This window comes from Amycolatopsis sp. NBC_00345 (genome assembly GCF_036116635.1).
Taxonomy (GTDB): Bacteria; Actinomycetota; Actinomycetes; order Mycobacteriales; family Pseudonocardiaceae; genus Amycolatopsis.
The window spans coordinates 2,163,628-2,278,970 of the sequence record NZ_CP107995.1; the positions used below are offsets into that span (position 1 = coordinate 2,163,628).

Sequence of the window (115,343 nt, forward strand, 5' to 3'; positions counted from 1 at the left end):
TGTCGAGGTTCCAGCAGGTCATGTCCCGGTGTTTTGCCGGGGACCCGGTGGCGGCGGCGTCCGTCAAACAGGCCAAGACGTTCCTGCGGCCGGACCGGGAGTCGGCCGCGTACGGCTACTTGTCCTGGTACGACGCGATCGAGCGGTTCGTCCGGCGCGACCGCGGTGACGCCGCCGCACCGGCCACGCGCGCGCTACTGATCGGCGCGGAGATCGAGGACCGCTGGCTGGTCGCGCTGGCCCTCGAGACGCTCGCGTGGACCGCGGTCGACGCCGGCGAGCACGTCCACGCGGCGCATGTGTTCGGCGCGGCGGAGGCGGCGCGCGACACGATCGGAAGCCGGCTGTCCGGCCTCGCGCACCTGGGCGCGCATCACGATCGCTGCGAGCAAACGGCCAGGTCGGCCCTCGGTGACGAGAAGTTCGATGCCGCCTACCGGTCCGGCGCCCGGATGAGGGAGAACGAGGCCGTCTCCTATGCGGCCGCGCCGCGCAAGCCGGGCGCGCTGAAAGAACGCGGACGACCGGCCGCCCGTCCGCAGCTGACGTCGCGGGAGCGGGAGATCGCCGACCTGGTCGCCCGGGGCCTGAGCAACCAGGAGATCGCCGGCTCGCTGGTCATCGCCCGCCGGACGGCCGAAACGCACGTCGGGCACATTCTCACGAAGCTCGGCTTCACCGCCCGTGCGCAGATCGCCGCATGGGTTGCGGAGCGTCCGGTGCGATGAGCTCTCACCGGCGTGAGCCCGGGTATTCCTTGGCGACCCAGGCCGAGATCTGGGTCCGGCGGCCGAATCCCAGCTTCGACATGATCCGCGCTATGTGTGACTCCGCGGTCCGCTTCGAGATGCCCAGCGTTTCGCCGATGGCCTGGTTGGTGAGCCCGGCCCGGACCAGCTTCGCGACTTCTTGCTCACGGCGCGTCAGTTCCGGATCGGCCTGCGTGCGGAACGCGAGGGAATCAAGTGTGGATTCCCAGCGCCGGCCCGCGGCGCTGAAGTGCCGTGCGTGACGCTCCCGGTAGAACTCGCAACAACCCTTCTCCAGCAGACGATCTACACCGTACTGGCGAACAGTGTTGATCAAGCGGTAACCCGTCTCGCCTTCGTCTTCGACCCGGGTGACCACGGATTTGCGGACCAGTCCGGCGATGAGGCGGAGGACGTCTTCGCGGGCTATGCCGTCGCCGTCGCACACCGCCTCGGCCCCGGCGAGGTCGAAAGTGCCGTCGAAAACCGAAAGGCGGGCCCAGAGTTCGCGCTCTCGGCGCGTGCAGAGTTCGTAGCTCGACGCGCTGAGGTGGCCCAGCGAACGGTGCCGGAACGGGGCGGTCCGGCTGCCGAGGCCCAGCAGCCGGCGCCGGTCTTCCAACGCCGTCGACAGCTCGGCCAAGGACTGGGTGCGCAACCGGGTCGCGGCCAGCTCGATCGCCAGCGGGACGCCGTCGAGCCGGGAGCAGATCTTCGCCACGGCGGGCGCCGACCCGGGAGCGACGGAAAAGCCGGGGAGGATCGACCGCGCGCGACCGGCGAACAACTCCATCGCGTCGTAGCCCTTGAGATCCGGCACCTCCAACACGTTCTCACCGAGCACCCCCAGGGACTCGCGGCTGGTGGTCAGGATCCGGGTGCCGGAAGTGCGGCGCAGCAATCCGGTCGCGAACGGGCCGCACTCGTCGAGCCGGTGCTCGCAGTTGTCGAGGATCAGCAAGGTGCTCGGGCGATCGAGGTACTCGGCGAGCGCGCGTATCCCGCCGCCCGGCCGGAATGGGAGAACGGCCGATACCGCGTCCGCGATGTCGGCGCCGGGGGAGCGCGCCGCCAGATCGACCAGCCACACGCCGCCAGGGAAATCGCGTGCCACCGTGGCGCCCAGTTCCGTCGCCAGGCGGGTCTTGCCGACACCGCCGGTGCCGACCAGGGTGACGAGCCGCTCGTCGCGCAGGACCCGTCGCGCTTCCCGAAGCTCTCGGCCGCGTCCGACGAAGCTGGTCGTCGTCATCGGCAGGTTGCCGTCCCGTCGGGCCATGGGCTATGGCTGCGCGGACAGCAGCACGGACGCCAGCTTGTCGCGAGTGCGTATGCCGAGCTTCCGGTACGCGCTGGTGAGGTGGACTTCCACCGTCTTCACGGTGATGAACAGCTCCTCGGCTATCCGCCGGTTGGTGCCGCCCGCGATGGCCAGCTCGGCGACCCGGCGCTCGCTCGGGGTCAACGCGGCAGGCCCGGTGGCGCGGGTCCGTCGCGGCCGCACTCCCGCTGCTTGGAGCTCGCCGCGGACCTGTTCCCGCAACGGCACGGCGCCGGCGGCGGTCGCGATGTCGAGTGCGCGCAGGAGCGGCTCCCGCGCGTCGGCACGACGTCCGGTGCGGCGCAAGGCCGACCCGTAGTCGACCAGGGCCCGCGCGTACTCCAGGCGGGCCGGCGAACGCTCGAGCACTTCGACCGCTTCGCGGGCGTACTGGATCCCTTCTCGCGGGCCCAGCACCAAGCCCTGCACCCGCAGCGCGCACCCGAGCGCCCGGGGCGCGCCCCACTGCCTGGCGATCCGCAGCTCCTCGTCGGCCAGCTTCACCTGGTCCTCCTGGCCGAGCAGGTGGGCACAAGTCGCGGCTTCGACACGCCAAGGGCTCAGCGAAGCGACCTCGTGCGCGTTGTGCATGGCGAGCCGCTGGCCGCTCGCCAGCGCGGTTTGCCGCGCCTCCTCCAGCTTTCCCCGCCGGCGCAGTAGTTTGGCCCGGGAATCGAGGTACCAGAACAGGGGGCCGAAGAACGGCACGGGATCGGGGACGTTCAGCGCGTCGAGCGTGGCCTCGGCGTCGTCCAGGCGGCCTTGCTCGATGAAGACGTCGGCCAGGAAACAGTGGCCCAGCAACGCCGCGAGCTCCATCCGGGCCGAGTCGGCACTGCGGAGGCCGGCCAGGATGTCGGCTTCGGCCTCGGCCAGCTGGCCTCGCTGCAGCCAGGCGAGCCCGCGAAGGACGTGCGCGGTCGCGAGGCCGTTGACGCTCCCGTGCTGATGGGCCCGCGCGATCGCGGCGTCGATGCTCGAGATCGCCTCGTCGCGGTCGGCATGGATCAGGACGATCCAGCCGACCTGCGCGGCGATGGTTTCGGGATAGACCTGCTCGACCACACCGGCGCCGCGCAGACCGTCGAGGGCGAGGGTGACGGCTTCCGGATCACCATGCAGCGCGCGGTGCGCGGCGAGCAGGCAGTCCAACGCCCCGCCTCCGTGGCCGCTGATCGAGCCGGCGGTGTGTCTTCGGTCGGCGAGATCCGGCCGGCCCGGCTGCAGGATCGGGATCAGCAGCAGGTTCGCTTCCAGCTGACCGCGGAGGCCGGCTTCCTCGGCGGGAAGGTCCGCCAGCGCACCGAGGCAGACGCTTTCGGCTTCTTCGAAACCGAGGAGGTAGATCAACGCGGTGCTCAGGAGAACCGCGATCTGGGCGCGCCGCTGGGCCGAGGTGGCGAGCGCGAGCGCCGTGCGCAGGTCGTCGGCGGCCCGCCGGGTGTCCACCAGGGTCATGATCCGGCCCAGTTCCCACTGCACTTCCGCGTGGACTTCCGCGGGGGGCGGTTCCGCGAGGCACCGGCGCAGGTAGGTGGCGGCGCTGTCCGGAGACCCGTGCGCGAACGCCTCCGCCGCCGCCTGGCGAAGCACGGTCACGACCCGTTCGTCCTGCGCGGGAGGCAGCCGGAGGACATGCGTCGCCACCCGCTCGGCCCGGTGCCGTGACGCGGTGAGGAGCCCGGCCGCGCGGCGGTGCGCGTCAACCCGTGCCGCCGGGTCGATCCCTTCGTACACAGTGGTCCGGACCAGGGGGTGGCTGAACTGGACCCGCTGGACCCCGTCCGGGAGCGCGGTCGCCGGGCCCGGGTGGAAGAGCTCGGCCCGCTCGAGGCTCTCGGCGGCGCGCAGTGCCGCTTCAGTGGACATCCGCGCCAGCGCCGCGGCGGTCTGGAGGGCGGTGCCGTCGCCGAGGATCGACACCGCCTCGGCGAGGGTCGCGCATTCGGCGGGCAAGCGGTGCAGCCACAGCGAGATGCGCTGGGCGACCGCCCGTGGCCCGAGCACGTCGACCATGGCAACGTTGTCAGCGCTCGGAACCAGGCCTTCGGCCTTGAAGGTCGCGGCAAGATCGTGCAGCAGCAGCGGATTTCCCTGGGTGGCCGCGTGGCAGGCGCGCAAGAAGGCCGCTTCGGCGCTGCCGTCCAGCACGCTCTGCACCAGCTGCCCGCTCGCCGTCTCGGTCAGGGGCGCCGGGCGCAGCACCGTGCTCTCCGCGTCGGTGACGATCTGGCCGAGCAGGTGGTGCGGCGCGCCCGGCTCGGCCGGCCGATGGGCGACCAGCATGGTGATCGGCAGCGCGTTGAGCCGGGGCAGCAAATAGGCCAGGAAACGCAGTGAGGCGGTATCCGCCCAGTGGAGGTCGTCCATGATCAAAGCGACCGGGCCGCGCTCGCACAGATTCGCCGTCAACCAGAAGAGCCCGTGGAGAATGGCGAAGTCGCCTGAGGTCGATCCGGAGTAAACGGTGTCCGAAAGCACCGCCGCGGCGGCTTTGCCGGCGGCCCCGTCGAGTAAACGCTCGCGGTCGGCCCGGGTCATCCGGATGAGGTGCGGCTCGAAGATCTGCCGGACCAGCCCGAAGGCGATGTCTCCCTCGAGTTCCGAGCAGCGCGCCGAAAAAACGTCGAAACCCTGCTGGGACGCGGCGGCTCCGGCCGCGGCCAGCAGCCGCGATTTGCCGAGGCCGGCGGCGCCGACGATCGCGGTGAGGGTGCCCGAGCCGTGGGCCGCCGTGTCGAGCGCCGACGTCAGCACCGCCAATTGTGCGCTTCTTTCCAGCAATGGCGGCTCAGGCATGCAAGGAGGGTACCGCCCCTCCGGCGGTCTGCCAGCCACCAGTTTCAGCCCGCGCCGGTGCCACGCAACGTCACCGAATCCCCGGGTCTTTAGCCGACTCTCACGGCTTGTCAAGAGGCCGAACAGGCGTTGTTAGGCTATTCTTGTCTACTGTTCCCGCGTTCATTCCTTCGGACGGATCGTTGCCCGGCAAAACGAGCCCCGCCGGTTCGTCATTCCGGCACACCCCAACGTCACCCCAATACGAAGTGGCCACCCTTAGACGATGGCCGGGAAGTGCGTAGGCCTCTCCGTACTTTCCTGGTCGTGGCCGACCGGCCGGTGACGTTGACTCCGCGGCAGGCGTGCTTGTCCCGGCAGCCGGTGAACTCGAGGAGATGCCGCACCTCATGTCTTGTATCCACGAGGAAGAAACCGGCAAAGAGGACAATCGCCTCGGTGGAACGCGTCCCGGCGGGGGAGGAGAGCCGCCTCGCCCTCGTGCTGCGCCGGATTGTGGTCGCGGCATCAAGGACGGTCCGGCGCGGTCCCGGCTGGCCGGGCTGCTGGTCCGGCCGGACCTGATGGCCAAAGCGGAGTTCGTGGCCTCGGCGCCGGTCGGCCTGGTGGTCGGCCCGGCGGGCTCGGGAAAGTCCGTGCTGCTCCGCCAGCTCGCCGCGCGGGCCCCGTCCGGGCACCTGGTCCTGACGTGCGGGCTGGACTCGGGAGTGACCACCGAAGCGGCGCTGATCGCCCGGCTCGCACGGGTCATCGGCGTCACCGCTCCGGCGGGGCTGGACGGTTTGCTCGACGAGCTGGCGCGAAGGGACACCTCGCGTCTCGTCGTCCACCTCGACGACGCGCATCATCTCGTGGGCACGCCCGGAGATCGGGCGCTGGCCCGGCTCCTGGCGGAGGCGCCGTCCGGGCTGCGGTTCGTGGTGGCCGGGCGCGACGACCGGGTGGCCGGGATCGGTGGCACGGCTCCGCGCGTCGGCTACGACGACCTGCGGCTGAGGCCTTCGGAGGTGGCCGAGCTGTTCACCGGGGTCTACGAAGTGCCGCTCTCCCCGGCCGAGGCGGCCCGGCTGTGCGCGCGGGTCGAGGGCCTGGCCGGGGCGGTGCGGCTGCTGCACCTGGACACGGTGCTGCTCTCGGAACGGGACCGGGCGGAAACCTTCGCGGCGCCGTTGACGCGGTCGCCTCGGCTGGTGGAGTTCCTCACCCGCGAGGTGTTCGACCCGCTGCCCGCGCCGCTGCGCGAGTTCATGGTCGCGGCGGCCCCGCTGGGTGTGCTCGACGGGCCGTTGTGCGATGTCCTGCTCGACCGGACCGGCAGCCGCGCGGCCATCACCGAGCTGGCCGCGCGGCAGGCACTGACGTTCCGCGTCTCGGACGGTGGTGGCGCGCACCGCTTCCACGTTCTGCTCCAGCAATATCTCGAACGGTGCCTGGCCGAGCGCGCGGGCGCGCAGCGGAGCCGGCAGGCCTACCGTTCGGCGGCCAAGTACCTGGCCGGCGCCGGCCGGTGGGCGGAGGCGTACCGCTGTCACGCCCACGCCGGTGACTGGGTGGCCGCCGCGGCCGTGCTCCACCGGTTCGGTGCCCGGCCCGGCGGGATCCACGCGGACGCGGCGCTGCCGGCGCCGTTGCTCGGTGACGACCCGTGGGTGGCCTTGGCCGACGCGCGCCGGCTGCGGGGCGAGGGCAGGCTGGACGCGGCTCACCGCCGTTACGCGGACGCCGAGGCGTTGCTGCCCGACCCCGCGCTGCGCTGGCAGTGCACCACGGAACGGTCCGGGGTGGCCGGCTGGCTCGGCCGCCCGGGCGACCCCCTCGTGGACGACATCAACCGGCACCTCGCCGACGCGCTCCGAAGACACCCGGCCAAGCTGCTGAACCGGGCGGTGCCCGCGCAGAGCCCGGGGTGGACGCTGGGCCGGGCGGTGGCCGCGCTGCTCGACGGCCGGCCGGACCGTGCCGTCGAGATCGCAGGGCCGCTGGCGAACGGACCGGTGGCCTTCGTGGCGCTGGCGAGCCGGATCCTCGTGGCGGTGGTGGAAAGTGTCGGCCGGCCGCGCCGCGGCGACACCCGGTTCGCCGACCTTGCTGCCGAGTGCGAAGAGGCCGGCTGGTTATGGCTGGCCCGCCTCGCCCGGGCCGCCACCGCGGTCGTCGACGAGGAAGGCTGCGCGGACGCCGCGGCCGTGCTGGACGAGTGCTGCGGCGTCGGGGACGAGTGGGGCACGGTGCTGGCAGGCTGTCTCCTGGCCGTCGGACGGCTGCGGGCCGGACTGGACGCGGCCGAAGTACTGGAGACGGCGGCGTCGCGCGCGCGAGCCCTCGGCGCCCGCGTGCCGGAGACCTGGCTCCGGCTGGTGCTGGCCGACGAGTGGGACCGCCGCGGCGACCCGCGCGCCCACGACGGGCAGGCCGAACTGCGCCGGTTGGCCGCCGACACGGTGATCGATCGTGTTGCTGCCCAGGGGAAACGGCTGGTCGCCGCCATCCGGACCCCGGTCCCGCGACGCGCGCTGGTCGCCGTCGGCGAGCCCGCCGCCGAGCCCCCCGCTGAGCTCGCGGTGCCGGCCGTGGTGCGCTGCTTGGGCCGGTACACGCTGACCGTGGCCGGGACCGAGGTCGGGCTGGGCGGCCTGCGGGCCCAGGCCCGTCAGGTGCTGAGGATGCTGTCGGTGCAGTACGGGCACCCGCTGCACGAGGAGCGGCTGATGACCGCCATGTGGCCGGACTGCCCGGCGAACCGGACGAAGCATCGCCTGCAGGTGGCCGTTTCCAGCCTGCGCGCGCTGTTACGCGCTCATCTCCCGGCCGAATACGGAATCCTCCGCCATGGCAACAGTTACCTGCTGCGGCTGCCGCCGGGAAGCCTGGTGGACGTGGTCGAGTTCGCCGAAACCGTCCGACGGTGGCGCACTGCCCGGCAAGCGGGAGACACCGCTTCGGCGATGGCACTCGGATACCGCGTCCTTGATTTGTATCGTGGCGAACTGCTCGTCGAGGAAGGGCCGGCCGAGTGGGTCCTCGCCCGGCGCGAGGCCGTACGCGGGGAGGCGGCCGGAGCGGCGGCCGTCTTGGCGGGCACGGCCCTCAACCGGGGGGACGCCGCCGAAGCGATCGAAGTCTGCGAGCGCGGCGTGACCATCGACGAACTCGACAACCGGCTCTGGTCGTTGCTGGCCGCGGCCAACGTCCGCGCCGGCAACAGGGCCGCCGCCGCGCGGGCCGAAGGGGCGTATCAGGCGCTCCTGGCCGACGGTGGCTGAAGGCTGGGGCATCAGTGCGCCTGCGGAGCCGAGCCGGTCGACGGCGGGGCCGCGCAAGGCGCCGACGTCGCCGGGGGAGCACCCGTCAGCCCGCCGAGCAGGGTGCCCAGGAGCGTGCCCAGCGTGTCGGTGACCCCGCACAGCGCGTTCGGCTGCGGGCCGGGCACCGGGGGCGCCGGCGGGACGGCCGGAGTCGGGGAAGGCGGGGCCGGTGGCGTGGGCGTGGGACTCGGACCGGGTGATGGCGGCTGGGGTTCCGGGCCTGGCTGAGTCTGAGCGGACGGCGGGGACGGCACCGGGGCAGGCCCGGCGGCCGGGGCGGCGGACGGCACCTTCTCCACTTGGGCGGCCATGGCGTATTCGTTGTCCGGCAAGGCTGTCATGCCGGTGCTGTAGGTGTTCATCCAAGCCCGCACCAGGTTGAGGTAGGTGGCGGAGTGGTTGTAGCTGAGGATGGCGGCGGTGAGCCCGTCGGCCGTGGCGAGGTCGCGGCCGGCGCAGAGGTACCTGGCACTGGCCAGGCTGGCGTCGTACACGTTGTGGGGACTGCTGATCGCGTCGCCGTTGCCGTCGGACGCCCAGCGGGCCCAGGTCCCCGGGATGAACTGCATGGGCCCCACCGCCCGGTCCCACACCGCGTCACCGTCCCACCGGCCGCCGTCGGTGTCGGGGACCGCCGCGAACGCGCCGCCGTCGAGGACCGGGCCGAGGATCGGCTGGAGCGTGGTGCCCGCCGCGTCGACCTGGCCGCCACGGGCGTGCCCGGACTCCACTTTGCCGATCGCGGCCAGCAAAGCCACCGGCAGGTGGCAGGCCGGTTGAAGGGCGTCCGAACGCAGCTGCGCCGATCGGTAGGCGTCGAGCACGGTCGACGGGATCCCGTTGGTGAGCGTGATCCGGACCCTCGGCCCGTCATCCGGAAGCGGCGGGATCGGCTGATCGCCGGAGAACGTGGGCAGGTCGCCGGACGGCAGTGGCGCGGTCGGCGGGACGTTGCCGTCGGCCCCCTGTGGATAAGGCGCCGGCCCACCGGCGGGCGGGGCGAGCGGTGTAGCCCGACCGGCCGGCCCGGCCGCGCCGGGTGCCGCGCCCGTGGCCAGTCCGATGAGGAGCGCGGCGGACAGCCCGAGAACGCCCGCCGACGAGGGGCGCCGGATACGGCCCGCGGGGGCGGCGGTCCGGCCCGCGCTCCGGCGGCCGCGCCGAACCTGATCCTGGTTACCAGACGACTTGGTCAAACCGGCTCATCCTCTCAGCTCGTATCCATGGCGAGAACGGGCGACCGCCGGGAATTCAGTAGAGCACCGGCCGGGGCCGGATCACGGGCCGCGCGCGGTGAATTGTCTGTGCGGGAAACCGATACCGCCTGGCCGGGTTGCCCGCGGAGACGCCGCTCAGATCAATCCTTCTTGCAGAGCGAAGGCGACGGCGTGGGTCCGATTGCGAAGGTGGAAGCGGCTGACCACGTCGTGCAGCGTGTTCTTGATGGTGCGCTCCGAATAACAAAGCTCTTCGGCGATCTCCTTGATCTCGTTTCCCTGGGCGATTAACCGCAGCACGGTCGCCTCCCGTTCGGAGATGCCCGAGAAGTGCAGGCCGCGGGGCGCCAGTACCTGGTTCTGCAGCCGGGAAACCTGTTCGAGCAGCCGGCCGAGCAGCTTGGGGGACAGGACGCCCTCCATCGCGGCGGCGTGTGTGATCGCGGTGGTGAGCCGCTCCGGGGTCGCTTCGGCTCGCGACACCACACCGCAGACGCCGGCTTCCACCGCGGCCAGCAGCGCCGCGTCGTCGGGAGCGGAAAGCACCGTGATGATCCGTGGTGCGCCTTCGCCGCGCAGCGCGCGGATCAAGTCGATGGCCGGTGGGTTGATCACGTCGACGACCGCGACGACGACGTCCGGCCCGTCGCTCATCGCCGGCACCATGGTCAGCTCCGGTCTGGACCGCAGCTGCGTGATCACCCCCGTCTCGGAGATCGGATCCAACCCGCGTACGTGGACCGGGATTCGCTGCATGGTCTGGCCTCCTGCGCTGTCAAGGGCCGTGGTGAAGTCCGTCGAGGCCAGTCTTCGGTGGCCGCTCAACACCCGCTCAACATGACCGGCCGGGAAGAGATCGCCGGGCCGGCGGGCGCCGCCGTGGCTGCCTCCGAGGGCAACGGCGAGTGTCCGTGGTGCCACCTCGGTGGTCCTCGCGCACCGCGACGCCGCGTCGTTACCGTCAACCGAAACAGCAGAAAGGTTCGACAGATGGACGATATGGCGGTTACGGCCATTCTGGCGGTTCCGGCTGATCTGCTCGGGACGGACACCGAAAAGTTCTTGGATGTGATCATCGACGCTTATCCGGGTGGTGAGGGCCCGAATTCGCTGGACGACTTCGTCACCCTGGTGGGCGAGCGGGAGCCGTCGTTCGCCGGTGCCGCCGAAGAATTCAGGGAGAACTTGCGGGCGGAGGGCGTCGACGGCCACTGGGCCGAGATCGCCCGAACCTTCGTGAATGATGCCGGATCCGGCGCGCGGCTGTCGGATCTGCACGAGCAGTTCAGTGAAGAGCCGGAAGCCGACGACGAACCGGCGGACGATGATGTCGCGGCCGAGACCGTCGAAGAGCCCGGTGACTGGGCGGCTTTCTGCGCCGAGAACCGGGAGTTCTGGCTGGGCTGGGACGGGACGGATTGGGACGGGTGGCGGGCGGCGTTCGCCGAGGGCGCGGCCCAGGGCCGGGTTGACGGGGATCTGGCGGCGCACCTGGTCTGGATGGACAGCCTGGAGGCGGCGGGCCGGATGGCCTATCTGCGCGACACGCTCGGGTTCGCGATCAACGAGGACGCGCTGGCCGCCGTTTCGGCCGCTGCCGCTTCCGGTGACTGGAATGCCTTCTGCGCCGAGAACCGGGACTTCTGGCAGGGGTGGGACGGCGCGGATTGGGCCGGGTGGCGGGCGGCGTTCGCGGAGGGGGCTGTGGGTGCCGGGGTCGGTGCGGATCTGGACCCGCATCTGTCCTGGATGGACAGTCTCGACGCGGCGGGCCGGATGGCCTACCTGCGCGACACGCTCGGATTCGCGATCAACGAGGACGCATTCGCCGAAGCGAGCGGCACAGCTTCGGGGGAAGAGCCCAGCGAGGAAACGCAGATCCCGGCCGACCTCGCCGGTGAGATCGCCGCGCAGGTCCCCGGATTCGAGCAACTGTCCGATGAGGAGATCGCCGCGGTCGTGGCCGAGGCCCTGCAAGAAGCGGAGGAGTGAGCGAAATGACTGCCCCAGCGGGTGGCGCCGGCGTCGAAAACCACGGTGTCATCACACGTAACCTCAGGGCCTTCCTGCGCGCGAACCGGGATGTGCTGCGCCGGCTCGGGCAGTGCCTGGCCGTCGAAGAAGGCGACGCGGAGCCGGCGCCGGTTCGGGTGCACGTGGACATGGAAGGAATCGGCACGGTGGACGACGACGTGACCACGCTGTACACCGACGGGTTCGGGGGATGCATCGGCGTGGTCCTCCTCGGTCCCGGGAACACCCGCACCCTGGCCCACATCTATTCCGGCCACATTCCGGCCGCCCGGGCCGCTTCGGCGCCGGAGTGGGGAAGGGTCGGCCAGTTCCGGCAGCTCGCGGCGGCGGCCGACGTCTACCACGTCTACCAGCAGCCCTCTTACTGGGCGCCGGGAGACGGGGGATCCTGCGACGAATTCCTGGCGTATTTCCGCCTGGACCCGACACGGACCGCCTTTCACGGCGCGCCGGCCGTCGTCGAGGTCGGGCCCACGGGCGAGGTAACGCCGTAGCCCGCCGACAGCTCCGCCCAGAACGACCCCGTGTCCCAGAAGGACTGGAAAGGTACGACGACAGATGGACGACACAGCCGTTGCGGCCATTCTGGCGGTTCCCGTCGACTTGCTCGGCGCGGACAGCGAGAAATTCTTCGACCTGGTCATCGACGCCTACCCGGGCGGGGAGGGTCCGGAGCTGGACGAGTTCTTGACTCAGGTGCGTGAGCGGGAACCGTCGTTCAGCACTGCCGTCGAGACCTTCGAGGAGAACTTGAAGGCCGAGGGCCTCGATCGGTACTGGCCCGATATCACGCGCGCCTTCGTGAACGAGGCAGGCACGGGGGCGCGGCTGGACCAGCTCCGGGAACAGCTTGAGGAAGAGGCGGAGTTCGAGGAAGAACCGGCGGACGAGGCCGACGCCCCGGTCGCCGATTCCGGCGGCTGGGAGGCGTTCTGCGCCGAGAACCGGGCGTTCTGGCTGGGCTGGGATGGCGCGGATTGGGCGGGGTGGCGGGCCGCGTTCGCGGAGGGGGCTGTGGGTGCCGGGGTGGGTGCGGACCTGGATCCGCATCTGTCCTGGATGGACGGACTCGACCTACCGGGTCGGTTGGCGTATTTGCGTGACACGCTGGGGTTCTCCGTCAACGAGGAGGCACTGGCCGGCGCCGGTTCCGGTGGCTGGGAGGCGTTCTGCGCCGAGAACCGGGATTTCTGGCAGGGCTGGGACGGCGCGGATTGGGACACTTGGCGGGCAGCGTTTGCCGAGGGGGCTGCGGGTGCCGGGGTGGGTGCGGATCTGGATCCGCATCTGTCCTGGATGGACGGACTCGACCTGCCCGGCCGGTTGGCGTATTTGCGTGACACGCTCGGATTCTCCGTCAGCGAGGAGGCCTTCGCCGAAGCGAGCGGTGCGGCTCCGGCGGGCGACGTCGGCGCCCAGCCCTCCGAAGCGGAAGTCTCGGCGGCGATCGAAGCGGCCGAGCAGGCGATCCAGGGGCTTCCGCCGGAACAACAGGTCATCCCGCCGGAGATCGTCTCGGAGATGTTCAAGGAGTTTCCCGAGGCGGCGTTCATGGATCCGGCCGAGATCGCCACGGTCATCAGGGATGCCTCGTTGCAGATCGCGGCGTCAGCCTGACCGGCGGTTCAGCCGGAAGACCAGGAAACCTGGACGCGCCGGCGGAGCCACTCTTTGAGCTCGACCCGGAGGAACCAGGCGCCGAGCCACGAACTGCGGTCACGGAGGACGCCCCGGGTCGGCTCCGGCAGGTCCGCGACCACGGTCCGCGTTGGAGGCGGGCCCGGCCCTGGTCGTCGGCGCGCTTGAGTGGCTGGTGACCAACCCGGGGTACGGCCGGACCGTGGACCGCGCCGCCCGGGCGATCCGGTCGGCTCTCGGCGGGGCCCGCCGCGTTCGGGTCCGCCGGCGGGGCCGGGGCGCCCTTCCGGGTCGAGTATTCGCTGAGGATGGCCATGATCTTCGTCTGGACGGCCGGATCCAGCTTTCCGGTTTCCTGCCAGAAGGCGTTCTGGTCCATCGCCCGGTCGAGCGCGTCGCCGTACCAGGGTAGCTGTGCAACAGGCCCATGGTCGATTCCGGCAGACGATCGAGGTAGGCCTCGGCCTCCGCGACGGCTTGCTGGTCCGGGGGATTCCCGGTGATCCGCCTTCCCACGTAGGCAAAGGGGGAGGCGCCGGGGTCGGGCGGGTCCGCGGAGGCGGGGCTTCGCTGGGGAGACTCGCCTCTGAGCTGAGCGGGGTGAGCACCAGTGCCTCGACGGGACCGTGCAAAGCCACCATGGGCGACGTCGAAGTCGTACGCCGTGTTGAGGTGGAGTTCGGGCTTCGGTGCCGGCTGGCGGGCGCCGTCCAGGATCGCCGTCAGCGCGACGTCGTTGCGCAGGTTCACGGTGTGCTCGGTGTACATCCGCACGGTCTGGCCTCGCGGCACGAAAGTCGTTCCGCCGTCGGGATCCTCGCCATGGCCGGAGACGATGGTGGTCACGGGCGCTCCTCACCGGTGCTCAATGCCGTTTGTCCCAGGAGTAGTTCTTGAGCGCCGGCGGTGTGTCGGCGCCGGTGCTTTCGGTCTGCGGCGACAGGGTGGGGATGCACAGCTTGTAGGTGAGGTAACTACAGCTGTCGCAAGGGGGAATGGGGGGAAGCGCGACCGGCTTGGCCGGGGTGGCCACCTTGGGCGCGGTCAGGTTCGCGGCGGTCGCGGCGCCGAGGTGCTCGAAGTGGTTGCGGGCGTCGCTGAGACTCCAGCTGTTGTCGGGGTCCACCTCCCACAGGTAGTCCGAGATGACCCCGACTTCGGCGCACCGGCCGTGTCCGTTCCCCATCGGGTATTCGTTGTTGTTCTGGTCGCGGTTGGGCTTGTTGACGTTGTCTTCTTTTTCGCCGATATCGGAAAGTATGCTGCTGACCAGCGGATGGACGTGGGGGTCGCCCTGTTTCATGCTGGTGTGATCGGAGATGCGGGCTCCCGCGACCAGCGCGCCCGCCATCCCGGGCCTGGTGTTGTTGCTGCGGTCCTTGACCTGGTCGGCGAGCGCGTGGGAGGTGCTGTCGAGCGCGTGGTCCGCGAGGTGGTCGTCTTCCCAGGGGGTGGCCGAGAAGGCCTTGAGCGGGTGGGCGTCGCCCCGGGCCGGGTTCTTCTGGTGCTGGGTTCCTTCGCCGGTGAGGACGGGGGTGGCCGGATTGGCGGGCCGCGGCCGGTCGTATTTCCCCTTTTGCCCCACGGGGAGTGTTTCATTGTCCTTGACTGCGTCGTTCCACTGGACTTCCTTGTTCTTCTTCCGGCGCTTGGCCGGTCCTTGGTCGTCGGCCGGTTCATCGGGCACGGTCCGGTTCTTTTCGCGGTTCTCCGTGGCGGCCACCAGATACGCGGTGAGCTGCGCGGCGAAGTCGTGGGGCTGGCTCATGGGACTCCGATCTCGAGGTGGCCGACAGGTCGTGGGGTTATTCGTTCAGTCCCCGGGCCACCAGCGCCGCAACGGCGAGTCTCCGGTTCGCCGGCGGTACGCGGTGGCGGCGACGGTGGCGACGCCGAGGAGAAGGAGGCCGCCGCCGATGACGATTCCCGCGGCCAGCGGCACGCCGGTGTAGGCCAGCTTTCCCGGGTTCGAGGTGCCGGGGCCGGTCCCGCCGGTCGCCTTCCCGACGGTGCCACCGGCGTTCACGGCAGCACTCGTACTGCCGGTGCCTCCGCTGGTATTCGGCCCCAGACCACCGGACTGGCCGGTGCCCGGACTGGCGGCCTTGCTGTCCGGTGGAGCCTGCCCGGCAGTGACGGTGACCGTCGCCGAGTCGGTCCCGGTCAGCGGCTGGCCGATGTCGGCGCCGTTCACCCGGGGAGTGGCCGAATAGGACGAGGTGTTCGTGAGGTCGGTGCTGCTTTCGTCCGCGGGGGCGGCGGCGGTGCACGTGACGCCGTTGGCGGCGCCGACTTGCAGGCCGTCGCCGTTCAGCGTGAAGTCGCAGTCGTGAGCGCTGTCGTTGCGCACGTCGACGGTCAGCGGCACATCCCCGGTATTGCGGATGGTCACGGAGAACGTGACTTTCTGGCCGTGCTTCGCCTCCTGCGGATCGGCCGTGGTGCTGATGGCGAGGGCCGGGTTGATCACCGTCACCCGCAGCGGCGGCGAACCGACCCGCATCTCCCGGTTCGCCTGGTCGACGGCCGAGGCGGTGGCCTGGTTGTCGAAGCTCCGGTCGGGTTTGGCCGTGCACTCGGCCGTCGCGCTCTGCCCCGGGGCGAGCTGCGCGATCGGCTGCGGCCGGCAGTCGGGCAGGGTCGGGCTGGCCACCGCGATGTTGGTCACCGGGCCGTCCTGGGCGGTGCCGGTGTTCTGGACGGTGAACGTCACCTTGACCTGGTCGCCGTGCCGGACGAGGGGCTGGTCGACCTGCTGGCTCAAGGTGATCAGCGGCGCCAGCACGGTGATGGTGACGGGGGCCGCGGCCGCGTTCACCGCGTCGCCGTTCACATCCTCGGCCGTCACAGCGGCTTCCAGCGTGAGCGGCCCGATCTCCGTGGGCTGCGCGTCACAGCTGACTTCGGCCGACGCGCCGGGTCCGAGCACGGGAACCGGTGGCGCGCTGCAGATTTTCGGCGCTGACGCCACAAGGTTCGTGAGCGTCTCCTCGGGTTGGTCACCGTCGTTGTGCAGACCGAAGGTCAGCCGGACCGTGTCACCGGGATACAGGCTGGTCTTGTCCACCGAGGTGGTGATACTGACCGCCGGGTCGATCACGGTGGTCGTGATGGGCTGTCCGCGCACCGTCACCGTCCCTTGTGGAATGGTTCCGGTCATCGTGCCCGAACTGGTGAAGGTCTGCGCGGGAGCGGTGGCCGTACAGGAGAACTCCATCGGCGTTCCCGGGGACAGGGTGGCGGCCGGTGCTGCGCACTCCGGGGCCGCCGAGTCGGCGTAGCCCACGCCGGTCACGTCCGTGGTGGTGTTGTTGCCCAGCCGCACCGCGAAGTTCAGCTTGGCGCCCTCGCGGACCACGAGCCGGTCCGGCACCCGTTCGACGGTGTAGTCCGCGGGCGTCACCTGGACCGTCGCGCTCGCGGAGGCCTGCACGGTGTTCCGGCGGCCGGTCGTGCCGATCAGGTAGGTCCCGGTGACCGTGGCGTCGGTGGTGAACGCGGGCGCGGTGCGGGCGGGCTGGACGCAGCGCACGTCGGCGGATTCGCCGGGGCCGAGGGACGGCAGGGCGAGCGGCGTGCAGCGGATGCCCGGATCCGCGCTGGTGTCCTCGCGCGTCTTGAGGCCGACGTCCAGGTCGCTCAGCCGCAGCGCCCCGTCGTTGCGGATCCGCAGGTTGAACGTGGCGAGGTCGCCTTGGCCGATGGGCGTGGCCGGGCCGGTCATGGTCAGCGACACCGCGGGCGCGACGGTTTCGGCCAGCACGATGTTCTGCAGGACCACGAAGTCGTCGACGCTGTCGATCCCGATCTTGATGGACCCGTCGGTGTTGTCGGCCAGCGTGGGCTTGACCGTTTTGGCGTCCACGCTGAGATTGTTCGTGGTCCGCTTGACCGGGTCGAGCGGGTCGATCGCGCCGACGGCACACGAGCGGAAGAAGTCCACTGTGGTGTTTTCGCCGGAACACGGCTCGGCCATGGGGGTGCCGTCGACCGAGAAGGTCTCCTGGCCCAGGCCCCGGTCGCCGTCGTACCCGGTCAGGCCGACCGTGATGTCCGCGGTGGAGCGTTTCGGCGACACGCCGGGCAGCACGACACTGGTGCCGGTCAACGACGGCGTGAGGCCGGGCAGCAGGCCGGCCACCCCGTCCACCACCGGCCCGAGCGGCGCGGGCAGGCCGCCGGGCAGCAGCGGGTCGAGCAGCCCGGACAGAGCCGCGCTCTGTGGCATGTCCTGGGAGTAGAGGTCGATCACCCGGGGCACGAGGTAGGGCGCGTGCGGCTGGCCGTAGTCGAACACCACCACGATCGACCAGCCCCCCGCGCACCCCGGCCCGGACGGCGCCCACACGTTGCTCACCGAGAGCTTGACCGCGCCGCCGGTCGGCGCGCCGGCGAACGTGCCGGTGACGTCGGCCCAGTCGGTGTAGATCTGGCCGGCCTCGGCCAGCCCGTCCGTGGTGGTGAAGTGCGCCGGGTCGAGGACGGCCGCCTGCGGTTCGCCACCGGCGACCGCGATCCGGGGGCGCTGCTGGGCCGGGGCCGCCGCGGCCGGTTGGGGCGGCGCCTCGCCTTGCTGCATAAGGGGAGGGAGACAGTTGACGCCCGAGAACCCCGAGACCTTCCCGGTGTGCCCGCCCCAGTTCAGCTGCGCGTACCGCACCGTGGCGCCGCTCGGGACGGTGACTTCGGCGCTGCTGGAGTTGAACGAGTCGGTGCGGCCGTCGTCCCTCGCCTGGTGCAGGTAGTAGCCGTTGTTGTCGGCGCTGTTGTCCCGCGGGGCGGGCTGCGTGCTTTCGGTGGCGGCTTGGCAGGTGGCCGGCGGATTGTCGCCCGCGACCTCGTCGCCGGTCGGGCAGCGCAGCGAGCTGTTGCCGGCCATGACCACGTCCCCGTACACCGAGTCCCGGTAGGTCGGCTGCACGGTCGGGCTCATGGGGTCCGAGCCGTCCTGGGCCACGCGTTCGACGGCGCTCGGATCCCCGGGGTCGCCGGGCGCGCCGGGCGCGAACACCAGCGGGGCCGCGGCGAGGAGCAGGAGGACCACGACGAGCGAGTACCGGAACATGGGCGTGCCCCTCTGCTGTCAGCGCTCGGTGATGGAGGTCCGGCGCCACCGGGGCCGGGGCTCGGGCGGAAGCCCCCGCACGGTGTCGTGGACCTCGAGCTCGGCGGTCTTGACCGGAGGGGCGGGCGGGCGCAGCCGGGACGGCTGGACGGGGGCGGTGACCGTCAGGTCCACTGCGGTGCGCATCGGCACGCCCAGGGCCGGCCACAGGTCGTGGCCGCGCCCGCCCGGGGTCCAGCCCAGCCGGACCGGGAGCGCCGTGTCGAGTTCGCGCAGGCAGCCTCGCAGGTGCTCGGCGCCGAGCGTGTCCTTTTCGGCGTGGGCGCCGATCACCGCGCCGAGCAGCTCGGCTTCCTCTTCGGTGTCCGCCGCCCACGCGGTGACCAGGTAGGTCAGGTGGTAGTTGCGGGCCGGGGCGACGGTGCCGGTGAGCCGGCCCTCGTCGTTGAGCACGCGCACCCGGGCCGCCGGGATGCCGTCGAGGTCCTCGGTGATGCCGTAGAGGAAGACGTTCACGATCCCGGCCCGCTGCGGCCGCCGCGCCATGCCCGCGAGCACGTGGGGCGGGTCGAACCCGATCACCGTGCCGGGCGACAGCTCGGCGGTCAGCCATTCGCGAAGGGAGGAAGCCAGGTCAGCCAGCACGTCCCGAGCTTCGCCCACGGCACGGGGCGCGGACAGCGTGGCCGCGGCCCGCCGCACGGCCACTCCGGATTGCCTCGAAGGGCAACCGGGGCTTGACCACGACTGTGCGCGTCAGCCCCGTGGCAACGGCGGCCGCGGCTGCCAGCCTGAAACGCAGCTGTTCATCTCGGAATCGCTCGGACTGGGAGACTCGATGGCTAATTATCTGGCACCAGGGGTGTATGTCGAGGAGGTGTCGTCGGGGTCGAGGCCCATCGAGGGTGTCGGCACCGCGGTCGCCGGATTCGTGGGGTTCGCGGAAAAAGGGCCGCTCTCACAGCCGACGCTGATCACCAACTGGACCCAATTCACCCGCACGTTCGGCGGATTCATCGAAGGCGTTTACCTCGCGCATTCGGTGTACGCCTTCTTCCTCAACGGCGGCGGCTCCGCCTACATCCTGCGGCTGGCGGGCGGCACCGGCGAGAACACGGCGCCCCCGCTCGGCGAGGCGGCCATCCCGGCCGCGGCCGGCGGCGACGGGCGGCCGGCGTTCGCGGTCCGGGCCCTCGCGCCGGGCGCCGGTGACGAGCTGACCGTGTCGGTCGCCGACGCCGGTGAAGCGGCGGACGGCAACTTCCGCCTCGACGTGCTGCGCAACGGAAAAGTCGAAGAATCCTTCGACAACGTCACCGTGAAGCGCGGCCCGAACAACGTGGCCGCCGTGGTGGCCAAGCAGTCGAAGCTGATCACCCTCGAGCACACCAGGGGCGAAACCCTGAGCGCGCCGCGCAAGGACACCACGACGGCGCTCGCGATCCGCGAGCCCGCGCCCGGCCCGGTCCTCGCGTCGGCCTATGTCGGCGACCCGATCGAGCGCACCGGCATCGGCGGCTTCGAGGCCATCGACGAGATCACCATGGTGCTGGCACCGGACCTCATGTCAGCGCACCAGCGCGGGCAGATCGACGGGGACGGCGTCAAGGCCGTCCAGCTGGCGATGATCGCGCACTGCGAGCTGATGTCCGACCGGGTCGCCATCCTCGACCCGCCGCCCGGGCTGAACTCCCAGCAGATGCGGGACTGGCGCTCCGACGTCGCGGGCTACGACTCGAAGTACGCCGCGCTCTACTGGCCCTGGGTGCAGACCCTCGACCCGGCGACGGGCAACATCATCACCGTTCCGCCCAGCGGGCAGATGGCCGGGATCTGGGGCCGCAGCGACGAGACCCGCGGGGTGCACAAGGCGCCCGCGAACGAGGTCGTCCGCGGCGTGGTCGGGCTCCAGACCTCGATCAGCCGGGCCGAGCAGGAACTGCTCAACCCGCTGGGCGTCAACTGCATCAGGGCGTTCCCCGGCCAGGGCATCCGGGTCTGGGGCGCGCGGACGCTGTCCAGCGACCCGGAGTGGCGCTACATCAACGTGCGCCGGCTGTTCAACTACGTGGAGGAGTCCATCCTCCAGGGCACCAACTGGGTGGTCTTCGAGCCCAACGACGAGTACCTGTGGACCGCGGTGCGGCGCGTCGTCGGCTCGTTCCTGCAGCGGATCTGGCGCAGCGGCGCACTGGCCGGGCGGTCGGCGGCCGAGGCGTACTACGTCAAGTGCGACGACGAGAACAACCCGCCGGAGTCCCGGGACGCCGGGCACCTGTTCATCGAGATCGGCATCGCCCCGGTCAAGCCGGCCGAGTTCGTCGTGTTCCAGATCTCCCAGATGCCGCAGGGCGCGGCGCTCGAAGAGTAACCACCAGTTTTCCTGAACCTTACAAGGGATGAGCCATGCCACGAACAGGACTTCGCTCCCAGACGGCCGATCTCGACACCACGAACACCCTGGTCAGCGCCGCGCGGTTCGTCATTCAGTTCGACGGGAACACCACCAGCAACGGGATCTCCTTCTCCGAGCTGTCGGGCATCACCTCCGAGGTCGAGGTGACGGAGTACATGTCCAGCAACTCGCTGGGGGTGTCGCTGTCGAAGGTGTACGGCCGGACCAAGCCCGCGACCGTCACGCTCAAGCGCGGGGTGGACCAGGACCAGACGCTGTGGGGCTGGCACCAGCAGGTGCTCCGCGGCGACCCGACGGGCCGCAAGAGCTGTTCGCTGCTCCTGCTCGACTCGACCGGTGCGGTGAAGCAGACGTACCATCTGCTCAACGCGTGGCCGTCCAAACTGGACGTCGGCAACTTCAAGGCCGGCGGCAGCGACGCGGCGGTCGCGACGGTCACGCTCGTCTGCGAGCAGATCGACCTGGAGAACGGGTCCGGGCCCAGCGGACCGGGCGGTAATTGATGGCCGCCGTCGCCGAGCACCCCGTGCTGCGCACCGAGTACCCGTTCGCACTGCCGCGCGGCTACGTGGACGAGCAGGGCAAGCTCCACCGGGACGGGCTGCTGCGGCTGGCCACCGCCAAGGACGAGCTCGTCGCCCAGGCCGAGCCGCTGGTCCGGCAGAACCCCGCGTACCTGTCGGTCTACCTGATCATGCAGACGGTGACCAGGCTGGGCGCGCTGCCGGGGGTGGACCGGTTCGTCGTCGAGCATCTTTTCGCGTCGGACCTGGCTTTCCTGCAGGACCTCTACCGCCGGGTCAACCAGCAGGGCCACACCGAGGCCGAGGTGGCTTGCCCGGAGTGCGGGCACCAGTTCCTGGTCGACGTCGCGGGTGCGGCGCCGTCGTGACCGAGGCGACGGAGCGGTTCGCGGGCCGGCGTGTGGACCGGCTTGCGGACCGGTTCACGGACCGGCTGTGGGAGGAGATCGTCTACATCGCCTACCACCTGCACTGGTCGCTCGACTCGATCCTGGACCTCGACCATGCGACGAGGGCCAGGGTGATCACCGAAATCGGCGTCATCAACGCCCGCCTGGACGGGGCGGTTCCGGAGGACTGAGTTCCCGGAGGGCTGAGGGAGGGTGCGATGTTCGGCTGGTCGTGGCGCCGTAGCCGCCCGGGGGCCGCTGGTCCGTCCGGGGGCGTGGCTGATCAGTCTACTGTGGATGGTGGAGACGGCGGGGCCGTTGGGCGGGCCGGGGCCGGGGCCGGACCCGAGCCCGGGTCCAGCTCCGGCTTCGGGTCTGAGTCCGGAGTGGACCGTGCTCGTTACCGTCCGGCCTGGCGGTCGATGACGCCCTTGCGGTCCACACTGGCGGCTCAGGCCCCGTTGACCGCCGCCGGTGCGTCGATCGGCGTGCTGCACCGGCCGATGCTGCCTTCGGCGGATTCGGCGGCGGCAGGAATCACCGGCCCCGCGGGGCGGATCAGCGGAATTGTCACCGCGGTGCCCGTTCAGCACGATCTGGTCGACTTGCCGCTCCGCCAGCCGCCGGGGCAGCGGACACTCAAGGACCCGGTCTCCGGCCGGCCCGCGGCCCCCGTATCCGCGTCGGCCGGAAGCAATCCGGCCGCCGAAATGCCCGCGCCGCCGAATGCCTGGCTCGCCAATGGCCTCGGTCCCGAGATCTCTGTTGCCGACAGCGCGCCTCCCGCGCCTTCTCTGATCCTGGCGGAGTTGCCGGTGTGGCGGGCCGTTCCGCCCCGGCCGGAGTCGCCGCCGCTGACCGTCGCCGAAGTGACGGAACCCCAGGCGCCCGAGGTGCCCTGGCGGCCGTCCGATCTCGTCCACCTGGGATACCGGGAGAAGGACCGTCAGCTCGCGGCCCGATACGCCGAGCTCAACCACGAGCCGCGTCCCGCCCCGGCGCGCGGACCCACACCGCTGCCGCCCCGCCCGCAGTCGCTCCCGGAACCGGCCGCCCGAATCGAGCCGGTGTACCGCGAGCCGGAGCTGCGCCCGACGGAGCCGCCCCCGCGGTCACGACGCGCTTCGCTTGTCGAGAGCAGACGACTGGGCCTCGGCATCGCAAAGGCCCGCCCACAGCCCGACGGCGAGCCCGCCGATCCTCCGCCCACCACCGAATTCGCTGCCCCCGCCGACGTCGATGCGGCGGGTCCGGAATCAGCGGGCGAGCCGGACGGCCAGTCTGACGCTGCAGAGATCAGCGATCCGGACGTGGCCACGTCCGCTCTGGACGTACCAGCACAGCCGGCCGATCCCGTCCTCCCGGCGATGGACCCGCCAACGCTTCGGGCCCCAGCACTCGGCGACGAACCCTTAGGGCGCACCGTTCCGATGACACGGACACCTCTTTCGCCCTCGCCGGCGCACCGTGGCACACCCGGGAATACAACGGCGAAGGAGACCACATCGCCGCGTCCCTCCGACACCGAGCCGGGAGCGGCGTCCGCAGCGGGGGAGCACCGGGCGACCACCCGTAAGCCGCCGGCAGAGGACGCGCCCGGTGATCCCGTCCGCAGCTCCGCCGAACCTGTCCCCGCCGGCGACTCACCGGCGGGGCCAACTCACCCGACGGCGCGGTCCGCCGCCCTGTCCCGGCCGGAACTGGTCGGGCCGGAGCTGGTCGGGCCGGTGGGGCCCAGGTCCGCCGATCCCGCCCGTGCCCCCGTTCCCACTGCCGTAGCCCGGCCCACGCGAAGAGCCGACGATGCCGATGTTCTTCCGCTGGCCGGTATGCCGACCGGCCGGCAATCCTCGGCACCGGGTGCAGATCTGGTTTTCCCGGTAGCAGCGTCACCGCCTCCGGGGGGCGTGCCGGCTGGGGAGCGATCTTCCGCGCCGAGCGGAGAGCCGGGTTTGCCGGTAGCAGCGGCGCCGGCCTCGGGTGGCGCGCCAGTGGGGGAGCAATCGCCGGCACTGGACGGAGATCTGGGTTTGCCGGTAGCAGCGTCGCCGCGTTCGGCCGGTGTGCTGGCTGGAGAGCAATCCTCGGCGCCGAGCGGAGAGCTGGGTTTGCCTGTGGTGTCGTCGCCCCCGGCCGGTCAGCGATCTTCCGCGCTTGATGGAGTGCCGGTTTTGCCTGTGGCAGGGTCGTTGCCTCCGGCGGACCCGCCCTTGTCCCATCGTGTACCGGCACCGGGAGGTCCGGTCGAAGAGCCGGCCCGCCCGGCGATCCGGCCGCCACTCCTGCTTCGCAGTTCGGCTGCGAGTGCCGCGGAAACTGTGGCGGTAACGGAATCGACCGTTCCCGGCCATTCCGGCCCGTTGTCCAGGGTCGGGCCGGAGGCTCCGGTCGCCGGACCGGAGGAGACCATCCGGCGCTCGGGGCCGGGGGAGCCCGTCGTTGCTCCGGTCGAGCCGATCGAGGCGGCGTCCCCTGCTGCCCCAGTCTCGGCCGGCCGGTCTGATTTGGTCGCCCGGCAGGCAGAGTCGCTCCAGTCCGGGCCGGAGGTTCTGGCTGCGGCGTCTGCCGTGGCGGACGGGCCGGAACGGGCGACCGAGCCGGTCGCCGGACCGGCTCGGCTGATCGAGCCGGCGTCCTCCGGCCCGGCGTTGCCTGACTCGGAATCGCCTGGCCCGGTGTTGCCGCTCGATCGGCCGATGATCGAGTCCGATCGGCCGGGGACAGCGAGGCCGGATTCCCCGCCACCGCCACCTCCACCGGCCTCGACTCGGGCTCCGGCCGAGGGATCCGATTCGGCTACTCGGCAACCAGAGCCGCTCCGGACGATCGCCCGCCCGACCGAGCCGGTCACGGAGGCCGGTTCCTCCTCGACGACACCACCCACGCCGCCCCGAACACCTCCAGCGTCGTCAGACCGACCGGAATCGGGCGACCCGATTCGCGATCAGTCCATCGACGGGCCCGGTTTCCCGGATTCCCCCATGACAGGACCGGCGCAGCCTGCCGCGTCGGGTTTCCCGGATTCCGCCACGGCCGGACCGGTGCAGCCGATCGCTCCCGGCTTGTCGGCCCCACCGGCCGCGCCCGGCTGGCCGACATTGCCTGCCACGCCTGGGTTGTCGGACCCGCAGGCCCTACCCGGTCGGCCGACTCCACCCGCCGGCCGCAACCTCCCCACCGTCTCGGCTGCTCGAAGGAACCGCCCCAGCCCGGCCGACCGCCCCAGCCCGGCCGACCGTGCCAATTCAGCCGACCGAGCACGGTCCCCGGACCACCCCTCACCCCGTCCGACCACCCAGACCAAGCCCGACCGGCCACGCCCTCCCTCTCTCCTCGCGCCCTCCGCCCAACCGCAGCTCGCCGCCGGGGTCACCGGCTCGCTGCGCCGGGCGGCCGAGGCGGTCGTCGACACTGTGGTGCCGGCTCCGTTGATCGCGCCCATGAAACGGGCGCTGGGGATCGACATCTCCGACGTGCGGGTCCGCCGCGGTGAGGAGGTGTCGCTCGCCGCTCGGTACCTCGGCGCTCGCGCCTTCACTGCCGACGAGGTGGTGCATCTGCCCGACAGCGCCGGGCCCGTGGAGGGAGGCGATGCCGCGCCGCTGCTCGCGCACGAGCTGACGCACGCCGCGCAGCAGCGGCACTTCGGGGCCGCGCTTCCCGGACCCGAAACAGCGGCCGGACGGCGGCTGGAGGCCGAGGCGGTGACGGTGCAGCAGTGGGTGGCCGAGGGAATGGTCGGCGAGCCGCCGGTCGTCCGCGGCCACTCCGCGCCGGTGCAGCTCGCGCGCGAGGACTACGACGATCTCGACGACGAGCCTGACGACGACTTCGACGAGGACATCAACGAGAGCGACCTCGACAAAGCCCGCCGCGTCAAACGCCTCCAGCGGCAGGTCGATCGGGACCGGGGCGGCGGGTCCGGGTTCCAGGTGGGCTGGGACGAAATCCCCGACCTGTCGCTGAGCGGCATTCTCAACCGTCGCGGGTCGACCGCCGGCGAACCGGAGGGGTGGCACGAAGTTCCGGACGTGTCACCACAAGGCATACGCGACATGGCGGAACGGATGCGGCGAGACGTGCAAGAGCCGCCACCCAGCCAACGGCGAGGCGGCGTACGCGAGCCACCAGGGGACGGGCCAGGGCCAGGGCAAGGGCAAGGGCCCAGCGCAGGCGAGGAATCCCCAGCGCTGAGCCTGGCCGAGGTCGTCGAAAAAATCGCCGAAAACCCGCCCCGCCGCTGGATGGACCTGGACGACCCGGATCACTTCGAGGAGATCTCCAACCGGGTCTACAACTGCCTGCTGCCCCGGCTCCGGTTCGACGTGCTCGTGGAACGCGAGCGATCCGGCACGCTGATGGATTTCCGCTGAGGAGGCGCGATGCGTTACACGGCCACCAATTCCGTGGCGTTGGCCCAGGGCACGGCCAACCAGTTCGTCGTCACCACCGGTTCGCGGGAACTGGGCGCCTGGGCCAGTGCGTCGGACCTGGAGATCAAGTGGGACAAGGCCGAGCACTGGGTCGGCGATTCCGACCGGTACTTCAAATACGCCGGAGTGGCGAAGTACGAGCCCATCAAATTCACCAGGGCCGCCGACCCGGTCGGCACGAAGTCGGTGCAGGACTGGCTCAACCAGGTGCAGTCGACCGGCGGAATGCCCGAGGACGGCGCGCTGCAGGTCGTCGGCGACACCGGCGCCGTGGTGCTCGAGTGGACGATCCGCGAGATGTTCCCGATCAACTGGAAGATCTCGGGCTTCGACGCGAGCGGGGCCAAGGTCTACATCGAAACGCTCACCGTCGTGCACTCCGGCCTCCTGAGCGCGGCCAACCGGGCCCAGCCGTCCTGAAGACCCTTCAGCCAAAGGAGATTCCCATGCCCCCTCCGGACGCGCCGCTCGCCCTCGGGATGGCCATGCGGTTCCAGGTCGACGCGGGCGACCTGGACCTCGGGCTCTGGTCCTCGTGCAAGGGCCTCGAGGCCAAGGCCAAGGTCCACAAGGCCTACAACCCCGGCAATTACTCCTATGAGCGGATCCTGTTCGCCGACATCAGCTATTCGACGGTGAAGCTCGAACGGGCGATGGAGCAGTCCGCGAGCGCCGCCGTGCGCCAGTGGCTGGAGACCTGGTGGCGGCCCTGGGCCCAGCCGGGCACCAACCCGCTCGGCGGCATGATCGACTTCGGCACGTCGATGACCATCCGGCTGCTCGACGCGCAGTGGCGGCAGGTCTCGTCCTGGACGCTGCGCAACGCCTACCCGGCCGGCTGGTACGGCCCCTCCCTTTCGGCGACCGACAGCAAGGTGGCCATCGAGCGGCTCGAAATCGACCACGAAGGGTTCCTCGACCTGGAAGGGATACCGCTGCCGTGACCAAGCTGCCCGCGAAACAGAACATCGCCACCGAGTCCAGCCTGACCAACGCGCTGCAGGTCGGCCGCCAGCTCATCGGGCTGGGCATGGGGGACGTGCCGGCCTCGCTCTCCCCGGTCGTCACCTCCGCCGACAGCTTCAACGGCGGGCTCCCGATTTCGTTCTCGCTCAACCCGAAATCGGTCTCCTTCACCAAGAAGAACAAGACCGAGAGCGACCGCGGGGTGATCGCGACGTCCTTTCAGGACGCGCTCAAGGCGACCAGCAACCGCCGGCTCACGCTCGGCGAGGTGTACATGACGGGCGCCGGCATCACGAGTGTGGTGATCTCGGCACTGGTCGACTGGGCGACACCGTTCAAGCAGCCGATCTCGGCGGCCAGCGCGGCGTGGCTCGGCAACGCGAACGCGCTGAGCGAACTGGTGAAGACCAGTGGCGCGAACGCCCTCAAGGACAGCCTCGGCTCCGGCGGGAGCAACAGCGTGCCGGCCCGGTCCTCCACCCATCAGGCCAGCCCGCTGGCCCGGCAGAGCAAGCTGGTCTACTACCGGCTGCCGATCCTGCGTTTCATGTGGGGCTTCGGCGCCCCGCTGCACAACTGCCTGGTCAACCTCGAGGGTGTCACCGTCGACTACCAGCGGTTCGACTTCACCGGCACCCCGGTCTGGGCGAAGCTCAAACTCGACCTGGTCGAGTACAGCGACGACCCGCCGTTCACCAACCCGACCTCCGGCGGCCGGCCGGGCCGCACCAAGCACGTGGTGACCCAGGGCGAGAACGTCATGCAGATCGCCAACCGGGCCTACGGCTCGCCGAACGCGTGGCGGCTGGTCGCGGAGGCCAACGGCATCGACGACCCGCTGCGGATCAAGCCCGGCCGGACGCTGGCGCTGCCGCCCGTGGACGAGGCGATGGCGGAGGTGACGTCGTGACCGACCCCGGGGAGCACATCGCCAACACCGAGCCCACCGGCAAGCCCGGCATCGTCGTGGACGGGATGCCGTTGCCGGACGCGCTCGCCTCGCGGCTGCTGCGGGTCGTGGTGGACAACGACCTGCACCTGCCCGGCATGTTCGAGCTGACCTTCATCGACATGACCGGCCAGACCACCGCGGAGGCCGGCATCGTGATCGGCTCGGCGATCACCGTCGTCGGCGCGGGGCAGGACGGGGAGCCGAGGACGCTGATCGTCGGCGAGGCCACCGCGATCGAAGGGCAGATCCAGGGGGTCACCATCCGCACGGTGGTGCGCGGGTACACCGGCGCGCACCGGCTGCAGCGGGCCCGGCGCAGCCGCAGCTTCGTCAACGTCACCGACGCCGACGTGGCGCGGCAGGTCGCCGGCGAGGCCGGCCTGGCGATCGGGCTGGTGGAGGCGACCAGCACCACCCACTCGTACCTGGCGCAGGTGAACCAGACCGACTGGGAGTTCCTGGACGGGCGGGCCCGGGAGATCGGGTTCGAGATGGGAGTGGCCGACGGGCTGTTCTACTTCCGCCCCGGCACCCACAGCCTGCTCGCGGCCGGGGGCCACACGGCCGGCATGGTCCGCAGCGCCGTCGCCGAGGTGGTCGACGAGTCCGAAGCGATCACGGTCGCCTTCCCGGACGACCTGTTCAGCTTCCGGCCCCGGGTGTCGGGGGCCAACGTCACCCCGGACGTCGAGGTCCGCGTCTGGGACCCGATGACCCGGACCGCGCTGGCGCAGAACGCGGACACGCCGATCGACACCGGACCGTCGGCGCTGTCGATGGGCGGGCAGTTCACCGCCGGCGGGCCGATGGCGCAGCTGCGCGGCGCGGCCGACGCCATGACCGGCTCGGTGGATTCGTTCAGTGCCACGGGTTTCGACGCCGGGGTCAACGCGGCCCAGAGCGCGGTCACGGACACCATGTCCCAGGTGACCGGCGGCCTGGTGGGCTCGCCGGTCGGCTTCCTCGGGCCGCCGCCGAGCCTCACCGCGCACGTCGTGGTCGACCAGCCGGTCGCCGACACCACCACGATGGCCACCACCGGCCCGATGGTCGCGAACGCGGTGGCCACGGACTTCGGCAGCACGTACGCCGAGTGCGAGGGCGAGGTCAAGGGCAACGCCGACATCCAGCCGAACGCGACGATCGACGTGCAGGGCGTGCAGTCGATCTTCGCCGGCACCTGGCAGGTGTCGCGGGCCCGGCACGTCTTCGACGACTCGGAGTACGGCTACCGCGTGATCTTCTCCGCCCACGGCCGGCAGGACCGCACCGTGCTGGGCCTCACGTCGAAGGCCGGGCGCAGCTCGACACGGAACCCGGTGCTGGAAGGCGTTGTCTGCGGCGTGGTCAGCGACTGCGCGGACCCGCTCGGCAAGGGCCGCATGAAGGTCACGCTGCCCTGGCTTTCCCCCACTTTCGAAACCGATTGGGCGCCGAACATCCAGTTCTGCTCCGGCCCGCGCAGCGGCGCGATCTTCATGCCGGAGATCGGCGACGAAGTACTGGTGGCCTTCGAGTTCGGTGACGCGCGGCGCGCCTACGTCCTCGGCGCGATGATGAACGACTTCACCGCGTGGAGCATCGCGCAGTCCGGGCCGATCTTCGCCGGCGGGCTGGGCGGGCTCGCCACCGACGGCGTCGGCCTGGCCGCGCAGGCCGCCGGGAGCGCGCTGGGCTCCGCGCTGCTCCCGATGGCGGGGCCGCTCGGCGGGATGATCGGTGGTGCGATCGGCAGCCAGGCCGGCAAGGACATCGGCAACGAGGCGGTCCAGTCGGTGTCCGGGACGACGATCGTGCCCGGCATGGTCAGCGAGGTCCACCACCGCGGGTTCGTCTCCAGCACGGGAAACGCGCTGCTGTTCTACGACGTGCCGATGATCCCGCCCCTGCCTTCGGCGGCCGACGCCGGCTCGGTGACCGGTGAATCGGTCGACGCCGGGGGCGGCACCGGGTCGGCGGGCCTGCAGGCCGTGCCACCGGGGGTCGGCGCGATGGGCTCGGCGGTCCGCGTGGGCTCGCAGAGCGGCGAGATCGGGCTCACCGTCGACCAGGTCAGCGGCGGCGTCAACCTCACCGCGAGCCCGGTGCCCGGGGTGACCACCATCCCGATCCCGAACATCAACATCATCGCCGAGAACGGCTTCGTGAACATCGGCGCCGGCGCCGAGGGGACGATGCTGATCGACGGCGGCATCAACCTGATCATCAAGGCCACCGGGGCCATCACGCTCGACGCACCGATGATCAACCTGCTCGGGCTGCCGCTGGTCAACGGCGTCCCGATCCCGCTCTGAGAGGCACAAGGGTGAACGACGACGATTTCATCGGCCGCGGCTGGGCCTTCCCACTGGGCGTCACCGCGAACGGCACCATCGCCACCATCGGCGGGCCGCGCAAGCTGGAGCAGGCGATGGCCCTGGTCCTGTCCACGTATCCGGGCGAGCGGCCGTTCCGCCCCGAGTTCGGCTCCCGGCTGCGCGACTTCGTCTTCGATTCCGCGACGCACACCGTGTTCTCCGGGATCGAGGGCGAGGTGCGCCGGTCGCTGACCGTCTGGGAGCCGCGCGTGCTGATCAGCGACGTCGTCGTCTACCCGCACAGCGACCAGGAGAACGTGCTGCTGATCGACATCAGCTACCGGGTCAAGGGCGAGAACGACCAGCGCAACCTGGTGCATCCCTTCTACACCATCCCGGACGAGGGGGAGTGATGGCGCTTCCCGCCCCCCGGCTGGACGACCGCCGGTTCCAGCAGTTCGTCGACGAGGCCAAGCGCTACCTGAAGCAGCGGTGTCCGGAGTGGACGGACCACAACGTGTCCGACCCCGGCGTGACGCTGATCGAGACGTTCGCGTTCATGACCGAGCAGCTGTGCTACCGGCTGAACCGGGTGCCCGACCGGCTCTACGTGAAGTTCCTCGAACTGCTCGGCCTGCGCCTGCTGCCGCCCACGCCCGCCCAGGCGCCGATCACGTTCTGGCTGTCCACCCCGGCGCGCGCGCCGCTGGTCATCCGGGCGGGCACGAAGGTGTCGACCACCCGGACCGAGAGCGAGGAGTCCATCGTCTTCTCGACCCTGGCGGACCTGCCGATCGGGCCGACCGCCATCGGCGCGGTCCGCCGGACGACCGGCCGCGACGTCGCCAGTGCCGACCAGACACCGGCTTTCGAGGCAGGGGAGGAGTTCGCCGCCTTCGACGAGCCGCCGCACCTGGACGACGCGCTGCTGATCGGGCTGACCGAGCCGGCGCCGAGCTGCGCGGTGCGGATCGACTTCCTGGGCGACAGCGCGGGCGTCGGCGTCAACCCGCTGCACCCGCCGCTGGTCTGGGAGGCGTGGACCGGGGACAGGTGGACCGGGTGCGCGGTGACCACGGACGAGACGGGCGGGCTGAACCGCTCCGGCCGGATCGTGATCCACGTGCCCGGCGGCCACGAGACCAGCATGATCGAGGACCAGCGGGCCGCCTGGGTGCGGGTCCGGGTCGTCGAGCCGCTGCCAGGGCAGCCCGGCTACAGCTCGTCGCCCGTGGTGCGCTCGCTCGCCGCGGCCACGGTCGGCGCCACGGCCAAGGCGCTGCACGGGGAAATCGTCGAGTTCGAGGAGCTGGGCGAATCCGAAGGCGTGCCCGGGCAGCGCTTCCGGTTGAGCCGCGCGCCCGTGCTCGGCGGTGAGCATCCCGCCGTGCTCGAGGTCGCCGTGGACGACGGCTGGCAGGAGTGGTCCCGGGTCGAGAACTTCGCCGGCAGCAGCCCCGAGGACCGGCACTTCGTGCTCGACCCGGTGGGCGGCGAGGTCGAGTTCGGGCCCGCGGTACGGCTGCCGGACCGGAGCCTGCGGCAATACGGCGCGGCGCCGCCCCGCGGGGCACTGGTGCGAATGCGGCGTTACTACTGCGGTGGCGGACTCCGCGGCAACGTGGCCCGGCTGGCCGTGGACACCTTGAAGGGCTCGATCCCGTTCGTCTCGGGAGTCGTCAACCTGCACCCTTCCGTGGGCGGCGTCGACGGCGAGACGTTGGAGGAAGCCAAATCCCGGGGACCGATCATGCTGCGCACGCGCAGCCGCGCGGTCACCGCGGAAGACTACGAGGCGATGGCCATGGAGGCCGCGCCCGAGGTCGCCCGCATCCACTGCTTCACCGCCGGCGAGGACGACGTGCCCAGCGGCGCGGTGAAGGTGCTCGCGGTGCCGGCCGCGGCCCACAAGAACGGGCAGCTGCTCTTCGCCGACCTGGTGCCGTCGGAGGGCACGCTCGAGCGGATCGCGGAACGGCTGGAGGACGTCCGGCTGGTCGGCACCCGGGTCCAGGTCGAGCCGCCGCGCTACCGGGGGATCACCGTGGTGGCCCGGCTGATCGCGCGCACCCGGCTCGACCCGGACGAGATCCGGGCGCGGGCCCTGGACGCGCTCTACGGCTATCTGAACCCGCTCACCGGCGGGGAAGGCGGCACGGGCTGGGAGTTCGGCCGGCGCGTGTCCCACGGGGAGATCTTCGCGCTGCTGCAGTCGGTCCAAGGCGTCGACGTGGTCGAAGACGTCCGGCTCTACGGCGCCAACCCGGTCACCGGCGAACGCGGGGGAGAGGTGACCCGGCTCCCGGTCGGCCCCGGCGGGCTGGTCTTCTCCTACGACCACCAGGTCCGGGTGGAGCGGTCATGACCGCCGTCGAGCGGTGGACGCCGCCGCTGCCCTCGCCGTACCCGCTGATCGGCTACTTGCCCGCGGTGTACGGGGAAAGCGAGGTCGCGGTGCGCTGGACCGAGGCGTTCGACGACGTCCTCGCGTCGCTCATCAGCACCATCGACTGCGTGCACGCCTACATCGACCCGCTGCTCGCGCCGGAGGAGTTCGTCCGCTGGCTGTCCACCTGGTTCGGGGTGCTGCTCGACGAAAGCTGGCCGATGCCCGCCCAGCGCGCCGTGGTCGCCGAAGCGGTGGAGCTGTTCCGGATGCGCGGCACCATGGCCGGCCTGCGCCGTCACCTGGCCGTGGTGGTCGACGGCGAGGTCGAGATATCCGAAAGCGGCGGGACCTCCTGGTCTCTGCGGCCCCGGCCGGAGCCGCCGACCGACGTCGAGCACTGGGTCCGGGTGGTCGTCCGGCCGCGCTGCCCGGAGGCGCTGTCCGACGCGGCGGTGGCCGCGGTGATCCGCGCGGCCAAGCCGGTGCACGTCAGCCACTTCCTGGAGGTGATCCGATGATCGTCTGCACGATGTGCGGCAACCAGAACGACGACAGCTCCGCGTTCTGCGGAGACTGCGGGAAGTTCCTGGAATGGAACGGCGAGCGGGTCGCGCCGCCTCCCGAGGTCATCGTCGTCGTGGAGGAGCCGCCGGTTGCGGTGGAGGAACGGCTGACCTGGTGGCAGCGGGTGAGCCGGCGAGTCCGGTCTTGGCTGCCCGCGCGAACGTACGTGGAGACGCCCGAGCCGGTCCACGCGGCGACGGCGGTGGCCGCCTGGTCGGTCGGCGACGTGCCGGTACCGGATGCGGAGACTGGTGGGACAGGCGGGAAGGGTGTGCCTCCGGTGGGTGTGGGGAAGGCTGTGCCGCCGGTGCCGCCGGGTAAGGCTGTGCCTCCGGTGGGTGGCGGGAAGGCAGTGCCGCCGGTGCCGCCGGGCAAAGCTGTGCCGCCGGGCGCTGGTAAGGCCGTGCCTCCGGCGCCGCCGGGAAAGGCCGCGCCTCCAACGGGGGCAGGCAAAGCTGTGCCGCCAGTGCCGCCCGGAAAGGCCGCGCCGCCACCAGCGGCTGGTATGGCCGTGCCGCCGGGGAAAGCTCCGGTTCCGCCAGCTGCTGGCAAGGCGCCGCCGTCTCCGGGTGCTCCTCCGGCTCCGGGCACGGCATCGCCTCCGTCTCCACCTGCATTGGGTAAGGCTGCGCCTCCACCGCCCGCGCCCCCGTCCGCGCCGGGCGCGCCGCCGTCCGCACCGCCCGCGCCCCCGTCCGCTCCGGGCGCGGCCCCGTCTCCGCAGGGCGCGCGTAAGGCGGCTCCGCCACCTCCGCCTTCCGGGACGGGCAAAGCACCTCCGCCGCGTCCCGGGACGAGCGGCCCCGCCGCCGGTGCCGGGCCGAAGGGCGCGACGCCGTCCGGAACCGCTCTGCTGCCCGGAACGGCGCCGACCGGCCAACGCGCCGTGGACCCGGAACTGGTCGCGTCGCTGGCGCAGCCCGTGACCGGTTTCGCCGAGGCGCGGCCGGAGCAGCCGCCGGAGCTGGCGCCGGCTCCGGCGATCAAGAAGACCAGGGCGATCGTGCGGACGAAGCCCAGCCGCAGGCTGGAGCCGGGTGACCTGGTCTGCGCCGTCTGCGGCGAGGGCAACCCGCCCACCCGCAACTTCTGCAGCCGCTGCGGCGAGTCGCTGGCCGACGCGGGAACGGTCCGGCTGGTGTGGTGGCGGCGGATCTTCCGCCGCCGTCCGAAGCGGCACCCGGCTGGGACCCGGCCGGGGCAGAAGGGCACCAGGGAGCACCGGACGTGGCAGTGGAAGCACTCCCTGCGCCGGGTGCGGGCGGCCGTCCTGCTCCTCGGGGTGCTGATCGGGCTGCTTTACGCTTTCTACCCGCCGTTCCGGGCCACGGTGATCGACAATTCCGTGGCGCTGTACCGCAAGGTGGTGCCCACCCTCGACCCGGTCCGCCCGGCGGTCGTCCAGGCGGACGCGATGATGCCCGGCCACGGCCCCAACCTGCTCGTGGACACCTACAAGGACACGTACTGGGCGGCTTCGCTGGCCGGGAAGAAACCGAAGCTCACCATCCGGTTCAACGACAGCTACCTGTTGCGCAGCATCATTCTCCACTCGGGCGCGAGTGACGCGTTCGCCAAGGACGGGCGCCCTTCGATCCTGCGGTTCACCTACAACACCGGCAAGAGCGAGAACGTGCTCCCGGAAGACAGCCCCACGGCGCAGACGATCGACCTGAAGAACAGCACCCTGGTCACCTCGGTCACGGTGGAGGTCATCGACGTCTACAACGGGACCGACCCGCAGACGGTCGCGATAAGCGAGCTGGAGTTCTTCGCCCTCAAATGAGAAAAGGATCGAGGAATAGCGGATCCATCTCCGCCGGGTACGAACGAGCGCTCGACAACCTGACCGGAGAGGTACGGGCAATCCGCTGAAGGCAGGCTCGCTTTGAGGATGACCTTGCGTCCGAGTTCCACGATGCCGTCCGCCTCGCGGTAATAAGGGTTCCATTCGGGGTAGCTGCCGCCGCACTTGACCGCCGGGGCAACCGCGAGGGCACAAGTTCTGCCCCTGAGGCCCGTCAATCCTGGACCGGGAAACTGGCTGGGCCCGCGCTGACCGCGCCGCCCCGGCCGGGCACGCTGAACCCATGGCAGTGAGCGCGACTCTGCGTACGACCGAAGTCGAGGTCGCTCCCGGTGCGGCCGCCCGGTGTCATGTGCTGGTGCGCAACAACTCGGCGGTGGTGGACCAGTTCGGGTTCGACGTGCGCGGGGACGTGGGGGACTGGACCCGGATCAAGCCCGAGCACGCCAACCTCATGCCACAGCAGGAAGTCAGTGTCGAGCTGACCTTCGTGCCGCCGCGTTCCCCGGACGTGCTCGCCGGTGAGCACCCGTTCGCCCTGATGGTCTCCTCCCGGGAGGACCCGGCCGGTTCCGTCGTGCAAGAGGGCACGGTCACCGTCTCGCCGTTCACCGAGCACGATGCCGAAATCGTGCCGGTGACCTCGACCGGCCGTCGGGCGGGCCGGCACACCGTGGCCGTGGACAATCTGGGGAACCAGCCGCACCCGGTCGAGATCAGCGCCGCCGACCCGGACGCGAAGCTGACTTTCCGGCTGCGTCCCGCCAACCCGGTGCTGGAGCCCGGCACCGCCAATTTCGTGCGCATCGTCGCCCGGCCGAGGAAGTACTTCTGGAAGGGGAAGAACCGGCGGCTTCCGTTCACCGTCCGGCTGCACTCGCCGGATGCGGACCCGATCGAGATCGCCGCTGCCTTCGAGCAGGGCCCGCTGATCCCGCGCCGGTTCTTCTGGCTCTTCCCGCTGTTGTTCGCGCTGTTGCTGCTTCTGGTGCTGATAGCGACGACGTTGCTGCGGCAACGGCCCGTCTCGGTCGCGGGCCCTTCACCGTCGGCCGCGTCCGCGACTTCCGCCACGTCCGCATCGTCTTCGCCCGCCAGTACGTCGAGCCCGCCTTCCACGCCGAGCAGCTCGGCGTCGGCCCCGCCGACCTCCGCCGCCGGTGCCAACGACCAGCCCGCCGGATCCGGATCCGGCACCTCGACGTCGGCCACGTTCACCGTCGGCGCCGAGGCCTACCCCAACGTCGGCGGCGGCCCGCAGCTCTTCTCCTACGTCGTGCCACCCGGCCCGAGTTATGCGATCACCTCGGTGGTGCTGCGCAACCCGGCTGCGGACACCGGGCAGGTCCAGATCCGGCACGACGACACGGTCGTGGGGACGTTCAGCCTGGCGCAGGTGAACCAGGACGCCCGGGGCCAGCTGACCTTCCGGCCGCAGCCTCCGCCGGTGGTCGCGCCGGGCGAGCGCGTCACCCTGGCCGTCTCGTGCACCAACACCCGGGATCCGTGCACGCCGAGCGGGGTCTTCACGGCGACCCTGGTGCCTTGACCGATCCGCTGGTGGCTTCCGCCCCGCCGGTTCGCGGTGCTGCTCAACGGGCGGGACTGCCAGGATGGCGCGATGACCACCGTGCCGCCGCCCTCCGTCCGGTACCGGCACGGGTGCGCGGCCGCCGGGATCGATCCCGGGTCGCCGGCGCGGCGGATCGTGAGCCATTCGAACGACGTGTGGTCCATCGACGATCCGCGGCTGGGCGCGGTGGTGCTGCGGGTGTCGTGGCGCGGCGACGTCGCCAGGCTCGGCCGCGAGGTCGCGGTGGCGGGGTCGATGCCGGTGACGGTCCGGTACCCGGAGGTGCTCGAACGCTTGTACGCCCCGCTCGAGCGCCGCGGCCGACCTGCTCGGCGAGCTGGCGCCGGTGGCGGGACTGGTGGACGATCCGGCCGCGCACGGTCTGGTCCACGGCGACCTGCAGTTGCGCAACCTGTGGTGGTCGGACCCGGGAACGGTCACGGTGCTGGACCTGGAATGGGTGCGGTTCGGGCCGCCGTTGCTCGACCTGCAGCGGTTGTGCGACGAGGCTGACACGGATGCGCTCACCGGCGCCGACACTCACCGGGATGTGGTGCGGTGGCTCGAACTGGGCCGCCCTGCCCTGACCTGCGGTCGAACTCCGTGCGAAAGGCGCCATCAGGGCCGGCAGCACTACCAGAATGCTGGCTCGAATGAGCCTAATTTATCCTTAAGTTTCCCGCCATCGTCCCCGTGCCGCCGTACTGTGGAGAAACGAGTTCGCAGGGTGGAATGGTCAAGCGTGAGGGGGAATCATGCTGGAGGCATTTGTCATTCTCGGTGGAATCGTCATCGTCCTGCTCGTGGTGGGGCTGATCGTGGGCTCGAAGGACGTCGGCCGCAGGGGGCAGCCGATCGCCGGGGGCAACGGTCTTGGCCAGGCCGGGCGGGACAAGACCGACCCGCGTCGGGAGGCCGGGTACCTGTTTTTCAGCCAGCCGTGGAGCTGACGGCGTAATTCGGGCTCGATCCGCATTGATCCGGATTGATCCGTCGCGGTGCGGAGTACCTCGGGTATCGGGATCGGCCCGATACCCGAGATGGTCACCGAACTCGGCACGGCCGGAATGGTGCGGCCGTAACCGGGCGTTCTGGGTCAGGTGTCTAGCCGATGCAGCCGGGGACGGGGGAGGGGCTGCCGGTGCAGTTGGTCGCGACGTTGGCCGTGACCGTGGAGGTGTTCATCGTCGCCGAGCCTGCGACGTAGTAGATCCCGCCCGGATTCACGGTGGCCGTGTTGGTGTTGACCACGCTGCTGGTGAGGGTGAGCGTCCCGTTGACGCTGGCGATACCGGCGGCCTGGCCTGCGGTGTTGGCCTTGACCGTGCTGCTGGTGAAGGTCGCCGCGGCCGGTGTGCCGGTGCTGTAGATGCCGCCGCCGATGCCGTCTGCGGCGTTGCCGGTGAGTGTGCTGCCGGTGAGGGTCACCGCGCCGAAGTTGAGGATGCCGCCGCCGTTGTTCTGGCCCGTGGTGGCCGCGTGGCCGCCGCTGAGGGTGACGGCTTTGAGGGTGATGCCGCCGGCGGGGGCGGTCTGGGCGATGCGGAACGCGGCCGCCGTCGCGGCGCGGGTGATGGTGTTCGCGTTGCCTTCAAAGGTGATCGGTGTGGTGACGATCGGCAGGCCGGACGGGCCGTGCACGCCGTCGTTGCCATGGCTGGTGGTGAGGGTGTAGACGCAACCCGGGGTCAGCGTCACTGTCCCACCGCCGGCGGCATTGGCCGCGGTGACCGCGGTGACGAGTGCCGTTTCGCTGCAGGCAACGGACGCGGGCTGGGCCTGCGCCGCCACGGGAAGCAGGACACCGGCGCCGGCGGCCAGAACGGCCGCGCCGCCGAGGGTGAGCATGGTGCGGTTGTGCCGCATGAGAACTTTCCTGGAACTGAGGCCGATGGTGGAGGAGCAAGAAGCTCAAACGTCCCCGCAGGAGCGGGCACCGGCGGCCGAGATACAACCACGTTGAATGTTACGCCGGTTTTGGGGAAATAGATAGCCCGCCATATAATCTGCGAAAATGTAGATTATATGGCGAGCGCGATTATCTGGAAAACGGGCCGCGTCCGGTTGAAATGTCGCCATCTTCCACGGATATCTGGCTTGGCTTGAAGGGCAGGGCTTGCCCCGCCGCCGGGGATCAGCCGAGAAAAGTGTTGACCTCGGTGGCGAACTCGGCCGGATACTGGAACAGGAAACCGTGTCCGGAGTCCGGGTAGATCTTCACCGTGGCGTGGGGGAGGTGCTTGCCGAGCAGTTCCGTGTTTTTGGTCGGCACCATGACATCGTCGTCGCCGTTGGCGACCAGGACTGGCTGCTTGATGGCGGCCAGCCGGTTCAAGCGCGTGGGATCCGGCACACCCCACTTGGTGATGGCGTCCAGCTCCGCGTCGCGAGCGCGAAGGTCCACCGGTGCGTCGCGGTCCTCTTGGCGGGTGAAGATCCGCTGGATGAATTCCCAGCCTTTCGCCGTACTGGCCTCGATGGGCGGGAAGAAGAGCGACACCAGGTCGTCGCCGCTGGGCTCGTCGACCGTGGCCGCGGCGGAGACCGGCGGGGTGAATCCGTGCATGTCCTCGCCGCCCTGGGGGCCGGTGCCGGCCAGGACGAGCCGCCGCACGAGCTGGGGCCGGATCAGCGTGACCTCTTGGGCGACGAACCCGCCCAGCGAGAAGCCGAGCAGATCGATGCGGCGCAAGCCCAACGCGTCGGTGAACGCGAGGATGTCCTGTGCGCTGGCGGTGACGTCGGCGCGCGGACGGCCGTTCGATCCGCCGACACCCGCGTAGTCGACCAGGATCACTTCCCGCTGTTCGGCGATCGCGTCGACCAGGCTGGGGTCCCAGTTGTCGAGGTTGCCCCGGAAATGCTGAAGGAACAGCAGGGGCACGGCGTCCGTGGTGGCGTTGCCGAAGCGGCGGTAGGCGTAGCGGATGCCGTCGGCCGCGTCGACGGAGAGGTTGGGCGCGGTGAGCTGGCTCGTGGTCACGATGAACTCCTCTGATAGATGATGGCCATACTCTATGTCGCCCTGGCCGGATATGGCAAGCGATAGATGTCGACCTTCATCTATACTTGAGGGGATCGAGAGGAGCTGTCGTGGGACGAGCATCGCGAGCGGACGCGGCCAAGCATCGCGACGAGGTGGTCGAGGCGGCGTCGCACCTGTTCCGGGAACGGGGCATCGCCGCGGTGAGCGTGCCCGAGCTGATGGCCGCGGCCGGGCTGACGCACGGCGGCTTCTACCGGCATTTCGAGTCGAAGGACGCGCTGGCGGCCACCGCCGTCACGGCGGCCTTCGACGGCCGGAGCGCACAGATCGAGCAGGTCGCCGCCGACCACGAGGACGACCCCGCGGCCGCGCGCCGGATCTTCCTGGACGACTACCTCAGCGTGGCGCATCGCGACAGCGCGGGGGACGGCTGCCCCAACGCCGGTCTGGCAACGGAGGTCGCGCGCTTGCCTGAGGACAGCGAAATCCGCACCGCCTACACCGACGGCCTGCACCGGATGGCGTCCGCGATCGGCAAGGTCGGCACAGGCGACGAAGGGGAGGCTCTGGTCGAGCTCTCGACCCTGGTCGGCGCGATGGTGCTGGCGCGGGCCGCGGCCGGAGACGAGATTTCCGAACGGATTCTGCGCGAGGTGCGCGACAGCCTCGACCGACGCTGACCGGGAATCGGGGACCAGATCGGCGGAACCCGTCGACGAAGTCGGTACGTCGCCGGGCCCGCCGATTCCGTCAGAAGCCGGGGAACACCCGGCGCAAGTCGTCGAGGGTGACGTTGCCTTCGACGGTGACGCCGTTGTCGTACGGTGCCTTGAGCCGGCCGCTGACCAGCCGGACGAAGGCTTCCGCCGGGCCGTTGAACGTCGCGGAAGGCGACTCGAGGTCGCTCACCACGGTGACCGCGTCGTCGATCACCAGGCCGGCGCCGGGGACCGCGACGGACACCGGGTTCGCGAGCTCGGCCGGCTTCGCCAGGAAGCTCAGCATGAAGCCCACGGGACCGGTCAGGAGGTCGACGAGCACCGCGGCCGAGTCGGCGTTCACCCCGGCGTTCGGGTCGAGGGCCACGCGCACGTCCCACGAGTGGTTGGCCACCTCGCTGAGCCGCATGCCCAGGGCGGTCACGAGCGGGACCGGCTCCGGCAGGAAGCCGAGGTCGACGGTCAGCGACGAGCGCTGCTCGGGCGTGAGGGCCTCGACCGTTTCGAGCCAGCGGCCGTTGTACTCCAGGAAGTTCTCGGCCTGCGCGCGCGGTGCGGACGCGTCCCAGCGGGCCCAGATCGTCTGGTTGTCTTCGGCCGCCACGGTCTCTCCGGCGGCCCGCGCGATGGGCGCGCGGCCGATCTCCGCGCCGCTGCCGAGGTGGGAAAGGGCCTGGGCGACGGTCCAGTCCGCGGCGCCGCTGGTGGTGGCCAGCTGGTCGTCGGTGAGGGTGCGGACGAGGTCGGCGAGCGCGGCGTGCTCGGAGCGGAGGACGGTGATCGTGCGGTCCACGAGTTGACTCATGCCACGCTCAACTCCCGAATGGACGCGTGTGTTCCGCCGGCATCAGGCATCGGGGTTTCGCACCCGTGTGGGTTCACGTGCTGAGGCTGGTCACGAGCACCTTGGTCAATCGGGTGAGGTAGGTGTCGTCCACCTGGCCGGCGGATCGCCGATCTGCGCGACGATCAAGCATGGCCGGTTTGGACGGCCAGCGGCGGTACACGGCCGCCTTGCCGGCCCCGGCCCGCGCTATCTGGTCCCCGCGGCGCGGCCGGCGCGACGGGACAGCTCGGCGAACGCCGCACGCAGCTCCGGCGGGTCGACCACCTCGATCTCGGTGTCGAAGCGGGCCAGTGCCGCGGCGAGGGCGGCCCAGGACCAGGACCCCGACGTCAGCTTGGTCCGGGCAGTGCCGAGTTCCTCGACGACACCGTCACCGGCGAACGGCGCCACCTCCGTCACGGGCAGGTCGAGGATCACCTCGCCGCGGCAGGGCCAGGCGTCCGCGCTTTCGGAGCCCTTGAACCGGGCCGACAGGAAGGCGGCCACGTCGCCACCCGGCACCTCACGGGGAACGAACCGTGGTCCGGCCGGGACGCGCGGGGTCATCCGGTCGGCACGGTAGGTCCGCCAGTCGTCGCGGTCGGGGTCCCAGCCGACGAGGTACCAGCGCCCGGCCCGCACCACGAGGTGGTGGGGCTGCACCCGGCGGGGCGGGCGCGGCTCGGCGTCCTCACCACGTCCCGGCGAGCGGTAGTCGAACCGCAGTTCCTCCGCGGCGCGGACGGCGGCGCTCAGTGTGAGCAGGACGCCGGTGTCGACTTGGGGACCGGCGCCGTGCTCGGCCGCGCTGATCTCCAGCGCGTCGACGCGCTGCCGCAACCGTGACGGCAACACCTGCCGCACCGTGGCCAGTGCCCGCGCGGCCGCCTCCTCGATGCCCGCGCCCGTCCCGACGGCGATCCGCAGCGCCACCGCGAGCGCGACCGCCTGCTCCTCGTCGAACAGCAACGGCGGCATCTGACTGCCCGCTTCGAGCCGGTAGCCGCCGTCGGGGCCCTTGACCGCCTGGACCGGGTAACCCAGCTCGCGCAACCGGTCGACGTCGCGGCGCACCGTCCGCTCGCTGACGCCCAGCCGCTCGGCGAGCAGGCCGCCCGGCCAGTCACGGCGGGCCTGCAGCATGGACAGCAGTGACAGCAGCCGGCTGGAGGTCGTCGTGGAGGAGGCGATCGGCATGTTTTCACCATGCCACAAGTAGCGGACGTTCTCTGACCGGTACTGCTGACATCGTCGTCCTTGTCGCCGGAAGCCTCCGGCATCAGGAACCACTCGTGAAGGACCGGAACACCATGTCGCTCAACGCTGTCGCGCACCTGAACTTCCACGGCCAGGCCCGCGAAGCCCTGGAGTTCTACCAGTCGGTGTTCGGCGGGCAGCCCACTGTCGCCACCTACGCCGACTTCGGGATGCCCGCCGAACTGCCCGGCGCCACGAACGTCGTGTTCGGCCAGGTCGTCGCCGAGAACGGCTTCCGGGTCATGGCCTACGACGTGCCCGGCGAGCACACGCCGGCGGCCCCGGGCGTGCCCAGCACGCGTCGCGAAAACGGCACCACGATCACCGAGGAGCGGTTCTTTCTGTCCGTCAGCGGCGAGAACGTCGAGGAGGTCACCCCGGTGTGGGAGGGCCTGGCCGAGGGCGCGACCGTGATCGAACCGTTCGGCCCCGCCCAGTGGGCGCCCGCCTTCGGGATGCTGGCCGACCGGTTCGGCGTCACCTGGATCGTCAACGTGCCGGCCGCGTACACCCAGGCCTGACCAATCCCGGCGAGGGGTGCGGCCGCTCCCCGGCCGCACCCCTCCACCCCCCACAGGAGAAACCCCTTGCGAACCCGCCCGCTCGGCCGCACCGGCATCCAGGTCAGTGCGTACACCCTGGGCACGATGATGTTCGGGCCGTACGGCAATCCCGACCCGGACGACTGCGTGCGCATCGTCCACCGTGCCCTCGACGGCGGCATCAACGTCATCGACACCGCCGACGTCTACGGCGACGGTGAATCGGAGAAGATCGTCGGGAAAGCCTTGCGTGGCCGCCGAGACGACGTCGTCCTGGCCACGAAGTTCAACGGCCCCATGGGCTCCGGCCCCAACCAGCGCGGCAGTTCCCGACGGTGGATCGTGTCCGCCGTCGAAGGGTCGTTGCGCCGTTTGGGCGTCGACTACATCGACCTCTACCAGGCCCACCACCCCGAACCCGGCACCGACGTCGAGGAAACCCTCGGCGCGCTGACCGACTTGCTGCGCGCGGGCAAGGTCCGCGCGATCGGCCACTCGAACCTGCCCGCGTCGGAGATCGTCGAAGCCCAGTGGGCGGCCGAACGGCGCGGGCTGGCCCGCTTCCGCTCCGAACAGCCGCACTACTCGATCCTCAACCGCGGGATCGAACGCGAGATCCTGCCGGTCTGCGAACGCTACGGGCTGGGCGTCCTGGTGTGGAGCCCGCTGGCGATGGGCCTGCTCGCCGGCCGTCTTCGCAAGGGCAGCGCGGAAACGGCGTCGGCCGGCCGCCTGCACTGGGCACGGCAGCACATGACCGACGAACGCAAACTCGACGCCGTCGAAGCCCTCGTCCCGGTCGCCGAACAGGCCGGAATGTCGTTGCCACACCTCGCCTTGGCGTTCGTGACCGCCCATCCCGCGGTCACCTCGGCGATCATCGGCCCACGCACACCCGAGCAGCTCGACGACCTGCTCGCGGGAGCAGACACGGTCCTCGACGACGACGTCCTCGACCGGGTCGACGAAATCGTGCCGCCGGGGACGGACGTCGGACCCGTCGACGTGGCTTACGTTCCGCCCGCGCTCACGCAGGCGGAACTCCGTCGGCGCGCTTCTGGCCAACGGTGATGTCACCGCAGAGGGTCAGTTCTCCGCCGGGTGAGGTCGGCGTGGCTGGCCAATGAGTGGCTGCTCGGCTGCCGGAGTAGCGCGAGGCTTCCTCGGAAGGTGACCCGGCCGGCGTCGTGCCCACGACTAGTGCCTGTTCCAGCGAACGGACGACGGCGAGCGTCTGCTGGGTCACCGTGCACAATCAACCTCGGCTAAAGCTGTACCGCGCGAATCGCATGGCGTCGCGTAGTGGAGGCACGTGGGCAACCGCTCGGGTCAACAACTGGGCCACGGTGCCGGTTTGGTGCCGGCCGATCAGTTCGACAGCCGACCGTTGGTCCGTCAGCCGCAGCGGGGGATGGGCCAGGGTGAAGGCGGCGGGGGCTGGCGTTGCGGAGCGGAAGCCGGTGTCGGCGCGGCGGATCGACGGTTGCAGTCGCGCGATGGCCTTCACCCACGGGGCGACGCCGTCGAAGACGAGCTGGCCGGTCGTGAAATGCTCCAGCGCACGATCGACCAACCGGCCGACGTCCTCCGCCGTGAGGTACATCAACAGTCCTTCGGCGAGGACCAGCGCGGGCCGGTCGGCGGGCACCTGGTCCCACCACGCGGATTCGGTGACCGAGGAACCCAGGGTGCGCACGCCCTCGATCGGTCCGTACAGGCGTTCGCGCAAGGTGATGACGTCGGGATAGTCCACGTCGATCCACTGGGCCGGGGCCGGCCGCGCGACGCGCAGGGGACGGCTGTCCAGTCCACAGGCCAGATGCAGCACCAGTCCGTCGGGGTGGGCGGCGAGGAACTCTTCGGTCCAGGTGTCGAACTGGCGGGCCCGGGCCGCGATGAGGGGCGTGTTTCCCTTGAGACTGTCCAGCTTGGCGAAGTCGTAGTCGATCCGGTCGATGACGTCCTGCGCGTACCGGTCGCCCAGGATCGGGGTCTCGCGCCGGTTGTCCAGTGCGCGCAGGTACAGCGCCATCAGAAGGGTTTCCTTCTCCTGGCTCAGGTGGACCGGTTCGGTCATCGGAGGCCTCCGCTCTCGCGCCGGCCGGGTTCCGGGTCGCGGAGCAGCGATCCGACCCATCGGTAGACCTCCTGCGCGGCGAGTAGCCGGGAGGCGCGGCCGGTGTCGGAGCCCATCAGGGCCAAGCCCTGTTCGAGCACGTCTTCGAAGGCGCTCATCCCTTCGATGCGCCGGCGTATCGCGGTTTCCCAGGCCTGGTCGTCGAGCCGGTAGTACGCGGTGCGCTCACCTGCCCGCGTGTAGCGGCGCACCAGCCCGGTCGTCGTCAGAGAGCGGATGTTCGTGGTCATCGACGCCCGGCTCGCCCTGATCCCGGCGGCGATGTCGGCCGCGGACTGTTCGGCGGGCTCGCAGATCATCAACCAGCCCAGGATGCGGCCGGTAATCGGCGGCAGCCCCTCCTGGTGCGCGAAGAAGGCCGAGACCTGCTCCACCCAGGCACGTGCTTCCCGGCCGTCGACCACGGCACACCTCCAGTCAGCTATTACAGCCATGACTGTAACAAGTGAACCAAGGCGCCGCCAGGGCGTACCGCTGAGGTCCTTTCAGTCGCCCGAAGGCCAGGACGGCCCGGTGATCGCGCGCCGCAGCACGGGGGCCACATCGGCCTGGAAGAGTTCCAGTGCGGCGCGGTGCTCGTCGGGCGTCCGGCCGTCGCGGTCGGCGGACAGGTGGATGACGCCGTGGCCGAACTGCTTGTGGTAGCGCAATACCTTCTCGGTGATCTGTGCCGGGCTGCCGATCAACGCGGAGCTGCGCTCGGCGAAGTCCTCCAGGGTCGGGAAAACCGGTTCCTGCCCGAGCTTCCGCTGGAGTTCCAGCCGGGCCTGGAAGATCGGCCGGTACGCGGCGAGGGCGTCCTGGGACCGGTGCGCGACGTGGAACCCGGCCGTGCCGGCGCCGACCACCGCGTCGGCGGGGTCGTGGCCGTGGAAGGCCCAGCGTTCGCGGTAGTGCCGGATCAGCTCGGCGTACGGTTCGATCGGGTTGGTCACGTTCGCGGAGAACAGCGGATCCCCGTGTTTCGCGGCCAGTTCGACGGATTCGCGGCTGGTGGCGCTGCCGTGCCAGATCCGGATCGGCTGCTGCAGCGGGCGCGGCCAGGTCTCCGCGTCGGTCAGCGGCGGCCGGAACCGGCCGGACCAGGTGACCCGGTCGGCGCGCCAGAGCTTGCGGAACAGTTCGTAGCCCTCGGCGTTGCGGTCCCACTGGTCCTCGGGCGTGACGTCGAACAGCTCGCGCTGGGCGGAGCCGTTGCCCTTGCCGATGATGAGCTCGAGCCGGCCGCCGGAGAGGTTGTCCAGCGTCGAGTAGTCCTCGAACGCGCGCACCGGGTCCAGCAGGCTGAGCGTGGTGACCGCGGTGAACAGCCGGATGCGGCGGGTCCGGGCGGCGATGTGGCTGAGCACCACCGGCGGGGACGAGGACAGGAACGGCCGTTCGTGCCGTTCCCCGACGCCGTAGCCGTCGAATCCCAGCTCCTCGGCGAGTTCGGCGTTCTCGACGACCTCGTGCAGCCGGGCGGCGGTGGCGGCGAGTTCCCCGGTGTGCGGGTCGGGGGTGTGCGTGATGAGGGTGATCAGCAGGAACCTCACGCCAGCCCCAGGTGCTCGCGCAGGGTGGTCCCCGAGTAGGCGGTGCGGTAGACGCCGCGGTCCTGCAGCTCCGGGACGAGCCGGTCGACGACGTCGTCGATCGAGCCCGGCACGAGGTGCGGGCTGAGGTTGAACCCGTCGACGACGCGGTCCCGGGCGTAGCGGGCCCATTCGTCGGCGACCTGCCCGGGAGTGCCGATGAACGAGTGGCGCCGCGGTTCGACCTCCAGCACCAGTTCGTGGATCGACAGGCCCTTCGCCTCGGCCAGGTCCCGCCACTGCCGGACGCGGTCGAGCTTGCCGGTGCGGTCCTCGATCGAGATCGTGCCGCGGGACGGGTCCAGCTCACCCTCGACGGGTTCGATGTCCGGCAGCGGGCCGTGCGGGTCGTAGGCCGAAAGGTCCTGGCCCCAATACTGTTCGAGGAACGCGATCGCGCGCTGCGGGCTGATCTGGCGGCGCCGGATCTCCTCGGCGCGTTCGGCGGCCTCGGCGGGAGTGTCGCCGAGGACGACCGTCGTGCCGGGCAGGACGCGCACCGCGTCGGGGGAACGGCCGTGGCGCGCCAGCCGTTCCCGTAGGTCGGCCGCGTACGCCGCCGCTTTGTCGTAGGCGGTGTTCGCGGAGAAGACCACGTCGGCGTGGCGCGCGGCCAGCTCCCGGCCGCCGGGCGAGTCGCCGGCCTGGAACAGCACCGGACGGCCTTGCGGGCTAGGCGGGACGGTGGGCTCGGCGCGCAGCCGCACCAGATCGGTGTCCGCCTCGACCGGCCCGTTCCCGGCCCACAACGCCTTCGCCGCTTCGACGAACTGCGTCGCGCGTTCGTAGCGGCGCTCGTTCGCCAGCCAGCCGCCGTGGCGGAAGTTGGCGCCGGTCCAGGCGTTGTCCGTGGTGACGATGTTCCAGCCGGCCCGTCCGCCGGAGAGGAAATCGAGCGAGGCCAGCCGGCGCGCCAGGTCGGCGGGGTAGTTGTACGTGGTGTTCTGGGTCGCGACCAGCCCGATCTTCGTGGTGGCACCGGCCAGCGCGCTCAGCTGCGTGATCGCGTCCGGGCGGCCGGCCACGTCGAGGGAGTGCACACGGCCGCGGTTTTCGCGCACCCGCAGGCCTTCGCCGAGGAAAAACGCGTCGAAGAGCCCGCGTTCGAGCGTGCGGGCGACGGCGACGTACGTCTCGATCTCGGTGTGCGGCGCGTTGGACGGGTCGTCCCACAGGAACTGCGGCCCGACGCCGGTGTAGAAGACCCCGAGGTGCAGCTGCGCGGTCATGCGTTTCCCTTCGACGCTAAGGCGAACCGGTTCTCGGGGCGGGCCAGCCCCAACGTGGCGCGGAGCGTGGCGCCCGGTTCCGGCGGCGCGAGCAGACCGAGCCGGCGCAGCTCCGGCAGCACCTCGCGACCGAGGAGCGGCAGGTCCGTCGCGAGGACCGCGGGGTGCAGGCGCACGCCGTCGAGGTCGGCTGAGAGCTGTTCCAGCAACGCGGCGAGACCGGCGGCGGATCCCGTGTAACGCGCGCGTCCGGCCGGCGGCCAGCCGTCCGAGCCTGCGGGTTCGCCGGGTTCGAGCAGGACCTCCAGTTCGCCGAACACCAGCGGAGCACCGGCTTCGCGGGCGCGGCGAGCCCGCCGCCGGAGGTCTTCGGCATCGGTGCCGCCGACGAGCACGAGGTCCGGCCGCACGACGTCGGCCAGGTCTTCCGCGGCGAGCACGACCAAGCGGCCCTGCGGCGGCCGGGGCGTGATCAACGGGCCCTTGACCGAAAACGTCTCCCCGGTGAAGTCCACGTGGTGGACCTTGTCCGGGTCCAGGTAACGGCCGGTCGCGACGTCCTTGATGACCGCGTCGTCTTCCCAGGAGTCCCACAGCCGCCGGATCACCTCGACGATGTCGGCCACTTCCCGCCGGCGGTCCTCCGGTCGCGGGCGGCCGACCGTCGCGAGTGCCTCGGGGGTGTCGGAGGCGCCCACGACCCACGCCGCGCGTCCGTGCGTGGCGTGGTCGAGGCTCGCCAGCTGGGCCGCCAGATGGAACGGCTCGGCGGTCAGCACGTGCGAGGTCGGCGCCAATCCGATGCGCGCGGTCCGGGTGGCCGCGTAGGCCGCGCGCACCGTGGCGTCGATCCGGAAGCCGCCGGTGAGCGGCACCGGTGCGTCGTCGAAGGTGACGAACGTGAAGCCCGCCCGCTCGGCGCCGGTGACGACGTCCACCAGGATCTGCGGGTCCACCCGCGCGGCCGGCGACCGGCCGGGGAACCGCGCGGCCTCCGGATGCGCCCCGTCACCGTCGAGCTCGACCGCGACGTGCAAAGTCCTGCGGGGCAGGGATGAAGTCATGCAGGCACCCTCGATTCGTTTCTGCCAGGGGTAGTCGCTGCCGGCGGTGCTCCGCATCGGTGTTCAGGATGTGGGCAGCCGGGGAGGTGTTGTTCCGGCAGTCCGGACGGTCAAGAAGAATCCGGCAATGTCCCACGTATTGGGCATTCCGCACCGTTGCTGTCCCGGCAGCCCCGGCCCGCCTACAGTCCTGCGGTCATGAGTTCCGATTCGAACCCGAAGGGCCCGGCGCGGATCAGCGCCGACTGGGCCGCGGTCTTGGTCGCGGCCGTGCTGGTGGCGTTGGCCGCGTTCGGCTTGCTGCCGTCGATTCCCTTTCTGGTCAAATGACCACGGACGCGATCGCCGGCCGGCGCGGGGTGGACGCGATCCCGGTCGTGCGCTACCTCCCGGGACTGCTGCTGCTCGCCGCGGTGGGCGTGATCGGGACGGTGGCGCAGAACGGGGTGCGCAGCCTGGGCCACGCCACCGGGACCGCGTTGCCCGACCTCGAATACGTGCTGTGGGCGATCCTCCTCGGGCTGGTCATCCGCAACACGGTCGGCATCCCGGCGCTGTTCCGGCCGGGCGTGGGCACCTACGAGTTCTGGCTCAAGACCGGCATCGTGCTCCTGGGCGCCCGGTTCGTGCTGGGCGACCTGGCCAAGCTCGGCGGGTTCAGCCTCGGCCTGATCCTGGTCGACATGGCGGTGGCGACCACCGTGATCCTCTTGGTGGGCAAGGCTTTCGGGCTGGGCGGCAAGTTGTCGTCGCTGCTGGCCATCGGCACCTCGATCTGCGGCGTCTCGGCGATCATCGCCGGCAAGGGCTCCATCGACGCCGACGACGAGGACTCCGGCTACGCCATCGCCGCGATCCTGGCCCTGGGCGCGGTCGCGCTGTTCACGTTCCCGATGATCGGGCACGCGCTGCAGCTGTCCGACACCGAATTCGGCCTGTGGGCGGGCCTGGCCGTGGACAACACCGCCGAGACGACGGCGACCGGCGCGGCGTACTCCCCGCACGCGCAGGACGTCGCGGTCGCGGTCAAGAGCACCCGGAACGCGTTGATCGGGCTCGTCGTGCTCGGTTACGCGGCCTACTGGTCCACCCGGGGCGGCAAGGCCGTGGCCGGCGGGCTGAAGGGGCGCGCCGGCTTCGTGTGGCGCACGTTCCCCAAGTTCGTGCTGGGCTTCATCGCGGTCTCCGCGCTGGCCACCGCGCACGTCTTCGGCAAGGCCGACGTCACCAGCCTCGGCAACCTGTCCAAGTGGGCGTTCCTGCTGTGCTTCGCCGGTGTCGGACTGAACTTCGACCTCCGGCAGATGGCCCGCAGCGGGCTGCGTCCGCTGGTCGTCGCCGCACTCGGCCTGGTCGTGGTCGCGGCGTGCTCGCTCGGCCTGGTCCTGCTGACCTCGCAGTGGATCAGCTTCTGACCCGCTCGTCGGAGAGGAATTCGTCGAACGTGCGCGGGCGGCGGCCGGTGAGGCGTTCGACGGTGTCGGTGGTTTCTTCGAGCGCTCCCGCGGCGACCTCCGCGTAGAGCGCGGCGACGTCGGTGGCGAAAGCCGCGGGCAGGCCCTGCCCGGCGAGTTTCGCGGCGAAGGCGTCCGGCGGGAGGTCGACGTAGCGCACCGGCTTGCCGGACCACGCGGTGAGCTTCGCCGCGATCTCGGCGTGGTCGAGTGCTTCCGGTCCGGTGACGACGTGCTTTCCGGCCGGCGGCTCGGGCGCGGTCAGAAGTGCGGCAGCGCAGGCCGCGATGTCGCGTGTGTCCACATAAGACACACGGCCGGTGCCGTACGCGCCGATGAGGTCGCCCTCCTCGGTGAAGGAGCCCGCGCCAGTACGGAAGTTCTGCATGAAACCGCTCGGTTGCAGACAGGCCCAGGCGAGGCCGGACTTGTCGAGTGCCCGCTCGATCGTGGCGTGCGCGCCCTCGGCCAGGCGGGCGCCTTCGCGGGCGCGCCAGACCGAAACCTTCACCACGGCTTCAACGCCGGCGTCCCGCGCCGCGGTGATGGCCGCGAGCTGCTGCCGGACCATCGGCTGCTCGCCGTCGGCCGGGACGGCGCCCGCGCCGGTGAGGAACAGCCGGTCCGCGCCGGCGAAAGCGGCCGGAAGTGATGCCGGGCGGTCGAAGTCGCCGATCACGTGGGGGCAGCCGAGCTCGCGGCCCTGCTCCGCGCGGCGCACGAGCGCGGTGAACGGCACGCCCGCCGCCGACAGCAGCCGGACGAGCGGGCGGCCGATGGTTCCGGTGGCACCGCTGACGAGGATCATGAGACACTTCCCAAGGAAATCGAGGGTGGCTCGGGTTACGATAGTGAGGGGGCCTCGACTTGGCAACGGGTGATGCTTCGCGGCCGTTGCGCGCCGACGCGCGCCGCAACCGAGAGCGGTTGCTCGGCGTCGCGGACGAGACGTTCCAGGCGGAGGGAGTAGACGCCTCACTGGAGCGGGTCGCCCGCCGGGCCGGGGTCGCCATCGGCACGCTCTACGGCCATTTCCCCACGCGCGCCGCGCTGGCCGCGGCGTTGCTGCGCGACCGCCACGACGCATTGTTCGCGCTGGGGGACGCGCTGCCGGGGGAGCGGGCGGAGCGCGACGCGCTGGCGGAGTGGATGCGGCTCGTGGCGGCGCACGCGGTGTCCTACCGGGGCCTGGCGACGTTCCTCAGCCGCGGCGCCGGTGACGAGACCTCGGACCTGCACGCCGACTGCGCCCGCATGGCCGGCATCACCGAGCGGCTGACCACGAGCGCCCGTGCGGCCGGGGTGATCGCGCCCGGGACGACGGCGGACGACGTGACCGCGATCGTGAACGCGGCGGCGTGGACGCAGGAGCAGAGCTCGCCGGGGCAGGCGGCCCGGCTGCTTGCGCTCGGGGTGCGCGGGCTGTCCCGCTGACGGCGGCGCGTCCCGCATCATGGGCATCCGCCTGGCGGCTGTCGGCCGCGGTCCCCGGCCCGGCATGATGCCCGCATGTCGCTTCGATTCCGCCGGGCCGCGCTCGTGGTGGCCGCGGCTGTGAGCTGCCCGTTGTGGGCTGTCGCGTGCGCGCCCGTCGACCAGGGTGGTGAGGCCGGTTCCCCGCCGGCCGGGTCGCTCACCCCCGGGCAGGGCGGCTGCGTTCCGGCGCAGCTGAAAACGCTGAAGCCGGGGTCGTTCACCTTCGGCACCGACCAGCCGGCGTACGCGCCGTGGTTCTCCGGCGACGACCCGGCCAACGGCAAGGGGTTCGAGTCGGCCGTGGCCTACGCGGCGGCCGGCAAGCTGGGCTACCGCCAGGACCAGGTCGCCTGGGTGCGGGTGCCGTTCAGCGCCGCGATCCAGCCCGGGGCGAAGACCTACGATGCCGACCTCAACGAGTTCTCGATCACCGACGAGCGGCGCAAGGCTGTCGACTTCTCCGCCCCCTACTACGACGTGACCCAGGCCGTGGTCACCACCAAGACCTCGCCGGTCGCCGGAGCCACCACGCTGGCCGCGCTGCGCGGGGCCAAACTGGGCGCGCAGGTCGGCACCACCAGCTACGACGCCGCGGAGAAGGTGATCGCCCCGACTGCGCAGATTTCCGTGTACAACAACAACGACGACGCGAAGCAGGCGCTGGCCACCGGGCAGATCCAAGGCCTGGTCGTGGACCTACCGACCGCGTTCGAGATCACCGGGGCCGGTGAGGTGCCGGACTCGGTGATCGTCGGCCAGGTCCCGCCGGCGGGCGCGGCGGAGCAGTTCGGCGCCGTGCTGGACAAGGGCAGCCCGCTCACCGGGTGCGTCTCGGCGGCGGTGGCGGCCCTGCGAGCCGACGGCACGCTGGCGAAGCTGACCGACCAGTGGCTGACCCGCGCGGGAAGCGCGCGTGAGCTGAAATGACGAGCAGCCTCCAACGGGAACGCTTGGCGTACAAGCGTTCTCGCGCCCGGCGCTCCACAATGGTCGCACTGTGCTCGACGCTGGTCTTCGCGTTGGTGGCCTGGTTCACCATCACCTCGGCGCCGGGGTGGCCCCGGGTGCGGGACTCCTTCTTCGACGTGCACTCGGCGCTGGCGTCGCTGCCGTCCGTCCTGAAAGGACTGTGGCTCAACGTCCGGGTGCTGGTGGTGTGCGAGGCCGCCATCCTGGTGCTCGGGCTGGGCATCGCGGCGCTGCGCACGCTGCGCGGGCCGGTGTGGTTCCCGCTGCGCGCGCTGGCCACCGGGTACGTGGACCTGTTCCGCGGGCTGCCGCTGATCATCTGCCTGTACCTGGTCGGGTTCGGCCTGCCCGGGCTGCGGCTCGCCGGGATCCCGAACGACCCGGTGCTGCTCGGCGGCATCGCGCTTGTGCTGGTGTACGCCGCCTACGTCGCCGAAGTGCTGCGGGCGGGCATCGACTCGGTGAGCCCGTCGCAGGTCGCGGCGGCGCGGTCGATCGGCCTGACCCACAGCCAGGCCATGCGGATCGTGGTGCTGCCGCAGGCGGTGCGCCGAGTGCTGCCGCCGCTGCTGAACGACTTCGTGGCGTTGCAGAAGGACTGCGGGCTGATCTCCGTGCTCGGCGCGGTGGACGCGGTGCGGGCGGCGCAGATTGGGGTGGCGCGGTTCTACGACTTCACCCCGTACGTGGTGGCGGGCCTGCTGTTCGTGGTGCTCGCCGTGCCGTGCGCGCGGCTGGCCGACGCCGCGGGCCGGCGGCTCGCGACGCGGGAGGGGGCACGATGACGGAACCGGTGCTCCGGGTGTCGGGCCTGGTGAAGCGCTACGGCGGCCACACCGTGCTGGACGGCGTCGACCTCGCGGTCGCCGAGCACGAGGTGGTGGTGTTGATCGGCGCCTCAGGCTCGGGAAAGTCGACGCTGCTGCGCTGCGTGAACCTGCAGGAGGACCTCGACGACGGGCAGATCCTGCTCGACGGGCAGGACGTGTCCGACCCGCGGACCGACCCGGACGTGGCGCGGCGCCGGATGGGCGTGGTGTTCCAGGCGTTCAACCTGTTCCCGCACCTGTCCGTGCTGGACAACGTGACGCTGGCGCCGCGCGTGGTGCACGGCCGCCCGCGCGAGGAAGCGGAAAGCGCGGCGCTTGCGCTGCTACGGCGGGTGGGGCTGGAAGAAAAGGCGAAGGCGTACCCGGACCGGCTTTCCGGCGGCCAGCAGCAGCGGGTGGCGATCGTCCGCGCGCTGGCCTACGAACCGCGGCTGCTGCTCCTGGACGAGATCACCAGCGCCCTGGACCCGGAACTCGTCGGCGAGGTGCTGACGCTCGTCCGCGAACTGGCCGGCCAGGGCCGCACCATCCTGATGGCCACCCACGAAATGGGCTTCGCCCGCCAGATCGCCGACCGGGTCTGCTTCCTCGACGCCGGCGTCCTGATCGAATCCGGCCCGCCGGAGCGGATCTTCACCGAACCGGAGCACGAGCGCACGCGGCAGTTCCTGTCCCGCATCATCGCTTCGGGGAGGCTGGGCTAGGGCGTGTCTGGTAATGCTGTGGTCCAAGTGATCACGGTGGTGAGGAGTACTGCGGAGCGGCAGACGATGGCGAGCTTGTCGTGGCGCGTGGCCAGGCCGCGCCATTGTTCGCTATTACCGTGGTGTGATGAGCCGCCCAAGGCTGCGCAGCCGAAGGGGATGACGGCCGAGGATAATATCCAAAAAACTCCCCGATCATCCCGAAAGACGGCCTGTTCCACTATGGGCACAGACGTGCTACTGGATCGAGGGTCCGTGTAGTAATTATGAGCCACCCCTATGAGCAACACTGGGAGAGATCGACATGGTTGACCGGCCCAGCAGGGCAACGTCGAGGTCGCCGAGGCGCTGCTTGAAGCCGGAGCTGCGGTCGACGCGGTTAACCAGTATGGGAACACGCCGCTATTCGTGGCAGTGTTCACTTCGCGGGGACGAGGCGATGTCATTCAATTGCTTCGTCGGCGCGGGGCTGATCCACGCAACGTAAATGGCGCGGGGCAGACTCCTGTCGGGCTGGCTCGGCTCATCGCAAATGACGATGTTAAGCAGTTTTTTGACGACGTCGATTAGTGGGCCGGTTCACGCTGGTTCCGGAGACGGGCCGTGCGGTGGTCGCCGTGACGGCGCTGCTCGGTGAGGGTGAGACGAATTGGCTGCGGTGTCAGCTCTCGGGCAGCCCTAGCCGCGGCACCGGAACGCCACCCATCCGAAGCGATCATCGGCACTACAGTGAACGGGCTCGTGTCCGAAGACCGCCGGCTGGGGTTACGGAGGAGTCGTGGAGCTGGAACTGCGCCATCTGCGGGCGCTCGTGGCCATCGCCGATGCGCACAGTCTCATCCGGGCGGCGAAGGTGCTGCACGTTTCCCAGCCGGCGTTGTCCGGGCTGCTGCGGCGCGTCGAAGCGTCGGTCGGCGGGCTCCTGTTCTCCCGGTCGCCCACCGGGTGCGTGCCGACCGCGCTCGGGGCGGACGTCATCGCGGACGCGCGGGTGGTGCTGGCCGGGATGTCCGCGCTCACCGGCCGGATCGGGGCCCGGCGGGAACCGGCCGGGGCGTTGCGCGTCGGCGGGTACTGCGGGTTCCTGCATCTGGCGTTGTCGCGGTGGCTGCGGGACCAGCCGTGGTGCGACACGGCCAGTGTGCACGAGGACCAGGACGAAACCCGCACGCTGGCCGGGGTCTCCGCCGGTGCGCTCGACCTCGCGCTGGTCTACCTCGCGCCGCTGCCGGACCGGGTTCTCCCGGACGGTGTCGAGAGCGTCGTGGTGCACTCGCGGGAACCGGTTTTCGTGATCCTGGCCCGGGACCACCCACTGGCCCGGCTGGACGCGATCCCGCTCTCCGCCATCGCCGAGCACCCCTGGGCGGACGACCCGCCGTGGACGACCCGCTGGTCGGTGTACCTGCAGGACGTGTGCCGCCGCCACGGCGTGGCGCTCGATCAGCCGCACCGGCCGCAGTGCCTGGCCACCCTGCTCGACCTGGTGCGCGCGGGCATGGCGCTCGCGCCGGCGCTGGCGACCCGCGAGGACGGGCAGACCGGCATCGTGGTGCGCGCGATCGAGGACGCGCCGCTGTGGCAGGAACTGCGCCTCTGCTACCGGCCGGGCACGGTCGTGGCGGACCGGATCGGCGAGATCCGGCAGGCGGTGGCGCGCGACTACGCCGGCCGGCAGGGGTGCAGCGCCGCGTTCGACCTGTGGTGGCGCGAACGCGGCCGCGAACTCCTGCCGGCCGGGTAGGCCGGGCTCAGACGCTGACCCGCCAGTTGCTGTTCGGCGTCGGCACCTCGAATTGCAGCGACGAGCAGTCGTAGTCGCCGGGGCTCGGGTTCGCGGTGGGCTGCAGCGGTGAGTTCGACGGCGTCGCCGCCACCCACTGCCCGCCGACGCGCAGCTTCAGCGAACTGGACTCGAACACCTTGCCCCGCGCGTCCGCGCAGTAGTACGCCTCATCGGTCGAGGGGTCGACCGTCGAGTACAGCTCGAAGATGTCCCAGCCTTCGTCGAGGGCGCTCTGGTCGCTCCCGCTCTGGGTGAACAACTCGTCCCACGCGCCGGTCCTCACGTTGTAGAGCGAGGCGGTCCAGCTGTTGCTGCCCGAATCGGTCTTGACCTCCTGCACGGTGTAGGCCGGGTGCCCGTCCACCGTGCTGGTGTAGCTGGAAAGGAACGAGCTGTCGATCGGCACGACCTTCGCGGGCGACACCGACTGGCACCAGTCCCACGCCCAGACCTGCCCGGCCTCGCCGAGCCCGTACGCGGTGACGACCTCGATGCAGGAATGCCCGGTGGGCTTGACCGTCGGCGCGTAGACGACGTCCGAGCTGTTCGAGAGCTGAAGGTCCGGGACCACGCTGTGGGTCACGACAAGGCCGTCCGCGCCGGTCGACAGCTGGGGTTCGGGCCCCCAGAAGGTGTGCTTCTGCGCGTCGAGCCGCGGTGTGGCGGCGGTGGCCCGGCCCGCCTGCGCACGGCGCATCTGGAGGAACCGGTCCGCCGCGGGCCCGGCGGCGGCCTTCGCGGCGGTGCCGGTCAGCCCGGGCACGACGCCCTTGACCGGCGTCGCGGAAGCCGGCGAGCTGCCGGCGGCGGCCGTCACGGCCACGGCTATCAGGAGGGAAGTGAGCAGGGCAAAGAGTTTCCGCATCGCTGCAGCTCCTCGTCGGGGGCGAAGGGAACGCGCGGACGGCGGGGAAAGGGGAGAGTGGCGCCCGTCCGCGGGAAACTGGATGGTAGGGCGGGATTTCCCTTACCTGGCACCGACTTTCGGCGGGTCTTCGGCATCGGCGCAGGCCAGGGCGGGCATCGGGTTTTCCCGGGCGCCCGGGTTATGCCGCCATTCGGAGCAACGCCGGGTCAGCGCAGCCCTTCGGCCACTTTCGCCAGGCCGTCCCTGATCAGCCGGCCGTAGTCGTCGTCACCGAGTGCGCCGATCGTGTGCCGCTGGAAGGGAAACCCCGGCCTCCGCTTATCTCGCGCATATAAGCCGCCTCCTACCGTGCGGTCTTCGTTGACGATTCGGTGGAGGGGAACATGCGGAAGACCATGGTGGCGGCCATCGCCGCTTTCGCGATCGTGCCGGTGGCGGCCGCGGCGCCCGCGGAGGCGATCGTCGGTGGCAGTGCCACCAGGAAACCGGTCAGCTGGGCCGCGTCGCTCCAGGACGCGAGCGGGCAGCACTTCTGCGGTGGCACGTTGATCGCGCCGCAGTGGGTGCTCACCGCCGCGCACTGCGTGATCCAGCCTTCGACGGGGAAACCCGCCGTGCCCGACCGGATCCGGCTGGGCAGCCTGCAGGCGCACGACGGCGGCACACTGGTCAAGGCGATCGAGGCCCGCCCGCATCCGACCGCGCGGTTCGATCCGGACGCGCACGCGTTCGTCGGAACCGACCTGGCGCTGCTCGAACTGGACCACCCCGTGCGGAACCTTCCCTTGCTGCCCAGCGCGCGGACTCCCGGCGTGGGTACGCCGCTGCGGCTGCTCGGCTGGGGCAACACGAAAACCGACGGGCCCGCCTTTCCCGAGGAACTGCGCGAGGTCACCCTGCCGGTGACCGAGACCGCCGACGACCGGTTGCGCCTCACCGACGAGGACGGCCGGGGCGTCGGCCCCGGTGACTCGGGCGGCCCCGCCGTGGTGCGCACGAAGTCCGGGCCCCGGCTGGCGGGGGTCACCAGCAGCGGCGGCCTCCGCCCGCCGGACACGATGACGAGCAGCTACACCGACGTCAGCCGTTACCTCGGCTGGATCGCCGGCACCGTTGCGGGAGCCGGAAAATGAGCCGGACGCTCGCGACGATCGTCGCGGTGGTGCTGGTCGCTTCGACGACGAGCGCGACCGCCGCGGAAGCCGTCCCACGGGCCGACGACGGCCTCGACGTCAGCCACTACTCCGTGAACCTCGACTACCGCCCCGATTCGGACACGCTGGCCGGGGTCACCACGATCCTGGGCACCGCCACCCAGGCGCTGTCGCGGTTCGAGCTGCGCTTCCTGCTCGACGTCTCCTCGATCTCGGTGAACAACGAGCCCGCCGCGTTCACCACGAAGGACGGCAAGCTCACCGTCACCCCGAAGAAGCCGGTCGCGAGCGGCGGGGACCTGATCGTCGTGGTGCGCTACCACGACAATCCCGGCAAGCACCCGGGCGGGGACGGGCAAGGCTGGGGCTGGCTGCGCACCCCGACCGGCGCCGTCGCGGTGGAGAGCGCGGCCTGGTGGTACCCGAGCGCCGTCGACGAGGCCGACCAGGCGACCCTCGACCTGACGGCCGTCGTGCCGACGGGGGTGGAGGTGATCTCCAACGGGGCCCTGCAGTACGGCGGACCCGTCCCGGCACCGCGCGGCGACCAGTGGTCCTGGCGCGGCGAACGCCCGCAACCGAGCGCGTCCGCGTTGCTCGCCATCGGCCAGTACGACGTCAAGACCGGCACCGCGCCGGACGGCCAGCCGGTCGTCACCGCCTACAGCACGGATCTCGGCGCCCTCGACGCCCCGGCTCGTGCCTCGGTCGAACGGACGCCGGAGATCGTCCAAGCCCTGTCGGAGTGGTTCGGCCCCTACCCGTACCGCGCCGAGGGCGGCCTGGTCGACTCGAAGTTCTTCAACGTCGTCGCCACGGCGACCCGCCCGATTTACGCGGGCAGCTACTTCCAGGGCGGCGCGAACGCGTCGATGGTCGCGCACGAGAACGCGCACCAGTGGTACGGGAACGCCGTGCACCCGATCGACCTGACGACCACCTGGCTGGCCGAAGGATTCGCCACCTACGCCGAATTCCTGTGGTCCGAACGGGAAGGACTGGGCACGGCGGCCGAACTCGCCCAGTACTACTACGACCAGCACCCGGCGGACGACCCGGTCTGGCGGCAGCCCCCGACCAACCCGGACCCGGCCAGCAATGCGGCCTTCCCGGTCTACACCCGAGGTGCCCTCGCCCTCCAAGCGTTGCGCAGCAAGGTCGGTGACCCGGTGTTCTTCCGGATCATGAGCGACTGGGCGGCGGAGCAGAAGCCCGACACGGCGCCGACCACGGCGGCGTTCGTCGAGCTAGCCGAGCGCGTCTCCGGCCTCGACCTCAGCGGTCTGTTCCAGGCGTGGCTCTACGCTCCCGAACGCCCGGGCACCGGCCCCGACGGCCCGGCAGTCGCGCGGCTGGCCGCGAAACCGAAGTCCTGCGACACCATCACCGCCAACGGCGAACGCCTCGCTTCGACGCGGCATCAGGGCGGTCGCCGAACCGGGTGATCACGCTGCCGGATGCCCCCGATCCGCGCCCTGGCGGACCCGTATTTGCTGGTATACCGTGGTTGTAGGGACAACCCTGAGCGCGTTTCCCGCCGGGGCTCAGTCCCGGACATGGGGAGCGGATCTGTGCGGACCGGGCTGGAACCTGAGGTCGAGACCACCGACAAGCGAGCTGTACGGCACGCGCTGGTGATCGCGCTGGCGAATGGGATCGGCTATCTGCCGTTCGCTTTGACCATCCCGATCCTGCCCGGCTACGTCACCGGCCGGCTGCACGGCGGCCCGGCGGAGGTCGGCGCGGTCATCGGCGGTTACGCGCTGACCGCGCTGCTCTCCCGCCCGGTGTCGGGCGCGCTGATGAACCGCCTCGGCACCCGGGCCCTGACCATCGGCGGAGCGGTGCTGACCACGCTCGCCACCGTCGGCTATCCGCTCGCCGGATCGATCACCGAGCTCATCGGCCTGCGCCTGCTGGTGGGCGTCGGCATGGGCGTGATGCTGGCCGCGACCGGGGTCTGGCCGGTGCAGCTGGTCGCCAAGGACCGGCAGAGCTGGGCGCTGGGACTGGGCGGCACCGTCAACTACGTGGCCATCGGCGTGGGCGCTCCGCTGGGCAGCTTGATCGAGCACCTGGTGGGCACGGCGACCACGTTCGTGATCGCCGGGCTGATCGCCCTGCTCGTCATCCCCCTCGCCCTGTGCGTGCCCGAGGTGCGCTTCTCCCCGGAGACGAAGACGGCGCAGGCCGGCATCGAGCGGGGCCGGGCACTGCTCGGCACCGCGCTGCCCAGCGTCGCGCTGATCTTCACCGCGTTCGGTTTCGCCGCTGTCACCAGCTTCGCGGTCGCGAAGTTCAACTCCCTCGGTATCGCCGGGGGAGCGGCCGTGGTCACCGCGTATTCCCTGACCGTGGTGCTGCTGCGCATAGCGGGCACCTGGATCCGTTGGGAGGCCACGCGGCCAGTGGTGCTCGCCGGCCTGTTCCTCGTCGAGGCTCTGGGGGTGGCGCTCGTCGGGGTGTCGGACGGCCTCGGGGTGGGGGTGATCGGCGGTGTGCTGATCGGGGTGGGCATGTGGCAGATCTACCCGGTGCTGGGCCTGTTCGTGGTGCGCTCGGTCAGCGAACGCCAGCGCGCCACGGCACTGTCGACCTTCGGGGCCTGCTTCACCGCGGGCCTCGCCGCCGGCAGTGGCTCCCTCGGGCTGGTGGCCCAGGCCACCGGGTATCAGGTGATGTTCCTCGTCTGCGCGGCCTGCGTCGGCCTGGGCCTGCTGGTGGCCGTGGCCGCGGCCCGCGTCGCCCGGATCGGCTGACGGCTCGCGGCGGACCGACCGGCGCCCGACGTCACCGGTCGGCTTCGCTGAGCTGCTGGACGAGCTCGACGAACTGCGCCGCGGTCGAATGACCGTAGAACTTCTTCGGTGACACCTTCGGCAGGTTGCGCTCCCGCATCTCGGCGAGAACCCGGACGACCAGCAGCGAGTTCCCGCCCAGGGTGAAGAAATTGTCCTGCAGGCTCACCGGGGTGTTCAGCAGCTTGCTCCAGATGCTCAGGATGTCGTCGGCGATCCCGCCGGAGGCAGGCTCCCCGGCGTCGGGTGCGCCGGCCGGCCCGGTACGGGGATCGGGCAGCCTGGACGTGTCCGGCTTCCCGTTGATCGTCAGCGGAATCTCGGCGACCTCGGTGATCGTCGCGGGCATCATGTAGTCGGGGAGCATCGTCTTGGCCTGCGCGAGCACCTGCGCGGAGGCCGTGGAAGCCGCGGCCGCCTCGAGGACGACGTAGGCGTCGATCCGGCTGCTCGCCGGGTCATCCGGCTGGTCCCGGTTGACCACGACGGCCGCGGCGGTCACCTGGGGCGCCCCCAGCAGCACCGTGCGGATCTCGTCCAGTTCGATGCGGTGCCCGCGCACCTTGACCTGGTTGTCCAGCCGGCCGAGGTGATCAAGGCGGCCGTCGGGGCGCAGCCGCCCCTTGTCTCCGCTGCGATAGATCCGTTCACCGGTCAGCTCGTCGAGGACGAACCGCTGCCCGGTCAGCTCGGGCCGGCCGAGGTAATGGCTGGCCACGCCCGCGCCGCCCACGTAGATCTCACCCGCGGGACCGGGCGGGAGGACCCGCCCCCGGTCGTCCCGGATGGACACCGACCACCCCGGCAGCGGGCGGCCGACCGAGCGTGAGCCCGCCACGACCTCCTGCGGGGTCACCGTCTGGGCGGTCACGTGCACGGTGGTCTCGGTGATGCCGAACATGTTGACCACGCGGCAATCGGTGGCCGGGTGCCGGGCGAACCAGGGCGCCAGCATGCGCACGTCGAGTGGTTCGCCGCCGAAGATGACCAATCGAAGCGCCAGGTCCCCGCGGACGCGCTGATCGTTGTGGACGAGCTGCGCGAACGCCGACGGCGTCTGGTTCAGCACCGTGACGCGCCGCTCGGCCAGCAGGGCGTAGAACTCCTCGGTATCGCGGGTGGTCCAATAGGGCACGACGACGAGGCGGCCGCCGGTGAGCAGGCAGCCCCAGATCTCCCAGACGGAGAAATCGAAGGCGCTGGAATGGAACAGCGTCCAGGTGTCGTCCGGGCCGAGGGCGAAGTCCCCGGCGGTGGCCTGCAGCAACGCGAGCACGTTGCGATGCGGCACGACCACGCCCTTGGGCGTGCCGGTGGAACCGGAGGTGTAGATCACGTAGGCGGGCTCGTCATCCCCGGCGGACGGCCGGGGTTCGGCCATCGCCTGACCGGCTCCGAGTTCCGTCAGCGCGGCGGGGGCCAGCAGCCGGATCCCGGGCACCGGGGGGAACTCCGGCGCGGACGTGATGATGACGGGCATCCCCGCGTTCTGCGCGGTGAAGCTCAGGCGCTGCGCCGGATAGCGCGGATCCATCGGCACGTACGCACAGCCCGCCTTGAGCACGCCGAGCAGGGTGACCACCAGATCGGCGTCCCGTTCCAGGCAGACCCCGATCCGGCTGCCCGGCGCGATGTCCAGCGCACCCAGGCCGGCCGCCACCGCGTCCGCCCGATCGTCCAGCTGCCGGTAGGTCAGCCGCTCGTCGCCGGCCAGCAACGCCACGGCGTCCGGCTGCTTGGCGGCCATCTCCTCGAAGGCGCGATCGATCCGCCCCCGCACGGGCGGGGTGTCACCCGCTCCGCCCGCCCGGAGAAGCGCCGCCCATTCGGTGCGTGGCAACAGTTCCAGCCCGGACACCGGCCGATCCGCTGCGTCATCCGCCAGCTGCCCGGCCAGATGCGCCACGTGCGCACAGAACCGCTGCGCGACGGAAGCGTCCACGATGCCCCGGTCGAACCGGCAGATCGCTCGTGACGAGCCCCGGTCCAGCTGGATGGTGAGCGGGAAGATCGGCGTCAGACAGGCCGTATAGCTGCCTTCCTCGAAGGCCGGGCTCAGGACGACCCCGACCGGCGGCGGCTCCTGCGGCGTGACCGGCGCCTGGTCGAACCGGCGGAGGAAGTCCTCGATCGAGCACTCCGGATGCTCGTCCACCGGGTGAACGCGGATATGTTCGCCCGCGCCGTCGTCCAGGTCCAGCACACCCAGCTCCGCTTGATTCCCAGCGCCGTATCGGCTCACGGCCAAGGCGATCGCGGGAAGGAAGAGCCGTTCGGCTTTCCCTCCAAGGCCGGTGAGATCGATTCGTGCACTGCCGACGACCCCGCTCAGCTCCGGGGCGCCCAGGCCCCACTCGAGGCCGCCGCGATACGCGAGGCCCGGCCGGGCGGCGGCGGGCCAGGGTGGCACGTCATCGCCGGACCCGTCCAGCAGCAGTCGCGCGATTCGCCGCAGCGCGGCCGGTGGGATCACCGCGCGGACGGCCACCAGCACCAGGTCCGCGGTCCCGTCGGCGTACCGCAGGGCCACGGCTCGTAACGGGGGGCCGTCCCGGTGAATCGGCCGCAGGGCCTCGGCGCGCCTCCGGTCCTCGGCCGCCGGCTCGTCCGCGCCGGCCGGCACCGAGGTCGCCCAGACCCGGACCGGATCGGGCATCGCCGCGGACAGCAGGCGCTCCGGATCCGCCGGGCCGGGGAGCCGCAGCACGAGGCTGTGGCAGCCGGCGGCGGGGTCGTCGATCATTGATGTCGTCACGGTTGACCTCTCGCTCATCGGGAGGTGAAGCCGCCGTCCACGGTCAGCACGCTGCCGGTGACCTGGCGGGACTCGTCGGCCGCGAGCCACAGCGCGGCATTCGCGATGTCGGACGGCTCGATCAGCGCGTTCATCGGCTGGTCCCGGACGAAGATCCGCTCGTGCTCGGCGACCGGGACCTCCAGCGAGCGGGCGATCTCGGCGAGCATCCGGCCCTCCAGCACCGGATCGTCCCGGACCGACCCGGGGCACAGCGCGTTCACCCGCACCCGCATCGGGGCATAGTCCAGGGCCGCGGCCTTGGTCAGTCCGATCAAGCCGTGCTTGGCCGCGACGTAACTCGCGAAATGCCGGTAGCCGACCGTGCCCGCGGTCGAGGAAACGTTGATGATGCTGCCGGATCGGCGCTGGACCATCACCGGCGCGACCGCCTTCATCATCCGCCAGGCGCCGGAGAGGTCGATGTCGAGCATGAGCGACCACTCCCGCTCGGTGATGTCGTGGGCGATCTTCCCCGACGGCGAGGCGATGCCGGCGTTGTTGACCAGCGCGTCCACCGTGCCGAACCGGTCCAGCGCCTGGTCGACCGCCAGCGCGCACTGCTGGGTGTCCCGCACGTCGGCGGCGGCGATCACGGTCGCGGCGCCCGCGCGTTCGCACAGGGCCGCGGTGTGTTCCAGCTGGCCCGATGATCCGAGCGGATAGGGCACGTCGGGGAGATCCCGTGTGATGTCCAGCAGCAGCAGGTCGGCGCCCTCGCCGGCGAACTTGAGCGCGCAGGCGCGGCCGAGGCCGCGGGCCGCGCCGGTGATGATCACGGTCTTGCCGGTCAGCCTCACTCCGGGCTCCCGGCGATCACGCGCAGCACCCCTTCCGGCTCATCGACCAGATACATATGGCCGCCGGGAAGTTCCCGGTAGGCGAACGGGCCCCGCGTCACCCCGGCCCATTGTTCGGCCTGCTCGCGGGAGACGAGCTCGTCCTGTTCGCCGCGCAGGGCGGTGATCGGCACCGAGAGCGGCTCGGTGCCGGCCGGCTGGTAGTTCTCGTGCATCTCCACGTCGGCGCGGAGCACCGGGAGCAGGACCTCGACCAGCTCGGGATCGTCGAAGGCCGCGTGCCGGTAACCGGCGAACCGCTGTACCCCGGCCAGGAACTCCTGGTCGGGCAGGCCGGTCGCTCGTTCGGCCCGTCCGTTGTGCGGCCCCGGTGATCCGCTGACGAACAGGTGACACAGCCCCGGGTGACCGATCCGCTCGAGTTCCCTGGCGATCTCGTAGGCGAGCACCGCGCCGAGGCTGTGCCCGAACAACGCGATGGTCGCGCCTTCGCCGGCGTCGGCTCGTTTCCCGAAGTCGGCCAGGATCGTAGGTGTCAGTTCGGCGACCGCGTCGGCGACCTCGGTGAACGGGTCGTCCGGGAATCGCTCCTCGCGCCCCGGCAGCTGGACCGGAAGCACAGTGACTTCCGCTATTTCCAGCTTTTCCCATTCCCGGAAGAAACCGGCACCACTGCCCGCGAAAGGCAGACAGGCGAGAAAGAGCTGCTGCGCACCCATGGACCCCCATCTTTCCTCGTCATTCACGACGAGTCCCGACTAACCCCAGTGCTACTTCGCACTCTACCTGGTGAATGGGTGGTTGTAAAGGCCGTGATCAGTAGGTGATGGGGGGCGGGCGCGTCGATGAAGCTGTTGCTTCGGGAGTCGGCGTGGTTATACTCGCCGATATGGTGGGTCACGGTCATGTCCATCGGGATGGCTGCTGGGGTTTATCGGACTGGGGGGTGTGATGGCTTCTTCATGCTGGGCGGTATTCGCTGATCACGGGAACGGGCGACGCCGGGATGTGGTGCGGTGAGCGCCCGCCAGCCCCCGGTCACCCGAACGGAGCAGATCCTCGCCGAAATTTGGTGTGACGTAGTCGAAATCGACGAGGTCGGCGTCCTTGACAACTTCTTCGAGGTCGGCGGGTACTCGATGCTCATGCAGCTGGTGCGAGAGCGGATCGCGCAGCGTATCGGTATCCGGCCGACCTTGCCCCAGCTGTTCATCCACTCCACGATCCGGTCATGCGCCGCTTTTCTTGACGGATCGGCACAAGAGGAGGAACCGCTTATAACTTCGCCGGGGCGGGCGGAAAGTGCGGATTCCGTTGATCCAGGGTCCGGCCGGCGTGATACGGACATCGCCGTCATCGGACTGGCTTGCCGTTTCCCGGACGCGGCGGATGCCGACCAGTTCTGGGGCAATCTCATATCCGGCGTGGACAGCGTCAGCCGGTTCTTACCTAAAAGCATCGCCGGTCCCGGCGGCAGTACGCGGGAGTATGTGCCCGCGGGTGGATTGCTTCGGGAACCGGAATGGTTCGACGCGGGCTATTTCGACTATACGCCGCGTGAGGCCCTGCTCATCGATCCCCAGCACCGGGTCCTGCTGGAGTGCGCGGTCGACGCGATCGAGGGGGCCGGCTACGACCCGGACCGGTTCCCCGGCCTGATCGGCATCTACGCCGGGTGCAGCCTGTCCACCTACACCGACGCCCTGCGGGCCCGGCAGCAGGAAGACGCCTCGATCACCAGCTGGGACATCCTGACCGGCACCACCAGCGACTATCTGGCCAGCCGCGTCGCCTACAAGCTGGGCCTGCGGGGACCGACCGCCAACGTGCAGGCGGCGTGCGCGACCTCGCTGTACGCCGTGCATTTCGCCGCGCGGGCCCTGCTCACCGGGGAATGCGACCTCGCGCTGGCCGGTGGCAGTTCGGTACGGGTGCCCGCCGGACTGGACAACTACCGGGTCGGCGGAATCACCTCGCCCACCGGCACGTGCCGGCCGTTCGACGCGGCCGCGGACGGGGTGATCGGTGGTCAGGGCTGCGGGATCACCGTGCTGAAGCGGCTGTCCGAGGCCATCGCCGACGGCGACCACATCCATGCCGTGCTGCGCGGTTCCGCGGTGAACAATGACGGCCGGGACCGGGCGGGGTTCACCGCGCCGGGAGTCCGAGGGCAGGTCGAGGTGGTCCGGGCTGCCCAGCGCGCCGCGGGCGTCACGCCCTCGTCGGTCACCTACGTCGAGGCACACGGCACCGGCACCCGGGTGGGCGATCCGATCGAGGTCGCCGGGCTGAACCAGGCGTTCGCCGACGGGAAGCCCCGCGAGCAGCCGTGCCTGCTCGGCTCGGTGAAGGGCAACATCGGGCACACCGACGCCGCCGCCGGCATCGCCGGCTTCATCAAGACGGTGCTCGCCGTGGAACGCGGGATCATCCCGCCGAGCCTGCACTACTCCGAGCCGAACCCGGACATCGACTTCGCGGCGGGCCCGTTCGCCGTGCCGACCGAGCCCACGCCGTGGGCGCCCGCCGGGGTATCGCGCCTGGCCGGTGTGACCGCGCGGGGGCTCGGCGGTGGCAACGCGCACGTCGTGCTGGAGCAGCCGCCGTCACCGCTGCCGAGGGCGGAGACCGTGGACGAGCAGGTGCTGGTGTTGTCCGCGCACACCGCGGCCGCCCTTGACGAGCTGACGGCGCGGCTCGCCGGGCAGCTGACCGAGCATCCCGAGCTCGAACTGCGGGATGTGGCGTGGACGCTGCAGGTCGGCAGGCGGCAGCACGGGTACCGCCGGTACGCGGTGGTGCGTGATCGGCGGGACGCATTACGGGTGCTCAGCGGGGATGCGCCCGAGCGGCTGGTCGGCGGCGACCACGCCAGAGACGGGCGGGCCGTGGCCTTGCTGGTGCCGGAGCCGGCCGACGTGGAGGCAGCGCGGCGTTGGGAGGCCCTCGGCCTGAAGCCGGACCTCACCTTGAATCCGGACTGCAGCGACGCCGAAATCCGGTCCGCTTTGGACACTCCGGGCCGGGTGTTCCTGGAGCTCGGCGGCGCACGGTTGTCCGCACGGCTGCGGGAGCATCCACAGTGGACGCGGGAGCACATCGCCATCACGGTCACCGATCCGCTGACGGCACTCGGTGAGCTGTGGCTCGCCGGGCTGCCGATCGACTGGGCCGCAGCCCACCCAGGACCGGTGAGAAGGGTGTCTCTGCCCGGCTACCCGTTCCAGAGGGAGCGTTACCTGGTGGAGGCGGGGACCGCCGCACCGCCGCCGCCATCGTCCACTCCGGACGCCGGCATGGACACGGAGCAGACGGTGTCCATGCTGTTCACCGAAATGCTCGGCCTGCCCGATGTCGGCCCGGAGGACAACTTCTTCGATCTCGGCGGGGATTCGCTGGTCGCGACCCTGCTGGTGGCCAGGATCGAGCAGTTGCTCCCGGTGGAGCTGGAGGTGCGATCGATGTATGTCGCGCCATCGGTGCGGGAGCTCGCCGCGTTGATCGAGAAGCGGATGCCCGACCCGGCGGTGCCGCGTGGCTGAAATACGGGTGATCGAGCGCCCGGCGCCGGCCACCGCTATGGCCACCCTGTACTGCTTTCCGCACGCGGGTGGTGCGGCGGGGGAGTACGCGCGGTGGTCGGAGTACCTGCCTGGCTTGCGCACGGTGGCCGTCCAGCCACCGGGCCGGGCGCACAATCTCGGGGAGCGGGCGTTCACCGCGATGCCGGAGCTGGTACGCGAGATCGTCGCGGGGGTGCGGTTCACCCCACCGTTCGCCCTGTTCGGCCACAGCCTTGGCGCGCTCGTCGCGTTCGAGGTGGCCAAAGCCCTCGGACCGGCGCCAGTACGGCTTTTCGTCTCGTCGTGCCAGCCTCCGCCCCTGCGCGGGCGGGCCGAGCCGCTGCACCGGCTGGACGATTCCGGGCTGCAGGCCGAGATCGAACGGCTCTGGGGCCCGCTTCCGGCGGCGACCAGCTCCGACGAGGAACTGCTCGCCGCCGCGCTGGCCTGCTATCGCGCGGATCTCCAGGTGCTGGAGACCTATGAGCACGCGCCCGGCTCCCGGCTGAGCTGCCCCATCACCGCCATCGCCGGGGCCGGGGAGCCGGCGGGCGGGGCGTGGATGGCGGGATGGCGGGAACACACCGAGGGAGCTTTCGAGTCGCGCACACGGCCAGGAGGTCACTTTCACACCCGGGACGACCTCGATGGCCTGGGCCGGCTGCTCAGCGACACGGTACGCACCGATCTCATCCGGGCCGAGCGAGGCGTGGCCAGATGAAACGCCGGCAATGAAACACCGGCGAATAAGACACTGGGGAATGAAACAGCGGGGAATGAAACAGCGGAGTCAGCCGTGCATCGGAGTATCACCGGGACCTATCTCAAGCATTACGCGAGCGTCCACAAGGGAGCCGATGAGCTGATGCCGCTGACCGGCGCGCAGCGGCGGTTCCACCATACGAGGTCCGCCGATCCACGCGACCGGGTCAGGATCCTGCCGGTCTTCCTGGAATTCCCGCCCGGCCTGCTGTCGGCTCACCGGCTGGAGCAGGCGACGCGGGCGGTCCTGCTGCGGCATCCGGTGCTGCGCGGGGTGGCGGACACGGCCGGCGGAGTGCCGGTACTGCGGATCGGCCCGGTTCCCGAGGGTCCGCTCGTGCAGGAAATCGTGGCCTCGGACACCGACGGCGCCGTATGGGCCGCCTTGGAGGACTGGCCCGCCGGGCGGGGTTCGTTCCGGGTGCTCCTGGCCAGGGACGACCGGCGGGATCTGCTGGCCCTCGGGTTCGACCACCTGGTCTGTGACGGCGAGTCCACCGGCCTGGTACTGGACGAGCTGGTGTCCAGTTATCAGACCGGGGCGCGGGTGCCGGATTCCGTGGCCGCCGCCGAACTGCGCCGCTACCGGGAGGTGGTGGAGCGGCGGCTGGCCAGGGAACACGAGGCGAGCGGGCCGGAGGCGCTGGCACACTGGACATCCCGGGTGCGTGACGCGGGGCCCGGCCGCTGGGGCCGGGACCGGGACGCGGGCGAACCGGGCGGGCAGGACTCGGCCTGGTTACGCCTCGCGCTGCCGGGATCGGCCACGGACCGGCCGTTCCCGGCGTTGCTGGCCGCCTGCCATACGGCGCTGGCCCGGACACCGGGAACCGCGCCGGTCGCCTACACCTGGGGCGGCCACGACGAGGCGGGTGTGGTCGGCTGCTTCATCAACACGGTGCTGGCCAACCCGCAGGGCGAAGGCGTTCGCGAGAGCTGGTGGGAGGACTTGGAATTCGTGGACACCCCGTTCGACGAAGTCGTCCGGGCCGCCAGGGCGGGTCAGGCGTCGTGGACCGGCCACCTCGATCTCGTGCTGACCTTCATCGATCGCACGCACCGCCCGGTGCCGGTGCTGGACGGCGTGCCCGGCCGGTTCAGGTACCCGCCGGGCAACCGGATCGAGGATCCGGTGATCGTCACGGCCGTCCACGACCGGGGGGAGGTGTCGCTGCGCGTCGATCACGATCCCACGATCGTGCCCGGTGCCGCCGCGACCGGAATCGCCGACGGGCTCCGTGAATCCTTTGTGGACGCCGGCCGTGTCGCGGGCTGAACTCGCCGCCCAGTCGCTGTTGATCTGCCTCGACGGGCAGTCGCCGGTCGTGGAGCTGCCCAACGGCGACAGCGTGTCGTTCGGCTGGCAGGGCGGGGAGATCACCGTCGGCACCGACCAGGCGCTGACCGCGGGCCGGATCCGGGCGTTCGGCGACTACTGGCTGATGTCGAACTGCGGCGCGAGGGGCACCTACTGCGTGGAGAACCTGGAGGGGGCCGGGGAGTACGTGAAGGTGCGGGCGGGCCGGATCGGGGTGCCGATTCCCTTCGAGCTGAGCCGAGTGACGCTGACCGTGGGCGCCGGGGGTAACAGCTTCACCGTCTATGCCCCGGAACGCCGATCCACCGCCGGGCCGGGTGACGCCGGGATTCCTTTGCTGGACGAGGAAAGCCGGTACTTCCAGGTGCTGGTCGGCCTGTGCGAGCCGAGACTGCGGGACTTCGGTGTGGCGGCGGTGCCGACCCCGGCGCAGGTCTCGGCCCGGTTGTCCGCCTCGGACCGGCCGCTCGGCCGCTCGGCGGTCAACTACCACATCGACTACCTGGCCACGAAACTCGGGATCGTGGCCCCGCGCGGGATGACCCGGGCGTGGAAGCGGGTCACGCTGGTGACGCTGGCGTTGAAGTTCGACTTGGTGCGCCCCGAGCATCTCGGTCTCATTCCCGGACCGGTTCCGGATCCCGGCGGGCTCACTCGCGCCCAGAACCACCGTACGCCGCAGGTGCCGGCGACGCCGCCTCGGCGGAGGTGACGATCTTCGTGACCGCCTCGGTGAACTCGCCCAGGGTCGTCTTTTCGAACATGACCCGCACCGGCACGCGGTGGCCCAGCTCCGCGCGGATCCGGCCGACCGCGTGCACCGCGAGCAGCGAATGCCCGCCGCGGTTGAAGAAGTCGTCGTGCTCCCGCAGTTCGATGCCGCCGAGAAGCTGGGACCACACCCGTCGCACCACCTCCGGCACCGGGCTTCCGGCGGGTGCCGGGCTGTCCGTGGTGCGCACCGTGCTTGTCGCGTGCGTGGCGCGCAAGGCCGCGAGATCCACTTTGCCCCGGTCGGTCATCGGCAACCGGTCCACGAACGTGAGCACGTTGGGCACCATGTGGCCCGGCAGCCGGTCCCGCAGATGGCCGAGGATCTCCTCGGCCGGCCGTCGGTTCCCGGTGGCCACCACGTACCCGGCGAGTGCCTGATCCTGGGGCAGGACCACACAGTCCTCGACGTCCGGGTGCGTGCGCAGCGCGGACTGCACCTCCCCGATCTCCACCCGGTGTCCGTTGAGCTGAACCTGATCGTCATCCCGGCCGAGGAACTCCAGCACGCCCGCGGCGTTCGTCCGGACCCGGTCGCCGGACCGGAATACCCGGCCCCGGTCCGGCAGCCGGACGAAACGTTCCGCCGTGCGCGCGGCGTCGCCGAGGTAGCCACGCGCGACGCAGGCACCGCCGATCAGCAGCTCCTCGTCCGGCGAGATATGCAACTCGGCCCCGGTGACGCCGAGGCCGATCGGTACCTCCGGCCCGGTGTCCGTGCCGGCGTCGAACTCGTGGTAGGTGACCGCCACGGCCGTTTCGGTCGGCCCGTACCGGTTGAACAGCCGTACGCCGGGCAGGAGTTCGGTGATGCGGCGGGCCACCGACGTCGGCAGCCGGTCCCCGCCGCTGATCAGGTACCGCAGGCCCGTGGCGTGCCGGAATTCCGGCTCGTCGAGCAGCAACCGCAGGATCGCCGGGGGGAGCCGGACCGCGGTGATCTCGTGCTCGACGAGCGCGGTGGCGATGGCGAGCGGGTCCAGATGATCGCCCTCGGCGAGTGAGACCACCGTGGCGCCCGCACGGAGTGGCCAGAAGAAGTCGGTCAGCGAGGCGTCGAACGTGTAAGGCGCCACTTGCAACAGCCGGTCGTCCGGCCCGAGCGGCAGCCGCTCGGCGAGCCAGTCCAGGTGTGGCTTGAGGTTGCGGTGCTCGACGACCACGCCCTTGGGTGTGCCGGACGATCCGGAGGTGTAGATGACGTACGCGGGATCGTCCGGGGTGCCGGCGGCGGCGGGTTCGCCCTCCCCGTTGCCGTCAACGTTGAGTGTGGGGACACGGTCGTGCCGGAACTGCGCCGCCGTCGCGTCGTGCACCAGTACTACGGCCGGTGCGCAGTCCGCGAGGATCAGGGCCAGCCGAGAGGCAGGTTCCTCCAGGCCGAGCGGCACGAACGCCGCCCCCGCCCGCAGCACACCGAGCATGGCGATCGCCATGTCGGCCCCGCGCTCCAGGAACAGCGCGACCCGCTCGCCGGGGCCGGCTCCCGCGTCGGCGAGCCGCCTCGCGAGCCGTCCCGACCGCTCGATCAACTCTTGATAGGTCAGCGGCCGTCCGGAACGGTCAAGCCAGGCCGTGGCCGCCTGCGGCTCATCGAGAACCCAGGCGTGCACCAAGCCGTTGTCCGACATCCTTTTCCCCCCGCGGGTGGATCGCTCACACCAAAGTTCGATCCGACCACAGTTCGGCGGCCGAGTCATCCTGTCGAACGTCAGGGGCGGTCGACCGGCAGCGGCGTAGTGCTCAGAACGATGTTCCGCCCGTGCCCGGACTGTGGCATAACTGAAGGATGGGGAATGGAGGCGCCACACGCATGGTGGAGGCGGAGCAGCTACGCCGGATGGCCGCCGTGTGGGAAGAGGTGCTGAAGAAGGGTGGGATCAAGCCGGATGACTCGTTTTTCACCCTGGGCGGGCAGTCCCTGATGGCCGGTGCCGTGGTGAGTGCGGCCGGGGAGCGGTTCGGGGTGCGGATCCCGATCCGGGCGCTGTTCGAGCACTCCCGGCTGGGCGAATTCACCGAGCACGTGCTGGGGCTGGCGGCGGCGACGGCACCGCGCCCGGAAGCCGTTTCCACGGATGTTCCCTTGGCGATGACCGCTTTCCAGCGGCGGATCTGGCTGGCCGAGCTGATCGATCCGGACGTGCGCAATCACGTGCCGCTCGCCTGGGAGGTAGCGGGCCGGTTGGACCCCGGCCGGCTGCGCGTGGCGCTGGGCCGGCTGGTGGCCGAGCACGAGATCCTGCGCACCCGGTTCGTCGATGACGACGACACGTTGGTCGTGCGGCTGCGGGAACCTTGGGTGCCGCCAGTGGAATTGCTCGACCTGCGGAACGCCCCCGGCGGCATGAACGACTGGCTGGACGCCTCCCTGCGCCTGCCGTTCGATCTCGAGTCCGGACAGCTGCTGCGGGCCGCTCTCGGTGATCTTGGCGACGGCCGGCAGGTGCTGCTGTTGTGCCTGCACCACCTGGTGATCGACGGGGAGTCGATTTCCGTCCTGCTCGCGGAGCTGGACCGGCACTACACCGCCCCGGGCGGGCCGCGACCGGTCGTCCAGTACCGGGAATTCGCCGCCTACGAACAAGGGCAGCGGGACAGCGACGCCCGGGACGCCGATCTGGAGTACTGGGCGTCCACATTGGAGGGAGCGTCCGCGGATACGCCGCTGCCCGCGCCGGGGCGGCCGGAGCCGAACGGGGCGTTCCGGATCCCGCTGCCCGTGGGACTACTGGATTCGCTGAACGCGGTGCAGTCCGAGCACGGCGTCAGCTGGTTCATGGTGGCCGCCACCGCGCTGGCGGTGACCCTGCACCGGTGGACCGGCCTCGACGATGTCACGTTCGGATCCCCGACGGCGAACCGGGATCAGCCCCGGTTCGCCGAACTGCTCGGCCCCTGCCTGAACACCGCGGTGCTGCGCTCCCGGGTCACCGCGGACAGCACAGTGCTGGACGCACTGCTGCGGATGCGCGGCGCGGCGCTGGGCGCGCTGGAGCACCAGACCGTCCAGTTCGACGACGTGATCACCCGGCTGAAGCCGCCCCGGCGGTTCGGGCACACCCCCTATACGAACGTCACGCTGAACATGAACCTGCTGGACCCCCACGCCGCGGTGCTGGGTGTGACGCGGCTGACGCCGGTGCTGGACGATTCGCTGCGCAGCAACAACGCCAAGTTCGGCCTGACGGTGACCGTGGCGCACCGGGACGGCGAGTTGATCGGGCTGGTGGCCTATCGCGGAGACCAGCTCGGCGCCGGCCACGCCCGGGAACTGGCCGACGAGCTGGCCGGCCTGCTGGCCCGGTTCCCGAAGGCCCTGGACGAGCCGGTCCTGCGGCCTGGCTGAGCCGGCTCTCAATGCTGGCCCGGCAACGAGGTGATGGGGTGCCCGGAGACGTTGTGCGGCTGGTACGGCTCTTCGAGGTAGGCGATCTCTTCGTCGTCGAGTTCCACGTCCAGCGCGTCGATCGCGTCTTGGAGATGGCGCATTTTGGTGGCACCGACGATGGGGGACGTGACGGTCGGCTTGGAGAGCAGCCACGCCAGCGCGAGCTGCGCCATCGGCAGCTCTCGTTTGGCGGCCAGTTGCCCGAGCCGGTCGACGATTTCGCGATCGGTGTCGCGGTAGAGCATTTTGCCGAACTCGTCGGTTTCGCTGCGGGCGCTGACGCTGTCCCATTCCCGGGCGAGCCGTCCCCTGGCCAGGGGGCTCCAGGGGATGACGCCGATGCCCTGGTCGGCGCACAGGGGCAGCATTTCCCGCTCTTCTTCGCGGTAGATCAGGTTGTAGTGGTTCTGCATGGTGGTGAACCGGGTCCAGCCGTTCCGCTCGGCGACGTGCTGGGCTTTGGCGAACTCCCAGGCCCACATCGACGACGCGCCGATGTGCAGTGCCTTGCCCGCCGTCACCACGTCGTGCAGCGCCTGCATGGTGGTCTCGATCGGCGTCGCCGGGTCCCACCGGTGAATCTGGTAAAGGTCGACGTAGTCGGTGCCGAGCCGGCGCAGGCTGTTGTCGATCTCGGCCATGATCGCCTTGCGGGACAGCCCCACGCCGTTGGGCCCGGGCCGCGTTCGCCCGTGCACCTTGGTCGCCAGCACGATCTCTTCGCGGTGACCGTATTCGCGGAGTATCTGCCCGACGATCTGCTCGCTGGTCCCGGCGGAGTAGACGTTGGCGGTGTCCACGAAGTTCACGCCGGACTCCAGGGCGTGCACCATCATCGGCCGTGCTTGGTCGAGGTCAAGGGTCCAGCTGTGGACGCCGTGTCCGGGCGCGCCGAAACTCAGCGCCCCCAGGCAAATCGGCGACACGTCCAGACCGGTCGAGCCAAGCTTGACGTACTTCAAGGTGTTCCTCCTTGATCGGACCAGTGGCGGAACGGCAAACACTTGATTTTGGCAAGGGCGCTGACTTCCTCGCAAGGGTTGGTGAAAGACAATCGGGTGAAAGAGGAGTGTGGGGCAGGGGCTACGGCGCTGGGACTGCGTCTCGCGTGGATCTTGCCGGTGGCGTGATCAGCCAGTCGTTGGTGTCGTGATGCCGGCCGAGTCCGATGGCGTCGAACTCGCCGAAGTAGTCGGCTTCGAGGCAGGCCACGGGGCCGTTGGTCGAGCAGACGGCCAGCGCGCGGTCGAAACCTGCGGGCAGCTTCCGGAATCCGGTGGGCTGGGGTGCGCTCCCGATGGTGCCGACTCAAATGATCTTGCCGTGATCGGGGTCCTGCTCACTGATGCGCCGTCACCCACGGTCGCGAATGGAATCTTGGCTAGGTGTGCAGGTCGGTCGTGTCGTTGCTCTGGCGGATGATCGGGACGCCGCCGTGCGGGTGTGCGCGGTGCTGGCCGGGATCAACCCCATCCTCCGCCCGGTGCGGGACGACTGGACATCAGCCGCAGCCAGTCGGTGAGCCTGGGGTGGTCGGCGTCGGATGGCTCCGGCCAGACCACCACGGCCGGGCGCGGCAGGCCGAGTCGTGGCGCGATGCAGTCGTTCGCGTCGTCCATCCAGGTCGTCGCCCACACCGGATCGCATGGCAACGCCGCCAACCTGGGCCCGTGTCCGGATATTGGTGTGGCAGCCCGCCGAAGGCGATTCGGCGATCCTGTGTGGTTCACCCCTGACCCGATCGGCCAGTCGCCGCGTGGGTGTCGGGCATTACAAAGTGGATGGTTGCGCGATGAAGGCCCCGTGGCGTCCACAGTGTACAGTCGTGCCGGGTATCCAGCCGACCGCGGGTAAACCCGCGGTCAACCAGCCTGTCGCAACCCGAACCCGCTGCGATGGAACACAAGCGGCAGCGGCTCGTCCGCGTGCGCCACCGCGTGCAGGCGCAGCAGGACGATGGTGTGGTCGCCCGCCTCCACCGCGCGTTCGATCGTGGTGTCGAACCACGCGACGCCGTCGGCGAGGGTGACGGCGCCGTCGGCCGTCACTGTGAGGTCGAGGCCGGCGAAGCGGGTGTCCGCGGGGCCCGCGAGGCGGCGCGCGCAGGTCCGGCCACGTGCGCGACGTCGTGGCGATGGAGAACGACACGAGCGGCGGGACCATCGACACGGAGGTGAACGAGCTTGCCGCGATGCCGACGGTGCGGCCGTCGACGTCGGTGGTGACCATCTGGAGGCCGCGCCCGGACCGGGCAATCTCGTCCTCGCCATCGGAAAGCGGCTCGCTGCGCGGCATGAACGTCAACGACCACGAGCACCTCGTTCGCGGATTACCGGCAGCTCGCCGTCGGCTGGCTCGCTGCGCACCGAACAGACCATCGTCACCGGCATCGGGAACGCGGTTGAGGGATTCCTGGCGATGATGCGCGGCCCCCACACCGGCAAGACCCTGATCAGCCTGACCCGCTCCTGACGATCACGCCGTGGTCGACTCAGCCGTTACGCGCGACCGCCCCGGAATCGGCCTCCAGCGCGTCGAGCACCGCGTCGCCGTTCGCCCTCGCCCACTCGGTCAGCGTGTGGATCGGATCGATCAGTGTCGCTCCGAGCGGGGTGAGCTCGTACTCGACGCGGGGCGGCACCTCGGCGTAGGCGTGGCGGCGGACGAGCCCGTGCGCCTCGAGCCGCCGGAGCGTCTGGGTGAGCACCTTGCGGGAGATGCCGCCGATCAGCTCGACCAGCTCGCCGTGGCGCACCGGGCCCTGGCTGAGGCCGGAGAGCACGACCACCGTCCACTTGTCGGCGATCAGCTCGACCGCCAGGCGTCCCGGGCAGTCGGCGAGAAAGGAATCAGGAGGACCGAAACCGCTCATGGCGCCAAAGGTACCTGCTGGTTCCTATCGGAAACATAGCCTGGGATTCTCTTCCCCTCCGAACCCAGGAGAGTCATGCGAATCATCACCCAGCAGAAGCTGGGCGGTCCCGAGGTGCTCACCATCGTGGACGCGCCCACGCCCCGGTCCCTGCCGACCGAGGTTCTCGTCCGGGTCAAGGCGATCGGGCTGAACCCGCTGGAGGCGCGACTGCGCGCCGGCGAATTCCCGATGCTGGGCCGGCCGCCGTTCGTCCTCGGCTGGGACATCAGCGGCGTCGTCGAGGAGGCGCCGCAGACGTGGCGGTTCCGGCCCGGCGACGAGGTGTTCGGGATGCCGCTCTTCCCGCGGGCGGCGAACGCGTACGCCGAGTTCGTGTCGGCGCCGGCGTTGCACCTGGCGCGCAAACCGGCGTCGCTCTCACACGTCGAGGCGTCGGCGTTGCCGGTTGTCGGGCTGACGGCGTGGCAGGGCCTCGTCGACCTCGGCGGCGTGACCGAGGGCGACCGCGTCCTGGTCCACGGCGGTGGCGGCGGGGTCGGCCACGTCGCGATCCAGATCGCGAAAGCGCTCGGCGCGCACGTGATCACCACCGCCAGCGGGAGCAAACGGGAGTTCGTCGAGGGGTTCGGCGCCGACGAAGTGATCGACTACACGACGGTCGACTTCGCCGAGACGGTCCGCGACATCGACGTCGTGCTCGACACGCTCGGCGGCGACACCGTCGAGCGGTCGCTCGGAGTGCTCCGCCCAGGCGGTCACCTGGTGACGGCGGTCGCCGAGGAGGATTCCGGGCTCGCCGCCAAGTTCGAGGCGGCCGGCCTGCGCTTCAGCGGCATCGCGGTCGACCCCGATCCGGTCGCCCTGCGTGGTCTCGTCGACCTTGTGGAACAGGGCAAGCTCCGGGTCCACGTGCAGGAGACGTTCCCGTTCGAACGCGTCGCCGACGCGCACCGGCGACTCGACGGCGGCCACCTTCAGGGCAAGCTCGTCCTCACCGTCTGATCCCGCCGAAGGGCCGCCCGGGCCGGTCAGACGGCCCGGGCCGTCGGCAGGATGGTGATTTCGCTGAGGTCGACACCTTCCCCCAACCGCACGCTCCACAATGGTCGCGCCTCGGAAAAGCCATACTCCGCAACGATTTCGACGCGCAGAGCACTGGTCGAGGGCGGTGCCGCCGGCCCTGCCGAGCCGTTCCGCGGGCGTGGTGGTGCCGGTGCGGCGGGCGGTGACGTCGCGCTCCAAGGACGGCGGCCCGCCGAGCGGAGAGGCCACCCGCCCTCCGGGCTTCGCCGCGGCTGCCGTCCGGATCGCGTGGGCTCAGTCCTGCGGGGTGAGCAGGACGATCGGGATCACGCGGTCGGTCTTCCGGGCGTACTCGTCGTACAGCGGGAAGATGCGCGCCATCCGGTGCCAGAGGACCGCGCGCTCGGCCGGGGAAGCGGTGCGGGCGCGGGCGGTGAACCGGCGGGTGCCGGCCTGCACGCCGACGCTCGGCTCCGCCTGGAGGTTCTTGAACCACTCCGGGTCCTCGTCGGCGCCGGCTTTCGAGGCGACGACGACGAAGTCGTCACCCGAGGTGCCGTAGATCAGGCAGGTGCGGCGGGGCCGGCCGGTCCTGCGCCCGGTCGTGGCGAGCACGAGGGTGTACAGGCCGTCCGATTCGTGTCCCTCGGTTCCGCCCGAGGCCAGATACGTGCGGGTCTGCTCGGCGACCCAGTCCCACTGCGAGTCGGTGGCGCGGTCGAGATCGGCGGCGACGGCCATGGCGGCGGTCCTTTCGGGGTTGGTCCAGTACCGGGCGGGGGTGCTTCAGGCGAGTTCCTCGACCAGCCCGATGATGATGCCCGCTGGCCCGCGGACGTAGCCGTACCGGCAGTAGTCCTCGTACCGCGCCACTTCCCCCACGAGTTCGGCGCCGTGGGCGCGCAGCCGGCCGAGGACGTCGTCGACGGCGTCGACGACAAACGTGAGGCGGGGGATGCCCGGGGTGTTCACCGGTTCCCTCGGCGCCGGGTTGGCGTTCACCGGCGAGCGGAACGTGGACAGCTCGACCCGGCCGTGCCCGTCCGGGGTCCGCATCGTGGCGATGTCCGCGCGGACGCCGTCCAGCGCGAGGAGCTGGTCCACCCACTTGCCCTCGACCGCGGCCTCGCCCTCCAGCTCCAGGCCCAGTTCGACGAAGAACGCGATAGCCGCCGCGAGGTCCTCGACCACAACGCCGACGTGGTCCATCCGGTGGATCGTCATGACTGCCTCCCGTGTCGCGCGGCCCCTCGTGGCCGCTCGTGTCCCTGGGACGGAACCGACGGCACGTTCTCGACCTCGACTCCTGTGACGGCCATCACAGCTCCCAGGCCGTGCGGTCCCGACCACTGACGTCGCCCTCGAACGTACCCAAGCCATCCGCGTGACCTGCGCCGACGCCGCGGCCGTCGGCAGGGCTTGGCCGCAGCACCAGCGAGCTGATCCAGTTCAGCCGGTGACCCGGCGGCGTAGTTCCGTCCACGCGGCTTGCGGCGAGGGCAGTTCGGCGATCTGTGCCGCGAGCTCGCGTGCGGCGGCCCGGTATGCCGGGTCGTCGAGCACGGCGGCGAGGGCGTTGCCGAGCTGCCCTTCCGCGTCCTGCGGTGGTACGACGATGGCCGCGCCGGTCGCGGCGGCGCGCTCGGCGACGAGTGACTGGTCGTAGACCATGGGCAGGATGACCATCGGCAGGCCGCGGCTGAGGGCCCCGGTGACGGTGCCCGCGCCGCCCGCGGTGACGACCGCGTCGACTTCTTCGAGCAGGTCGGCCAGCGGGGTGAAGCCGACGAACCGGATGTGCGCGGGGGCGGCCGCGACGGGTTCGGTGGTGACCAGGATTTCGGCGTCGGCTTCGGACAGTCCGGCGAGCAGGTGGCTCAGGTGAACGGCCGGATCCGCCTCGGTGCCGAGGGTGAGCAGCACCCGGGTCCGGCTGTCGTCTCGGGCGGCGCGTGGCTCGGTGCCCGGTGGCCGGTAGGGCTGCGGGCGCACCGCGATCTCGTCCTCGGCCACCACGTGGTCATCCGCCCGTAGCGCCGGCGGGAACGGTTCCAGGCAGGCGACCGGGGGAGTCAGCGTCAGCCCCAAGGCTTCGGCCCGGGCAGCCAGCTCGTCCAGCCAGGCCTGGGTGAATTGCGGGGGCATCGGCGTCGTGACGTTGTGCGTGGCCCATGGCACGCCTGCCGTCGCGGCGACCAGCGGGGCAACGACATCGGCGAAGTCCGCGATGATGAGGTCCGGCCGGAACTTCTTCGCTACGGCGAGAACCGCGTCGTAGGAGAGATCGACGCGCGTGTTGCCGAGCAATTCGACCAGCCAGGCGACGTCGGACAGGGAGCTCCGGCCCGGCACGCCTGACCGCCGTTCGTGTTCAGCGCGCAGTTCCGCGCTGGCCGCGCCGGCCGGGAAGAAATCCAGATCTCCGACGGTGCCCGCCATGGAATCCGCGGTGGCGACGGCGACCTCGTCACCGGCGGCGCGCGCCGCCACCGCGAGCGGCAGCATCGGCAGCAGGTGCCCGTAAACGGGCAGGCCGGTGAAGAGAACACGCATACCTTCACCCTAGGGAGGCGCCGTCGGTGCCCGCCGCTCGAACTGCCCGAAAGGCTTCCACCTGGGGTTCGCCGGTATTGAGAGTCCGGGGATCATTCGGCCTGCTCGTGCAGCTGCCGGTACGCCCGCATCGCGTTCTCGGCGATGGTTTCTAACTTAGGGTAACCGCAGCTGCACTAGGTGCTAATGTCGGGCTGATCGTGTATCTGGGGTGGACTCGGGGAGTTTCATGGCTGCCTGGCAGGACGTGGCGTTGTCGGAGATGCTGAAAGCAGCGTGGGCGGCCGTAGCGGCCGGGGCGCGGACCGGAGTCGTGCGCCTGGGTTCGGCGGTAAGAGGGCGGGTCGTGCGTCGCCGTAGCGCCGGCCGCATGGACAGGCATATCTCTTCCGGGGTATCCGCGCCTGACGGCATGATCGACCGGAAGCTGGAGCGCAGGGAGCTGGACGAGGCGTCGAGCCGAAGCCAGCAGGTCGCCGGACAGGTGGTCCAACTCTGTGGCCCCGACGGCATTGGCAAGTCGTCCTTGCAGAGCTGGAACGGTGAGCGGAACCAAAGCCGGTACCGCAACGGCCGGATCAGCATCGATTGGCTCGACTGGGTGAGTCCGATCGGGAAGGTGCGCGAGGAGGACTTGCTGGCGTATCTGCTCGGCGCGGCGGGTGTTCCCGGCACGTTGGTCGAAAGCGGGCTGTCGGCCCGGCGGCGCCAGTGGCGCGAGGTTCTCAGCCGCCAGCGGGTGCAGATAGAGGTCGACAACGCGCGGGACTCTCCAGCGCTTGCCAAGCTGCTCGTGCCGACCCACGGCAGTATTTTGATCGTCGCTGCGACGAGGCCACTGGAAGCTTTCGCGACGATGTCCACGAGAATCATCCGGCTGACTGGGGTGGAACCGAAACATGCCACGCGCATAATGGCGGCCATCTGCGGGAAGAGCGCACTGTCTGCGGAGCCGGAGGCGGCTGCTGAGCTGATCCGGTGCTGTGATGGTGTTCCGCGCACGCTCCGTCGTGCCGCCAATCTGGTCAATGAGCGCGTGGCGCTCGTCGGCGCCGGCGCTGTATCGAGCCTCGTTGCCGAGATCCGGACGAAGGGCGTCACAGCCGCGTTGGAGATCAACAGGGCTGGGACGGCGGCGGGGATACGCGAGATATCGGACGACGCCCGGGTCCTGCTCGCGCTCTTGGCCGCGCACCCCGATTCGAGTGTCGCGCTGGATGACGTCAAGTACGCCTGGCAAAACACCAGGGCCGCCGATGACGTCGTGTCGTTGATCGCCCAGCTGCACCGGCACAATCTTCTTGAGATCGTCGCGCCGGCCCGCTACCGGACGACAAGCGTGGTCAGGGACTGTATGCGTCGTGAGTTCGCGTCACATTTCATCGTTGACGAGTTGTGGTGGCCAATGTACTACTGCGACCGCGCGCAGTACGCCGACCTGACGCTCAATGAATACCGCATGAGGCTGTGGCAGCTGTCAGTGTTACCCGAGGACAGTCCATTCATCGGCTGGAGGACTGAGCTCGTCCTTGGCGCAATAGCCGCCTCGCTCCCGGCTCAACGAGCTGTTATCGAGGATGCAGCTAAGTGCGAGGACAGCCAGATGGTTGCGCGCATCATCGGAGCGCTCGAGTCGCTACTGATCACTCAGGGCCATCACGACTTCTTTCTGGAGGTCCTGGCTGTCGGGGTCCGGGTGGCTCGCGGCGCTGAGGATCGTGTGACGATAAGCCGAATGCTGTGTCAACAAGCTTGGATTCTGCTGGAGCGGGGGAAAATTTCGGCAGCGCGTGCTTGTCTTGACGAAGCGATGTCTCTGGCTGAAGCTGTGGGCAACGACGAACTGATGGCGTCGGTTTGTGAATATGAGTCGCGTTATCAACGAGCGGTCGGGCGTCTTGATCGAGCTGTTGGCTTCCTGGACAAGGCCATTGAGTTCGATGACCGCATCGAAGGACCAAAATGCCGTCGCTCGCGCGGTATTCACGCACGTATGAAGGCCGATTGTCTGGTAGAGCAGGGCAAATCTCAGGTGGCGCTCGAAGCGCTGGAACTGGCGGACGCGAACACTCTTTCTTCCGACGGTCGCAACCAGTCGAGGGTCTGCCTGGTCTACGGCAAGGCCTACATCTTGCTTGGCCGGTTCAACGAGGCGTCATCGTCGCTGGACACAGCGCAGGGACTCGTGGAGAAGTCGGGTTCCCGAGCGCGGTACGAGCGCGAGCTCACAGAGGTGCGCGGCGATCTCGCCTCGGCTCAAGCGAAGAGTGCGGCTGTGTGTAACGATGCCGCTCAGGTGAGTGCATTCACGGCGGAGGCGATCCGATGCTGGACGATAGTACGAGATCTGTATCGCCTCGCCGCGCACTCGAAGGCTGACGAATTCCAGAACAGGATCGATGATCTCCTCAGGGCGACGTAGTCCGGCCGACGGCGGGGGTTCCGGCGAGCATCCCTGCCCCACGGATTCGGCTCCAGGACGGCTGGATGTGGTTCGCCGGAACCGGGATGACCACTAGCTGAGAACCTCAGCACCTCGGCGTTGGACAAGCCGCTGTCGGATCACCCCTGGCAGGTCAGTTCGGGCCTGGCCCAGTCACCGTGGTCGAAGGCGGTGCCGTTGCCGCCGTCGCCGAGCACCAGGTCGAGTTCCTGGGCGCCGGTCACGTCCGCGGTCACCTGCGCCGGGCCGCCGGCGGAGGTGAGCACCGGTGTGGTGCTGAGGGCCTTGCCGTCCCCGAGGACGCTGAACGTCACCGAGCCCTGGGGTGACGACGCGACCTCGTCATCGACGCCGACGGTCGCGGTGAAGGTCGAGCACCTCCCGCCGAGGAAGATCTTGACGTCGCTGGCCGCGTTCGCGCCGATTCCCCGCGGGTAGACCGTGCCGTGCAGGGTGATCGGCTTGCCGTCGCCGGAGCCGGTCTCGCCGTTGGACTGGTCGCGTTCCACCGGGCCCCAGCCGTTGGTCGCGGACTCGAAGGGCAGCGTGCTCGCCGCGACGGTCCCGTGCGGTGGCACCTTGACCGAGACGACCTGTTCGACGTGGATCGGTTCGGCGCCCCGGCCCGCCGGGTTGGCGTACGTCGCCACGACCGGGACCTCCACCACCGCGCCCTGCTGGCCGGCGGGCACGGTGACCGTCCACTGCCCGGTCAGGGGAGTTCCGGCCCGCAGGGTGCCGGCCGAGACCGGACGGCCCGTCGACTTCCAGCCCGCGGGCAGCCGGGCGGCGTCCACCCCCAGCCGGACGTCGTGCAGGGGATTGCCTTGGGGCAGCGTGAAACTCGCGCCGACCGGCAGGGCCGAACCAGGCGCGGCCACCGCGGTAGGCGGGGTGAGGGTCAGCGACGTCGCCGGGGCGGGCACGACCGGCTTGTCGCAGGAGGCGCGCCCGTACGTCGCCGGGCAGGCGATGGCCGCGAAGCCGCCGTTGGCCGGCGACGTGACCGAGAGCGTGTCCGCGGCCGTGTGCGTGCTGGTGGTCCGCGTCAGGGTGCCGTTGCTGTCGCTGGTGGTCTCGACCAGCCACCGGCCGCGGCCGAGGAAGCCCAGGGGCGTGGTCATCGCGCCGCCCGGACCGGCCAGGAGACCGCCGACGAACCAGCGGTCGCCGTTGCGTCGGGCCAGCACGACCTGGCGGTTGCCGGCCGCGTCCTGCTCGGGGGAGCCGGCGGCGAGCCGGGTCTCGTCCCAGGTCGTCGGCAGTTGCTCGAAGTAGCGCTCGGCGGCCGGTTGCGTGGCGAACCCCGCCGGATCGTCGCCGAGATGGGTCCAGCCGGACTCGAACACGACCGCCTGGGCGAGTTCGTGGCCGGCGGAGTCCTGCCGGCCGGGCCGGGAGAACCAGGTCGGCGTGTAGTCCATCGACCCGACGATGTTGCGGGTGAAGGCCAGGAAGATGTCGCGGTCGGCGTTCTGCCCGTTCTCCTCGCCGCGCACGCCTTCGACGCTCATCACCTGCGGCCACGTCCGCTGCAGGCCGCGGGGAATGGTCGCGCCGTGGAAGTCGATCATCAGGTGCAGCCGCGCGGTGTCGGCGAGGATCGCGCCGTACCACTGGAACTGCGCTTGGGCGTCGGAGTCCATGTAGTCGACCTTGACCCCGGCGACACCCCAGGACTTGATCTTCGGGAGCCAGTTGTCGCGCTGCTGCTGGGTTTCCAGGTCGGTCCAGGCGAACCACAGCACCACGTTCACCCCGCGGGCCCGGGCGTAGCGGACCAGGTCCGGGATTTCGCTCTCCTGCCAGCCGTAGTCGACCAGTGTGTAGGACAGGCCGTGCGCGGCGGCGTAGTCGATGAAGGAGCGCTGGGTGGCGGCGCTGGCGCTGGCGTCCACTCCGCCGGTCAGCCAGGACCAGTCCGCGACCCCCGGCTTGATCCACGACGTGTCCGGCACTTTCGAGGGCGGTGCGAGGTCGTCGACCAGGGTGGAGCGCACCACCGTGTCCAGGCTGCCGACGATCGCCGTGCGCCAAGGCGTGGCGAGCGGGCCGGGCGCGGTGACGGGCTTGTCGTCGGCCAGGGCGACGGTGTAGGCGGTGCTGCCGTCGGCGTGGTCGAGGTGCGTGCCCGAGTATCGTCCGTCCACATCGGACTCGGTGAGCAGTGTGTAGCCGCCGCCCACCTTGAACAGCGTCGGGTAGCCGAACGAGCAGGTGGTTCCGTTGCAGGCCTTGGGCTCGGCGGTGTTCGCCGTGGCCGCGGTGGTCTGCGTCCGCTCGGTCTCGTAGGCGCTCTGGTACGGCTGCACCCACGCCGCCGCGTCGGCGGGAAGTTCGAAGGTGGAGGCTTCCCTTTGCACGGTCACCGGCCCGGAACCGCCGACGACGTACCGGTACGCCACCCCGTCGTGCGCCGCGCGGACCACGACGTCGAAGGATACGTGGTCGGCGGTCGTGAAGGTGAACGTCGACTCGTTCATGGTCGTCGAACGGTCGAGCTGCTTGCCGGTCACCATGTCGTAGGACTCGCGCACGAGCTTGTCCCGGCGACCGGCGAAGGACAGCCCCGAGCCGAATTCGCGGGCGCTGGTGGTGATTCCGAGCTTCCCCGGCGCCAAGACCTGAGACCCGCCACTGGCCACAGCGAGGCGCAGTTCGCCGGCGCCGTCCAGACCCAACGTCGCGGTCACGCCCGTGCTGCCCGGACTCCGGACGGTCCAGGTGTCGGCTTTCGAAGGCGCGGCTGCGGCGGAGGGGGCGGCGACGACGCCTCCGAGCAACGCGAACGCGAGGGCGATCGTACCCAGCTGTCTCGGCTTCACAGCGTCCAAATAACGCTGTGCCTGTTTTGTTCGTCAAGAGTTTTGTTTATTTGTGTCCGGTCTTGTCAGGTTCAGGGCGTGATGGTCACCGGACTGTGGTAGGTGTCGCCGGTCGGTGAGCCGTTGATCCGCGCCGGTGTGGTGCCGGCGTCCCGGACGCGGATGTTGTCCAGGGTGACCCCGTTGATCGGCAGGCCGCCCGCCGGGGCGAGGAGCCAGAGCGCCATCCAGGTCCGGTTGCTGTCGTTGGTGTAGGGCAGCTGCTCGATATCGATGTTGCTGAAGGTGATGCCCGACGCCGTCCCCCATTTGTGGTGCACGCCGAGGCCGACGGCCGCCTGGTAGACCGTCGAGTTCTTGAAGGTGACGTTGCTCTGCGGCTGCAGGACGCCCTGCCCGACTTTCAGCCCATAGCAGTAGGTCCACGACAGCAGCCCGTCGAACGTCACGTCGTCCAGCGGCTTCGGGTCGCCGGGAACGTTGCGGAAGAGGTCCGTGGCGGCGTCCCAGGTCTTGGTGCTGAACGGGCCGTCGAGGCCGATCCCCACGGCGTTGCCGACGGACACGCACATGTTGGTGAACTGCAGGTCCGACGAGCGGGCCGGCATGATCGCCCACGAGCTGGACTCGCGGAAGGTGATCCCGTCGAGCCGGAAGTGCGGGGTGTAGATCGGGGTCAGCAGGTTCACCCCGAGGTTCGAGGGCAGCAGCGAAGCCTTGCCGTTGCCGTCGATCGTGCCCCGGCCGTAGACGGTGATGCCGGTCGAGCTGTACCGGGTCGAGAGGAACCAGCTGATGTCGCGCTTCTGGGAATCCTTGTGCCAGTGGTGGTCGTAGTGCCCGTCCTCGCCGGTGTAGCGCAGGACCGCGCCCGGCGCGAGGTAGAGCGCGAGGTGGCTGTGCAGGTACAGCGTGCCGACCGTCCACACCCCGGACGGGACGTAGACGGTGCCTTGCCTGCCGTTCGCGGAGCCCCAGGCGGCGGCGTCGTTGAGGGCGTTCTGGAACGGCGAGACCGGCGTGATCGAGGTCGCGCCGATGGCACCGGGTAGATCTGCAACGGGGCGGCGGCCGCCGGGGCCAGTAAGAGCTCGTGAGTGTTTATGACGGTTAGAACCGTCATAAACACTCACGAGTCCTTCACTGAGCCGGATCAGGAAAGCGAGCCCAGCGTCATCGACGCGCTCTGCGGGTTGCCGTCGTTCACCAGTGACTCGAAGTTGCCCACGTCGTCGAAGGCGAAGGCGTAGGCCTTGCCGTCGGCCATCTGCGCGTGAACCTTGCGGGCGTACTGGTTGGTGACGGTGTCCACGTAGAAGTCCGCGGCGTTGTTGTCGGGCTGGCTGGCCGAGGTGAGCAGGGTGGAGCGGTTGAACCCGGCGCACAGGGTGCGCGAGATCGGGCCGCGGACCAGGTCGTTCGGCGCGTCGAGCAGCTTGTAACAGCCGAAGATGCTGTCCGCGTCCGGCTTCTGGAAGGACGTGACCGTGGCGCCGGCGGAGTTGGTGAAGTTCATGACGTTGCCCGAAACCCGGCCGAAGTACTGAGTGGACGGCTGGTCCGCGAACGGCGTGACGGTCAGCGTGGCGGAGCTGTACTTGCTCCACACCCGGTTGATGTAGTCGTCCATGACCGTGGCCGGCAGCGCGCCGGACTCGATCCCGTGCCCGGCCGAAAGGGCGCGCAGCACGTTGCCGCTGCCGTCGGTCTGGATCAGGTTCGCCCAGCCGCCGGGCTGGCCGCGCAGCGCGTTCATGAAGCTGGTGAACCCGTTCGGTTTCAGCGCGCCGGTGGTCTTCACCCCGCCGCCGGAGGGGGTGATGGAAACCGAATCAGGCGCGGTGAACATGTCCACCTGGGTGCTGTTGAGCCACAGGCCCGAATCGTTGAGGGTGTACTCCGACCAGTTGAACAGGATGTTGTGGTTCGGGTCGGACGGGTTCTGCACGGCGGGCTGGACCAGGCCGCCGGTGGCCAGGTAGAAGTTGAGCTTCTGGCCGTAGGAGAAGTAGAGCCGCCCGGAGAACTTCGGGATCCGGATGGTCACCGACTGGCCGTTGGCCGGGCCGGGGATCGAGGCGTCGGGGGCCGGGACCGGCGGCACGCTGCCGCCCGGCCACGCGTGGAAGCTCCCGCCGGAGTCGGCCCAGCCCTGCTGCCCGGTGCTGAGCAGGGTGCCGAGGTCGTAGAGGTAGACCGGATCGGAGCGGCCGGAGTTGTTCGTCACCGTGAGCGGGATCGTCGCGGGCACGGCGGCGTCGGCCGCGGGCACGATGGTGAACGCCGAGAGGGCCGAGGCGAGCGCGGCCAGTATCACCGCGCCGGCCTGAATGCGTCTTCTGACCATGGTTCTCTCCTTGGGGGCCGTCTGGTCACGCCGGCGAAAGTCCCGAGTGAAGATCGTATTCCGGTGCTGTGCGGAATTCGGAATCTTGTTCCTGAGTCCCGTGATGGGGGCATGGGGAGCCGGCTGTTCGACGTTCTTCCGGTGTCCGGACGTCATTGTCTTTTCGGGGGTGCCGGGGTCGGTGGTGGGGCGGTAACCAGGTTGAGCCCGGATCAGGGTGATGTCAACGGTTCCCCGGAGATTGGTCCAGACAAGTTTTGTCGGGTGGGGGGTTGCCATGGGCGCCGCGGGGTTACGGGGCGCTGGCCGGTAGCACCTGGGCGGCGCCCGCCTGCGGTTTACCAGCCGGGTGCGAGCCGCCGTCACGGCTGCGCAGCGGTCCATGGTGAAGCCGTGACGGCTACCAGCCGCTACGGATGGGCGTGCAGCGGAGGGCATCGCAGCTACCGGACCGCAGGGGGAGGGCAAGATGGAGACGCCAGGTTTCTGGGACGCCGTAGGCGGTCTCGTCGCAGGCTCCGTAGTAGGTGGCGGCGTAGTGGGAGGCGCTATTGCCGTGGGTGTCGCGGGGTGGGTCGACGGCGGGGACCGGCAGTGCGTACGGCAGCAAGGAGGGCTGCGAAGTGTGGCGATCCTCCTTGTCACGTCGAACAGATCTCTTCGGCGGTGCGGGCGGCTGCGGGCTGAGCAGACCAGCGGTGTTGGCTCCGGAGACCAAGGGGTCGGTCACGCCGACGACCGCCTGGAACACAGACGGAGGGCAGGGACAGCAAGACTTCGTCCACCAAAATGACGATCGGCTCGCTGGGGGATGCTTGGTGAAAGTTCACCACGTTATGTGTCCGAGGACGATCTTGCACTCTAACCGAACGTTTCCACCTGTTCGGATAACTGATCTACCCTCTTGTGAGCCCTGGATACTGCCCTTCGGACAGGCAATACGGTCGCGGCGGAGTCTCGATGATGCGGGGGTTGTCCAGCTGCTTCGGGTCGATGACAGCATTATCGAGGACCGCATCCGTTAGATCCGCGCCCCCGAGTTGGGCACCAGCCAGCTTCGCATAGATGAGATCGGCCCCGACAAACCGCGTGGCCGCCAAAAAGGACTCCCCGAGGTCCGCGTTGGGGAGCGTCGCGCAGGTAAAGTTCGCCTGGATGGCATTGACCCGAGTGAGATTGGAGCTGAGAAGATAAGCGCCGGTAAGGTCGGCGCCGGTCAGATCTGACCCGCTCAGGTCGGCGCCAGCGAGATACGCCCGGACGAAGTCCATTCCTTCGAGGTCAACCCCGGAGAGGCAGGTGTATCGCAAGTTAACCGAGTATTCGCTGGCCTTCGTGTCCGGGTGGATATTGTGATGGCCGATCACCCCTAGCGCGGCCTGGATGTCGTTGGGGACCGCTTTTCCTGACGCGCATTCGGAGATGGGCGCGTGCTCGCGGACGAAGGATGCCAGCAGCTTGAGGATTGTGGGATGATGGCCCGGTGAGTCCTGTAGCAGGCTCTCCAGGGCAAGGATTCCCCCCTGTCGGATGTCGATGCTGTCTCGATTGCCCAGCTGTTGGACAGCATGATTGAATCGATCGTCGAACTGGCCGCGCTCGGTGATCTCAGCTTGGTGCTGACTCGCTTGAGCGGATTGCTTACTTGCCTCGGCGGAGAGGCAACTCACGGCAACAGCTCCGGTCGTCACGATCACTGACAGGAAGCTGAGCAGGTGGCTCCAGTTCCGAGGCTTCCCCGCCGGCCCCTTTTTCCCGGACCCCGAGGCGTTGCTTGTCGCCCGAGCGCCGGAACGGCGAACGACTCGTCTGCGGTTCTTGCTACGTCGTTTGTTTCTCGCGGACATGGCGGAGGATTATGCCGTACCCCGGAAGCGAGGGGCTCCTGGCCACCGTGAGGATGTCGAGCACTACAACACTCAACGCCGCTACAGCGCACTCGGCGGCCCATCACCCGTGAACCGACTGCCATCAACCTGACGGCCAAGAACATCTAGCCGGGTGTGCCACACATCGCCGGGTATCGTCCTCACCGGGGTGTGGCAGTCGGCGCTTCCCAACGGCGACGCCAATCGCGTCCGCGGTAGTCGAGAGGATCGAGCCCTGCAAGCACGCATGCGACGAACAGCCGGACCGGTAGTAGCAACAGCGGGTTAGGCTCACGTAGAGCAGCCGGTAGCACTAACGTCACCGTCGGTCGTTGGCAGTTCTGCGCTGCCCGGTCCGGGAGACTGCCGGAGGCAGGTCACGCAAGGCATCCACTCAGCTGGCCACGAACGCCGACTATGTGGTCGTCGTGGCGTCGACCTCGTGCCGACTCGCGGCAGGCGATACTCCCTGTTCCTACAGCAGCTGTCGGCGACCACAACACCCTCACCGACCTGACGCCCGACGGGCGCCTTCCCCGTCCACGTGGATGCCCAGCACCACCTCAGAGCGTTCGATGGCACGACACCGGAGTAGATCTGTCGCCGGTGAACAGTTCTTGGTTCGACAGCGATCGCGGCCATCACGCAGGTGGCGATGACCTGCATACCAGCGCTGCGGTACCGATAGCTCGTTACTGGCACCGCGGCGCCAGGATCCCCAACCCCTTGGACGACGGCAATCAAGCATGACCGCGCTCCAGACCGACTCAACCACATCACGGACTTGCTGATCGTGAGGTCGGGCAGGTCGTGCCCACGTTCCCGGTGACTTCCTCGACCTGGTGCATGATCGCCAGGCACGGATGCCAATGGCGGTCCAACCGGGGCTCACTTACCCGGTCTCCTCTGGCGAATCACTCGAAAGGATCAGCTTCGTCTGGAGTCTGTCGGGTGCAGACTGAAAAGCCGGTCGAGAGGGAGGGATCCGATGCTGGCGGACGACCGATGTGTGGATGGTCCGTGACCGAGCCTTGGGAGCCGTTGCTCGAGGCACCGGGACGGGACGTGGTGATCCCGACCGACGACGAGTCGATCACCAGGCGCCGTCGTGCGTTGGCGCCGATCCAGGTACTGACCGAGATCGAGCGGACAAAGGGGAGCCTGGACGGCGCGTACTGGGAGCACTACGACCTGTTCACGATCGCCTTGGCCGTGATCGACCAAGTGGCATTGGCGATGGGGATTTCGGCGGGTCGGACGTGGGAGGAAGCGCTCGATTACGCGGCGGGGCAGGCCGCTCGGCAGGTCCCGGAAGCGAAGGAACCCGAATGGTTTTCGGTAGCGGAGCGAGTACTCGTTTCATTGGTGACGACGGATGTGGAGATCGTCAAGCATCTGGTGCACACCGCGGCCGGCCCCGCGTGGCGGAACCAGCGTTTCCGACTGCTCTACCTGCATCCGACCGGCAGTGAGGGCATCGAGCACCTCCGCGCTTCGGAGCAGGCGATCAACATCTTCGTCGAGGCGCTTGATCTGGACATCGAGGCCGCCCAGATCGCGAATGAGGCACAGCTCAACGCGCTGATCGCCCGCGGTGCAGTGGAGTCGGCCGTGCAGATCGCCAAGCTCGCCCGCTACCGGTCGATCCAGTACCAGGAGCGGATCCGCCGGATCATCGCCGACACACTGATCGATCCGGACGTGCACGACTGGATCGGCGAAGTTCCTTCACTCCTCCGAGATGCCTTGGCACACGTCAAGGAGCGTCTTGACGCCGAATCGGCCCTGCTCGACGCGGTTGCGGATCGCCGGACCGAACTGGACGAGCAGACCAAACTCGACGCGGCCAACCAGCTGATCGAAATCCTCCGTGAATGCCGGCGGCGCCACGATGATCTGCATCGCCACCTCATCGGCGCGCGGAGCCGCTTGCGGGAAGCTCTGGAAGACCGCTTCCGGCGCGCACCGCGGACAGCGCGGCGGTTCGACATCGGCACAGATCTTCTCGCCCCCTACCTCGGCCGCGGCACCGCCACCGCTGCCGTGGCGGCCGACCGCATGGTGGCCTTGTTCGGCGGGCTCCCAGTGCGCTGGTGGCCGTCGCTGACCACGCTGACCGACGAACTCTGCACCCCGGCGCAGCCACCTCGTCCCGGTGAGGAATACCAGCCCCCCGAATTCGACCCTGATGTCCAAGGTGAGTGGTGGGAGCCCTACGAGGACACCGTGGAGGCCGTGCTGGGCGGTATCGACCAGCCGATCCGGCTTTCCCAGCTGCTCGCGCGGGCCGGTCAGCTCGTCGCTGAGGCCGGGGCGAATCCGGATGAGCCACCGCTGGACGAAAACGTCCTGGCCGCGGCAATCGTCCATGCCGCGCATCAGGCCTGGGCGGCAAGGCTGGCGGGTCGCTCGGCAGGTGACCGGGTCGTCGTGGCGGCGACCACCGGAACCGAACTCGACGCCGGCGGCATCCGTGCTGACGATCTGGTGCTGGTGCCCGGTGAGGTGCTGACCGACATCAACGAACTGACGCTGGTGCCGCCTCTTCCTGGAGCCGCCGCCGACTACTCCGACGAGGAGGTGTCCGGGTGAGGTCTTCGACTGACGATGTCGACATCGGGAAGTTCCTGGCCTGGGCCGGACGCCCGCGGGAAACGCCGGGACGCAGCGAAGACCTGCACCGCATCGTCAGTCGGTATCTCGGTGAGCCCGACTTCGCCGCGGCCGTGGACCGGGTCTTCTCCGGCGCTGGACTCGACGTCCGGGTCGACGGCCGGGACGGGATCATCGTCATGGCCCGGCACCACTCGTTGCTGCGGTTGCAGGCCGGTGACGTTGTCAAGCGCGCGCAGCCCTCTCAGCGCAGCGTGATCGGAGCAGTGCTGCTGGCCGTCGCCCGCACGGCCTACCCAGAATCCGAGTTGGTCGACGACCCGGACCGGGTCGCGGTGTTCACCACCCAATCCGTTGTGGACACCTTGGACCGGGCGGCGCAGCGGCTTGCCGACGTGTCCCGTGAAGACAGTGACTTCGACGAGGATCTCGTGGAAGGGTGGCGCCGCTGGCTGGACCTGCCTCCGGCCAGGCCCCAGGCTCAGCGCCGGTCGGCGGGCGATCGCGCGGGCGCGGTGAACCGGATCTGCAAGCTGCTGGCCGAAGCCGGATACCTCAATCTCCGGGGCGACACCGATGGTGGCACCTGGATCGCGCGGCCGCGGTTTCGCTACGCCGTGGCCGCTCTCACCGAGGAATCCGAGCTCTACTCGCTCGTCAACGACTTGCCCGAGCCGGTCGAGCTCGACCCGGTGGACCCATGACCGATTCGTTGTTCGAGAAGGCAGCGGAGGCGCCGCCGGCACTGCCGGTGCCTCCGCTGCGGTTGCGGCGGATCAAGCTGTACGGGGTCGGTCCCGAGGGCGCCCGGTTCGACCCGCTGGACCTCGACTTCGCGACGCGGGACGGCGCAGCGTCCCGTGTCCTGCTTTCCCTGACCAACACCGGCGGCAAGTCGACGCTGATCACGTTGGTGTGCAGTCTCGTCGTGCCCGCGGCGAGGGCGCAGGTCGGCGGCAAGGTGCTCGGCGATTACGTACTTACCGGTGACACCTCGCACGTCGTGTGCGAGTGGGAGGACACCACGACTGGCCGGCGTACGGTGACGGGCGCGGTGCTGGAGTGGAAGGACGGCAGGCGGCAGCCGCCGCACGCGTCCCGTTCGACGAGCAATATGTTTCGCTCGTGGTACTTGTTCACCACTGGGCCGGACCTTCCCGGAATCGACGATCTGCCGTTTGTCGTCGATGGCCGCAGGCTGCCCTACCGTTCTTTCTGTAACGCCGTGGACGACTTGATCGCCGTGCACGCCGGTGCACGGGGCGTGCTGACCGACAAGCAGCCGATGTGGAAGAAGTCGCTCGAAGAACGGACGAGTGTCGATCCCACGCTGTTCGGTTACCAGATGCGGATGAACGATTCCGAGGCCGGTGCCGAGAAACTGCTGGCTTCGTTCGATTCGCCGGACAACGTGGTCCGGTTCTTCGTGGCCGCGCTCAACGACCAGCGTGAGCTCGAGACCTTCACCGGAAGCCTCGAGGAGTACGCCGTGCTGGCCGCTCAACGTGCCGATTTGGAGGCGATTGCCGCGTTCGGCGCGGAGATCGCCCCGCTGATCGAGCTGGTCGCCGCCAGGACCGCGGACGCGGAGGCGGCTGGCTCGGCGGCACGTCAGGCGCGTGTCCGCGGCGGCGAGCACGCCGCGGCTCTCGACAACCGGGTCAAGCGGGATGAAGAGTCGCTGATCGAACTCGGTGCTGCACTGGAAGCCGCCAAAGATGAGGCCAACCGGGCGCGACAGGCCTACGGCCGGGTCAGTGACATCCGGCAGCAATTGCTGCTTGAGGAAACGCGGGCGCGAGCCGAGTCGGCTGTCCGGGCGGTTGACCGGGCAGAGCGCGAGGCCGCCGAGGCGGGGCAGCGCGAGCAGGCGTGGCAGGCCGTCGACGCGGTGATCGATCTCGGTACCGCGAGGCAGGAGAGCGCCGCCGCGAAACTCGCCTACGAGGCGGCCGACGCTGGTCTGGATTCGCTCCGGGCCGCGGTCGGCGCCGCTGCGGAGCGCACCGCCGGACGGCTTGACGCGCTGGCGTTGGCATCGGCTGAGTCCGCCGCCTTGGCGGATGTGGCAGCTGGAGATGCGAGGCAGCAGGCTGAACGGGCCAATGCACAACTCGTCGAGGTAGCCCGCGAGCTGGAACGTATCAAGGGGCAACTGGCGCAGATCAAGGTCGAGTGTGACGAGGCGGAGGGGCAGACGGCGGCAGCGATCGCGGCCGGCTGGCTGGTCGAGGGCGAGCGCCCGGATGCCTGTACGCACCGCTGGCAGGACACCCGCGGCGACGCGTCCCAGGCCGCAGACCAAGCCGATACGGTCGCGGAGGTCGCGGAGCAGGCCGACAAACGACTCGGCACTGACATCGACAGGCTGGATGGTGAGCTTCTGGGGCTCCGCTCGGCCGCTCACGACAGCAAGGAAAAGCTGGCCGGGTTCGACCGCGAGCTGTCCGGCATCGGCGACGACGAGACCGTGGTCCAGCTGGCCGGTGGCCGGCCGTCCGATGGTGCTGCCCTGGCCCGGGTCGCGGCGTTGGCGGAAGAGTCGGCTCACAACGCCGATACGAGAGCGTCGGAGCACGCAGCTCTCGCCCGAGCGGCCACGAAGGAACTGGGACTGATCGACGAGGCCGGAATCGCGCCTGCGGGGCCGGACTCACTGGCTGTGCTCAAAACGCTGAGCGAGGCGCGCATCGGGGTGTCGACCGGCTTGAGCTGGATCGAACGAAACGTCGTTGATCCGGACCGGCGTGCCGTGTTTATCAAAGACCATCCCGAGCTCGCCGGAGGCGTGGTCATCACCGACCCCCAGCGGTTCGATGATGGGATCGGTGTCCTGACGGCACAACCCGTGCACACCAAGACACCGGTCACTGTCCAGACCGCTCCGTCGTCCACCGTCGGGTCCGAGGACGGCACGGCGGTGAGCGAATTACGCTACGTCGTGATTCCACATCGTGCTGCGTGGGATCGGGCCTGGGCCGCGGAAGTACGGAACGAGCTGGAGAAGACCGCCCAGCAAGAAGGCAGAGCTGCTCGGGATGCCGCCGCGGCTGCCGCGCGATACCGCACTGCCGTCGCACTGTGCGCAGACTTCGCGCGCCGGTGGGACCAGACCACCCGGAAGGAACTCGAGGCGGCATTCTCCGCCGCGGCGGAGGCGGTTGCCCAAGCCGAGGAACGTCGCGGCATCTTGGCGGAAGAAAGGGATCAGGAACAGCAGAAGGCAAAAACGGCACGCCGGGAAGGCAGTGGGCAGCGGCTGCTTGCGCAGCAGGCCGATGGGTATGTGGCCCAGGCGTCGGCGCTCGACGCAGTCGTTCGGAAAGCCGACGCTGCGGCTGCCCTCGTGCCAGGGCTTAACACCAAACGCGACCGGCTTATCGAGAATCGCCGCGTGGCGGAAGCGACAATCGAAACAGCCGAGGAGGCTTTCGCAGAACAAACCCAAAAGGCGGCGAACGCGCGAAGTGATCGTGACGCCCACCGACGGGAGCGGGGCGAGATGGGCGTCGATGCGGCTGCCCCCGACCCCGGTGGCAACCTGGAAGTGCTCAGAGAAGCCTGGCGGGCCCTGCACCGCGAGCTGAGCAGCGCCGAGCAGGGAATGGTGGAGGCTGGCCTCTTGGACCGGGCGGAAGCCCGGGTCGGCCAGGCTCGGCTCCGCACTCAGCGGTTCGAGTCGCCGGTGCTCTCCGACGCGGAACAGCTGGCCCGGACCAGCGAAGCGTCGTCACCGGCAAGCCGAGCCGGTGCTCAGGAGCGCGCTCGACGGGCCTCCGATGTCAAGCGGACTGCGCTGACGATCGCGATCGCCGAGCGTAAGCAAGCGAACCAGGCGTTGGCCGAGGCACAACCGGCGGCCGCGGATCACCAGAACTTCATCGATCTCGCCACGACGGAGTGGCTGCCGGCCGCGCCGGAGGACATCCCCGGTCTGCTTGAACGGCTGGAGGTCCGAAATGTGGAACTCCGCCGGCTGCGGGATGATGCCGAAACGGCTGAGCGGGAGGCTGTCGACTTCGTGCGGGTGGTCTCCGAAGACGTCGAGTCGCTCAATGACATCGCGGCACTCTGGACCGCCGACCGGATACCGACCCCGCGAATCTTCGAAGGGACGAAAGGGCTCGCTCGTGAACAGATGCGGGGCTACGTCCAGCAGCACGCGGATACGGACGAGATCGAGCGCAAGGCCAAGGGACAGCTCCACGACGCGGTGGCCGGGGCACGCAACAGTGCGATGAACACACGGTGGTCGACCCTCGACGCGGCCGCGGCCATCCGGGTCCGGTCACTGCCCGAGCCCGACCTGGTTGCCGAGGCGGAAGTGCTGGCCAGGCGGATCCGGGCCGTGGCTGAGTCCGCCGCGGCCGACTTGCGGGAACTGGACAAACACCGGGGCATCTTGCGGGACAGCCTGCTCACGCTGTGCCGTGATCAGCGTCGGCTGCTCCGTGAGGTGTCACGCTACTCGAAATTGCCCGACGGCCTCGGGGATCTCTCCCACCAGCCTGCGCTCAAGATCCGGTTCGAGGAAGCACCGGACGACGAAGCGGCGGCGCGGCTCGCCACCCGGATCGATGCCTGGTCTGTGGAGCTGAGCGGCAACCCGAAACGGGCGAGATCCGCCGAGATCCGCGCGCGCTGGCTCGCGGACGCGGTCCGCGACACCGTGCTCGACCGGACCCGGGCCGGTGCGTGGTCGATCGAGATCCTCAAGCCGTCGATCGACGGTCGGGTGCGGTATTGCCCACCGGACCGGATTCCCATCGAGTTCTCCGGTGGCCAGGTGCTCACCCTGGCCGTTCTTGTCTACTGCGCCTTGTCCCGCGTTCGGTCCGCTCACCGACTGGGCGGCCCACGCCCCGCTGGGACACTGTTGCTGGACAACCCGTTCGGCGCCGCGTCGGCGGAAGCACTGATCCAGATGCAGCACCGGCTCGCGGCGCACTCGGGTGTCCAGCTGGTGTGCGCGACCGGCTTGCACGACCCTGCTGTCGACGCGGCCTTCACCGGCCACGGTTCGGTGATTGTGAAACTGCGCAACGACGGGGACCTGCGTCGCAATCTGGCTTACCTGCAATTGCGGGCCGCGGTCGTGGACGGGGTGGACGTCATCGACTCGATCACTCAGGGCCGGGACCGGACCTCGGCCCGCAACTGGGTCGACGCGACCCGCTACGAGGTGGACACGTGACTCTCCGGCCTTCCGAGATCGCCACCCTGCGGGGCACGATCTTGGCCACCGGATCCGTCAAAATCGAGCTCGACGCGCTGTGGCGACTCTGGAACCGCGCCGCGCCGAGGTTCGTCGGCGACCCCGGTCAGGCCGCGGCCTTGCACGAGGCGTTGCAGCAGTTGGCGAGCACCGCCGTGCTCGAGCTGCCAAAGCAGGCCTGGGACGCATCCACCGTCCCTGCCTTGCCCCGGCACGTACTGGTGCCAGCTGCTCGGCGTGCTGAGACCGGACGGCCGTGGGCGACGTTTCCGTGGCGCCTCGAGCTGGGCTGGGCGTCGTCGTTACCGGTGCTGTCTGCGGCCCTGTTCGATGATTTGACGACGATCAATGATTGGCTCGGCCGGGTCGACCCGGCGAATCTTCCGATCGTGCCCGTCCGGTATCGATCCGCGGAGATCTTTGCCCGGGAGAAGCGGCTCGAACACCTGGAGCGGACGAAGATGTTCGGTCCGGGCCGGCTGACTCTGCCGATGCTCGCCTGCATGCGACTGGCGCCACCCGCCCCGGCCGCGGTCGTGGGTCCCGGTCCGGACGTCCTGGTCGTCGAGAACAGCGACACTTACTGGGTGGCTGTCGAGGCACTTCGGGACTGCCCGGGCCACCGCATCGGTGCGGTCGTCTGGGGCGCCGGGAAGACCTTCCCGGCGCAAGTCCCTTCGCTCGCGGTCGACGTGGCCGGCCAGGGACCGCTGCGAGGGGTCGCCTGGTACTGGGGAGACTTCGATCCGGCCGGCACCGCGACCGCGGTGGCAGCGGCGCGATCGGCACCAGACGTCGACGTCCGGCCCGCGATGGGGTTGTGGACGGCGATGGCAGGGCTCGCGGTGCAGGAAGCCGGCACGATCGACTGGTCCGGCGCGGTCGGGCAGGACTGGCTTGGCACCGAACTGTGGGAACGGCTGGCACCCGTGCGTGCCGAGGGTGGCCGCATTGCCCAGGAGTTGGTTCCGGTAGACGTGGTGGCTGCCTGGGCAGACAGCTTCGATCTTCGGCCGGCTCTATGACGAGCGAAGCTGCGCGGCGCCGGTGAGGTCCCAGAGCGCGACGGTGTGGGTCCCGAGGCGTTGCACCCGGGCATCGACGCTCTCGAATGTTCCGGCGGCCGCGACAGCACCGGCTCCGTTCACTCGGACTCGAGCGCTGTGCGCAGTCCGTGCAGGAACGGTGTGGTGGGCCTGCGGCGGTCTGGGAGTCGTGGTTGCACGTTGGCTTTCGCGCAGCGCGGTGACGGCGTCGTGCAGAGGCTGATCCCGCTGTCGTGGCGGCAGGCGGAGGAGGCCGCCGGCCCGTTCGGCGACCGCGAACAGTGGCTCTGCCAACGTCGGCAACATCTTGAGCCCGGGCGCGATCGCGGCAGCTGCCGGGCGGGCCTGAGCGGGTGTCCAGGGACGGGGTGTGGTCCTTCAGCTTGAGGATCGTGATGCTGACCCCGGCGATCACCAGGAGCTCGGGAACGATGGTGATTCTTCGAGGGCTCTCGTTCGGCCCTCAGTCCATCCGTCGACCATGGCGGGATTCCTCGCCGAGATCAGCCGCACGCGTGAGAAACCGATCAAGCTGATGCACGGCAACCTCTGCTCGGCCATGTCGACGGGGATGCTGCTGCGGACGCACACGGCCGACTGCATCATCGTGATCCACGACGTCCACCACGGACGTGCCCGGCACATCCAGTTCCTCCGCCGGGAAACCCAATAAGGACAATCGGAAACGCACCTCGCCGGAGGCGGGCGCCGTGCCCAGGACGGATGACCGCGGCCATCGGCGACGCCGTGCGAGAATCGCGATTGTGAACCGTCCAGTGGAGCCCGGATCCGCGCCGGTCGCGGAGTTCGAACGGCAGCGGCCGCGGTTGTTCGGGCTGGCGTATCGGATGCTGGGTTCGGCCGTGGACGCGGAGGATGTCGTTCAGGACGTGTTCTTGCGGTGGCACGGTACCGAGCCCGGCTCGGTCGAGGTCCCGGCCGCGTGGCTGGTCAAAGTCACCACGAACCTGTGTCTCAACCGGCTCGGGTCGGCCCCGGTTCGCCGGGAGCGTTATGTCGGGTCGTGGTTGCCGGAGCCGGTGCTGACGCCCGACAGCGCGCTGGGGCCGATGGAGACGGCCGAGCAGCGGGAGACGGTGTCGCTGGCCTTCTTGGTGCTGGCCGAACGGCTCGCCCCGGGGGAGCGGGCGGTTTTCGTGCTGCGGGAGGCGTTCGGCTACAGCCATCGCGAGGTGGCCGAGCTGGTGGAGCTTTCGGAGTCGAACTGCCGGCAGCTGCACAGCCGGGCGCGGAAACGGCTGTCCGCCGCCCGGCTCCCGCGGTCTGCGGGCGACGTCGCCGGGAATCGGGTGCTGGTCGAGCGGTTCCTCGACGCCGCGCGTGGCGGTGACCTCGCCGGCCTGGAGCGGATGCTCGCCGAGGACGTCACCTCGGTCGCCGATGGCGGTGGCGCGCCCGGTGTCGCCCGGTTGCCGGTGCGCGGCGCGGCGAAGGTCGCGCGGTACCTGGCGACCGTCACCAGCCGGTATGCCGAAAGCCTCACGGTGTCCGTGCACGAGGTGAACGGGACTCCGGCGGTGTTCGGCTGGTCCGCGTCCACGCTGCTCGGCGTGTTCGTGCCGGAGATCGCGGACGGCCGGATCACCGGCATCCGGATCGTCGCCAACCCGGGCAAGCTCCGGTTCATCGGCGCGCAACTGGCCCGGTTGTCACGTTCCGGGGAGCCATCCGGTTCCTAGTGGGGCAAGGCGAGATTCCGGCCACCACGGAGCGAGACATGGCGAAACAGATTCTGGTCACCGGCGGCACCGGGCGCCTCGGGCGCGCGCTGGTGCCGCGGCTGCTCGACACGGGCCACGACGTGCGGGTGCTGACCCGCGGGAAGCACGAGCCGGCCGCGCACCGCTGGGTGGTGGGTGATCTGCGCACCGGTAGCGGGCTGGCCGGTGCGGCCGCCGGAGCGGACGTGATCATCCACCTGGCGACCACCACCGGCCGGGGTGATGTGGCCGCGACCGGCAGGCTGATCGAGGCCGCGACTGCGGCGGGCGCCCCGCACCTGGTGTACGTGTCGATCGTCGGGATCGACCGCATCGCGCTCGGCTACTACCGGGCGAAGCTGGCCTGTGAACGGCTGGTCGAGCGCTCCGGGCTCCCGTGGACGATCCTGCGCGCGACCCAGTTCCACGACCTGATCGCCACCATCTGCGATGTCCAGCGCCTGCTGCCGGTGACGCTGATGCCGTCGGGGCTGCGTTTCCAGCCGGTCGACGTCACCGAGGTGGCCGGCCGGCTGGTCACGCTCGCGGCGGGACCGGCCGCGAACCGGGCGCCGGACCTCGGCGGCCCGGAGGCACGGGAGGCCGCCGAACTGGCCCGCGGCTACCTCCTGGCGATCGGCCGTCGCCGGCCGGTGTGGGCGGTTCCCTTGCCGGGCAAGGTGATCCGGGACTATCGCGCGGGCCATCACCTCGCCCCGGACCGGGCGACCGGCCGGATCACTTTCGACGACTTCCTCGCCGGCGACCGTGCGCACGGACGGAGCCGGTGATGCGTCGGTGGCTTCGCGCCGGTCTCGGATTTCTCACCGCCACCCAGGCCGTCGTCGGCTTGTGGGCGCTGCTGCTGCCCGCGCGGTTCTTCGCGCTCGAGGTGGTCGGCATGGGCATGGCCTACAACAAGCACCTGATGCTCGACTACGGCGCCATGACCCTCGCCAGCGCCGTGGTGCTCGGCGCCGCGACCGTCCACAGGGGACAGTGGCTGACCCGGACCGCGCTCATCATGTACCTGACCTGGGTGATCCCGCACTTCTTCATACTCCTGACCATGCTCGACCATCTCACGCCCACGACCGGCACCCTGCTCATGGTCGCACTCGGCCTCGCGATCGCCCTGCCTGTCGCCCTGCTCGTCCTCGCCGGACGGGAGCCGCGCGGGCATGCCGGACGCTGACGTCCGTCCCGCGTGCTCCGGAGACCGGGACACCTGGTTAAAATCTTCGTAAAATCTATTACGTGTCCGGGGTCACAGTGGTTCACTATGTTAGGAAGGTTTCCTAATGAATGCTGGAGGTCGCCCGGTCATGTCATCCCCCTGTAGGCGCTTCGCGGTGATAGGCGCTGCTCTAGCGCTCGCCGCGCCGCTCGCTGTCAAGTCCGCCGACGCCGCCACGGCGGTCACGTCGGCCGCGGCTGCCCCGTCGTACACGGCCGCCCAGGTGCTGGCCGGCGTCAAGAAGAACAGTACGAGCGCGAACCAGGTCAACTCCAAACCCCACATCAACACCATGACGCGGGCCAAGAACGTGAACGCGTACCAGGTGGCGAAGGGCGTCTACGCCTACAGTTCCAGCTTGGCCGTGGACACCGACGGCAGCGACCCCGACCCCGATCCCGATCACCAGGGCTCGACGACTTTCAATGACAGCAACGGGAAAGCGCTGGGCGCGCACCACGTGCCGTTCTACGTGCTGGGCGACGACTGTTACGAGCGCACGAGCCCCTGCCCGCACTTCTTCTACAAGGAACACGGCATCAAGGGCCGGCAGTTCGCGCTGATGTTCTACAAGAGCAAGGTCATCGGCGCGATCTTCGGCGACACGCAGACCGGGAACGACCAGACCACCTCGGACAACGACTCCCGCGAACTGGGCGAGGCGTCCGTGAAGGCGGCCTCGCTGCTCGGCATCAACAGCAGCGGCACCGAAGGCGGCGTCGACAACGGCGTGACCGTGGTGATCTTCTCCGGCTCGGACTGGGTCGTGAACGGCACCAACTCCAACCTGAACGCCAATACCCAGGCCTTGGTCACCAAGGCGCTGGACAGCCTCGGCGCAAGTATGGGCCTCTAGCCGCGGCAACGAATCCAAGCTGAACGCGATCACCGCGATGCCGCCGCCGGCGAGCATGGTGGTGATCGCGTTCACGGACCCAACCGCGAGATGTTCTGTGTCTTCCGGCGCACCGGGCCTGATCAGAACAGGGATCGTCTCACGTGCCGTTGCTGGGGGTGGCCGGTGACATCAACGTCAACCCGCAACGCACCGCAGACGCCCAGCGGCGACTCAGCGTTAGATCCTCCGTAGCTCGAAGATGGGAAACATCCGAGTGGTTCTGGTCCGGTAGCCGCCCATCCGACCGGCCCGCTCGACGAGGCTGGAGAACAGCGCGTCACGCTCGTCGGCCGGCAGTTCACGGGCGGCGACGTCGTAGGATTCCGCGCAGATTTCGATGTGGGCCATGGGGTTGGCACGAAGGTTGTGCGCCCAGGTCGGATTCTCCGGCGCTCCGTCGTAAGTGCCGATGATGACGGTGCGGCCCTCGATCGTGAAGTACTCCAACGGGGTCAACCGCGCTTGGCCGGATTTGGCGCCCGCCATGGTCAACAGCAAGATATCCGCACCGCGAAGGTGCCATCGACCTTTCCGCTGTTGGCGCGGAACTCCTCGACGACGTCGCCGTTGAACGTCTTGAGTGCCTCGGGGTCGTGCTGAAGATCGGACCTGCCCAAAGCGCGAATCGCCGTGTCTGTGTCGATCTCGGTCATGGCCCCCATGGTCATCCGCTGGGCGCGTGTCATCCAGGACGGACCCTACCGGGTACTCGCACAACCTACCCACAGCCGGCCCGGCAGTGCCACAATCCGGGCATGCGCAAGTCGGAGCTGGGCGATTTCCCGTAGACGCGCAGGGCCGCGGTATCGCCGGATTCCGTTGGACTGCGTACCTTTCGCTGTACGGACGGGACATCGGCGCGTTTCTGGCGAACTTCCGGGCGTCGTTCGCGCAAAAGACCACCGACGGCAAGAACGTCCTCGCGCTCTTCGCCGTGGCGAACGACCAGAGCGTCCGCTGGAATCCGGTGAACCTCGGCGGTGGCGTGCTCGTCGGCTCGAACCCGTACCCGGCACTCGGCCAGAGGGCGGTGCAGGCGCCGTTCTCCGGGCCGTACCCCGGCTGATGAAGGATCCGGGGTGAGTTGACGATGGTACGTAACGCATTCCGGCACGCAGGTTCGCGGTGGCCCGGTTACTCAAGCGGCTGGTGCCGCGGTCGCTGCGGCGGCCCGATCGGCAGCAGCTGATCGCCGTGGTCCGGATCCTCGGCTGCCTCGGCGCGGTCGTGGGTAGCCTGCTGCGGCTGCGGCTCGATACCTCGGTGTGTCGTCGCTGTTGCCTCACTGAGACCCCGCGAGCAGGCGATCGACGGCAAGGCCGCCGAGTTCGGTGGTGATCCGCTCGTCGTGCTGCTGGAAGCCGGCCACCGCATCAACTGCTGATCGACAACGGCCCGCTGCCCAGGCTGTTCGGCATTGAGGGGCAGCTGTCCCGGCGGCCGGATGCCGCGGCCGTCTACGGTCCCGGAACGGTGCTGAACCCGATCGCGGACGCCGCGAAGAACGTGCTCGCCGGATCGGCGGGCGGCGCCAGGCGAGTGCGTCTGGTTCCTGCCGTGTGAACGTGATTGGCGAACACCCCGCTTGCGCAGGGAAGACCTTTGGGACCCTGGCGAATCTCATTGAATGATCGGCCACCTCGCTTGCGCGGGAGAACTGCTGGTCGTCGGTCGTCACGTTCAGCACCCCGCTCGCGCGGGGCGAACACTTCGTGAACGGGGCTGCACGCGTTGAATAGCCGGTCTTAATTCACTTTCGACGGTGCGTTGTCGATCAAGAGGAGACCCCACCAGCCATGGTGACAGTTGCCCCGCCGCCACTACGATTCGGAACCCGAGGATCCCGATACTGACCGCGGTCCGGCAGATTCAGCCGATCCGCGCCGGCACCTGTTCCTTGCACACCCGGCGAATCCGCCCCGCTGGAACCTGCGTTGCGATCGTGACGTCGCGCGCCGATCCCGGATCGGCGTGGTCCGGACGACACGGGAGTGCTGCGTTGTCGGCTGCCGCGACCGGTTGTGACTGTGCCGGGCTGGTCGCGTTGAGACCAGCCCGGCCGGGCACGTCGCGAGGCCGCGGTGCACGGCGTCGCTGCGGGCTAGCTGGGGCGGGCATGATGGTGGGCATGACCGTCGGCGAGCACTCGGCCCTCTGCTGCGGCTGCAGAACCATCTCGTTGCACAGCTCGTCGACGTTGTGGCGATGTTCCCGTCGCAGCCCGGCTGGTGCCACAACAGTGTCTACGCCTTGGTCCTCAGTCATGGCCGCTGGTTCCGGCCCGCGCCGCTGCCGGTCAGTTGGTCTCGCGGCTCGCCCGGAAGGCGTTTCGCCCACGCCACCCGGCATGTGGCCACGTACGACCTGGCTTACGTCGAGGGGTCCGTGCGCGCCAAGAGGCGCTTCTGATCGAGCGGAGGCGAAAGACCCCACCCCTGGGCTGTCGCAGCAGTTCGGGTGAAGCTGAGAGTGCTCTGCTCCGGGGGACTCCGGAGGGGGTGGAGAGCAGCTCTGACTGTGAGACTGTCTTTCGTCGCTCGAGGTGGTCTGACCCGTGCTACGACTGGCCCGATGAGTGCCCTGGCGTTGATCTGTCGGCTGCCTCGGGCGACGTGTCCGGATGACACGTCCGGACGGGCAGTGACCTCATAGGAGCCTGATCGCAGCAGGTCCCATCACAGTCCTGTCCGCCCGCCCGGCCGCGTCATGACCACGCAGCCCGGGAAGGACTCGCAGCCAGTGACCAGCATCCCCGATTCCGCTCGCCGGCGCATCGTCGTCGGCGTCGACACCCACAAGTATGCGCACGTCGCCGTCGCATTGGACTCCCTCGGTGCCCGGCTGGGCGACACCGTCATCACCGTCAACCGTGCCGGCTACGCCGAGTTCGAGCGGTGGGCGCGCCAGCTGGGGCAACTGATCACCTTCGGTGTCGAGGGCACCGGATCTTACGGGGCCGGGCTGGCGTCGTTCCTGCGCCGCCGGGGCCACCGGGTTGTGGAGGTCAACCGTCCTGACCGGCGCATCCGCCACCTGCACGGCAAGGACGATCCGATCGACGCCGAGTCCGCGGCCCGCGCTGTCCTGTCCGGCGTCGCCACCGCGACACCGAAATCCGCGGACGGATCTGCCGAAATGATCCGGCAGATCAAAATCGCGAAAGACACGGCCGTCAAATCCCGCAGCCAGGCCATCATCACGCTGAAAACCGTGATCGTGAACGCGCCACCCGAACTGCGGGAAGAACTGGAGCATCTCACCGACAAGAAACTTATCGAGCGCTGCGCCGACGTCAGCAATGACGGAATGATGACGCCGGTCGACGCGGCGCGCTACACCCTCCACTCGCTGGCCGAACGTTACCGCGAACTCGACCGCGAACTGCGCCTGCACGACCTGGTCCTCGCGACCCTCACCCGCCGGGCCGCACCCGCACTGACCGGCCTGTTCGGCATCGGAGCCGACTCCGCCGCCGAGCTGCTCGTCGTGGTCGGAGACAACCCCGGCCGCATCCACTCCGAGGCCGCCCTCGCGAAACTCTGCGGAGCCTGCCCCGTCCCCGCGTCCTCCGGAAACACCACCCGCCATCGACTCAACCGAGGCGGTCATCGCCAAGCCAACGCCGCGCTGCACAGAATCATCATCGTGCGGATGCGGTTCCACGAACCCACCATCAACTACGTCACACGCCGAACAACAGAAGGAAAGACCAAACGCGAGATCATGCGCTGCCTCAAACGATCGTTGATACGCGAAATCTACCAAATACTCGTCGCGCCACACAAGGTAAAATCGGAAGCAAATCCCGCTTGACATCTATAGGAGCATCAACGCCGGGGCACATCGGCGCCGCCAGACGGTGTGTGCGCGGCAATCGAGACTAGAAGGTGCACTTGCAGGAACCAGCGATAAAACCCCGTAAGCGACGTGCCGGCTCAACCGGGCAGATCTGGGCCGGTGTGCAGCGCGTGCTGGGACACAAGCAGGTGCCGCAGCAACCCCGAAGCTGAGAGTATCTGTCGGTGGGGAGGCCACGGCGAAGGTCCGCGGCGTAGCCGTGCCGATGCTGTCGGGCAGCAGTTGGACGCCTCCCACGTCGATCGATCGTGGGAACCGTTCCCGATCGCCGACCCGCAGCGACATCTGGTCGTTGCGATGGCAGGATCGTCGACGGCTGATGATCTCGGAACCGGGCGGAGGTCCTGTAGCAGTCCGAGCGGGCGAAAGGCGTGTACAGGGTGAAGGGTACCGGCGAGCCGACAGCCGACGACATGGAACGTCAGGAGTCCGCCGGTGAACACCGGCGATCCGGAGGCCGACCTCTATCGGACGAAGCGACGGGTCCCGAAGATCCAGTCCAAGCTGTTGGATAAACTCCCCCATGCCCCGATGCGGGTGAATCAAAGTTGTGCCCCGGATTCGGCCACTCTGACTCCTTGGTAAACAAGCGCCGACTGAGAGCCGCGATCAAGGAGGTCTTGCAGTTCATACAAGGAGTCACGTACACTCAGCCACCTCGCCCAAGCGTCACCGATTGACATCTGTTGGTGAACGGGCGAAGGTAAGCTCTCAAACGGGTATTTCCCTGCACGCGTTGACCGATGCGCAGCCTCTCCTCTGCCCGCAGCAAGGCTGCTAAGCGCCGCCACGAGTGTAGGACACTCTTCGCGCACCAAACCCTTACTGAATCCAAGAGGTTCTAGTAATCGACAAAGGTCGGAGTCTGAGACGCCATGACTGGCGCGGACCACATTGTCCCGATACCACACGCTCACCTTACTGATTAGCGTTACCTTATTAAGGGCCGGGCTCTCGTTTTCGCCAGAGGAACTCTTCTTGTCATTTGCTTTCATTCGCCGCACCTGCTCGGGAGTTGCGTAGAAATCCACGAAACTGTCTTGCTTTTCAAGCAAGTTGCTTATATTGTTCCTGAAGTAGATCGTAAGGGCGTGGAAGCAATGGTGCTGCATTCTCCCGTTTTTCGCCTGAGCCCAGTAAGCAACGTAGTCAAGACAGTGGGACTCCACAAATTCTTCGATTTCCGAACTGCAGAGAACCAGAAAAGCTCGAACTCTAATTCGCACCTCCTCCAGATATGGATCCGTTAGCTCTTCGGGATCCGCAGGAACGACTCCTTCGGAAGTCAATATGCTAAGCTCGTACGCAATTGACTCAATTGTATCGTTAAGCACGTCATGCTGCGGCCAGCTCGTCATTGCTACTCTGCTTCAGATAACGCAGAGACGCTGCCGGGAGGGCTTGTCGGGATTCCTGACATTGTTTGAAGCGCATTACCCCAGGCTGCGTATCGCGTCCGAACGGCTAGCGGAGTCTTGGTCGTGCTGGAGACCGAGTCAATGAAGTCGCGATCTTCCTCGCAGAGTCGCTCAAACTCATTCTTGGTAGATTCGGTGTTCGATAACTGCCATTCGCGCAGGCGGTCATCGGTTAGGTAATGAATCTGGACGTCGAAAATCGCACGGTTTAAGGAACGTTCGTAACGCCCCTTTGTGAATTTGCGGCAGACATTCTCATCCCATACAACCCTAGCGGCTGATATCGCTTTTTCGAGAACGTCGGTAGCCTGCCTAACTTTTTCCCCATTATCAAATTTCCACTCCGCAGTGAGGTGCTTCGCAGTCCCGTCCAGGAAGTTCTTCAGGTTGCCTTCATACGGCTGCACGCTGCAATAAAATGACAAGAACCGCAAGAGTAGCTCGGCGTCAACCATTCGTCGATCTGGCTTCGCCTTCTTCAGGAGTGCCCGAATTTCCGTACTCGAACCTGAGCGCTCGTCTACGAAGTCCATAAAGCTACCAGGAAAAAGTGCTTGCCTTAACTCTTGCGCTGATAGACGCAAGCTTCCGGAATTGAGTCGATAGAATACTGTGTAGAGAAAATCTTGACTGTGCCACTTGCGAAGGAGTACCGCTCGAATCGTCGCATTCTCGAATCTGATGGCCTCATTCGCAAACTCGTCTTGCATCTTCTCATAGTTTGCTCCATTTAGCCTTTTCGTTTCAGTAAGACCTGTCAACTTCAATTTATCTGAGATCCACTCAGCGTCGCGCGGGTCATTCGGGTCCGCGCAAAACTGTCGAATTGCCAAAAGTCGCTGCTTGCCGTCAATCACCATGTAGCGACCGGGCGAGTTATGGTCTTCAGCCAAGACGATCTGGGGTACGGGGTAGCGTTGCACAAGAGATTCTATGTACCTGGATTTTGCGACTCGAGTCCAGGCGTCTCGCCGCTGGAAATTCGGGTTCAAGTCAATGCGACCTTTGCGCATCTGACTTACGACTGTCTCGACCGTCCAATCCACGGTCGTTGTCGCTGCTTCGTCCTCATCCCAGGGTGCGAGGTCCAGCTCGTCTTCGCCGGACTCGTCATCGAAGTCTTCCAGATCATTCATCCGCGAAGTGTATCGTCTGGAGTCGACGATGTGCGATGACCTCGCCGTAGGTATGTCGCTCTTGTAGATGTCTCGCGCTACGCAGCCCCAACCTACGGCGGACATACCTCAGGCTGCCGCGTAGATGTTCCTCGAGCCTAGCCGTCACAGCCCATCTTACAGGCCGTCACGCATATCTCGCTCGCCGTGACGACCACAAAGACTGGTTGACCTGCGAAGATGTTGCTATCACGAATCGGTTTCCGCGGCGCCGGTTTCGAGTCCGGTGCTCGTGCCGGCGCTTGAGTCTGCGTTCGAAGTCATCGTCGCCGACGGGGAAGGACTCGGATGGTCCTGCGGCGGGCTGAGCACGAAGATTCACCTTGCCGGCGTGCCGGACACGCAGGAACATCGCGACGCCCGAGCCGCCTTCGCCGTAGCCCACCGAAACCTCGCCGGACTCGCGGGGCCAGGACGCCTTGCCGTTGGCCTGTACGGCGGTCTCGGCGAGCCGGGTGCCGATCTCGCGGGCGCGGTACTCCGCAGGCACGCCGTGCCGTGACCGGCCGCACCAGTGAGCGCGCCGGTTTCCTTGAACAGCAACGGATGCCCGGCGGCATTACGCAGCACGCGGGCGGCGAGCTCGAGCCGGCCGAGCGACGAGAGCCCCACGCGACGCCCGCCGAACCGGAGTGCAGGCCCAGCAGCATCGTGTCGTGTGCGGTCGAGTGGCGCAGCGCCCACTCGAGGAACTCGTCGGGCACCTCGCTTCGCACCTCGTTCAGCGCTGGAACGTGCCGTACACACCGTTCGCCAGCGAGAGCGGGTTCGTCTCGAACACCAGCAGGTCGCACGGGAAGAGCCGGTCGTCGCGGGTGCGGTCGGCGGTGGCTCGCAGGTAGTCGGCGAACCTGTCGATCACCGTTTCCACGCGCTTGCGCAGCGCGAGCTGGCCCAGGTCGACGCGATGGAGGAGAAGAAGCCCGGCTGCCACGGGTTGCGGCTGCTGCTTGACGCCCTCGCCGGCGAGCCCGGCTCCACCGACGGCACCCACGCCGCGTGCCGCATGCGCTGGAACCGGCAGTTCAACCAGCTGGTCGACGCCGTCGTCCTCGGCCGCGAAGGCTTTGAGGGGAAAGCGAACGAAGCCGTCGCCGAGGCACTGGAAGCCACCGCCCCTACCTGATGGCCCGTCGCCTCGGCCTGCGGTTCGTCGCGGAAACCGCGGCCGCCGACGTCTGGGGCGACCCGGTGACGTGGCTGAAGAATGCCGAGGAGTACTTCCACTCCGCCGAGATCCCCGCCGTCGCCAGCGCGTGCCGCGGCCTGCTGCGCCGAACCGGCGTGCACGTGCAGCAGCAGCGGCGGACGGGGCTCGACTGGGTGCCGACGCGGAGCAGGCGGATGCCGGTGGGGTCTCCGCACTGGGTCCGCCGGCGTCTCACCACCGGACGTCGAAGGACCGCGCTTGCCAACGATCGGGGATGGCCCTCGAAGCGATTCGTACCGCGCTTATGCGCCTGACCGTCTCCGTCCGCGTGGTCGGTGGTGGTTCCGCCGAGAGGTCTGGTGCAAAATTCACGAGGCGGATCACGCCGGCCTTGGGCGACCCGCACGGCCTATCAGGCCCAGTGGTCGTCGATCCGGTCTGTGTCCGCGCCCGCGACGATCCCGACGAGCTGTGGCTGGGATCGTCGCGGGCCACCGCCAGTGGTCAAGAACTCGCGCAGCGGAGGTCATCAGCTGTTTCGCCTAGGACACCATAGGTTCATGTCTCCCGATTCCGACACCGCCTGGACCCGGGACTCCCGAAGTCGGGACGGGTCCCGCTTGCGGGCGAGCGGCAGGCAACCGGACGGCCTCGGGGAGCGTGCTACGAGCGGGGCCGCGGCGGGGGCGGCTTCACGATGTCGCACTGAACGAGGGGGAACCGTGAAACGCACGCTGAAGGCAATCCTGGCCGCCGCACTGGCTCTGGTCCCGATGGTGACGGTCACGTCGGGCACCGCGGCCGCGCGCGGCGCCGGCGAATGCACGTGGATACAGGCGGCGCTGCCCCTGCCCGCCGGGCAGAGCCGGGGATACGTCTCCGCCGCCGCGAACGGCGGCTGGGTCGCCGGCAGCGGGTCCTCCAGCGCGATCCGCTGGCACAACGGTGTGGCCGAAGACCTCGGCCGGGCGTTCGGCGAGCAGACCGATCTGAACGACATCAACTCCGCGGGCACCGCGGTCGGGGTGACCTACGCCAACAGCTTCGAAGACGACGCGGTCGTCTACCGGGACGGCCGGTTCACCGCCCTTCCGATACCGCCGGGCCACCGGACGGCACGAGCCCTCGCGGTCAACGACGCCGGTGACATCGTCGGGACCGCACTCGGCATCGGCGACAACTTCGACCTGACGATCTGGCCGGCCGCCGCGCCCGGCACGGTGCTGACGATCAACCCCGACCCCACCGTCTACGGTTATGTCAGCCCGGTCGAGATCGACGAGCAGGGCCGCATCCTGATCCGCGCGGAGAGCTCGCAGGCCGACTACTTCGTGCGGTACCCGGACGGGACGATGACCAAGCTCGCGCTGGGCACCGACTACGTCAGCGCGTTCCGGAACGGCCGCATCGCGGGCGAGAAGTACGAGGACGACCGATTCGTGACCGCCGAATGGGACCTGACCGGCACGGTCGTCCGCCGGCTGGATGCCTGGGCAACCGAGCCCGCCGTCGACTCCGGCACCCGCACGACCGGCACCTACCGGACCGCCGGCGGTGGCTACGCGCTCGGGGTCTGGGAAAGCGAGGCCCTCACCGACACCCTCGTCACCAGCCCGGACTCCGGCGGCTTCGGCGGTCCGGTGATCACCGACGACGGCGTCATCGCGACCACGATCGGCTCCACAGCGGCGACCTTCAGCCACAGCTGTCCCGCGTAGCTCGGACTCCCTTACCTGGGGCGAAGGGCGCTTTCCGGACAGACGCGCTGAAGTCCACCGGCGTTGCGGTGTGGCGCCGGACACGAGCGGGCCGGCGAGCGGGCGGGGCTTGCGAAGATCGAGTCGTGAGCACGGAACTTCTCAGCGCCGAAATACCAGGCTCGCCCGCGTGGGTTCGCCGCGCGGACGGCAGCGGGGCGGTGGCCGCGCGTGGCTGAGGAGTTCCGGCTGCGCTCGGTGGCCGTCGCGGTGTACGGGCCGGCCGCGTTGTTCGGGCTCGCCGAGGGGGCGATGCTGCCGGTCGTGGCACTGAGCGCGATCGACCGCGGCGCCACGACGCCGGTCGCGGCGCTGATCGGGGCGGTGCTCGGGATCGGGGCGCTGGTCACGAACATCCCGGCGGGCATCCTCGCGACGCGGGCCGGCGAGCGGAAGTCGATGTTGCTCGCCGCGGCGGTGTCGGCCGTGGGACTGGTGCTGTGCCTCGTGAACATCGGCACGGGGCCGGGCGCGCTGGTGCTCTACGGCGCCGGGGTACTGCTGATCGGTGCCGCGAGCGCGGTCTACAGCCTCGCGCGGCAGTCGTACCTGACGGAATCCGTGCCGCTGCACATGCGGGCGCGGGCGTTGTCGACGCTCGGCGGGACGATGCGCGTCGGGCTGTTCGTCGGGCCGTTCGCCGGGGCGGCGGTCATGCAGTTCTGGGGCCAGGCCGGCGCGTACTACCTGAGCCTCGCGGCGGTGCTCGCCGCCGGTGCCGTCGTGTACCGGGTGCCGGACCTGGAGACGACCGCGGAACACCGCGCGGCCGCGGCGGCGATCACGACGTGGGGGATGGTCAAGCGGAACTGGCACGTGTACGCCACCTTGGGCATCGGGATCCTGCTGCTCTCCGGGATCCGGCAGACGCGCCAGACCGTGGTCCCGCTGTGGGCGGCGCACCTCGGCCTTTCGCCCACGGCCAGTTCGCTGATCTACGGCTTCGCCGGCGCGATCGACGCGCTCGTGTTCTACCCGGCGGGCAAGGTGATGGACCGGCACGGCCGCCGGTGGGTCGCGGTGCCGTCCGCGTTCGTGCTCGGCGCTTCCTTCGTCCTCATGCCGCTCACGCACGGCGCGGTGCTGCTCGCCCTCGTGGCCATGGTGATGGGGTTCGGCAACGGCATCGGCTCGGGCATCGTGATGACGCTCGGCGCCGACGTCTCCCCGGCCGTGGGCCGCCCGACGCACCTCGGCGTCTGGAACGAACTGGCCGACGTCGGTTCCGGCCTGGGCCCGCTGCTGCTCGCCGGCGTGACCGCACTCGCCGGGCTCGGGCTGGGGATCGTCGTCAGCGGACTGGTCGGCTTCGCCGCGGCCGGAGCGTTGTGGACGTGGATTCCGCGGCCGGCGCGCGGACTTCGCCCGACCGCGGTGCGAAGTCCGCCATCGGAACGGCAGGAGGCGGACTGACCGGGTACGAAACCGGTCAGCCCGCCGTTCGCCCCGGGGTCAGCTGCCCACGCTCTGGGCGTGGTGGAAGAGGTTCCCGGGGTCGTACTGCCGCTTGGTCCGCAGCAACCGCGGGTAGTTGCCGCCGTAGTACGCCTGCTGCCAGTTCGTCAGCCGCGTGTCCGGGAAGTTGATGTAGGACTCGCCCGCCGACACCGGGTCGAGCAGGTTGAAGCCCCGGTCGACCCAGGCCACCATGGCCGCTTCTTCCTCCGCGGGCACGGAGGGGCGCTGGGTCAGCGCGCCGAACCCGGTCATGAACTGGGCGCTGCGGTGCCAGTACGCGGTCGCGTCCCGGGAGATTTCGTTGGCTCGCCCGCCGGTGGCCGAGAAACTCAAGGTGCGGGTCTCCCCGGCCCGGCGGTCCGTGTCGAACATCGCGAGCGCGTCGGTGAGCGGCGGACCGACGACCGGGCGGTCGAAGATCCGCGTGCGCTCGCGCAGCAGCCCGTTGCGCGGCAGCCTCGCGTCCGGGGTCTGGCCGACGAGATGGCACTCCTGGGAAGTGATCTGCCCGCAGCCGTACTCCTGGCGCATGACGTCCTCGTAGGACAGCTCATGGACCTGCCGGTTTGTCGGCTGCGTGCCGGCCTCGGCAGCGAGCGCGTCGAGCCCGTTTTCGAGCTCCTGCTGCGAACCCCAGTACGCGCCGGACAGCATGACCAGCGGGGTGGCACCGGGTGCGGCGTCCGGCAGCACGACGACGAAGCTCGATCCGAGGTCGTGGGAACCCGAAACACTCCACTTCTGCCAGGCTTCGGCGACCTCGGCCGCCTTGGTCCAGTCCCAGGCGGTGGTGAAGTAGACCCCCCGCGGCTGGTCGATCGGGGATACCTCGAAGTCCAGCACCACGCCGAAGTTCCCGCCGCCACCGCCGCGCAGTGCCCAGAACAGGTCCGGCTCGCAGGTCGCCGAAGTCTGGACGACCCGGCCGTCCGCGAGCACGACCGTGGCCGAGACCAGCCGGTCCGAACCGGTGCCGTACTTGCGGGTCTGCAAGCCGACACCGCCGCCGGTGAGGAACCCGCCAGGGCAGACGGTGGGGCACGTGCCGGAGACGACCTGGCGGCCGGCCGGGGCCAGCGCGGTCAGCACGTCGATCGACATCGCGCCCGGGCCGACGTGCACCGTGTCGCCGGTGACCTCGGCCCGGTTGAAGCTCGACAGGTCGATCACCAGACCTTCACCGGTCGACCAGCCCGCGAGGTTGTGGCCGCCGCTGCGGGTGCGCAGGTCCACCTGGTTGGCCTGCGCGAACCGCAGGCAGGTCTGCACGTCCTTGACCGTCTTGCAGTAGGCGACCGCCTGCGGGTTCACCGCGCTGTATTCGCCGAGGTAGACGGTTTTCGCGTAATCGTAGGTGGCGTCGCCGGGGCGGATCAGGTCTCCGGTGAGCGCGGCCCGCAGCCGCTCCCACTCGCCGGTCCCCGGCGTGCCCGCGGCGAGCGCGCCCGATCCGAACGCGGTCGCGGTAGCGGCCAGCGCCAGCCCGCCCGCTGATTTGAGAATGGTTCTTCTGGTAAGCATGAGATTCCTCCCTCGATGCCTTGAAAGCGTGCGGATTCCGCAGTCGAACCCAGTAACCCCCAGACCCCCTGCGCTTTCCGCCACTTCGGGTACGGCTCCGCCGGAGCGGAGTCCGGCGACACTATCCGCCAA

96 protein-coding genes and 3 pseudogenes (1 of these 99 running past the window's edge) are annotated in these 115,343 nt (G+C 69.7%); 59 read left to right on the forward strand and 40 right to left on the reverse strand.

Annotation, left to right across the window (positions count from 1 at the left end; all coding sequences use genetic code 11):
* Positions 1-728, forward strand: the 3' portion of a protein-coding gene (locus OG943_RS09610) for an ATP-binding protein (protein ID WP_328609361.1). It extends 1,528 nt beyond the left edge of the window; 728 of the gene's 2,256 nt are visible here — the last part of the coding sequence; the start codon falls outside the window, past its left edge; its stop codon occupies positions 726-728.
* Between the two features lie 4 nt (positions 729-732).
* On the opposite strand, the gene OG943_RS09615 is transcribed toward OG943_RS09610, so the two are convergent.
* Both OG943_RS09615 and OG943_RS09620 read right to left on the reverse strand, forming a co-directional pair.
* Positions 733-2,028: a helix-turn-helix transcriptional regulator gene (locus OG943_RS09615; RefSeq protein ID WP_328609362.1), complete on the reverse strand. Its 1,296-nt coding sequence runs from the start codon at positions 2,026-2,028 to the stop codon at positions 733-735.
* A gap of 3 nt (positions 2,029-2,031) precedes the next feature.
* Positions 2,032-4,869, reverse strand: coding sequence for a helix-turn-helix transcriptional regulator (locus OG943_RS09620; protein WP_328609363.1), 2,838 nt, complete (start codon positions 4,867-4,869; stop codon positions 2,032-2,034).
* A gap of 438 nt (positions 4,870-5,307) precedes the next feature.
* On the opposite strand from OG943_RS09620, the gene OG943_RS09625 reads away from it, so the two are divergent.
* Together OG943_RS09625 and OG943_RS09630 are read left to right on the forward strand one after the other, a co-directional pair.
* Positions 5,308-5,433, forward strand: coding sequence for a hypothetical protein (locus OG943_RS09625; protein WP_328609364.1), 126 nt, complete (start codon positions 5,308-5,310; stop codon positions 5,431-5,433).
* The gene (locus tag OG943_RS09630) at positions 5,433-8,132 is read left to right on the forward strand and encodes a BTAD domain-containing putative transcriptional regulator (RefSeq protein WP_328609365.1); all 2,700 of its coding nucleotides are present in this window, start codon (positions 5,433-5,435) and stop codon (positions 8,130-8,132) included. Before OG943_RS09625 ends, OG943_RS09630 begins: the two co-directional genes overlap by 1 nt.
* 11 nt (positions 8,133-8,143) lie before the next feature.
* Here the strand turns inward: OG943_RS09630 and OG943_RS09635 are convergent, their stop codons facing one another.
* Together OG943_RS09635 and OG943_RS09640 are read right to left on the reverse strand one after the other, a co-directional pair.
* Positions 8,144-9,370, reverse strand: coding sequence for a lytic transglycosylase domain-containing protein (locus tag OG943_RS09635; protein ID WP_328609366.1), 1,227 nt, complete (start codon positions 9,368-9,370; stop codon positions 8,144-8,146).
* A gap of 156 nt (positions 9,371-9,526) precedes the next feature.
* A complete protein-coding gene (locus OG943_RS09640) occupies positions 9,527-10,147 on the reverse strand; it encodes a response regulator transcription factor (RefSeq protein ID WP_328609367.1) in 621 nt (206 codons plus the stop codon).
* A gap of 234 nt (positions 10,148-10,381) precedes the next feature.
* Between OG943_RS09640 and OG943_RS09645 the strand changes: the two genes are divergently transcribed.
* The 3 genes from OG943_RS09645 (at position 10,382) to OG943_RS09655 (ending at position 13,042) form a co-directional block, all read left to right on the forward strand.
* Entirely contained in the window at positions 10,382-11,383 is a 1,002-nt protein-coding gene (locus OG943_RS09645) for a hypothetical protein (RefSeq protein ID WP_328609368.1), read from the forward strand.
* Positions 11,384-11,388: 5 nt separating this feature from the next.
* Complete coding sequence (locus OG943_RS09650; RefSeq protein ID WP_328609369.1) at positions 11,389-11,919, forward strand: hypothetical protein; 531 nt, start codon at positions 11,389-11,391, stop codon at positions 11,917-11,919.
* Between the two features lie 64 nt (positions 11,920-11,983).
* The gene (locus tag OG943_RS09655) at positions 11,984-13,042 is read left to right on the forward strand and encodes a hypothetical protein (protein ID WP_328609370.1); all 1,059 of its coding nucleotides are present in this window, start codon (positions 11,984-11,986) and stop codon (positions 13,040-13,042) included.
* 99 nt (positions 13,043-13,141) lie between these two features.
* On the opposite strand, the gene OG943_RS48300 is transcribed toward OG943_RS09655, so the two are convergent.
* Genes OG943_RS48300 through OG943_RS09670 form a run of 4 tightly spaced genes read right to left on the reverse strand, consistent with a single transcriptional unit; the run spans position 13,142 to position 18,830 of the window.
* The gene (locus OG943_RS48300; RefSeq protein ID WP_442874704.1) at positions 13,142-13,909 is read right to left on the reverse strand and encodes a putative adhesin; all 768 of its coding nucleotides are present in this window, start codon (positions 13,907-13,909) and stop codon (positions 13,142-13,144) included.
* 19 nt (positions 13,910-13,928) lie between these two features.
* Entirely contained in the window at positions 13,929-14,831 is a 903-nt protein-coding gene (locus OG943_RS09660; protein WP_328609371.1) for a YwqJ-related putative deaminase, read from the reverse strand.
* A gap of 45 nt (positions 14,832-14,876) precedes the next feature.
* A complete protein-coding gene (locus OG943_RS09665) occupies positions 14,877-18,128 on the reverse strand; it encodes a hypothetical protein (protein ID WP_328609372.1) in 3,252 nt (1,083 codons plus the stop codon).
* Positions 18,129-18,146: 18 nt separating this feature from the next.
* The gene (locus tag OG943_RS09670) at positions 18,147-18,830 is read right to left on the reverse strand and encodes a Pvc16 family protein (protein WP_328609373.1); all 684 of its coding nucleotides are present in this window, start codon (positions 18,828-18,830) and stop codon (positions 18,147-18,149) included.
* Between the two features lie 136 nt (positions 18,831-18,966).
* On the opposite strand from OG943_RS09670, the gene OG943_RS09675 reads away from it, so the two are divergent.
* The 16 genes and pseudogenes from OG943_RS09675 to OG943_RS09745 all read left to right on the forward strand — a co-directional run bounded on the left by OG943_RS09675 (position 18,967) and on the right by OG943_RS09745 (position 37,388).
* On the forward strand, positions 18,967-20,499 hold the full coding sequence (locus tag OG943_RS09675) for a phage tail sheath family protein (protein ID WP_328609374.1): 1,533 nt from the start codon (positions 18,967-18,969) through the stop codon (positions 20,497-20,499).
* Positions 20,500-20,534: 35 nt separating this feature from the next.
* Entirely contained in the window at positions 20,535-21,047 is a 513-nt protein-coding gene (locus OG943_RS09680; protein ID WP_328609375.1) for a phage tail protein, read from the forward strand.
* Positions 21,047-21,436: a phage tail assembly protein gene (locus OG943_RS09685; RefSeq protein WP_328609376.1), complete on the forward strand. Its 390-nt coding sequence runs from the start codon at positions 21,047-21,049 to the stop codon at positions 21,434-21,436. Before OG943_RS09680 ends, OG943_RS09685 begins: the two co-directional genes overlap by 1 nt.
* Positions 21,433-21,648, forward strand: a complete 216-nt coding sequence (locus OG943_RS09690; protein ID WP_328609377.1) for a DUF6760 family protein — start codon at positions 21,433-21,435, stop codon at positions 21,646-21,648. Before OG943_RS09685 ends, OG943_RS09690 begins: the two co-directional genes overlap by 4 nt.
* A 2,790-nt stretch (positions 21,649-24,438) precedes the next feature.
* A complete protein-coding gene (locus tag OG943_RS09695) occupies positions 24,439-25,830 on the forward strand; it encodes an eCIS core domain-containing protein (protein ID WP_328609378.1) in 1,392 nt (463 codons plus the stop codon).
* A gap of 9 nt (positions 25,831-25,839) precedes the next feature.
* Positions 25,840-26,310, forward strand: coding sequence for a phage tail protein (locus OG943_RS09700; protein ID WP_328609379.1), 471 nt, complete (start codon positions 25,840-25,842; stop codon positions 26,308-26,310).
* 26 nt (positions 26,311-26,336) lie between these two features.
* On the forward strand, positions 26,337-26,834 hold the full coding sequence (locus OG943_RS09705) for a phage tail protein (protein WP_328609380.1): 498 nt from the start codon (positions 26,337-26,339) through the stop codon (positions 26,832-26,834).
* Positions 26,831-27,766 (forward strand): hypothetical protein, encoded by a 936-nt coding sequence (locus OG943_RS09710; RefSeq protein ID WP_328609381.1) that lies wholly within the window; start codon positions 26,831-26,833, stop codon positions 27,764-27,766. Before OG943_RS09705 ends, OG943_RS09710 begins: the two co-directional genes overlap by 4 nt.
* The gene (locus OG943_RS09715) at positions 27,763-30,102 is read left to right on the forward strand and encodes a phage baseplate assembly protein V (RefSeq protein WP_328609382.1); all 2,340 of its coding nucleotides are present in this window, start codon (positions 27,763-27,765) and stop codon (positions 30,100-30,102) included. The genes OG943_RS09710 and OG943_RS09715 overlap by 4 nt, the downstream gene beginning before the upstream one ends.
* An 11-nt stretch (positions 30,103-30,113) precedes the next feature.
* Positions 30,114-30,518, forward strand: a complete 405-nt coding sequence (locus OG943_RS09720; RefSeq protein WP_328609383.1) for a GPW/gp25 family protein — start codon at positions 30,114-30,116, stop codon at positions 30,516-30,518.
* On the forward strand, positions 30,518-32,470 hold the full coding sequence (locus OG943_RS09725) for a putative baseplate assembly protein (protein ID WP_328609384.1): 1,953 nt from the start codon (positions 30,518-30,520) through the stop codon (positions 32,468-32,470). The genes OG943_RS09720 and OG943_RS09725 overlap by 1 nt, the downstream gene beginning before the upstream one ends.
* Positions 32,467-33,012 carry a phage tail protein gene (locus OG943_RS09730; protein ID WP_328609385.1) on the forward strand — a complete coding sequence of 182 codons (546 nt, stop codon included), beginning with the start codon at positions 32,467-32,469 and terminating at the stop codon, positions 33,010-33,012. The genes OG943_RS09725 and OG943_RS09730 overlap by 4 nt, the downstream gene beginning before the upstream one ends.
* Before the next feature lie 932 nt (positions 33,013-33,944).
* The gene (locus OG943_RS09735) at positions 33,945-34,844 is read left to right on the forward strand and encodes a zinc ribbon domain-containing protein (protein WP_328609386.1); all 900 of its coding nucleotides are present in this window, start codon (positions 33,945-33,947) and stop codon (positions 34,842-34,844) included.
* A 304-nt stretch (positions 34,845-35,148) separates the two neighbouring features.
* A complete protein-coding gene (locus tag OG943_RS09740) occupies positions 35,149-36,414 on the forward strand; it encodes a COG1470 family protein (protein WP_328609387.1) in 1,266 nt (421 codons plus the stop codon).
* A gap of 382 nt (positions 36,415-36,796) precedes the next feature.
* Positions 36,797-36,940: pseudogene (locus tag OG943_RS48305) on the forward strand (phosphotransferase); the annotation flags it as partial.
* A gap of 253 nt (positions 36,941-37,193) precedes the next feature.
* On the forward strand, positions 37,194-37,388 hold the full coding sequence (locus OG943_RS09745; RefSeq protein ID WP_328609388.1) for a hypothetical protein: 195 nt from the start codon (positions 37,194-37,196) through the stop codon (positions 37,386-37,388).
* Positions 37,389-37,542: 154 nt separating this feature from the next.
* On the opposite strand, the gene OG943_RS09750 is transcribed toward OG943_RS09745, so the two are convergent.
* Both OG943_RS09750 and OG943_RS09755 read right to left on the reverse strand, forming a co-directional pair.
* Positions 37,543-38,304, reverse strand: coding sequence for a hypothetical protein (locus OG943_RS09750; protein WP_328609389.1), 762 nt, complete (start codon positions 38,302-38,304; stop codon positions 37,543-37,545).
* Positions 38,305-38,572: 268 nt separating this feature from the next.
* Positions 38,573-39,421 (reverse strand): alpha/beta fold hydrolase, encoded by an 849-nt coding sequence (locus OG943_RS09755; protein ID WP_328609390.1) that lies wholly within the window; start codon positions 39,419-39,421, stop codon positions 38,573-38,575.
* Between the two features lie 110 nt (positions 39,422-39,531).
* Here OG943_RS09755 and OG943_RS09760 point away from each other — a divergent pair, with 110 nt between their 5' ends.
* On the forward strand, positions 39,532-40,104 hold the full coding sequence (locus tag OG943_RS09760; protein WP_328609391.1) for a TetR/AcrR family transcriptional regulator: 573 nt from the start codon (positions 39,532-39,534) through the stop codon (positions 40,102-40,104).
* Positions 40,105-40,174: 70 nt separating this feature from the next.
* Here OG943_RS09760 and OG943_RS09765 read toward each other — a convergent pair whose 3' ends face one another.
* A complete protein-coding gene (locus tag OG943_RS09765; RefSeq protein WP_328609392.1) occupies positions 40,175-40,948 on the reverse strand; it encodes a maleylpyruvate isomerase family mycothiol-dependent enzyme in 774 nt (257 codons plus the stop codon).
* 228 nt (positions 40,949-41,176) lie between these two features.
* Positions 41,177-42,166, reverse strand: a complete 990-nt coding sequence (locus OG943_RS09770) for a helix-turn-helix transcriptional regulator (protein ID WP_328609393.1) — start codon at positions 42,164-42,166, stop codon at positions 41,177-41,179.
* Positions 42,167-42,279: 113 nt separating this feature from the next.
* On the opposite strand from OG943_RS09770, the gene OG943_RS09775 reads away from it, so the two are divergent.
* A complete protein-coding gene (locus OG943_RS09775) occupies positions 42,280-42,747 on the forward strand; it encodes a VOC family protein (RefSeq protein WP_328609394.1) in 468 nt (155 codons plus the stop codon).
* Between the two features lie 66 nt (positions 42,748-42,813).
* The gene (locus tag OG943_RS09780) at positions 42,814-43,839 is read left to right on the forward strand and encodes an aldo/keto reductase (RefSeq protein WP_328609395.1); all 1,026 of its coding nucleotides are present in this window, start codon (positions 42,814-42,816) and stop codon (positions 43,837-43,839) included.
* A gap of 184 nt (positions 43,840-44,023) precedes the next feature.
* Here the strand turns inward: OG943_RS09780 and OG943_RS09785 are convergent, their stop codons facing one another.
* From OG943_RS09785 to OG943_RS09805, 5 genes are all read right to left on the reverse strand, one after another.
* Positions 44,024-44,845 (reverse strand): class I SAM-dependent methyltransferase, encoded by an 822-nt coding sequence (locus tag OG943_RS09785; RefSeq protein WP_328609396.1) that lies wholly within the window; start codon positions 44,843-44,845, stop codon positions 44,024-44,026.
* Positions 44,842-45,309 carry a GbsR/MarR family transcriptional regulator gene (locus OG943_RS09790; RefSeq protein WP_328609397.1) on the reverse strand — a complete coding sequence of 156 codons (468 nt, stop codon included), beginning with the start codon at positions 45,307-45,309 and terminating at the stop codon, positions 44,842-44,844. Before OG943_RS09790 ends, OG943_RS09785 begins: the two co-directional genes overlap by 4 nt.
* A gap of 81 nt (positions 45,310-45,390) precedes the next feature.
* Positions 45,391-46,440, reverse strand: coding sequence for an LLM class flavin-dependent oxidoreductase (locus OG943_RS09795; RefSeq protein ID WP_328609398.1), 1,050 nt, complete (start codon positions 46,438-46,440; stop codon positions 45,391-45,393).
* Positions 46,437-47,708, reverse strand: coding sequence for an LLM class flavin-dependent oxidoreductase (locus OG943_RS09800; RefSeq protein ID WP_328609399.1), 1,272 nt, complete (start codon positions 47,706-47,708; stop codon positions 46,437-46,439). The genes OG943_RS09795 and OG943_RS09800 overlap by 4 nt, the downstream gene beginning before the upstream one ends.
* Positions 47,705-48,772 (reverse strand): LLM class flavin-dependent oxidoreductase, encoded by a 1,068-nt coding sequence (locus tag OG943_RS09805; protein WP_328609400.1) that lies wholly within the window; start codon positions 48,770-48,772, stop codon positions 47,705-47,707. Before OG943_RS09805 ends, OG943_RS09800 begins: the two co-directional genes overlap by 4 nt.
* A gap of 198 nt (positions 48,773-48,970) precedes the next feature.
* Here OG943_RS09805 and OG943_RS09810 point away from each other — a divergent pair, with 198 nt between their 5' ends.
* Both OG943_RS09810 and OG943_RS09815 read left to right on the forward strand, forming a co-directional pair.
* Positions 48,971-49,102, forward strand: a complete 132-nt coding sequence (locus OG943_RS09810; RefSeq protein ID WP_328609401.1) for a hypothetical protein — start codon at positions 48,971-48,973, stop codon at positions 49,100-49,102.
* Positions 49,099-50,187, forward strand: a complete 1,089-nt coding sequence (locus tag OG943_RS09815) for a YeiH family protein (RefSeq protein ID WP_328609402.1) — start codon at positions 49,099-49,101, stop codon at positions 50,185-50,187. Before OG943_RS09810 ends, OG943_RS09815 begins: the two co-directional genes overlap by 4 nt.
* Here OG943_RS09815 and OG943_RS09820 read toward each other — a convergent pair.
* On the reverse strand, positions 50,177-51,034 hold the full coding sequence (locus tag OG943_RS09820) for an SDR family oxidoreductase (RefSeq protein ID WP_328609403.1): 858 nt from the start codon (positions 51,032-51,034) through the stop codon (positions 50,177-50,179). The two genes, OG943_RS09815 and OG943_RS09820, sit on opposite strands and share 11 nt — an antisense overlap.
* Positions 51,035-51,093: 59 nt before the next feature.
* On the opposite strand from OG943_RS09820, the gene OG943_RS09825 reads away from it, so the two are divergent.
* The 6 genes and pseudogenes from OG943_RS09825 (at position 51,094) to OG943_RS09850 (ending at position 55,949) form a co-directional block, all read left to right on the forward strand.
* Positions 51,094-51,660, forward strand: a complete 567-nt coding sequence (locus OG943_RS09825; RefSeq protein WP_328609404.1) for a TetR/AcrR family transcriptional regulator — start codon at positions 51,094-51,096, stop codon at positions 51,658-51,660.
* Positions 51,661-51,735: 75 nt separating this feature from the next.
* Positions 51,736-52,629: an ABC transporter substrate-binding protein gene (locus tag OG943_RS09830; protein WP_328609405.1), complete on the forward strand. Its 894-nt coding sequence runs from the start codon at positions 51,736-51,738 to the stop codon at positions 52,627-52,629.
* A complete protein-coding gene (locus tag OG943_RS09835) occupies positions 52,626-53,456 on the forward strand; it encodes an amino acid ABC transporter permease (protein ID WP_328609406.1) in 831 nt (276 codons plus the stop codon). The genes OG943_RS09830 and OG943_RS09835 overlap by 4 nt, the downstream gene beginning before the upstream one ends.
* A complete protein-coding gene (locus OG943_RS09840) occupies positions 53,453-54,205 on the forward strand; it encodes an amino acid ABC transporter ATP-binding protein (RefSeq protein WP_328609407.1) in 753 nt (250 codons plus the stop codon). The genes OG943_RS09835 and OG943_RS09840 overlap by 4 nt, the downstream gene beginning before the upstream one ends.
* A gap of 321 nt (positions 54,206-54,526) precedes the next feature.
* Positions 54,527-54,775 (forward strand): annotated as a pseudogene (locus OG943_RS09845) (ankyrin repeat domain-containing protein); the annotation flags it as partial.
* A 208-nt stretch (positions 54,776-54,983) separates the two neighbouring features.
* The gene (locus tag OG943_RS09850; protein WP_328609408.1) at positions 54,984-55,949 is read left to right on the forward strand and encodes a LysR family transcriptional regulator; all 966 of its coding nucleotides are present in this window, start codon (positions 54,984-54,986) and stop codon (positions 55,947-55,949) included.
* Positions 55,950-55,956: 7 nt separating this feature from the next.
* On the opposite strand, the gene OG943_RS09855 is transcribed toward OG943_RS09850, so the two are convergent.
* A complete protein-coding gene (locus OG943_RS09855) occupies positions 55,957-56,856 on the reverse strand; it encodes a carbohydrate-binding protein (protein WP_328609409.1) in 900 nt (299 codons plus the stop codon).
* A gap of 386 nt (positions 56,857-57,242) precedes the next feature.
* Here OG943_RS09855 and OG943_RS09860 point away from each other — a divergent pair, with 386 nt between their 5' ends.
* From OG943_RS09860 to OG943_RS09870, 3 genes are all read left to right on the forward strand, one after another.
* Positions 57,243-57,992 (forward strand): S1 family peptidase, encoded by a 750-nt coding sequence (locus OG943_RS09860; RefSeq protein ID WP_328609410.1) that lies wholly within the window; start codon positions 57,243-57,245, stop codon positions 57,990-57,992.
* A complete protein-coding gene (locus OG943_RS09865) occupies positions 57,989-59,458 on the forward strand; it encodes a M1 family metallopeptidase (protein ID WP_328609411.1) in 1,470 nt (489 codons plus the stop codon). The genes OG943_RS09860 and OG943_RS09865 overlap by 4 nt, the downstream gene beginning before the upstream one ends.
* Before the next feature lie 111 nt (positions 59,459-59,569).
* Positions 59,570-60,772: an MFS transporter gene (locus tag OG943_RS09870; RefSeq protein ID WP_328609412.1), complete on the forward strand. Its 1,203-nt coding sequence runs from the start codon at positions 59,570-59,572 to the stop codon at positions 60,770-60,772.
* Positions 60,773-60,803: 31 nt separating this feature from the next.
* Here the strand turns inward: OG943_RS09870 and OG943_RS09875 are convergent, their stop codons facing one another.
* From OG943_RS09875 to OG943_RS09885, 3 genes are read right to left on the reverse strand one after another with little or no spacing between them, the layout of a single operon-like run.
* The gene (locus tag OG943_RS09875) at positions 60,804-63,566 is read right to left on the reverse strand and encodes an amino acid adenylation domain-containing protein (protein WP_328609413.1); all 2,763 of its coding nucleotides are present in this window, start codon (positions 63,564-63,566) and stop codon (positions 60,804-60,806) included.
* A gap of 14 nt (positions 63,567-63,580) precedes the next feature.
* Positions 63,581-64,405, reverse strand: coding sequence for an SDR family oxidoreductase (locus OG943_RS09880; protein ID WP_328609414.1), 825 nt, complete (start codon positions 64,403-64,405; stop codon positions 63,581-63,583).
* Entirely contained in the window at positions 64,402-65,124 is a 723-nt protein-coding gene (locus tag OG943_RS09885) for a thioesterase II family protein (RefSeq protein ID WP_328609415.1), read from the reverse strand. The genes OG943_RS09880 and OG943_RS09885 overlap by 4 nt, the downstream gene beginning before the upstream one ends.
* A 297-nt stretch (positions 65,125-65,421) precedes the next feature.
* Between OG943_RS09885 and OG943_RS09895 the strand changes: the two genes are divergently transcribed.
* The 4 genes from OG943_RS09895 to OG943_RS09910 all read left to right on the forward strand — a co-directional run bounded on the left by OG943_RS09895 (position 65,422) and on the right by OG943_RS09910 (position 70,760).
* A complete protein-coding gene (locus OG943_RS09895; protein WP_442874705.1) occupies positions 65,422-67,947 on the forward strand; it encodes a beta-ketoacyl synthase N-terminal-like domain-containing protein in 2,526 nt (841 codons plus the stop codon).
* Complete coding sequence (locus OG943_RS09900) at positions 67,940-68,689, forward strand: thioesterase II family protein (protein WP_328609416.1); 750 nt, start codon at positions 67,940-67,942, stop codon at positions 68,687-68,689. The genes OG943_RS09895 and OG943_RS09900 overlap by 8 nt, the downstream gene beginning before the upstream one ends.
* A gap of 75 nt (positions 68,690-68,764) precedes the next feature.
* On the forward strand, positions 68,765-70,006 hold the full coding sequence (locus tag OG943_RS09905; RefSeq protein ID WP_328609417.1) for a condensation domain-containing protein: 1,242 nt from the start codon (positions 68,765-68,767) through the stop codon (positions 70,004-70,006).
* Positions 69,993-70,760, forward strand: a complete 768-nt coding sequence (locus OG943_RS09910) for a hypothetical protein (RefSeq protein WP_328609418.1) — start codon at positions 69,993-69,995, stop codon at positions 70,758-70,760. Before OG943_RS09905 ends, OG943_RS09910 begins: the two co-directional genes overlap by 14 nt.
* On the opposite strand, the gene OG943_RS09915 is transcribed toward OG943_RS09910, so the two are convergent.
* Positions 70,699-72,450 carry a non-ribosomal peptide synthetase gene (locus OG943_RS09915; protein ID WP_328609419.1) on the reverse strand — a complete coding sequence of 584 codons (1,752 nt, stop codon included), beginning with the start codon at positions 72,448-72,450 and terminating at the stop codon, positions 70,699-70,701. The genes OG943_RS09910 and OG943_RS09915 overlap by 62 nt on opposite strands.
* 182 nt (positions 72,451-72,632) lie before the next feature.
* On the opposite strand from OG943_RS09915, the gene OG943_RS09920 reads away from it, so the two are divergent.
* Positions 72,633-74,168, forward strand: coding sequence for a condensation domain-containing protein (locus OG943_RS09920; RefSeq protein ID WP_328609420.1), 1,536 nt, complete (start codon positions 72,633-72,635; stop codon positions 74,166-74,168).
* Positions 74,169-74,176: 8 nt separating this feature from the next.
* On the opposite strand, the gene OG943_RS09925 is transcribed toward OG943_RS09920, so the two are convergent.
* Together OG943_RS09925 and OG943_RS09930 are read right to left on the reverse strand one after the other, a co-directional pair.
* Positions 74,177-75,172 carry an aldo/keto reductase gene (locus tag OG943_RS09925; RefSeq protein ID WP_328609421.1) on the reverse strand — a complete coding sequence of 332 codons (996 nt, stop codon included), beginning with the start codon at positions 75,170-75,172 and terminating at the stop codon, positions 74,177-74,179.
* A gap of 900 nt (positions 75,173-76,072) precedes the next feature.
* A pseudogene (locus OG943_RS09930) lies at positions 76,073-76,439 on the reverse strand (flavin reductase family protein).
* Between OG943_RS09930 and OG943_RS09935 the strand changes: the two are divergent.
* Positions 76,327-76,632 carry a hypothetical protein gene (locus OG943_RS09935; RefSeq protein ID WP_328612378.1) on the forward strand — a complete coding sequence of 102 codons (306 nt, stop codon included), beginning with the start codon at positions 76,327-76,329 and terminating at the stop codon, positions 76,630-76,632. The pseudogene OG943_RS09930 and the gene OG943_RS09935 overlap by 113 nt on opposite strands.
* A 69-nt stretch (positions 76,633-76,701) precedes the next feature.
* On the opposite strand, the gene OG943_RS09940 is transcribed toward OG943_RS09935, so the two are convergent.
* Entirely contained in the window at positions 76,702-77,082 is a 381-nt protein-coding gene (locus tag OG943_RS09940; RefSeq protein WP_328609422.1) for a winged helix-turn-helix transcriptional regulator, read from the reverse strand.
* 75 nt (positions 77,083-77,157) lie between these two features.
* On the opposite strand from OG943_RS09940, the gene OG943_RS09945 reads away from it, so the two are divergent.
* Positions 77,158-78,087 (forward strand): NADP-dependent oxidoreductase, encoded by a 930-nt coding sequence (locus tag OG943_RS09945; protein ID WP_328609423.1) that lies wholly within the window; start codon positions 77,158-77,160, stop codon positions 78,085-78,087.
* A gap of 315 nt (positions 78,088-78,402) precedes the next feature.
* On the opposite strand, the gene OG943_RS09950 is transcribed toward OG943_RS09945, so the two are convergent.
* The 3 genes from OG943_RS09950 to OG943_RS09960 all read right to left on the reverse strand — a co-directional run bounded on the left by OG943_RS09950 (position 78,403) and on the right by OG943_RS09960 (position 80,661).
* Positions 78,403-78,849, reverse strand: a complete 447-nt coding sequence (locus tag OG943_RS09950) for a nitroreductase/quinone reductase family protein (RefSeq protein WP_328609424.1) — start codon at positions 78,847-78,849, stop codon at positions 78,403-78,405.
* A gap of 45 nt (positions 78,850-78,894) precedes the next feature.
* Complete coding sequence (locus tag OG943_RS09955; protein ID WP_328609425.1) at positions 78,895-79,332, reverse strand: VOC family protein; 438 nt, start codon at positions 79,330-79,332, stop codon at positions 78,895-78,897.
* Between the two features lie 225 nt (positions 79,333-79,557).
* Positions 79,558-80,661 carry a glycosyltransferase gene (locus tag OG943_RS09960; RefSeq protein ID WP_328609426.1) on the reverse strand — a complete coding sequence of 368 codons (1,104 nt, stop codon included), beginning with the start codon at positions 80,659-80,661 and terminating at the stop codon, positions 79,558-79,560.
* Between the two features lie 229 nt (positions 80,662-80,890).
* Here OG943_RS09960 and OG943_RS09965 point away from each other — a divergent pair, with 229 nt between their 5' ends.
* Positions 80,891-83,083: a tetratricopeptide repeat protein gene (locus tag OG943_RS09965; RefSeq protein WP_328609427.1), complete on the forward strand. Its 2,193-nt coding sequence runs from the start codon at positions 80,891-80,893 to the stop codon at positions 83,081-83,083.
* Between the two features lie 140 nt (positions 83,084-83,223).
* On the opposite strand, the gene OG943_RS09970 is transcribed toward OG943_RS09965, so the two are convergent.
* From OG943_RS09970 to OG943_RS09985, 4 genes are all read right to left on the reverse strand, one after another.
* Complete coding sequence (locus OG943_RS09970; protein ID WP_328609428.1) at positions 83,224-85,929, reverse strand: glycoside hydrolase family 97 catalytic domain-containing protein; 2,706 nt, start codon at positions 85,927-85,929, stop codon at positions 83,224-83,226.
* Positions 85,930-86,000: 71 nt separating this feature from the next.
* Positions 86,001-87,062: a hypothetical protein gene (locus OG943_RS09975; RefSeq protein WP_328609429.1), complete on the reverse strand. Its 1,062-nt coding sequence runs from the start codon at positions 87,060-87,062 to the stop codon at positions 86,001-86,003.
* Between the two features lie 20 nt (positions 87,063-87,082).
* Positions 87,083-88,276, reverse strand: coding sequence for a glycoside hydrolase family 64 protein (locus OG943_RS09980; protein ID WP_328609430.1), 1,194 nt, complete (start codon positions 88,274-88,276; stop codon positions 87,083-87,085).
* 896 nt (positions 88,277-89,172) lie between these two features.
* Positions 89,173-89,973, reverse strand: coding sequence for a pentapeptide repeat-containing protein (locus OG943_RS09985; RefSeq protein ID WP_328609431.1), 801 nt, complete (start codon positions 89,971-89,973; stop codon positions 89,173-89,175).
* A gap of 1,191 nt (positions 89,974-91,164) precedes the next feature.
* On the opposite strand from OG943_RS09985, the gene OG943_RS09990 reads away from it, so the two are divergent.
* From OG943_RS09990 to OG943_RS10030, 9 genes are all read left to right on the forward strand, one after another.
* Positions 91,165-92,736 carry a hypothetical protein gene (locus tag OG943_RS09990; protein ID WP_328609432.1) on the forward strand — a complete coding sequence of 524 codons (1,572 nt, stop codon included), beginning with the start codon at positions 91,165-91,167 and terminating at the stop codon, positions 92,734-92,736.
* Positions 92,733-93,461: a hypothetical protein gene (locus OG943_RS09995; protein WP_328609433.1), complete on the forward strand. Its 729-nt coding sequence runs from the start codon at positions 92,733-92,735 to the stop codon at positions 93,459-93,461. Before OG943_RS09990 ends, OG943_RS09995 begins: the two co-directional genes overlap by 4 nt.
* Entirely contained in the window at positions 93,458-97,951 is a 4,494-nt protein-coding gene (locus OG943_RS10000) for a hypothetical protein (protein WP_328609434.1), read from the forward strand. Before OG943_RS09995 ends, OG943_RS10000 begins: the two co-directional genes overlap by 4 nt.
* Complete coding sequence (locus tag OG943_RS10005) at positions 97,948-98,997, forward strand: hypothetical protein (RefSeq protein WP_328609435.1); 1,050 nt, start codon at positions 97,948-97,950, stop codon at positions 98,995-98,997. The genes OG943_RS10000 and OG943_RS10005 overlap by 4 nt, the downstream gene beginning before the upstream one ends.
* Before the next feature lie 502 nt (positions 98,998-99,499).
* A complete protein-coding gene (locus OG943_RS10010; RefSeq protein ID WP_328609436.1) occupies positions 99,500-99,691 on the forward strand; it encodes a hypothetical protein in 192 nt (63 codons plus the stop codon).
* Positions 99,692-99,779: 88 nt separating this feature from the next.
* Positions 99,780-100,718, forward strand: coding sequence for an RNA polymerase sigma-70 factor (locus tag OG943_RS10015; protein WP_328612040.1), 939 nt, complete (start codon positions 99,780-99,782; stop codon positions 100,716-100,718).
* A gap of 38 nt (positions 100,719-100,756) precedes the next feature.
* Positions 100,757-101,530 (forward strand): SDR family oxidoreductase, encoded by a 774-nt coding sequence (locus OG943_RS10020; protein WP_328609437.1) that lies wholly within the window; start codon positions 100,757-100,759, stop codon positions 101,528-101,530.
* The gene (locus tag OG943_RS10025; protein ID WP_328609438.1) at positions 101,530-101,934 is read left to right on the forward strand and encodes a hypothetical protein; all 405 of its coding nucleotides are present in this window, start codon (positions 101,530-101,532) and stop codon (positions 101,932-101,934) included. The genes OG943_RS10020 and OG943_RS10025 overlap by 1 nt, the downstream gene beginning before the upstream one ends.
* Before the next feature lie 157 nt (positions 101,935-102,091).
* A complete protein-coding gene (locus OG943_RS10030; protein WP_328609439.1) occupies positions 102,092-102,832 on the forward strand; it encodes a glycoside hydrolase family 75 protein in 741 nt (246 codons plus the stop codon).
* A 219-nt stretch (positions 102,833-103,051) separates the two neighbouring features.
* Here OG943_RS10030 and OG943_RS10035 read toward each other — a convergent pair whose 3' ends face one another.
* Complete coding sequence (locus OG943_RS10035; protein ID WP_328609440.1) at positions 103,052-103,372, reverse strand: nitroreductase family deazaflavin-dependent oxidoreductase; 321 nt, start codon at positions 103,370-103,372, stop codon at positions 103,052-103,054.
* Positions 103,363-103,527, reverse strand: a complete 165-nt coding sequence (locus OG943_RS10040; RefSeq protein ID WP_328609441.1) for a hypothetical protein — start codon at positions 103,525-103,527, stop codon at positions 103,363-103,365. The genes OG943_RS10035 and OG943_RS10040 overlap by 10 nt, the downstream gene beginning before the upstream one ends.
* Positions 103,528-103,808: 281 nt before the next feature.
* Here OG943_RS10040 and OG943_RS10045 point away from each other — a divergent pair, with 281 nt between their 5' ends.
* Together OG943_RS10045 and OG943_RS10050 are read left to right on the forward strand one after the other, a co-directional pair.
* The gene (locus tag OG943_RS10045) at positions 103,809-103,940 is read left to right on the forward strand and encodes a hypothetical protein (RefSeq protein WP_328609442.1); all 132 of its coding nucleotides are present in this window, start codon (positions 103,809-103,811) and stop codon (positions 103,938-103,940) included.
* A gap of 1,673 nt (positions 103,941-105,613) precedes the next feature.
* Positions 105,614-106,687, forward strand: coding sequence for an IS110 family transposase (locus tag OG943_RS10050; protein WP_328609443.1), 1,074 nt, complete (start codon positions 105,614-105,616; stop codon positions 106,685-106,687).
* A 587-nt stretch (positions 106,688-107,274) separates the two neighbouring features.
* On the opposite strand, the gene OG943_RS10055 is transcribed toward OG943_RS10050, so the two are convergent.
* The 4 genes from OG943_RS10055 to OG943_RS10070 form a co-directional block, all read right to left on the reverse strand.
* Positions 107,275-108,090, reverse strand: a complete 816-nt coding sequence (locus OG943_RS10055) for a hypothetical protein (RefSeq protein ID WP_328609444.1) — start codon at positions 108,088-108,090, stop codon at positions 107,275-107,277.
* A gap of 2 nt (positions 108,091-108,092) precedes the next feature.
* A complete protein-coding gene (locus OG943_RS10060) occupies positions 108,093-109,286 on the reverse strand; it encodes a DUF262 domain-containing protein (protein ID WP_328609445.1) in 1,194 nt (397 codons plus the stop codon).
* A gap of 166 nt (positions 109,287-109,452) precedes the next feature.
* Positions 109,453-109,815, reverse strand: coding sequence for a hypothetical protein (locus tag OG943_RS10065; RefSeq protein ID WP_328609446.1), 363 nt, complete (start codon positions 109,813-109,815; stop codon positions 109,453-109,455).
* Positions 109,816-110,046: 231 nt separating this feature from the next.
* A complete protein-coding gene (locus OG943_RS10070) occupies positions 110,047-110,187 on the reverse strand; it encodes a hypothetical protein (RefSeq protein WP_328609447.1) in 141 nt (46 codons plus the stop codon).
* A gap of 45 nt (positions 110,188-110,232) precedes the next feature.
* Between OG943_RS10070 and OG943_RS10075 the strand changes: the two genes are divergently transcribed.
* The 4 genes from OG943_RS10075 to OG943_RS10090 all read left to right on the forward strand — a co-directional run bounded on the left by OG943_RS10075 (position 110,233) and on the right by OG943_RS10090 (position 113,645).
* On the forward strand, positions 110,233-110,451 hold the full coding sequence (locus tag OG943_RS10075; RefSeq protein WP_328609448.1) for a hypothetical protein: 219 nt from the start codon (positions 110,233-110,235) through the stop codon (positions 110,449-110,451).
* Complete coding sequence (locus tag OG943_RS10080; protein ID WP_328609449.1) at positions 110,451-110,789, forward strand: hypothetical protein; 339 nt, start codon at positions 110,451-110,453, stop codon at positions 110,787-110,789. The genes OG943_RS10075 and OG943_RS10080 overlap by 1 nt, the downstream gene beginning before the upstream one ends.
* 408 nt (positions 110,790-111,197) lie before the next feature.
* Entirely contained in the window at positions 111,198-112,193 is a 996-nt protein-coding gene (locus OG943_RS10085) for a hypothetical protein (protein ID WP_328609450.1), read from the forward strand.
* Positions 112,194-112,403: 210 nt separating this feature from the next.
* On the forward strand, positions 112,404-113,645 hold the full coding sequence (locus OG943_RS10090; RefSeq protein ID WP_328609451.1) for an MFS transporter: 1,242 nt from the start codon (positions 112,404-112,406) through the stop codon (positions 113,643-113,645).
* Between the two features lie 39 nt (positions 113,646-113,684).
* On the opposite strand, the gene OG943_RS10095 is transcribed toward OG943_RS10090, so the two are convergent.
* Positions 113,685-115,211, reverse strand: coding sequence for an FAD-binding oxidoreductase (locus OG943_RS10095; RefSeq protein ID WP_328609452.1), 1,527 nt, complete (start codon positions 115,209-115,211; stop codon positions 113,685-113,687).
* Positions 115,212-115,343 lie beyond the last annotated feature (132 nt).

Coding starts and splice junctions, on each gene's coding strand:
- OG943_RS09815 (WP_328609402.1), top strand. CDS start 49,099: ATGACCACGGACGCGATCGCCGGCCGGCGCGGGGTGGACGCGATCCCG.
- OG943_RS09650 (WP_328609369.1), top strand. CDS start 11,389: ATGACTGCCCCAGCGGGTGGCGCCGGCGTCGAAAACCACGGTGTCATC.
- OG943_RS10055 (WP_328609444.1), bottom strand. CDS start 108,090: ATGACGAGCTGGCCGCAGCATGACGTGCTTAACGATACAATTGAGTCA.
- OG943_RS09835 (WP_328609406.1), top strand. CDS start 52,626: ATGACGAGCAGCCTCCAACGGGAACGCTTGGCGTACAAGCGTTCTCGC.
- OG943_RS09870 (WP_328609412.1), top strand. CDS start 59,570: ATGGGGAGCGGATCTGTGCGGACCGGGCTGGAACCTGAGGTCGAGACC.
- OG943_RS09775 (WP_328609394.1), top strand. CDS start 42,280: ATGTCGCTCAACGCTGTCGCGCACCTGAACTTCCACGGCCAGGCCCGC.
- OG943_RS09620 (WP_328609363.1), bottom strand. CDS start 4,869: ATGCCTGAGCCGCCATTGCTGGAAAGAAGCGCACAATTGGCGGTGCTG.
- OG943_RS10095 (WP_328609452.1), bottom strand. CDS start 115,211: ATGCTTACCAGAAGAACCATTCTCAAATCAGCGGGCGGGCTGGCGCTG.
- OG943_RS09740 (WP_328609387.1), top strand. CDS start 35,149: ATGGCAGTGAGCGCGACTCTGCGTACGACCGAAGTCGAGGTCGCTCCC.
- OG943_RS09955 (WP_328609425.1), bottom strand. CDS start 79,332: ATGACGATCCACCGGATGGACCACGTCGGCGTTGTGGTCGAGGACCTC.
- OG943_RS09685 (WP_328609376.1), top strand. CDS start 21,047: ATGGCCGCCGTCGCCGAGCACCCCGTGCTGCGCACCGAGTACCCGTTC.
- OG943_RS09820 (WP_328609403.1), bottom strand. CDS start 51,034: ATGATCCTCGTCAGCGGTGCCACCGGAACCATCGGCCGCCCGCTCGTC.
- OG943_RS09950 (WP_328609424.1), bottom strand. CDS start 78,849: ATGGCCGTCGCCGCCGATCTCGACCGCGCCACCGACTCGCAGTGGGAC.
- OG943_RS10060 (WP_328609445.1), bottom strand. CDS start 109,286: ATGAATGATCTGGAAGACTTCGATGACGAGTCCGGCGAAGACGAGCTG.
- OG943_RS09700 (WP_328609379.1), top strand. CDS start 25,840: ATGCGTTACACGGCCACCAATTCCGTGGCGTTGGCCCAGGGCACGGCC.
- OG943_RS09980 (WP_328609430.1), bottom strand. CDS start 88,276: ATGGTCAGAAGACGCATTCAGGCCGGCGCGGTGATACTGGCCGCGCTC.
- OG943_RS09680 (WP_328609375.1), top strand. CDS start 20,535: ATGCCACGAACAGGACTTCGCTCCCAGACGGCCGATCTCGACACCACG.
- OG943_RS09730 (WP_328609385.1), top strand. CDS start 32,467: ATGACCGCCGTCGAGCGGTGGACGCCGCCGCTGCCCTCGCCGTACCCG.
- OG943_RS09655 (WP_328609370.1), top strand. CDS start 11,984: ATGGACGACACAGCCGTTGCGGCCATTCTGGCGGTTCCCGTCGACTTG.
- OG943_RS09765 (WP_328609392.1), bottom strand. CDS start 40,948: ATGAGTCAACTCGTGGACCGCACGATCACCGTCCTCCGCTCCGAGCAC.
- OG943_RS09940 (WP_328609422.1), bottom strand. CDS start 77,082: ATGAGCGGTTTCGGTCCTCCTGATTCCTTTCTCGCCGACTGCCCGGGA.
- OG943_RS09665 (WP_328609372.1), bottom strand. CDS start 18,128: ATGTTCCGGTACTCGCTCGTCGTGGTCCTCCTGCTCCTCGCCGCGGCC.
- OG943_RS09860 (WP_328609410.1), top strand. CDS start 57,243: ATGCGGAAGACCATGGTGGCGGCCATCGCCGCTTTCGCGATCGTGCCG.
- OG943_RS09645 (WP_328609368.1), top strand. CDS start 10,382: ATGGACGATATGGCGGTTACGGCCATTCTGGCGGTTCCGGCTGATCTG.
- OG943_RS09695 (WP_328609378.1), top strand. CDS start 24,439: ATGACAGGACCGGCGCAGCCTGCCGCGTCGGGTTTCCCGGATTCCGCC.
- OG943_RS09800 (WP_328609399.1), bottom strand. CDS start 47,708: ATGACCGCGCAGCTGCACCTCGGGGTCTTCTACACCGGCGTCGGGCCG.
- OG943_RS10075 (WP_328609448.1), top strand. CDS start 110,233: ATGGAGGAGAAGAAGCCCGGCTGCCACGGGTTGCGGCTGCTGCTTGAC.
- OG943_RS09915 (WP_328609419.1), bottom strand. CDS start 72,450: ATGTCGGACAACGGCTTGGTGCACGCCTGGGTTCTCGATGAGCCGCAG.
- OG943_RS10020 (WP_328609437.1), top strand. CDS start 100,757: ATGGCGAAACAGATTCTGGTCACCGGCGGCACCGGGCGCCTCGGGCGC.
- OG943_RS09675 (WP_328609374.1), top strand. CDS start 18,967: ATGGCTAATTATCTGGCACCAGGGGTGTATGTCGAGGAGGTGTCGTCG.
- OG943_RS09615 (WP_328609362.1), bottom strand. CDS start 2,028: ATGGCCCGACGGGACGGCAACCTGCCGATGACGACGACCAGCTTCGTC.
- OG943_RS09810 (WP_328609401.1), top strand. CDS start 48,971: ATGAGTTCCGATTCGAACCCGAAGGGCCCGGCGCGGATCAGCGCCGAC.
- OG943_RS09630 (WP_328609365.1), top strand. CDS start 5,433: ATGGCCAAAGCGGAGTTCGTGGCCTCGGCGCCGGTCGGCCTGGTGGTC.
- OG943_RS09840 (WP_328609407.1), top strand. CDS start 53,453: ATGACGGAACCGGTGCTCCGGGTGTCGGGCCTGGTGAAGCGCTACGGC.
- OG943_RS09865 (WP_328609411.1), top strand. CDS start 57,989: ATGAGCCGGACGCTCGCGACGATCGTCGCGGTGGTGCTGGTCGCTTCG.
- OG943_RS10000 (WP_328609434.1), top strand. CDS start 93,458: ATGACCGATTCGTTGTTCGAGAAGGCAGCGGAGGCGCCGCCGGCACTG.
- OG943_RS09785 (WP_328609396.1), bottom strand. CDS start 44,845: ATGACCGAACCGGTCCACCTGAGCCAGGAGAAGGAAACCCTTCTGATG.
- OG943_RS09750 (WP_328609389.1), bottom strand. CDS start 38,304: ATGCGGCACAACCGCACCATGCTCACCCTCGGCGGCGCGGCCGTTCTG.
- OG943_RS10025 (WP_328609438.1), top strand. CDS start 101,530: ATGCGTCGGTGGCTTCGCGCCGGTCTCGGATTTCTCACCGCCACCCAG.
- OG943_RS09920 (WP_328609420.1), top strand. CDS start 72,633: ATGGTGGAGGCGGAGCAGCTACGCCGGATGGCCGCCGTGTGGGAAGAG.
- OG943_RS09965 (WP_328609427.1), top strand. CDS start 80,891: ATGGCTGCCTGGCAGGACGTGGCGTTGTCGGAGATGCTGAAAGCAGCG.
- OG943_RS10010 (WP_328609436.1), top strand. CDS start 99,500: ATGGCGGGATTCCTCGCCGAGATCAGCCGCACGCGTGAGAAACCGATC.
- OG943_RS09855 (WP_328609409.1), bottom strand. CDS start 56,856: ATGCGGAAACTCTTTGCCCTGCTCACTTCCCTCCTGATAGCCGTGGCC.
- OG943_RS09805 (WP_328609400.1), bottom strand. CDS start 48,772: ATGACTTCATCCCTGCCCCGCAGGACTTTGCACGTCGCGGTCGAGCTC.
- OG943_RS09705 (WP_328609380.1), top strand. CDS start 26,337: ATGCCCCCTCCGGACGCGCCGCTCGCCCTCGGGATGGCCATGCGGTTC.
- OG943_RS09725 (WP_328609384.1), top strand. CDS start 30,518: ATGGCGCTTCCCGCCCCCCGGCTGGACGACCGCCGGTTCCAGCAGTTC.
- OG943_RS09640 (WP_328609367.1), bottom strand. CDS start 10,147: ATGCAGCGAATCCCGGTCCACGTACGCGGGTTGGATCCGATCTCCGAG.
- OG943_RS10080 (WP_328609449.1), top strand. CDS start 110,451: ATGGCCCGTCGCCTCGGCCTGCGGTTCGTCGCGGAAACCGCGGCCGCC.
- OG943_RS09770 (WP_328609393.1), bottom strand. CDS start 42,166: ATGCCGATCGCCTCCTCCACGACGACCTCCAGCCGGCTGCTGTCACTG.
- OG943_RS09745 (WP_328609388.1), top strand. CDS start 37,194: ATGCTGGAGGCATTTGTCATTCTCGGTGGAATCGTCATCGTCCTGCTC.
- OG943_RS09945 (WP_328609423.1), top strand. CDS start 77,158: ATGCGAATCATCACCCAGCAGAAGCTGGGCGGTCCCGAGGTGCTCACC.
- OG943_RS10040 (WP_328609441.1), bottom strand. CDS start 103,527: ATGACCGAGATCGACACAGACACGGCGATTCGCGCTTTGGGCAGGTCC.
- OG943_RS09830 (WP_328609405.1), top strand. CDS start 51,736: ATGTCGCTTCGATTCCGCCGGGCCGCGCTCGTGGTGGCCGCGGCTGTG.
- OG943_RS09660 (WP_328609371.1), bottom strand. CDS start 14,831: ATGAGCCAGCCCCACGACTTCGCCGCGCAGCTCACCGCGTATCTGGTG.
- OG943_RS09960 (WP_328609426.1), bottom strand. CDS start 80,661: ATGCGTGTTCTCTTCACCGGCCTGCCCGTTTACGGGCACCTGCTGCCG.
- OG943_RS09885 (WP_328609415.1), bottom strand. CDS start 65,124: ATGGGTGCGCAGCAGCTCTTTCTCGCCTGTCTGCCTTTCGCGGGCAGT.